The 113678-nt window shown below is 70.9% G+C and carries 105 protein-coding genes and 5 pseudogenes (1 of these 110 only partly in view); 53 read left to right on the top strand and 57 right to left on the bottom strand.

Annotated features, from left to right (window positions below; genetic code table 11):
• From EF387_RS01010 to EF387_RS47335, 3 genes are all read right to left on the bottom strand, one after another.
• A protein-coding gene (locus EF387_RS01010; RefSeq protein WP_128374713.1) for a SpoIIE family protein phosphatase crosses the window boundary here: on the bottom strand, positions 1–2440 show its 5' portion. Its footprint begins 227 nt before the window's first position; only the first 2440 of its 2667 coding nucleotides appear in the window; it begins with the start codon at positions 2438–2440; the stop codon falls past the left edge of the window.
• Between the two features lie 153 nt (positions 2441–2593).
• Positions 2594–2866: a DUF4190 domain-containing protein gene (locus EF387_RS01005; RefSeq protein ID WP_128374526.1), complete on the bottom strand. Its 273-nt coding sequence runs from the start codon at positions 2864–2866 to the stop codon at positions 2594–2596.
• Positions 2867–2869: 3 nt separating this feature from the next.
• Positions 2870–3034 (bottom strand): hypothetical protein, encoded by a 165-nt coding sequence (locus EF387_RS47335; protein WP_202918105.1) that lies wholly within the window; start codon positions 3032–3034, stop codon positions 2870–2872.
• A gap of 191 nt (positions 3035–3225) precedes the next feature.
• Here EF387_RS47335 and EF387_RS01000 point away from each other — a divergent pair, with 191 nt between their 5' ends.
• Positions 3226–3690 (top strand): hypothetical protein, encoded by a 465-nt coding sequence (locus EF387_RS01000; protein WP_128374525.1) that lies wholly within the window; start codon positions 3226–3228, stop codon positions 3688–3690.
• A 120-nt stretch (positions 3691–3810) separates the two neighbouring features.
• Here the strand turns inward: EF387_RS01000 and EF387_RS00995 are convergent, their stop codons facing one another.
• The 4 genes from EF387_RS00995 to EF387_RS00980 form a co-directional block, all read right to left on the bottom strand.
• Positions 3811–4056 (bottom strand): acyl carrier protein, encoded by a 246-nt coding sequence (locus EF387_RS00995; protein WP_128374524.1) that lies wholly within the window; start codon positions 4054–4056, stop codon positions 3811–3813.
• A gap of 231 nt (positions 4057–4287) precedes the next feature.
• Positions 4288–4563: a WhiB family transcriptional regulator gene (locus EF387_RS00990; RefSeq protein ID WP_162467060.1), complete on the bottom strand. Its 276-nt coding sequence runs from the start codon at positions 4561–4563 to the stop codon at positions 4288–4290.
• Positions 4564–4921: 358 nt separating this feature from the next.
• On the bottom strand, positions 4922–5743 hold the full coding sequence (locus EF387_RS00985) for an N-formylglutamate amidohydrolase (protein WP_128374523.1): 822 nt from the start codon (positions 5741–5743) through the stop codon (positions 4922–4924).
• A gap of 208 nt (positions 5744–5951) precedes the next feature.
• Positions 5952–7301 (bottom strand): glutamine synthetase family protein, encoded by a 1350-nt coding sequence (locus tag EF387_RS00980; RefSeq protein ID WP_128374522.1) that lies wholly within the window; start codon positions 7299–7301, stop codon positions 5952–5954.
• A 1027-nt stretch (positions 7302–8328) separates the two neighbouring features.
• Between EF387_RS00980 and EF387_RS00975 the strand changes: the two genes are divergently transcribed.
• From EF387_RS00975 to EF387_RS00965, 3 genes are all read left to right on the top strand, one after another.
• The gene (locus EF387_RS00975) at positions 8329–9789 is read left to right on the top strand and encodes an APC family permease (protein WP_128374521.1); all 1461 of its coding nucleotides are present in this window, start codon (positions 8329–8331) and stop codon (positions 9787–9789) included.
• Positions 9790–9904: 115 nt separating this feature from the next.
• On the top strand, positions 9905–11395 hold the full coding sequence (locus tag EF387_RS00970; protein ID WP_128374520.1) for an aldehyde dehydrogenase: 1491 nt from the start codon (positions 9905–9907) through the stop codon (positions 11393–11395).
• Positions 11392–12129: a gamma-glutamyl-gamma-aminobutyrate hydrolase family protein gene (locus EF387_RS00965; protein ID WP_128374519.1), complete on the top strand. Its 738-nt coding sequence runs from the start codon at positions 11392–11394 to the stop codon at positions 12127–12129. Before EF387_RS00970 ends, EF387_RS00965 begins: the two co-directional genes overlap by 4 nt.
• Positions 12130–12222: 93 nt before the next feature.
• On the opposite strand, the gene EF387_RS00960 is transcribed toward EF387_RS00965, so the two are convergent.
• Positions 12223–12795, bottom strand: coding sequence for a MarR family winged helix-turn-helix transcriptional regulator (locus tag EF387_RS00960; protein WP_128374518.1), 573 nt, complete (start codon positions 12793–12795; stop codon positions 12223–12225).
• A gap of 387 nt (positions 12796–13182) precedes the next feature.
• On the opposite strand from EF387_RS00960, the gene EF387_RS00955 reads away from it, so the two are divergent.
• A complete protein-coding gene (locus EF387_RS00955; protein ID WP_128374517.1) occupies positions 13183–13854 on the top strand; it encodes a helix-turn-helix transcriptional regulator in 672 nt (223 codons plus the stop codon).
• A 624-nt stretch (positions 13855–14478) separates the two neighbouring features.
• On the opposite strand, the gene EF387_RS00950 is transcribed toward EF387_RS00955, so the two are convergent.
• Positions 14479–15288, bottom strand: a complete 810-nt coding sequence (locus EF387_RS00950) for an SAM-dependent methyltransferase (protein WP_128374516.1) — start codon at positions 15286–15288, stop codon at positions 14479–14481.
• 376 nt (positions 15289–15664) lie between these two features.
• Here EF387_RS00950 and EF387_RS00945 point away from each other — a divergent pair, with 376 nt between their 5' ends.
• On the top strand, positions 15665–16633 hold the full coding sequence (locus EF387_RS00945; protein ID WP_128374515.1) for an aldo/keto reductase: 969 nt from the start codon (positions 15665–15667) through the stop codon (positions 16631–16633).
• Between the two features lie 220 nt (positions 16634–16853).
• Here the strand turns inward: EF387_RS00945 and ppk2 are convergent, their stop codons facing one another.
• Complete coding sequence (gene ppk2, locus EF387_RS00940) at positions 16854–17657, bottom strand: polyphosphate kinase 2 (RefSeq protein ID WP_128374514.1); 804 nt, start codon at positions 17655–17657, stop codon at positions 16854–16856.
• 231 nt (positions 17658–17888) lie between these two features.
• On the opposite strand from ppk2, the gene EF387_RS00935 reads away from it, so the two are divergent.
• The 5 genes from EF387_RS00935 (at position 17889) to EF387_RS00915 (ending at position 23093) form a co-directional block, all read left to right on the top strand.
• On the top strand, positions 17889–18407 hold the full coding sequence (locus tag EF387_RS00935) for a flavodoxin domain-containing protein (RefSeq protein ID WP_128374513.1): 519 nt from the start codon (positions 17889–17891) through the stop codon (positions 18405–18407).
• A gap of 359 nt (positions 18408–18766) precedes the next feature.
• Positions 18767–20143 (top strand): MBL fold metallo-hydrolase, encoded by a 1377-nt coding sequence (locus EF387_RS00930; RefSeq protein WP_128374512.1) that lies wholly within the window; start codon positions 18767–18769, stop codon positions 20141–20143.
• A gap of 166 nt (positions 20144–20309) precedes the next feature.
• Positions 20310–21140 carry a YhjD/YihY/BrkB family envelope integrity protein gene (locus EF387_RS00925; RefSeq protein ID WP_128374511.1) on the top strand — a complete coding sequence of 277 codons (831 nt, stop codon included), beginning with the start codon at positions 20310–20312 and terminating at the stop codon, positions 21138–21140.
• A 117-nt stretch (positions 21141–21257) separates the two neighbouring features.
• A complete protein-coding gene (locus EF387_RS00920) occupies positions 21258–22328 on the top strand; it encodes a zinc-dependent alcohol dehydrogenase family protein (RefSeq protein ID WP_128374711.1) in 1071 nt (356 codons plus the stop codon).
• Between the two features lie 18 nt (positions 22329–22346).
• A complete protein-coding gene (locus tag EF387_RS00915; RefSeq protein ID WP_128374510.1) occupies positions 22347–23093 on the top strand; it encodes a helix-turn-helix domain-containing protein in 747 nt (248 codons plus the stop codon).
• Positions 23094–23192: 99 nt separating this feature from the next.
• Here the strand turns inward: EF387_RS00915 and EF387_RS00910 are convergent, their stop codons facing one another.
• Entirely contained in the window at positions 23193–23837 is a 645-nt protein-coding gene (locus EF387_RS00910) for a DUF4389 domain-containing protein (RefSeq protein WP_128374509.1), read from the bottom strand.
• A gap of 593 nt (positions 23838–24430) precedes the next feature.
• Here EF387_RS00910 and EF387_RS00905 point away from each other — a divergent pair.
• Positions 24431–24874, top strand: a pseudogene (locus EF387_RS00905) (DsbA family protein); the annotation flags it as partial.
• A 49-nt stretch (positions 24875–24923) separates the two neighbouring features.
• Here the strand turns inward: EF387_RS00905 and EF387_RS00900 are convergent.
• Positions 24924–26030: an NAD(P)/FAD-dependent oxidoreductase gene (locus tag EF387_RS00900; protein WP_128374507.1), complete on the bottom strand. Its 1107-nt coding sequence runs from the start codon at positions 26028–26030 to the stop codon at positions 24924–24926.
• A gap of 344 nt (positions 26031–26374) precedes the next feature.
• On the opposite strand from EF387_RS00900, the gene EF387_RS00895 reads away from it, so the two are divergent.
• Entirely contained in the window at positions 26375–28702 is a 2328-nt protein-coding gene (locus tag EF387_RS00895; RefSeq protein WP_128374710.1) for an ATP-binding cassette domain-containing protein, read from the top strand.
• Between the two features lie 149 nt (positions 28703–28851).
• A complete protein-coding gene (locus EF387_RS00890; protein WP_128374506.1) occupies positions 28852–29889 on the top strand; it encodes an LLM class flavin-dependent oxidoreductase in 1038 nt (345 codons plus the stop codon).
• 142 nt (positions 29890–30031) lie between these two features.
• Here EF387_RS00890 and EF387_RS00885 read toward each other — a convergent pair whose 3' ends face one another.
• Complete coding sequence (locus EF387_RS00885; RefSeq protein ID WP_128374505.1) at positions 30032–31963, bottom strand: ABC transporter ATP-binding protein; 1932 nt, start codon at positions 31961–31963, stop codon at positions 30032–30034.
• Positions 31964–32565: 602 nt separating this feature from the next.
• Between EF387_RS00885 and EF387_RS00875 the strand changes: the two genes are divergently transcribed.
• Positions 32566–33420, top strand: a complete 855-nt coding sequence (locus EF387_RS00875; RefSeq protein WP_128374503.1) for an RICIN domain-containing protein — start codon at positions 32566–32568, stop codon at positions 33418–33420.
• A 290-nt stretch (positions 33421–33710) separates the two neighbouring features.
• Here the strand turns inward: EF387_RS00875 and EF387_RS00870 are convergent, their stop codons facing one another.
• Positions 33711–34169: a MarR family winged helix-turn-helix transcriptional regulator gene (locus tag EF387_RS00870; RefSeq protein ID WP_202918104.1), complete on the bottom strand. Its 459-nt coding sequence runs from the start codon at positions 34167–34169 to the stop codon at positions 33711–33713.
• A 239-nt stretch (positions 34170–34408) separates the two neighbouring features.
• Here EF387_RS00870 and EF387_RS00865 point away from each other — a divergent pair, with 239 nt between their 5' ends.
• The 5 genes from EF387_RS00865 to EF387_RS00845 all read left to right on the top strand — a co-directional run bounded on the left by EF387_RS00865 (position 34409) and on the right by EF387_RS00845 (position 40605).
• Positions 34409–35371, top strand: coding sequence for an alpha/beta hydrolase (locus EF387_RS00865; RefSeq protein ID WP_128374502.1), 963 nt, complete (start codon positions 34409–34411; stop codon positions 35369–35371).
• Positions 35372–35580: 209 nt separating this feature from the next.
• A complete protein-coding gene (locus tag EF387_RS00860) occupies positions 35581–36783 on the top strand; it encodes a S8 family peptidase (protein WP_128374501.1) in 1203 nt (400 codons plus the stop codon).
• Between the two features lie 24 nt (positions 36784–36807).
• Positions 36808–37083: a hypothetical protein gene (locus EF387_RS00855; protein WP_128374500.1), complete on the top strand. Its 276-nt coding sequence runs from the start codon at positions 36808–36810 to the stop codon at positions 37081–37083.
• A gap of 463 nt (positions 37084–37546) precedes the next feature.
• On the top strand, positions 37547–40297 hold the full coding sequence (locus EF387_RS00850) for a winged helix-turn-helix domain-containing protein (protein WP_238431269.1): 2751 nt from the start codon (positions 37547–37549) through the stop codon (positions 40295–40297).
• Between the two features lie 110 nt (positions 40298–40407).
• Positions 40408–40605, top strand: a complete 198-nt coding sequence (locus EF387_RS00845; protein ID WP_128374499.1) for a hypothetical protein — start codon at positions 40408–40410, stop codon at positions 40603–40605.
• Positions 40606–40745: 140 nt separating this feature from the next.
• On the opposite strand, the gene EF387_RS00840 is transcribed toward EF387_RS00845, so the two are convergent.
• The 5 genes from EF387_RS00840 to EF387_RS00820 all read right to left on the bottom strand — a co-directional run bounded on the left by EF387_RS00840 (position 40746) and on the right by EF387_RS00820 (position 45939).
• Positions 40746–41147 (bottom strand): SHOCT domain-containing protein, encoded by a 402-nt coding sequence (locus EF387_RS00840; RefSeq protein WP_420802505.1) that lies wholly within the window; start codon positions 41145–41147, stop codon positions 40746–40748.
• Positions 41148–41307: 160 nt separating this feature from the next.
• Entirely contained in the window at positions 41308–41940 is a 633-nt protein-coding gene (locus tag EF387_RS00835; protein WP_128374498.1) for a GAP family protein, read from the bottom strand.
• A 139-nt stretch (positions 41941–42079) separates the two neighbouring features.
• On the bottom strand, positions 42080–42502 hold the full coding sequence (locus tag EF387_RS00830) for a DUF7144 family membrane protein (protein WP_128374497.1): 423 nt from the start codon (positions 42500–42502) through the stop codon (positions 42080–42082).
• A gap of 176 nt (positions 42503–42678) precedes the next feature.
• A complete protein-coding gene (locus tag EF387_RS00825; protein WP_128374496.1) occupies positions 42679–44442 on the bottom strand; it encodes an ABC transporter ATP-binding protein in 1764 nt (587 codons plus the stop codon).
• A gap of 84 nt (positions 44443–44526) precedes the next feature.
• A complete protein-coding gene (locus EF387_RS00820; protein WP_128374495.1) occupies positions 44527–45939 on the bottom strand; it encodes a DUF2252 domain-containing protein in 1413 nt (470 codons plus the stop codon).
• Between the two features lie 626 nt (positions 45940–46565).
• On the opposite strand from EF387_RS00820, the gene EF387_RS00815 reads away from it, so the two are divergent.
• From EF387_RS00815 to EF387_RS00810, 3 genes are all read left to right on the top strand, one after another.
• Positions 46566–47483 carry a hypothetical protein gene (locus EF387_RS00815; protein WP_128374494.1) on the top strand — a complete coding sequence of 306 codons (918 nt, stop codon included), beginning with the start codon at positions 46566–46568 and terminating at the stop codon, positions 47481–47483.
• 218 nt (positions 47484–47701) lie between these two features.
• Positions 47702–47863, top strand: coding sequence for a hypothetical protein (locus EF387_RS46530; RefSeq protein ID WP_155589726.1), 162 nt, complete (start codon positions 47702–47704; stop codon positions 47861–47863).
• 20 nt (positions 47864–47883) lie between these two features.
• Complete coding sequence (locus EF387_RS00810; protein ID WP_338058069.1) at positions 47884–48162, top strand: DUF6980 family protein; 279 nt, start codon at positions 47884–47886, stop codon at positions 48160–48162.
• 34 nt (positions 48163–48196) lie between these two features.
• On the opposite strand, the gene EF387_RS00805 is transcribed toward EF387_RS00810, so the two are convergent.
• Positions 48197–48448, bottom strand: a complete 252-nt coding sequence (locus EF387_RS00805; protein WP_128374492.1) for a hypothetical protein — start codon at positions 48446–48448, stop codon at positions 48197–48199.
• A gap of 116 nt (positions 48449–48564) precedes the next feature.
• On the opposite strand from EF387_RS00805, the gene EF387_RS00800 reads away from it, so the two are divergent.
• A complete protein-coding gene (locus EF387_RS00800; protein WP_128374491.1) occupies positions 48565–49470 on the top strand; it encodes a LysR family transcriptional regulator in 906 nt (301 codons plus the stop codon).
• A gap of 77 nt (positions 49471–49547) precedes the next feature.
• On the opposite strand, the gene EF387_RS00795 is transcribed toward EF387_RS00800, so the two are convergent.
• Entirely contained in the window at positions 49548–49916 is a 369-nt protein-coding gene (locus tag EF387_RS00795) for a four-helix bundle copper-binding protein (RefSeq protein WP_128374490.1), read from the bottom strand.
• A gap of 219 nt (positions 49917–50135) precedes the next feature.
• On the opposite strand from EF387_RS00795, the gene EF387_RS00790 reads away from it, so the two are divergent.
• The gene (locus EF387_RS00790) at positions 50136–52415 is read left to right on the top strand and encodes an MMPL family transporter (RefSeq protein WP_128374489.1); all 2280 of its coding nucleotides are present in this window, start codon (positions 50136–50138) and stop codon (positions 52413–52415) included.
• A 1-nt stretch (position 52416) separates the two neighbouring features.
• On the opposite strand, the pseudogene EF387_RS00785 reads toward EF387_RS00790, so the two are convergent.
• A pseudogene (locus EF387_RS00785) lies at positions 52417–52635 on the bottom strand (IS701 family transposase); the annotation flags it as partial.
• Between the two features lie 90 nt (positions 52636–52725).
• On the opposite strand from EF387_RS00785, the pseudogene EF387_RS49915 reads away from it, so the two are divergent.
• Positions 52726–52827, top strand: a pseudogene (locus EF387_RS49915) (hypothetical protein); the annotation flags it as partial.
• A gap of 539 nt (positions 52828–53366) precedes the next feature.
• Here the strand turns inward: EF387_RS49915 and EF387_RS49910 are convergent.
• The 11 genes and pseudogenes from EF387_RS49910 to EF387_RS00720 all read right to left on the bottom strand — a co-directional run.
• Positions 53367–53543: pseudogene (locus EF387_RS49910) on the bottom strand (transposase domain-containing protein); the annotation flags it as partial.
• A 138-nt stretch (positions 53544–53681) separates the two neighbouring features.
• Positions 53682–54068, bottom strand: a pseudogene (locus tag EF387_RS00770) (hypothetical protein); the annotation flags it as partial.
• The gene (locus EF387_RS00765) at positions 54065–55462 is read right to left on the bottom strand and encodes a hypothetical protein (protein WP_128374486.1); all 1398 of its coding nucleotides are present in this window, start codon (positions 55460–55462) and stop codon (positions 54065–54067) included. The gene EF387_RS00765 and the pseudogene EF387_RS00770, both read right to left, overlap by 4 nt.
• Positions 55459–56292 carry an ABC transporter ATP-binding protein gene (locus EF387_RS00760; RefSeq protein WP_128374485.1) on the bottom strand — a complete coding sequence of 278 codons (834 nt, stop codon included), beginning with the start codon at positions 56290–56292 and terminating at the stop codon, positions 55459–55461. Before EF387_RS00760 ends, EF387_RS00765 begins: the two co-directional genes overlap by 4 nt.
• Positions 56289–57107 (bottom strand): zf-HC2 domain-containing protein, encoded by an 819-nt coding sequence (locus EF387_RS00755; protein ID WP_128374484.1) that lies wholly within the window; start codon positions 57105–57107, stop codon positions 56289–56291. Before EF387_RS00755 ends, EF387_RS00760 begins: the two co-directional genes overlap by 4 nt.
• On the bottom strand, positions 57104–57664 hold the full coding sequence (locus EF387_RS00750) for an RNA polymerase sigma factor (protein ID WP_128374483.1): 561 nt from the start codon (positions 57662–57664) through the stop codon (positions 57104–57106). Before EF387_RS00750 ends, EF387_RS00755 begins: the two co-directional genes overlap by 4 nt.
• A 117-nt stretch (positions 57665–57781) precedes the next feature.
• Positions 57782–58222, bottom strand: a complete 441-nt coding sequence (locus tag EF387_RS00745; protein ID WP_128374482.1) for an IclR family transcriptional regulator domain-containing protein — start codon at positions 58220–58222, stop codon at positions 57782–57784.
• The gene (locus EF387_RS47920; RefSeq protein WP_274388909.1) at positions 58206–58823 is read right to left on the bottom strand and encodes a transposase domain-containing protein; all 618 of its coding nucleotides are present in this window, start codon (positions 58821–58823) and stop codon (positions 58206–58208) included. The genes EF387_RS00745 and EF387_RS47920 overlap by 17 nt, the downstream gene beginning before the upstream one ends.
• A 271-nt stretch (positions 58824–59094) precedes the next feature.
• Positions 59095–60336 carry an NAD(P)/FAD-dependent oxidoreductase gene (locus tag EF387_RS00730; protein WP_128374481.1) on the bottom strand — a complete coding sequence of 414 codons (1242 nt, stop codon included), beginning with the start codon at positions 60334–60336 and terminating at the stop codon, positions 59095–59097.
• On the bottom strand, positions 60333–61832 hold the full coding sequence (locus EF387_RS00725; RefSeq protein WP_202918103.1) for an amidase: 1500 nt from the start codon (positions 61830–61832) through the stop codon (positions 60333–60335). The genes EF387_RS00730 and EF387_RS00725 overlap by 4 nt, the downstream gene beginning before the upstream one ends.
• Positions 61829–63154 carry an Nramp family divalent metal transporter gene (locus tag EF387_RS00720; protein WP_128374480.1) on the bottom strand — a complete coding sequence of 442 codons (1326 nt, stop codon included), beginning with the start codon at positions 63152–63154 and terminating at the stop codon, positions 61829–61831. Before EF387_RS00720 ends, EF387_RS00725 begins: the two co-directional genes overlap by 4 nt.
• 153 nt (positions 63155–63307) lie before the next feature.
• On the opposite strand from EF387_RS00720, the gene EF387_RS00715 reads away from it, so the two are divergent.
• On the top strand, positions 63308–64465 hold the full coding sequence (locus EF387_RS00715; protein WP_128374479.1) for an Lrp/AsnC family transcriptional regulator: 1158 nt from the start codon (positions 63308–63310) through the stop codon (positions 64463–64465).
• Positions 64466–64504: 39 nt separating this feature from the next.
• On the opposite strand, the gene EF387_RS00710 is transcribed toward EF387_RS00715, so the two are convergent.
• Positions 64505–66865: a putative bifunctional diguanylate cyclase/phosphodiesterase gene (locus EF387_RS00710; protein WP_162467058.1), complete on the bottom strand. Its 2361-nt coding sequence runs from the start codon at positions 66863–66865 to the stop codon at positions 64505–64507.
• A gap of 166 nt (positions 66866–67031) precedes the next feature.
• On the opposite strand from EF387_RS00710, the gene polX reads away from it, so the two are divergent.
• Positions 67032–68768: a DNA polymerase/3'-5' exonuclease PolX gene (gene polX, locus EF387_RS00705; RefSeq protein WP_128374477.1), complete on the top strand. Its 1737-nt coding sequence runs from the start codon at positions 67032–67034 to the stop codon at positions 68766–68768.
• A gap of 220 nt (positions 68769–68988) precedes the next feature.
• On the opposite strand, the gene EF387_RS00700 is transcribed toward polX, so the two are convergent.
• The 5 genes from EF387_RS00700 to EF387_RS00680 form a co-directional block, all read right to left on the bottom strand.
• Positions 68989–69210: a 3-deoxy-D-manno-octulosonic acid transferase gene (locus EF387_RS00700; protein WP_128374476.1), complete on the bottom strand. Its 222-nt coding sequence runs from the start codon at positions 69208–69210 to the stop codon at positions 68989–68991.
• A 222-nt stretch (positions 69211–69432) separates the two neighbouring features.
• Positions 69433–70275, bottom strand: coding sequence for a carbohydrate ABC transporter permease (locus EF387_RS00695; protein WP_128374475.1), 843 nt, complete (start codon positions 70273–70275; stop codon positions 69433–69435).
• 3 nt (positions 70276–70278) lie between these two features.
• Complete coding sequence (locus EF387_RS00690; protein WP_202918102.1) at positions 70279–71307, bottom strand: carbohydrate ABC transporter permease; 1029 nt, start codon at positions 71305–71307, stop codon at positions 70279–70281.
• A 63-nt stretch (positions 71308–71370) separates the two neighbouring features.
• Entirely contained in the window at positions 71371–72714 is a 1344-nt protein-coding gene (locus EF387_RS00685; RefSeq protein WP_128374474.1) for an ABC transporter substrate-binding protein, read from the bottom strand.
• A 181-nt stretch (positions 72715–72895) separates the two neighbouring features.
• Entirely contained in the window at positions 72896–73915 is a 1020-nt protein-coding gene (locus EF387_RS00680) for a LacI family DNA-binding transcriptional regulator (RefSeq protein WP_128374473.1), read from the bottom strand.
• A gap of 180 nt (positions 73916–74095) precedes the next feature.
• Here EF387_RS00680 and EF387_RS00675 point away from each other — a divergent pair, with 180 nt between their 5' ends.
• Complete coding sequence (locus EF387_RS00675) at positions 74096–75445, top strand: glycoside hydrolase family protein (protein WP_128374472.1); 1350 nt, start codon at positions 74096–74098, stop codon at positions 75443–75445.
• 67 nt (positions 75446–75512) lie between these two features.
• Here the strand turns inward: EF387_RS00675 and EF387_RS00670 are convergent, their stop codons facing one another.
• Positions 75513–76010: a YbaK/EbsC family protein gene (locus tag EF387_RS00670; protein ID WP_128374471.1), complete on the bottom strand. Its 498-nt coding sequence runs from the start codon at positions 76008–76010 to the stop codon at positions 75513–75515.
• Positions 75980–76162 carry a hypothetical protein gene (locus EF387_RS00665; RefSeq protein WP_420802504.1) on the bottom strand — a complete coding sequence of 61 codons (183 nt, stop codon included), beginning with the start codon at positions 76160–76162 and terminating at the stop codon, positions 75980–75982. Before EF387_RS00665 ends, EF387_RS00670 begins: the two co-directional genes overlap by 31 nt.
• On the opposite strand from EF387_RS00665, the gene EF387_RS00660 reads away from it, so the two are divergent.
• Positions 76074–76853 (top strand): LysR family transcriptional regulator substrate-binding protein, encoded by a 780-nt coding sequence (locus EF387_RS00660; protein ID WP_420802503.1) that lies wholly within the window; start codon positions 76074–76076, stop codon positions 76851–76853. The two genes, EF387_RS00665 and EF387_RS00660, sit on opposite strands and share 89 nt — an antisense overlap.
• Positions 76854–76962: 109 nt before the next feature.
• Here the strand turns inward: EF387_RS00660 and EF387_RS00655 are convergent, their stop codons facing one another.
• Positions 76963–77802, bottom strand: a complete 840-nt coding sequence (locus EF387_RS00655) for an alpha/beta fold hydrolase (RefSeq protein WP_128374468.1) — start codon at positions 77800–77802, stop codon at positions 76963–76965.
• Positions 77803–77966: 164 nt separating this feature from the next.
• Between EF387_RS00655 and EF387_RS00650 the strand changes: the two genes are divergently transcribed.
• Positions 77967–79052, top strand: a complete 1086-nt coding sequence (locus EF387_RS00650) for an S-(hydroxymethyl)mycothiol dehydrogenase (protein ID WP_128374467.1) — start codon at positions 77967–77969, stop codon at positions 79050–79052.
• Positions 79052–79681: an MBL fold metallo-hydrolase gene (locus EF387_RS00645; protein WP_128374466.1), complete on the top strand. Its 630-nt coding sequence runs from the start codon at positions 79052–79054 to the stop codon at positions 79679–79681. The genes EF387_RS00650 and EF387_RS00645 overlap by 1 nt, the downstream gene beginning before the upstream one ends.
• Positions 79682–79802: 121 nt before the next feature.
• Here the strand turns inward: EF387_RS00645 and EF387_RS00640 are convergent, their stop codons facing one another.
• Complete coding sequence (locus EF387_RS00640; protein WP_128374465.1) at positions 79803–80912, bottom strand: PucR family transcriptional regulator; 1110 nt, start codon at positions 80910–80912, stop codon at positions 79803–79805.
• Between the two features lie 32 nt (positions 80913–80944).
• Positions 80945–81946, bottom strand: a complete 1002-nt coding sequence (locus EF387_RS00635; protein WP_128374464.1) for an alpha/beta hydrolase — start codon at positions 81944–81946, stop codon at positions 80945–80947.
• Positions 81947–82278: 332 nt separating this feature from the next.
• Between EF387_RS00635 and EF387_RS00630 the strand changes: the two genes are divergently transcribed.
• From EF387_RS00630 to EF387_RS00620, 3 genes are all read left to right on the top strand, one after another.
• Positions 82279–83652 carry a S1 family peptidase gene (locus EF387_RS00630; protein WP_128374463.1) on the top strand — a complete coding sequence of 458 codons (1374 nt, stop codon included), beginning with the start codon at positions 82279–82281 and terminating at the stop codon, positions 83650–83652.
• Between the two features lie 154 nt (positions 83653–83806).
• Entirely contained in the window at positions 83807–84064 is a 258-nt protein-coding gene (locus tag EF387_RS00625; protein WP_128374462.1) for a DUF7218 family protein, read from the top strand.
• A gap of 165 nt (positions 84065–84229) precedes the next feature.
• Complete coding sequence (locus EF387_RS00620) at positions 84230–85201, top strand: LLM class F420-dependent oxidoreductase (RefSeq protein WP_128374461.1); 972 nt, start codon at positions 84230–84232, stop codon at positions 85199–85201.
• Here EF387_RS00620 and EF387_RS49905 read toward each other — a convergent pair.
• Entirely contained in the window at positions 85098–85346 is a 249-nt protein-coding gene (locus EF387_RS49905) for a hypothetical protein (protein WP_420802509.1), read from the bottom strand. The genes EF387_RS00620 and EF387_RS49905 overlap by 104 nt on opposite strands.
• A gap of 526 nt (positions 85347–85872) precedes the next feature.
• Entirely contained in the window at positions 85873–86238 is a 366-nt protein-coding gene (locus EF387_RS00610; RefSeq protein WP_128374460.1) for a nuclear transport factor 2 family protein, read from the bottom strand.
• Between the two features lie 178 nt (positions 86239–86416).
• Between EF387_RS00610 and EF387_RS00605 the strand changes: the two genes are divergently transcribed.
• Complete coding sequence (locus EF387_RS00605) at positions 86417–87112, top strand: L,D-transpeptidase family protein (RefSeq protein ID WP_128374459.1); 696 nt, start codon at positions 86417–86419, stop codon at positions 87110–87112.
• 22 nt (positions 87113–87134) lie between these two features.
• Here the strand turns inward: EF387_RS00605 and EF387_RS00600 are convergent, their stop codons facing one another.
• From EF387_RS00600 to EF387_RS00585, 4 genes are read right to left on the bottom strand one after another with little or no spacing between them, the layout of a single operon-like run.
• Positions 87135–88337: a Gfo/Idh/MocA family protein gene (locus EF387_RS00600; RefSeq protein ID WP_128374458.1), complete on the bottom strand. Its 1203-nt coding sequence runs from the start codon at positions 88335–88337 to the stop codon at positions 87135–87137.
• A 48-nt stretch (positions 88338–88385) separates the two neighbouring features.
• Positions 88386–89729, bottom strand: a complete 1344-nt coding sequence (locus EF387_RS00595) for an ABC transporter substrate-binding protein (protein WP_128374457.1) — start codon at positions 89727–89729, stop codon at positions 88386–88388.
• A gap of 10 nt (positions 89730–89739) precedes the next feature.
• Positions 89740–90669, bottom strand: a complete 930-nt coding sequence (locus EF387_RS00590) for a carbohydrate ABC transporter permease (protein ID WP_128374704.1) — start codon at positions 90667–90669, stop codon at positions 89740–89742.
• Positions 90670–90696: 27 nt separating this feature from the next.
• Positions 90697–91650, bottom strand: a complete 954-nt coding sequence (locus EF387_RS00585) for a carbohydrate ABC transporter permease (RefSeq protein WP_128374456.1) — start codon at positions 91648–91650, stop codon at positions 90697–90699.
• Between the two features lie 166 nt (positions 91651–91816).
• Between EF387_RS00585 and EF387_RS00580 the strand changes: the two genes are divergently transcribed.
• A complete protein-coding gene (locus tag EF387_RS00580) occupies positions 91817–92977 on the top strand; it encodes an ROK family transcriptional regulator (protein WP_128374455.1) in 1161 nt (386 codons plus the stop codon).
• Positions 92978–93022: 45 nt separating this feature from the next.
• Here EF387_RS00580 and EF387_RS00575 read toward each other — a convergent pair whose 3' ends face one another.
• Positions 93023–93706, bottom strand: a complete 684-nt coding sequence (locus EF387_RS00575; RefSeq protein WP_128374454.1) for a hypothetical protein — start codon at positions 93704–93706, stop codon at positions 93023–93025.
• Between the two features lie 156 nt (positions 93707–93862).
• Between EF387_RS00575 and EF387_RS00570 the strand changes: the two genes are divergently transcribed.
• Complete coding sequence (locus EF387_RS00570) at positions 93863–94243, top strand: PPOX class F420-dependent oxidoreductase (protein ID WP_128374453.1); 381 nt, start codon at positions 93863–93865, stop codon at positions 94241–94243.
• Between the two features lie 49 nt (positions 94244–94292).
• Here EF387_RS00570 and EF387_RS00565 read toward each other — a convergent pair whose 3' ends face one another.
• Positions 94293–95300, bottom strand: coding sequence for a zinc-binding alcohol dehydrogenase family protein (locus EF387_RS00565; RefSeq protein ID WP_202918118.1), 1008 nt, complete (start codon positions 95298–95300; stop codon positions 94293–94295).
• Between the two features lie 167 nt (positions 95301–95467).
• Between EF387_RS00565 and EF387_RS00560 the strand changes: the two genes are divergently transcribed.
• Positions 95468–96265 (top strand): VOC family protein, encoded by a 798-nt coding sequence (locus EF387_RS00560; protein ID WP_128374451.1) that lies wholly within the window; start codon positions 95468–95470, stop codon positions 96263–96265.
• Positions 96266–96360: 95 nt separating this feature from the next.
• On the opposite strand, the gene EF387_RS00555 is transcribed toward EF387_RS00560, so the two are convergent.
• Positions 96361–96918, bottom strand: a complete 558-nt coding sequence (locus EF387_RS00555) for a hemerythrin domain-containing protein (protein WP_128374450.1) — start codon at positions 96916–96918, stop codon at positions 96361–96363.
• A gap of 162 nt (positions 96919–97080) precedes the next feature.
• Between EF387_RS00555 and EF387_RS00550 the strand changes: the two genes are divergently transcribed.
• The gene (locus tag EF387_RS00550; RefSeq protein WP_238431268.1) at positions 97081–97437 is read left to right on the top strand and encodes a hypothetical protein; all 357 of its coding nucleotides are present in this window, start codon (positions 97081–97083) and stop codon (positions 97435–97437) included.
• A 437-nt stretch (positions 97438–97874) separates the two neighbouring features.
• Here EF387_RS00550 and EF387_RS00545 read toward each other — a convergent pair whose 3' ends face one another.
• Positions 97875–98888: a Ppx/GppA family phosphatase gene (locus EF387_RS00545; RefSeq protein WP_128374449.1), complete on the bottom strand. Its 1014-nt coding sequence runs from the start codon at positions 98886–98888 to the stop codon at positions 97875–97877.
• An 83-nt stretch (positions 98889–98971) separates the two neighbouring features.
• Between EF387_RS00545 and EF387_RS00540 the strand changes: the two genes are divergently transcribed.
• From EF387_RS00540 to EF387_RS00515, 6 genes are all read left to right on the top strand, one after another.
• Positions 98972–100444 carry an aminotransferase class I/II-fold pyridoxal phosphate-dependent enzyme gene (locus EF387_RS00540; RefSeq protein ID WP_128374448.1) on the top strand — a complete coding sequence of 491 codons (1473 nt, stop codon included), beginning with the start codon at positions 98972–98974 and terminating at the stop codon, positions 100442–100444.
• Positions 100445–100636: 192 nt separating this feature from the next.
• Complete coding sequence (locus tag EF387_RS00535) at positions 100637–101302, top strand: HemK2/MTQ2 family protein methyltransferase (protein ID WP_128374447.1); 666 nt, start codon at positions 100637–100639, stop codon at positions 101300–101302.
• The gene (locus EF387_RS00530; RefSeq protein WP_128374446.1) at positions 101286–101522 is read left to right on the top strand and encodes a CDGSH iron-sulfur domain-containing protein; all 237 of its coding nucleotides are present in this window, start codon (positions 101286–101288) and stop codon (positions 101520–101522) included. The genes EF387_RS00535 and EF387_RS00530 overlap by 17 nt, the downstream gene beginning before the upstream one ends.
• Complete coding sequence (locus EF387_RS00525; RefSeq protein WP_128374445.1) at positions 101519–102523, top strand: iron-containing redox enzyme family protein; 1005 nt, start codon at positions 101519–101521, stop codon at positions 102521–102523. The genes EF387_RS00530 and EF387_RS00525 overlap by 4 nt, the downstream gene beginning before the upstream one ends.
• A 32-nt stretch (positions 102524–102555) precedes the next feature.
• The gene (locus EF387_RS00520; RefSeq protein ID WP_128374444.1) at positions 102556–103428 is read left to right on the top strand and encodes an SDR family oxidoreductase; all 873 of its coding nucleotides are present in this window, start codon (positions 102556–102558) and stop codon (positions 103426–103428) included.
• A gap of 51 nt (positions 103429–103479) precedes the next feature.
• Positions 103480–104583 carry an FUSC family protein gene (locus tag EF387_RS00515; protein ID WP_338058074.1) on the top strand — a complete coding sequence of 368 codons (1104 nt, stop codon included), beginning with the start codon at positions 103480–103482 and terminating at the stop codon, positions 104581–104583.
• Here EF387_RS00515 and EF387_RS49325 read toward each other — a convergent pair.
• Entirely contained in the window at positions 104534–104653 is a 120-nt protein-coding gene (locus tag EF387_RS49325; RefSeq protein WP_274388908.1) for an LPFR motif small protein, read from the bottom strand. The two genes, EF387_RS00515 and EF387_RS49325, sit on opposite strands and share 50 nt — an antisense overlap.
• A 145-nt stretch (positions 104654–104798) precedes the next feature.
• On the opposite strand from EF387_RS49325, the gene EF387_RS00510 reads away from it, so the two are divergent.
• Complete coding sequence (locus EF387_RS00510) at positions 104799–105176, top strand: DUF6479 family protein (RefSeq protein WP_128374442.1); 378 nt, start codon at positions 104799–104801, stop codon at positions 105174–105176.
• Positions 105177–105325: 149 nt separating this feature from the next.
• Here EF387_RS00510 and EF387_RS00505 read toward each other — a convergent pair whose 3' ends face one another.
• Positions 105326–105565, bottom strand: a complete 240-nt coding sequence (locus EF387_RS00505) for a WhiB family transcriptional regulator (protein WP_128374441.1) — start codon at positions 105563–105565, stop codon at positions 105326–105328.
• Between the two features lie 96 nt (positions 105566–105661).
• Between EF387_RS00505 and EF387_RS00500 the strand changes: the two genes are divergently transcribed.
• From EF387_RS00500 to EF387_RS00475, 6 genes are all read left to right on the top strand, one after another.
• Complete coding sequence (locus EF387_RS00500; RefSeq protein ID WP_128374440.1) at positions 105662–106360, top strand: ribonuclease H family protein; 699 nt, start codon at positions 105662–105664, stop codon at positions 106358–106360.
• A gap of 51 nt (positions 106361–106411) precedes the next feature.
• Positions 106412–106699, top strand: a complete 288-nt coding sequence (locus tag EF387_RS49660; RefSeq protein WP_338058073.1) for a Ku protein — start codon at positions 106412–106414, stop codon at positions 106697–106699.
• A gap of 163 nt (positions 106700–106862) precedes the next feature.
• Positions 106863–107132: a hypothetical protein gene (locus EF387_RS00490; RefSeq protein ID WP_128374439.1), complete on the top strand. Its 270-nt coding sequence runs from the start codon at positions 106863–106865 to the stop codon at positions 107130–107132.
• A 578-nt stretch (positions 107133–107710) separates the two neighbouring features.
• Positions 107711–109186 carry a condensation domain-containing protein gene (locus EF387_RS00485; protein WP_238431285.1) on the top strand — a complete coding sequence of 492 codons (1476 nt, stop codon included), beginning with the start codon at positions 107711–107713 and terminating at the stop codon, positions 109184–109186.
• On the top strand, positions 109180–110631 hold the full coding sequence (locus tag EF387_RS00480) for a condensation domain-containing protein (protein WP_128374437.1): 1452 nt from the start codon (positions 109180–109182) through the stop codon (positions 110629–110631). The genes EF387_RS00485 and EF387_RS00480 overlap by 7 nt, the downstream gene beginning before the upstream one ends.
• Before the next feature lie 12 nt (positions 110632–110643).
• Positions 110644–112032 (top strand): condensation domain-containing protein, encoded by a 1389-nt coding sequence (locus tag EF387_RS00475; protein WP_162467057.1) that lies wholly within the window; start codon positions 110644–110646, stop codon positions 112030–112032.
• A gap of 19 nt (positions 112033–112051) precedes the next feature.
• Here the strand turns inward: EF387_RS00475 and EF387_RS00470 are convergent, their stop codons facing one another.
• Entirely contained in the window at positions 112052–112711 is a 660-nt protein-coding gene (locus tag EF387_RS00470) for an acyl-CoA dehydrogenase family protein (protein WP_128374435.1), read from the bottom strand.
• Between the last annotated feature and the right edge of the window lie 967 nt (positions 112712–113678).

Raw genomic sequence — 113678 nt, 5'->3', positions numbered from 1 at the left:
CCGGCTCCAGCCACAGGTCCGTCACCGGATACCGGGCTTCCGGGTCCACCCCGAGCACCACCCCGCCCGGCAGCTCCAGAACCTCCGTATGGCCCTCGGGATGCCGCAGCAACGGATGGGGATGCCCGGCGCGGGCGGCCCGGGCCTGTCCGGTGGCGGGGTCCAGCCGCACATAGCAGCAGCTGGCGAACTGACCCGGGTCCAAGTCGGTCAGGAGCCGGTTGGTGCCGCCCATCACCTCGTCCGGAGGGTGGTCGCCGAGCGCGAACGCCCTTACCGCACTGCGTAGTTGGCCCATCGTGGCGGCCGCCTGGACGCCGTGCCCCTGGACGTCGCCGATGACCAGCGCCAGCCCGTCGCCGGCCTCGACGACGTCGTACCAGTCGCCGCCGACGTCCATCCCCACGGTGCCGGGCAGATAGCGCCCCGCCGTCTCCACCAGCGGATGAGCGGGAAGCCGGTGCGGCAGCAGGGCCTGCTGCAGACCCCGCGCGAGCGCGGCCTCGGTGTCGTAGCGTCGCGCCCGCTCCAGCGCCTGGGCGATGAGGCCGGCGAGCGCGGTGAGTACCGTGCGCTCCTCGGCGCTGAAGTCGCGGGGCCGGTCGAAGCCGAGTACGCACGAGCCGACCGGCCGGCCGGAGGCGATCAGCGGCAGGAAGGCGCGGGCACCCACCGTCGCGTCCAGCGGTACGTCCGGGTAGGCGGCCGACAGTTGATCCATCGACTCGAAGAACAGCGGACGTCCGGCGGTGAGCGTTTCGACCCCGGGCAGCTCGGCGTCCAGCCCCACCCCGTCGAACGGCTCGAGGAACCCCCTGGGGAAACCGTTCTCCCAAGCCAGGTACAGCCGTCGCTCGTGCAGCAGGTAGATCGCGAGCCGGCGTCCCCCGAACGCCGGGAGCAGTTCCCGCATGACCACCGCGGACACCTGACGGGCGGTGACCGCTTCCGCCAGGGCGATGGCGAGTGCGACCGTCGGGTACATCAGGGTCGTGGAGCCGACCGGGGGCACGATCTCGGGGCGGGGCCCGGCTTCGGTGGTGGATCCCGGTCGGGCGGAGGACTCCGGCCCGGCGACGGGGGCGGGGCGGGATCCCGCGTCCGGGACGGTCTGCTCGCCTGGGACGGTCTCCGCGCCCGGGACGGACTCCGTGGTCCCCGTGGTGGGGCCGGTTCCCATGGCCCCGGTGGTGGGGCCGGTCTCCCTGGCGTGGGTGGTCTGGGCGAGACGGTCCATCGGGACCACCTTGCACGTCATCGTGTCGGCGCCGGGATAGATGGAGAACGTGAGCCAGTCGCCGTCGTGACGCTCCGCCTCCGCCGCGCCCTCGGCCCCGACTCCCGGGGGCCGCCGCACCTGGAAGTGCACCGGGTCCGTCGACAGCAGCGCTCCGCGCAGATGGTCCTCGTACGCGGGCAGGCCCAGCCAGGGCACCGCCTGCCACAGGGGGCTTCCCAGCAGCCCCGACTCGGGCCCGCCGAGCAGTTCGGCGGCACGCGGGTTGACGTAGGTGATCAGCCCCAGCCGGTCGAAGGTGAACACCCCCTCGGGCAGCAGATCCGACGCGGGCCCGGGACCCGAGTCGAGGAGGAGACCGTGCACCCGGTGCGCCCGGGGCGACGGAACCGGTCCGGTTCCCGGGCTCCACAGTTCCAGCAGGCGCAGTCCTCCGTCGGCCGCACGCATCCGCATCGGGTGGGACGTCGGGCGCCCGGCGGCCGCGTCGCGCAGGGCCGCCAGTACCCGGCGCGCCTCGTCCGGTGCCAGTTCTTCGGCGAGCGCCTCCGGCGTCCCTGCCACCTCGGGCGCGGGACCGAGCAGGTCCCGCAGGCCGTCGTCCAGGGACACGGTGCCGCTCGTGGGGTCCCAGGTGAACCGCCCGCCGCCGCCCTGGGGCGCGCTGCCGACCGCCGGCCGCACACACAGGGGCTCCTCGTCCCAGGTGACGGGGTCCCCGCTCTTCTCCAGTTCCGACAGCGCGGCACCCAGCTCGTGGGCCGCCGACGTCAGCGGATCACGGTAGGGGGCCACGTCAGCGGTGTCGTCGGTCGGCGAACGCAGCACGGTCAGCACTCCGTAGGTCGTCGACGCGCCGACGACGGGGACGTACAGCGAACCGAAACGGAAGGGGAGAACGGCCGCGAGCTGCGGATAGTGGCGCATCGTGTCGGTGGCGTTGGCGAGCAGCACCTGCCTGCACCGCCGGTAGGCGTCGGCGGTGGGGAAGGGCCGGTCCACGGGCATGCGCCACCACAGCCGGAACAGCGGCCCGGGTAGCCCGGCCAGCACGGCCAGGCGCAGCAGTCCGGGTGTGGTCGACCGCAGGTGGACGCCTCCCGCGTAGCCAACGGCCGATCGGACGGCGTCCGCCACTGCCCCCGTGAGCAGGGCGGACAGCTTCCCCGACAGCCGGTTCTCCCGCTCGGCGCTCCCAGTCATCGCTCTGCCCTCGTCCGCGCGCCGCCAGGTGCGCATCACAGCAAGAATGCGCCTCACGGGCCGATACGCGCACCTTGGCGCCCGGGATCATGTTCCACCGGTGACCCTTGGCCGCCCGGGGTCCCAGGCATGCGGAGCGTGACTACGGAGCGGTCAGCCGAAAACGGTCCACGCAGTGGTGCCCCGGGCCGCCATGAGCGAGACGAGCACCAGCAGGTCCGCGATGCCGAGGCCCAGGCCGAGCAGGGCACGGGTGCGGCGGGGGGTGTCGCGGCGGAGAGCCGTGACGGCGAGGACGATGGCGACGGGGCCGAGGACGAGATTGAGCACGATGAGGCCGACGAGTCCGAGGACGAACGAGGCGACGGCCATGCCCTCGGTGTCGCGCCTGCCGGTGTTCTGCCGTGGGGGTGCGGTCAGCCGCATGGCTCAGACCCTCCTCTCCCGGCCGCGCCGGCGTCGTTCACGGACGGTGAAGACGGCCAGCCAGGTGGCGATCACCGCGCTCGCCACGACGGTCACGGGCCATGGGACATAGGCGGCCGCCCCGACCAGGATGGCCAACAGCAGAAGTACGACGACCAAGAAGAGCACGATCGACTCCGTTCACTCGAGGACACGGACGTGCGGACGAACAGGGGGTTTCCCGGCGGGGCGAAGTCACGCACGGGAGTGTGCGCGGTTGCGGGTGGGCGTCCGGCAGGCGGGTGAGGAGTGGACGCGGGGGTTTTCGACGGCAAATCGGGGCTACGCGGAATCCAACGTCCCTGCGGAGGGAGTCCCGCGTGTTCGCCCTGGCCTTGCTGGTACCGCCGTTGATGCTGTTTCTCGTGGTGGCGCTCGGGCGCTACGAAGAGCTGTTGTTCGGCTCGTCCCGGACCACTCCGGCGGACTCGGCGGACCCGGTGACATCGGCGGACCCGGCGACCTCGGCGGAGCGAGCGGCGACGGAGAACCGAGCGGCACCGGAGAACCGAGCGGGACGGGCGGGCCGAGGGCCGAAGGACCGAGCGCCGGAGGAGCAAGCCGCCCCCGCGGCCCTGGCGACCCCGCCGGCCTCGACGGTCCTGCCCCGCGTCTTCCGCGCGGGGCGCGCTCTGCGCGTGGGACCCCTGCCGCGGCCGCGCACCGTCGTGACCGGGGACCGGCCGACGGCCGCCCCCGGGGACCAGCGCACCGGCCGCGGCACCCGCCCTCCGTCTCCCGCCCCGGCTCCGCGCCCCTCCTCGGGCACGAAGCGGGCCGCCTGAACCCGCGGACGCACGGCCGAAGGACGGATGCGCAGCGGACGGCGACCGGACCCGGCCGCGCCGAGGCGCGCCGTGCCGGGTCCGGTCGCCGTGGATGGGCGGAGCGGGCCGTACCGGACGTCAGCCGCCGGCGGCCGGGCCTGCGTCCTTGGTCCCGGAGAGCTGCGCCAGGTACCGGTGGCACTGCGCGGCGCGCTCGGAGTCCTGGGCCATGACGTTGCGGAAGAACTCGGCGATCTCCTTCTTGTCCGCGTTCTCGGCGTCCCGCACGTACTGTCCGTAGTCGTGACCGGCCTTGAGTGAGTGGTACTGCACGGAGATGAGGTCGTACATGACGTCGCTGAAGCCGGTCTCTCCCGTGGCCATGGATCCTCCCGTCGCTCGTTGGAAGCGGTTGACACCGAGCGGGTATCACGCTCGCGACGGGCCAAACGGCATCCACGGGGTGCCGGGTGGAGGAACGGGGCATCGAGCGCGCACCAGACGCCCCGTCCGGGCCCGGGGGCCGGACGGGGCGTCAGTGGAGCCGCCGTGGCGCGGCCAGGTGCGGCGGGAAGCGGCCGGGTGCGGCGCGGCGAGGGTGTGGCGCGGAGCGTCCTACCCTGTGTCACGGGCCCGGCGCCGGGCCGCACGGCGCTGCAGTGTCCGCCGGTCCGGCTCGCTCGTACCGCCCCAGACACCCATGACGGGCCCGGCGTCGAGGGCCCACTGCAGGCACTCCTCGCGGACCGGGCAGCGGAAACACACCGCCTTCGCCTGCTCGATCTGAAGCAGTGCCGGGCCGGTGTTCCCGACGGGAAAGAACAGGTCCGGGTCCTCGGTACGGCAGGCTGCGGAGTCGCGCCAGTCGTCCACCAGAGCCTCCTCGGTCATAGTCGTCGTCGCACGTGCGGTCGTTAGCTGGGTTTTGCTGTGCTTCCAGTCCGGGTCACCGGGTCGGAGGGCGTGAAACGGCCTGGTTCGGGCCGCGTACCGCCCTCCGGCCCCGGACTCTGAGCGTGTGTCAGATCACAGTTGCCGTGGGGGAGAACGAGGAACATCCCTGCACGGTGGGCCGTTGACTGCTATGTGACCGCGGAGGGGACAGTGTCCCCGGGCCTCACCCCTTGCCCATGGGGACGATCGTTCGGCTGAAGCCCCATGGAGCCTTTCGCCGCGAGGCGACCGCCCTCCGCCGGTCACCGCACACGGCCCCGGCTGGTCTCCCCCGTCCAGCCGGGGCCTTTTCACGTCATGGCGACGCGGACGCGGCGTCGACCAGAGCAGCCAGCGCGGTCGCGAGCCGGGAGAGCCCGGCGCCCGGGGGACCGCCCGGCTCGGTCATGTATGTGTCGCGCCGGATCTCCACCATCAGGGCCGTGACCCGTGGCTCCTTGCCGTAGAAGTCCAGGGGCACGTACGCGCCCGCGAACGGACTGTCGGTTCCCGTGCCGCCGAACCCAGCGAACGCCTCCCGCGCCGCGGCGAGCAGTTCGGGCGTGGTGTGGAAGGCGTCGGTCCCCAGGCAGACAGGCGGCCGGGGCCCGTCGCCGTGGAGTTCATAGGGCAGCCGGGCGGTCGGATACGAGTGGACGTCGATCACCACCGCCCTCCCGACGGCCGCGAGCCGGTCTGCGACGGCCCGTGTCATGGCCCGGGCGTACGGGTGGAAGTAACGGCCGATCAGCGGCTCGGGGTCGAAGCCGGCGGGCCGCAGCCGAGCACCGTGCGTCGTCCGGGTGTAGACCGCGCCCATGCCGACGGCGAGCATCTCCTCCCGTTCGTCGGGGAACCGCTCCGGGTCGACCACGAGCCGGGACAGCCGGTTGACGAACCGCCAGGGCGGGACACCTGAGGCGTCCGCCGCGCGGGCGGCCAGCTCGGCTGTGTGCGCGTCCGTGATGTGGTCCAACTCGCTCTCCAGCGCGGCATCGTCCGGCAGGATGCCCTCGCGCACCGCCGCGGGGATGTCCCTGGCGGAGTGCGGCACGTGCAGGATCACCGGCGAGGCGGCGTCGCCGGGGAGGCACTCGTAGTGCTCCGGAGCGTGGTCCCTGCGGTCGGTGTGGTCCATGTGATCCATGGCGGATGACTCTCCGGGATCCGTCCGCGTACACCGACGGGCATACCGGTCGGGCGCACCGCCCGACCGGTAGGCCCGGGCTGTTGGGCCCGACCGGTACGCCGACCGGTATGCCGCGCGGTACGCCCGCCTGGGCCCACGTGGTCTTACTGTCCGGATACTCCGCCGGCTCAGCGGGCGCAACGGTGGCTCCTCGGCGTCACAGGTGATGGGCGTACTCGGTGAACTCCCAGTCGGTGACGTGCCGTTGGAAGCGTTCGACCTCGTTGCGCTTGTAGGAGAGATAGGCGGCGGTGAAGCCCTTGCCCAGTAGTCGCGTGAGCTCGGTGTCCGCCTCCAGCGCGTCGAGCGCGGCGGACAGGGTCGTCGGCAGCACGGCCGACTTGGCGGTGTCGTAGCCGTACCCCTCCAGCGGGGCCGGCGGGTCCTCGCCCGCTGTGACGCCGAGCAGGGCGGTGGCCACCGTGCCGGCGATCAGCAGATAGGGGTTGGCGCCGGCGTCGCCGAGGCGCAGTTCGAGGCGGGCCCCGGAGCCACGCTCGGGCGGGATGCGGACCATGGCGCTGCGGTTGTCCAGTCCCCAGTCGATCAGCCACGGCGCCAGGGTGTCCGGGCCGAAGCGCTTGTAGGAGTTGACGGTCGGGTTGGCCAGCGCCGTGAGGGCCGGAGCGCGGGCCAGTACACCCGCCACGGCGTGCCGTGCGGTGGCGGAGAGGCCGTACGCGTCCGTGGGGTCGTCGAAGGCGTTGCGGCCGTCCTGGCCGTCCACGGACAGGTGGAGGTGGAAGCCCGAACCGCCGGCGTCGTTGAACGGCTTGGCCATGAAGGTGGCCAGTCGGCCCTCCTTGCGGGCGAGCTCCTTGATCGCCGCCTTGAAACGGAAGGCGCGGTCCGCGGCCCGCATGGCATCGGAATGGGTCAGGTTGATCTCGAACTGGCCGCCGTCGAACTCGTGGCAGCCGTGGGTGGCGCCGACCCCGAGGTCCCGCAGGTGGCGCAGGGTGCGCAGCAGATGGTTGTCGGGGTCGGCGTGCAGCCCGGCGGTGTAGACGGCCCCGGATTCGCGCGCGTAGCGGCGCCAGCCGCCCCCGGGGACGGGGTCGCAGAGGAAGTACTCCAGCTCCGGTCCGACGACCGGCCGCAGCCCGTGCTCGGTGCACCGGGCGAGGACCGCGCGCAGCAGGTCACGGGGCGACTCGGGGACGGGTGACCCGGTCGTGGGGTCGACGACATCGGCGAGACAGGTGGCGACGCCCGGTTCCCAGGGGAGCGCCACCAGGGTGTCGAGGTCGGGGTGGACGCGGATGTCGGGCAGCCCCGCGTCCAGTCCGCCGCCGACCGGGACCACATCGCCCTTTGGGCTGGTGTGATACACCGCCCGGCAGAAGGCGAGCCCGTGCTCACAGGCCCGGGGCAGTTCCTCGAGCAGCACGTCACGGGCCCGGTCGGTGCCGAGCAGGTCGGGAAAGGTCACCCGGACGACGTCGATGCCGTCGGCGGCGAGCCGCTCCACGTGGCGGCGGACTTCCGCGATGTCGGATGTGCTCACCGGTGTCTCCTCGGGCGTACGGCGGGCACCCCCGGACCCGGTCCGGTACTCCGTTCCAGGATTGCTCCGGTACTTGGTTCCGGCACACGGATCCGGGAGGCGGGTGGCGTGGGCCGTCACCAGGGGCGGCCCATGAGCGCCGGTGCGAGCGGCAGTGCAGGTGCGCCGGCGCCGCGGTGTCGGGTGTGCGAGCGGCAGTGCGCCGGCGCTGCGGTGTCGGGTGTGCGAGCGGCAGTGCGCCGGCGCTGCGGTGTCGGGTGTGCGAGCGGCAGTGCGTGTGCGGCCGTCGGTGTCGGGTGTGCGAGCGGCAGTGCGTGTGCGGCCGTCGGTGTCGGGTGTGCGAGCGGCAGTGCGCCGGCGCTGCGGTGTCGGGTGTGCGAGCGGCAGTGCGTGTGCGGCCGTCGGTGTCGGGTGCGAGCGCCACGTGGCTTTTGGGCAGTCGAACTCCTGATCTCCACCGGCGAGGTCCACACCGAGCTGTGCCGCGACCTGGACACCGGGGCGCGGCTCGCGCTCGCCGCCACCCCGGTTCTCGTCGGTCGATCCCGTACGCCCGTCGCCCTTCGCGGCTGGGCGTTCCGGGCCACACCAGTCCAGCCGCCCTCCGCGGGCCCGTCGAGGGCTGGCGCCGCGAGCGGATCGGCGCGAGCGGATCGGCGAGCGGCAGGGGAGCCGGGGCTCGGCGTCGACCCCTGGGAGTGACCAGCCCTTCGCCCTACGGACGGCCCTGGAGCGCGCCGCGGGACGTGAACGGCCTGGTCGGCGGCCCCGTGCCCGAGCATTACGGCCGGGTTAGCATTCCGTGCCCGATGCGGAATCTCTCCGCCTACCCCTTGCCAAACGGATAGTCCCGGCCCACCATAAGGCAACTCGTTTGACCCGAAACGACTTCCGGAACGACCTTCGAAACGACCTTCGCGCCGACCGTCGAGCGGCTCCGTAACGACCTCCCCGAAGTGCCTCACAACGGCCTCCCCGAATCGGCCTCCCCCCGAAAAGACCTCTCTCCCTTTGGCAGGTGATCCGAGTGGACAGTCCGACAGTCTCCCCGGACCGGACCGCGCAGCAGGCGCCGACGACCGGCGCCCTCAAGCCCAACGCGGTCGGCGTACTGGGCATCCTCTTCCTCGTCCTCTCCGCGCAGGCACCGTTGACCGGTGTCGCGGGCGCGGTCCCCGTCTCGGTCGCCATCGGCAACGGTTCCGGTGTCCCCGCCGCCTACGTCCTGGCGGGGGTGATGATCCTGCTGTTCTCGGTCGGTTTCGTCGCCATGGGCCGCCACGTCGTGGACGCGGGCGCCTTCTACATGTACATCGGCAAGGGTCTCGGCCGGACCGTCGGTACGGGCAGTGCGGGTGTCGCGCTCTTCGCGTACTGGGTCATCCAGGCGGGCATGTACGGGCTCTACGGCTTCACCGTGAGCGGCCTGGTCGCGAGCCACACCGGGCTCGACCTGCCGTGGTGGGTCTGGACGCTGGCCACGATGGCGGTCGTGCAGGTGCTCGGGGCCGCGGGCATCGAGATGGGCGCCAAGGTGCTGGCCGTCCTCGTCCTCGCGGAGTTCAGCATCCTGTCCGTCTTCAGCCTGGTGATGTTCTTCAAGGGCGGTGGGCCGGAGGGGCTTGGCTTCGCCGACAGCTTCTCGCCGAGCGCGGCCCTGCAGGGGGCCCCGGGAGTGGCCCTGACGTTCGCCGTGGCGAGCATGATCGGCTTCGAGGCCACCGCGATCTACGGCGAGGAGGCGCGCGAACCGAAGAAGACGGTCCCGCGGGCCACCTATCTGGCGGTCGCCGTGGTCACCGGCTTCTTCGCCCTGACGTCCTGGATGCTGGTGTCCGCGTACGGTGCCGGCAAGGCGCCCGAGGCCGCGGGGAAGGCGCTGGAGAGCGGTGACGCGACCGCCTTCGTCTTCGCGCCGATCGCCGCGCAGTTCGGCGGCTGGGTGAACGAGGTCCTGCCCATCCTGCTGGCCACCTCCCTCTTCGCCGGCATCCTCACCTTCCACAACTCCGCCAACCGCTATCTGTTCTCGCTCGGCCGCGACCGACTGCTGCCGCGCCGGCTGTGCGCGCTCAACAGCCGCCGCTCGCCCTGGGTTGCGGGCTGTGTCCAGACGGCCGTCGCCCTGGCCCTGGTCGTACCGTTCGCCCTGGCGGGCAAGGACCCGGTGCTGACCCTGTTCTCCTGGTTCAGCGGGGTCGCCGTGCTGGCGATGATGCTCCTGTACCTGCTGACCTCAGTGTCCGTCGTCGTCTTCTTCCGCCGCGAACGCCTCGACACCCGCCCCTGGAACACCCTGATCGCCCCGGTCCTGGGTGCCCTGGGCGTCGCGGGCGCGATCTGGCTGGTCCTGGACAACTTCACCACCCTCATCGGAGGGCAGGGCTCCACCGCCGTCTGGCTCGAGGTGTCGGTTCTCGGGGCCCTGGTGCTGGGTGTTGTGGCCGAACTGGTGAAGCGCCGCGCCGGGGCGCCCGGCGACGACTGACGCGTGACCTCCGGCGTCCGTCCACCCCCCGGGTACACGCCGGCGGTGCGGGATCGGTACACCACTATTGTTTGAATCCAAATGAAATTGCCGACCGAGTTGTCAGGAGGCTTGCATGCCGGCCGTCACCCATGACGAGTGGCTTCGTCGCGCCAAGGCGCTGGAGGTGTCGGGAGCGCACCACATCGAAGGCACCGACGAGCCCGGCGGGGGCGAGGGCTTCCCGCTCGTCTCGCCCCGGGACGGCCGGGTTCTCGCCGAGATCGCCGACGGCGGGCCCGCCGAGGTGGGCGCGGCCGTGGCCGCCGCCCGCCGGGCCTTCGACAGCGGACCGTGGCCGCGCCTCGCCCCCGCCGAGCGGGGGCGGGCGCTGCTGCGGATCGCCGAACTGCTCGAGGAGCGACGGGAGTCGCTGGCCCTGGCGGTGAGCCTGGAGATGGGCAAACCGATCACGGACGCCAACGACATCGAACTGCGCGCCGCCATCAACACCTTTTGGTGGTACGGGCAGCTGGCGGACAAGCTCACGGACGAGTCGCCGCACACCGCCCCGGACGCCCTCGCCCTCGTCACCCGCGAACCAGCCGGGGTGGTCGGCGCGGTGGTGCCCTGGAACTTCCCGCTCACACTGGCGAGCTGGAAGGTGGCCCCGGCACTCGCGGCCGGCTGCACGGTCGTCCTCAAGCCCTCGGAGAACTCCCCGTTGTCCGCGCTGCTGCTGGGCCGGCTGGCGACCGAGGCCGGGCTCCCGCCGGGGGTGCTGAACGTCGTCAACGGCGACGGGCCGACGGCCGGGCGGGCCATCGGACTCCACCCCGACGTCGACGTCCTCGCCTTCACCGGATCCACCGCCGTGGGCCGCCATTTCCTGCGCTACTCGGCCGACTCCAACCTCAAGCGCGTCTGGCTGGAACTCGGCGGCAAGTCACCCAACATCGTCCTCCCCGACGCCCCCGACCTGGAGAAGGCCGCCGCCACCGCGGCCTGGGGCATCTTCTTCAACCAGGGCGAGATGTGCACGGCCCCCTCCCGGCTGCTGGTGCACTCCTCGATCGCCGAGCGGGTCACCGAAGCCGTCGTCCGACGGGCCCGGGAACTACGGGTGGGGGACCCCCTCGACCCGGCCACCGAGATGGGCGCCCTGGTCGGCGAAAGTCACCTGGCCCGGGTACTCGACCACATACGGGGCGGCGTGGACGACGGTGCCAGGCTGCGTACGGGCGGCGCACGGACCCGCACCGACAGCGGCGGCAGCTTCCTCGAGCCCACCGTGTTCGACCAGGTGGCCCCCGGGGCCCGGCTGGCCCGCGAGGAGATCTTCGGCCCGGTGCTGTCTGTGCTGACCTTCGACGACCTCGACGAGGCGGTGGCCCTCGCCAACGCCTCCGAGTACGGCCTCGCCGCGGGCCTGTGGACCTCCGATCTGTCCACCGCCCACAAGGTCTCACGGGCACTGAAGGCCGGCACCGTCTGGGTCAACTGCTACGAGGAGGGTGACCTGACCGTTCCCTTCGGCGGGATGAAGCAGTCGGGCAACGGCCGCGACAAGTCCGCGCACGCGCTGGAGAAGTACACCGAACTCAAGACCACCTGGATCCAGCTGTGAACCGTGCCGTGCGCCCCCTGATCGCGATCCCCGCCCGCTTCTCGGCCACCACCTCCGCACTGCGGTACGCCGCGGAGGTCAACGCCCGTGCCCTGGTCGAGGCCGTGTGGCGGGCGGGCGGCGAACCCGTCACCATCCACCCCGCCGATCCCCGGACCACGGATGTGCCTGCCCGGCTCGCCCGCTTCGACGGTGTCCTGCTGCCCGGCGGCGGCGACCTCGCCCCGCACCGCTACGGCGCCACCGACACCCACGAAAGCGTCTACGACGTCGACGACCTCCAGGACGCCTTCGACCTCGCAGCGGCCCGTGCCGCACTCGACGCCGGCATCCCCCTGCTCGCGATCTGCCGGGGTATGCAGGTGGTCAACGTGGCCCTGGGCGGCACCCTGGACCAGGACATGGGCGGCCCGGAGCGCGAACACCGGCACATGGTGCACCCCGTGACACTCGAGACCGGTTCGGCGGTCGCACGGGCCACGGGAGCGGAGAAGACAGACGCCTCCTGCTACCACCACCAGCGGGTGGACCGGCTCGGCACCGGGCTGCGGGTGACCGCCACGGGGGCCGACGGCACCATCGAGGCACTCGAACTTCCCGCGGCCCGCGGCTGGTTCCTGTCCGTGCAGTGGCATCCCGAGGACACCGCGCCCTCGGACCCCGCACAGCAAGGCCTCTTCGACGCACTCGTGCGGGCCTGCCTCCGGGACCTGACCGGACCTGACCGGACCTGACGGGACCGGACCAACGGGGCGGACCGGTGGCCGGGGCCGGGTCCGCCGGCCCGTGGCCGCGGCGGTCAGGTCGCGGCGGTCAGGTCGCGGCGGTCAGGCCTTCGGCCGACGTCCGCTGCGCCGCGGGGCGGGCTCCGCACCGCTCAGCAGCGTGCGGCGGCGCTCCTCACCGTGCTCCTCGACCTGGAGGACCACACTGCGCAGCCCCTCCGCGAGGCCGCGGCACTCGGCGTCGCTGAGCCTGCCGGTGACGAAGGCCTCCTCCTCGTTGAACGCCGGGAACACGCGCTGCATGAGGTCCTCGCCCTTGTCGGTGAGGCTGAGCAGGACGAGCCGGCCGTCGGTGGGGTGATCGGCCCGCCGCACCAGTCCGCGGGACTCGAGCGTGCGGGCGACACCCGTGAGGGTCCCCTTGGAGATGCCGGCCTCCTCGGCCACGTGCCGGGTCTCGGACTCGCCCCACACCCACACGACCCACAGGACGACGAAGGCGGTCCAGGTCAGGTCGGAGCCGCGCAGCACGGAGTTCTCCAGATGCTGTCGCACGGCCGACGCGGCCCGGTAGATGTTGGCCACGGCCGCCATCTGGTCCCGGCGGATCGGGATGCCGCCGAGCTTCGCCGCGGCGAGTTTCTCGGCTTCGGTGATGGATCGCTGGCCGGGCACGGGCGCTCCTTCGTCTCCTCGGTTGCGCCGGACGGCTTGTTACCGGCGATTGCCTTGTTCGGGCTCAAATTGTACGGGTGCGAACGGTGGGGGCGGCGGGGCACGGTTCGGGCGCCGGAGGGGCCGAACCTTCGCCCCGGTCAGGCGCAAGGTTCAGCCCCTACGGCATTCAGCCCCTACGGCATTCAGCCTCTACGACATCCAGTGCCTACCGGCATTCAGCCCATACGGCGTTCAGCCCCTCCGACGAGCGCTTCGCCCGCCCTGGTCCGGCGGCGCCCTCACCGCCACGGCGCTGGCCGCCACTACTCCCGAGCGGCCGTACAGCCGTTCCGCAACGGCTGGTTCTACGCCGAACGGGTACGGCCGGCCGGCTTCCGCGACGGAATGACCGGCGCCCTGCGCCACTACGGCCGGCTCGTCGGCCTGATCCACCTCAGCACCCACAGCGCCGGCGCCTACGACACCGAGACACGGCGGCTGCTCGCCTCCCTCCTGCCCGCGCTGGGCGCACTCGCCGACCCCACGGCACACACCGGATACCTCCACAACCTGCCGCCCGGCGGCGCGGCCGGTCTGGTCGCCGGCGACGGCACGGGGCCCATCGACCTGCCCGGCCGGGACCCGGCCGCCGTGCTCCGGGACCCCGACTTCCTCCGTCTGGCCCGCGCCTTCGCCGACTCGCGCGGCATCCGATTGCGCCTGCTGTGGCCCGTCGGCCGCGACTGGTACCGCGTCGCCCTGCGCCGCCACACCCTCGGTGGGTCCCTGGTCCGGCAGGCCGTGCTCGTCCACGAGACGCCCACCGAGCTGCCGTACGGTCTCAGCCCGCGCGAGCTGGAAGTGCTCACCCGGGCGGCCCTCGGGCAGACCAACCAGGCCATCGCCCAGGCCCTGTTCCTCTCCCCGCGCACCGTGCACAGCCATATCGAGCATCTGCTGCGCAAGACCGGAGCCGCCTCCCGCGCGGAGGCCACCGCGCTCGCGGTGCGGGACGGACTCCTCAGGCCTGCCCCCGACGACCTCGAGCGGTTCGTCGAAAGAGTCCCCGGCGCATGACTCCCCACCGGGCCACCTGGTGTGCCAGGATGCCTCGACGCAGCGGAGGTTCGGCTTCCGTTCCGGTGGCGAGATTACCCGTGAGTTAATCTTGAAAGATCAAACAGCCTCGCTATCATCGCTGCACAGAAGGGGTAACCGCCCGCCGACGAAGGCGGCCGACGGTTGATCCCGCCCGTCTCACCCCAGCCTCAGGCCCGATGGTCCTCCCCACCTCGGGCCCGGGGCTGGCTCTTGTCCACCGGGAACTCACCCGCGCAGTAAGCGGCAGCCGGGCGGTGCCCCAAGAGCTCCGACGGTCGCTTCAGGTCCGGCAGCCAGGGCGGACGACCTGCCGCGCGCCGACGCCCTGGGATACGTTCGCCAGCCGTCGGCGGACCTCGGCGACATCACGTCGCCTGCGGACGAAGCTGGTCAGTGCCGGGGGGCAGATTGCCGCCGGCGGACACCATGCCTCCGGCGGGTGCGGTGCTTCCGGCGGACACTCTGCCCCCGGCGGACACCGCGCCCTCGGCCGCCCCCGCGGTTCCCGTCGCGCTGCGCTCCACGTTGTCACCCGCTCCAGCAGGTCTCGGCGCCGTCGCGTAACGCTAAGGAACCTGATGGTCCTGGGCAAAGGAGTGGCTACGGCTTGCGGGCGACTCCGCCCAGTGCGATCACGTCGCCGGGCGCCCGGTCCGGCTCGGGCCGCCATTCGTTGAGGGGCACGACCCCGGGCTCCAGCAGTTCCAGGCCCTCGAAGAACCCGGCCAGTTCCTCCGGGCTGCGCAGGTAGTAGGGGACCGCTCCGCTCTCGTTGTAGCGGCGGGTCGCCTCGGCGTTGGCCTTGTTGGTGTCGACGCTGTCGTTGAACGCGAAGTAGCTGCCGGACGGCAGTGCGCCCATCAGTGCGGCGACGATGGGCCGCGCTTCGTCGTAGTCGGCGATGTGCCCGCTGACCTGCATCAGGGTGAGCGCCACCGGACGGCTGAGGTCGAGCGTCTTGCCCGCCTCCCGCAGCACGGTATCCGGGTCGTGCAGATCGGAGTCGATGTAGTCCGTCGCGCCCTCCGGAGTGCTGGTCAGCAGGGCCCGTGCGTGTGTCAGCACCAAGGGGTCGTTGTCGACGTAGACGATGCGTGACTCGGGGGCCACCTGCTGGGCGATCTCATGGGTGTTGGCCGCCGTGGGCAGTCCGGTGCCGATGTCGAGGAACTGCCGGATCCCCGCCTCACCGGCCAGATGACGCACGGCACGCCCGAGGAAGGCGCGTGAGTCGCGGGCGAGATCGGTGATGCCGGGAAAGACCTCCCGGAAGGCGTCGCCCGCAGCCTGGTCCACCGGGTAGTTGTCCCTGCCGCCCAGCCAGTAGTTCCATATCCGGGCCGAATGCGGCACCGTGGCGTCGATCTTCGCCGGCGAAACCGTGCCGGGGGCGGACGAGTCATGGGTCACCGAACAGTCTCCTTCGTGCGCGCACGCGTCGGGCTCTGGAATATAACGTAGAGTCACCGCCCTTGCACCGCACGGTAATTGGCCATGGCCGGCCTCGACGCGACCGGAAACCGCCGACGGGCGCGGCACTCGCCGGCCGGGAGGCGAGCGGGCTGTGGCTGTGGCTGTGACGACCCGCGCGGGCACTCACGAACCGAACGCGCCCGGACCGGTGAGCCTAGGGTGCACCGGGGCCGGGCAGGGATCACGTCGTCGAAGGGCCGGACCGCCACCCAGGGGGATCCGAACGACACCCTCTGGTGGCGCGGGAACCGGACAGCGCGCTGACCGGACCCGCCGGTGCCGAGCCCCAACCGCGAGGGAAAGCAGGAGCACCATGCAGTACGTGAAGCTCGGTACGACGGGGCTGGACGTCTCCCGGATCTGCCTGGGCTGTATGAGTTTCGGCCTGCCCGGCCGCGGCCGCCACGAGTGGACGCTCGACGAGGAGGCCTCGCGTCCCCTGATCCGGCAGGCGCTCGACGCGGGCATCAACTTCTTCGACACCGCGAACGTGTACTCGGACGGCACGAGCGAGGAGATCGTCGGGCGCGTCCTCGGGGAGTACGCGAGGCGCGAGGAGGTCGTCATCGCGACCAAGGTGCACGGCGCGATGCACGAGGGACCCAACGGCCGCGGTCTGTCCCGCAAGGCGATCATGACCGAGATCGACAACAGCCTGCGCCGCCTCGGCACCGACTACGTCGACCTCTACCAGATCCACCGCTGGGACGCCGCCACCCCGGTCGAGGAGACCATGGAGGCCCTCCACGACGTCGTCAAGTCCGGCAAGGCCCGCTACATCGGGGCGAGTTCGATGTACGCGTGGCAGTTCTCCAAGGCCCAGTACACGGCCCGGCTGCACGGCTGGACCCGTTTCGTCTCCATGCAGAACCACTACAACCTCCTCTACCGCGAGGAGGAGCGCGAGATGCTGCCGCTCTGCGAGGACATGGGCGTCGGCGCCCTGTCCTGGAGCCCCCTGGCCCGCGGGCGCCTCACCCGGGACTGGGACGCCACCACCGAGCGCAGCAGGACCGACGGGTTCGGCCGCAACCTGTACCCGGAGAACGACCGCGAGATCGTCGACAGGGTCGCCGTCATCGCCACCGAACGGGGAGTGCCGCGCGCCCGCGTCGCGCTCGCCTGGCTGCTGGGCAGGCCCGCCGTGACCGCACCGATCGTCGGCGCCACCAAGCCGCATCACATCGACGACGCGGTGGCCGCGCTCGATGTGCGACTGACCGACAAGGAGATCCAGACGATCGAGGAGCCGTACACCCCGCACGCCGTCAGCGGTCACTGAGGCCGTGATCGGTGCCGGCACTGCGGGTGACGCCCGGGCCGGCGAGGCGGCGGGTCCGGCGAGGGGCCCGGGTCGGCGAGGCGGCGGGGCCGGCCGTCGGTGTCCAGGGCGGCGGGGCCGCCGTCGGCGTCGAGCCGCAGGGGTCTGTGCCTACGCCCTGCGAGAGGTCTCCGGCCCGGTGGCCGCGGTGTCGCTCCGGGGCGTCCTGCGCGTGCGCGGGTCAGAGGCTCGCCGCGTGGTCCGGGACGTACGTCTGCAGATCACGCGGGGTCCGCTCGTAGCCGGTGGACTCGGGGCGGTCAGGCAGTTCGAGCACCGGCGGCGGCACCTCGTGGTACGGGATGGAGTCGAGCAAGTGGGCGATCATGTTCAGCCGCGCCCGGCGCTTGTCGTCGCTCTCCACCACGAACCACGGCGCCTCCACGACGTCCGTGTGCACCATCATCTCGTCCTTCGCCCGCGAGTACGCCTCCCAGCGGGTGATCGAATCGAGGTCCATCGGCGACAGCTTCCAGCGCCGCACCGGGTCCTCCAGCCGGCGCCGGAAGCGCTCCTGCTGTACCTCGTCGCTCACCGAGAACCAGTACTTGCGCAAGAGGATCCCGTCCTCCACCAGCATCCGCTCGAAGATCGGGCACTGGCGCAGGAAGAGCTGGTGCTCCTCCTTGGTGCAGAAACCCATCACGTGCTCGACGCCGGCCCGGTTGTACCAGCTCCGGTCGAACAGCACGATCTCCCCGGCCGCGGGCAGATGCTCCACATACCGCTGGAAGTACCACTGTGAGCGCTGGCGCTCGGTCGGCTTCGGCAACGCGGCGATCCTGGCCACCCGGGGGTTGAGGTGTTCCGTGACCCGCTTGATCGTGCCGCCCTTGCCGGCCGCGTCCCGGCCCTCGAAGACCACGACGAGCCGGGCGCCCTCCGCGCGCACCCACTCCTGAAGCTTGACCAACTCCGTCTGCAGGCGGATCAGTTCCCGCTCGTACACCTTGCGCGGCACCTTGGCCGCTTCCTTGCCGGACATGCCGCCTCCACCGTTCGATGACTCAACGGAGTCACCCATGCCCAAGGCCGAACAATCGAACACCAGGACAGCACCGTACTGAGGGGCGAGGAACCGCGCGACCCGGACACACGAAACCGGCTCCGGCTGGCGCGCCGGAGGATTCGGGTCATGGTGGTTGAAGGGGGTGGTCACAGTCACGGAACACCCAGAGACGGCACACAGAAGCAGAGGGAGAGGAGGCGGACCATCATGACCACCAGCGTGCTGGTCGCTTACGGAACGACGAACGGATCGACCGCGCAGATCGCCGAGGACATCGCCGACGTCCTGCGCAAGGACGGACTCGAGGCGGACGCCCGGGACGCCGCGACCGTGACGCACCCGGAGTCCTACGACGCCGTGGTGGTCGGAGGCGGACTGTATGCCGGGCGCTGGCAGAAGGACGCCCGCCACTTTGTCCGCCGCCACCGCGACGTCCTGGCGGAGCGCCCCGTGTGGTTCTTCAGCAGCGGACCGCTCGACGCCTCGGCCTCCGAGAAGGAGATCCCACCGGTGCACGGTGTGAAGAAGGCGATGGACCGGCTCGACGCCCGGGAGCACGTCACCTTCGGCGGCTGCCTCCAGGAGGGCGCCAAGGGGTTCGTCGCTCGCAAGATCGTCGCATCGGGCAAGGGCGGTGACTACCGGGACTTCACCGCGATCGAGGCATGGGCGGACCACATCGCGACGGAACTGCAGGGGCGAGTCGGAGAGGAGCAGACCCGCTGACGCCCGGCGACCGGTCCGGCCCCGGTCCGATCCGGCCCCGGTCCGGTCCGGACCGGCCGGGCCCGGGGGCCTCGTTGGTCGGGTCCCGCGGGGCCACGTCCCTCGGCTGCGGCGGGGCCGTTCCCCCGGCTGCGGACCGCCGGCGCCGGGTGCCGGGTACCGGGTGCCAGGTACCGGGTGCCGGCTGCCGGGCCGGGGCGCCCGGTGCTGGGTGCGAACACCGAGCCCCGGGGCCGGTGCACCGAGGCCGGAGATACCTTGAATCACTGGAATGACTTCCGTGGGTGCCCCGCCGATCTCGTGGTACTCGCCGGCCGAAAGCCATGCCGGGGGGTGACTCAAGGGAGAGGAGTGCCCACATGTACTTCGTCGACACCATCGATGTGGCGGGCCTCGGCAACCGAAGTTACCTCGTGGGCGGTGAGAGCACGGCCGTCGCGGTCGACCCGCCGCGCGACCTCGACCGGGCGCTCGCCGTGGCGGCCCGGCGGGGTGTGCGGATCTCGCACGTCGTCGAGACGCACATCCACAACGACTACGTCACCGGCGGTCTGGAACTGGCCCGTGTGGCCGGTGCCGCCTACCTCGTCCCGGACGGGGCCCGCGTCTCCTACGAGCGCGTCGCGGTGCACGACGGGGACAGCGCGGTCGTCGACGAGGAGGCGGGGCTGACCCTGCGCGCGATGGCCACCCCTGGCCACACCCCGCACCACACCTCGTACGTGCTGCAGGAACACGACACGGCGGGCGCCGTGTTCACCGGCGGCTCCCTGCTGATCGGCGCGGTCGGCCGCACCGACCTGGTCGAACCACGGCTGACCGAACGGCTCGCCCGGGCCCAGCACGCCTCCGCGCACCGGCTGGCCGCCGAACTCCCGGACGGGACCACGGTGTACCCCACCCACGGCTTCGGCAGCTTCTGCGCCTCCACCCAGGCCGAGGGGTCCGCCACCACGATCGGCCAGGAGAAGGCCGGCAACGCGGCGCTGACCAAGGACGTCGACACGTTCGTCGCCGAACTGCTCGCCGGACTGGACGACATCCCCGCCTACTACGCCCACATGGGCCCCGCGAACGCCGCGGGACCCGCGCCGGTCGACCTGACGCCTCCCGCCGTGGCCGACGCGGAGGAGATAGCCGCCCGGCTGGCCGCGGGGGAGTGGGTGGTGGACCTGAGGAACCGCGTCGCCTTCGCCGAGGGGCATGTCGCGGGGTCGTTCAACTTCGAGGCCGAGGGCAGGCTCGCCGCGTACCTGGCCTGGCTGATCCCCTGGGGCAAGCCCGTCACACTCCTCGCGGAAACGGCCGAGCAGCTGGCGGCCGCGCAGCGGGAACTCGCCCGCGTCGGCATCGACCGCCCCGCCGCGGCGGCCACCGGCGAGCCCGCGGCCTGGGTCCGGGCGGGCGAGAGCCTGGCCGCGTTCCCGCGCGCCGACTTCAGCGACCTCGCCGACCGCACCGAACACCACGCGACCGAGGGGATCGTCGTCCTCGACGTCCGGCGCGACTCCGAACGGGCCGGCGGGTTCGTCGGGGGCTCGGTGCACCTTCCCATCCACTCCCTGTACCGGCGGCTCGAGGAGGTCCCGGAGGGCCAGGTGTGGGTGCACTGCGCGTCCGGCATGCGCGCCGCCATCGGCGCGTCCCTGCTGGCTGCGGCGGGCCGCGACGTCGTCATGGTGGACGACTCCTTCGACGTCGCCGAGAAGCTCGGCCTGATCGTCCGGGCCGCCTGACCGTCCCGGACCTGACACGGGTGACCCGGCGCCCCGACGCGTTTTGTGCCGCACGGGCCCGGGAACCGCTCAACGTCGCACGAGTCGAGGAGCGCCGGAAAGCCACCGTCCTCCGGCGCGCGAGAGGCAGGCCCGTGCTCCGGGCGCTCCGGGAAGCGAGGCACGCGTGAACAACGCCTCCGGCGCTCCGCGGGACCGGTGGCACCACCACCGGCGCCTGCGGTCCCGCTGGCACGACTCGGCCGCCGGACGGCTCTGGCAGCACGGCAACGAACTGGAACTGCTGCACCGGGCCATGGGCTTCTCCGCGCTGGGCCTGGTCACCCTGGTTCCGCTGCTGATCGTCGTCGCGGCGGCGCTCCCCTTCCAGGAGCGGGGCTTCGCCCTGTGGGTGATCGACGGGATGAGTCTGTCCGGACAGCCGGCCGAGGCGGTGCGGGACCTGTTCAGCGCGCCGCGCAAGGTACTGAGCGCGACCAGCGCCTTCAGTGTGGTTCTCCTGGCGCTGTTCGGGGTCACGTTCGCGGCCAGCGTGCAGAACGGCTACGAGCGGATCTGGGAGGTGCCCGCGGGCCCGTGGCACGCGGTGTGGCGCCGGGTGGTGTGGCTCGCCGCACTGACGGTCTACCTGCTCGCCGAGACGCAGAGCGGAGCGGTACTGCGGGACGGGCTGCCGCGGTCGGCCGTCCGGGTCACGCTGACCGTGCTGTTCGGCCTGCTGTTCTTCTGGTGGGGACAGCACTTCCTGCTGGGTGAGCGGGTGCGGTGGAGCGCCCTGTTCCCGGGGGCGGTGGCGACGACGGTGGGACTGGTCGGCCTGCGCTGGTTCTCGGACCAGGTGTTCTCACCGCTGATCGTGAGCAACGCGGTCACCTATGGAGCCGTCGGCACCGTGCTGGTCGTGCAGTCCTGGCTCATCGGCGTCGGCTTCCTGGTGTTCGGCGGTCCCTTGCTGGGTCGCCATGTGCACGACGCCTGGCAGCGGCGGGGGACCTGAGCGCTCCGTGCGGCGTGGTCTGCGGACCGGTGGGGGACCGCCCGGACCATGCGGTGTTCGGCATACCGGGACAAGCTGGATGCACGGTTACAAATCACAGAAACGATGAGGATCGTCATGAAGGGCTTCGTCTTCCACGGCCCGGGACAGTCGTCCTGGGAGGAGGTCCCGGACCCCGCCATCAAGGACGCCGCCGACGCGATCGTACGGGTCGACGCCGTCACGATCTGCGGGACGGACCTGCACATCCTCAAGGGCGATGTGCCCGAGGTGCGTCCCGGCACCGTGCTGGGGCACGAAGCGGTCGGTGAGATCGTCGAGGTCGGCCGCGAGGTGCACGCCGTGCGGCCGGGGGACCGGGTCCTGGTCTCCTGCATCACCGCCTGCGGCCTGTGCCGCTACTGCTGGGAGCGCTCGTACGGCCAGTGCCGGGGCGGCGGGGGCTGGATCCTCGGCCATCTGATCGACGGCACGCAGGCCGAGTACGTCCGGGTGCCGCACGCCGACCTGTCGGTGCACCCGCTGTCGGGCGCCCTGGACAGCCGGGACGCCGTGCTGCTGGCGGACATCTTCCCCACCGGTTATGAGGTCGGCGTGCTCAACGGCCGGGTCCAGCCCGGGGACACCGTCGCCGTCGTCGGGGCCGGTCCCATCGGGCTCGCGACCATCGCCACGGCCCAGATGTACGCGCCCGAACGCGTCATCGCCGTGGACGTCGCGGCCGCCCGGCTCGACGCCGCCAAACGCCTCGGCGCCGATGTCGTGGCCGACGCCCGTGAGGAGCCCGAACAACTGGTCGCGGACCTCACCGGCGGGCTCGGCGCGGATGTGGTGATCGAGGCGGTCGGGGCGCCGGCGACCTTCGAGATGTGCACCCGCATGGTCCGGCCCGGCGGGCACGTGGCCAACGTCGGTGTGCACGGCAGGCCCGCGACGCTGCACCTCGAGGATCTGTGGATCAAGAACGTCACCATCACCACCGGGCTTGTGGACACCTACTCCACCCCCACGCTGATGCGGATGGCCGCGGCGGGCCGACTGCCGACCTCGGCGCTGATCACCCATGTCTTCCCGCTGGAGAGGATGGAGGAGGCGTACGACGTGTTCGCCGGGGCCGCCGAGACGGGGGCTCTCAAGGTGGTGCTCGGCGGGCCGCAGCACGACGTCGTGGCCGTCCGCGAGGCCTGACGAGAGGGAGTGAGAGGCATGGCCGAACGGACACCGCCGAACGGACCCGACGCCGTCGAAGCGGCGGCCGGAGTCGAAGCGACGGCCGGGGAGGAGACACGGCCGCTGGGCGACCTCGGACGCCGTCTCGCCCTGCGCCGCACCGAGCTTGGGCTGACCCGGCGAGAGGTGGCCGGCCGGGCGCGGATCGCCCCCGACTACCTCCGCTACCTGGAGGAACACCCCACGGCCGCACCCGGCACCGCCGTCCTGCTCAGACTCGCGGAGGTCCTCGACACCACCATTTCGGGCCTCACCGGCGGCACCGCCGACGTGCCGCCGGGACCGGGGCGGGCGGCGGCCCACCCCGAGTTCACCGAGCTGAGCGAGCGCGAGTGCCGGGAACTGCTCTCCACGCACGGTGTGGGAAGACTGGCGGTCTCCACGTTCGCGGGGCCGGTGGTCGTTCCCGTCAACTACAGCGTCGTCGACCGTGCGATCGTCTTCCGCACCGGACCCGGCACGACACCGTGGCAGGCGCTCGGCTCCCGGGTCGCCTTCGAGGTCGACCGCATCGACGACGCCTTCAGCCAGGGCTGGAGCGTCCTGGTGCGTGGGCGCGCCCGGGGTGTGACGGACCCCGACGCCGTGCGCAGGCTCCAGCAGCGGGCGTACAGCACACCCTGGACGGGCGGGCACCGGGATCGGTGGGTGCGCATCGACCCGATCGCCATCACCGGCCGCCGGATCACGGTGCAGGCCTCCGGCAGCGCCACCGGCCGATGAGCGGGGCCGCGCACGGTGGTGCGCGGCCCCGTACAGCGGTGCGCAGCCCCGCACTGCGGTGCGCGGCCCCGTACAGCGGTGCGCAGCCCCGCACTGCGGTCAGGGCCGAGGCATCGGCTCCCGACCGCCCTGGTCGAGCCGGAACGGGGGGTAATCGTCGGTGAGCAGGCCCGCGTAGGCGATCACCCGCAGCACCCACCGGTTCAGGCCCAGCAACAGGTCGAAGATGCCGGGCGGATAGACGCCGGTGAAGAGCAGCGCGATTCCCGCGAACAGTCCCAGCATCCCGATCAGGCCCCACGACACCTGGTAGCCGCCCAGGAAGATGCCCAGGACCAGGAAGTGAGGGATGGCCAGCAGCCACCACTTCACCAGGACGAGACCGCGCGAGAGTTGTGCCGGGTAGGCCACGTCCAAGTGCGCCGGGTAGTCGGGGACGTCGGCGAGCGTGAAGGGCGGGTAGCGGTCGGTGCCCAGGGCGTACGCGTAGTACGCGACCCGCCAGTTCCAGCGCAGCACGCCGACGTTGAAGTCGAAGAGGGCGCGCGGGTAACGGCCCGTGAAGAGGATCGCGAAGAACGCCACGATCGTCACGCACAGGAAACCCAGCCACAGGAAAGCCAGGATGATGTGGTGGGGGATGGCGAGCAGCCATTTCACCAGCCACAGCCAGCGGGAGAGCCCCGCATCGAGGCCGGCGGTCAACCGGGCCGGGTGAATCGCGCGCGCTGCTTCGGTACTCATGCAGGTCGACCCCTTCGGAATCGAGTGCTGGCCGCGAGCGGTGGTGCTCGCGGTCGTCTCCGCCCCCGGCGTAGTGGTCGTCCCCGCCCCCGACGTAGTGGCGGTCTCGATGACGTCTCGCGTTCAGCGGGCCGCGGGACGGTCGCCCCGGTACCCACAAAGATGTTAAGTCCGGGCATTCCGGACGTCCTCAGGGCGCTGGTGCCCTGCGCGGTGGTTTGCCGCGCAGACGCCCCGCCGCACGGCACTCGGAGCGTTCCGCCGAACGGGTGAGGAACGGTCCGAACGGCACGGCAGGCCCGGGGCTGAGTGGGGATCAGCTCATCGCCCGTTCCGATCAGCCCATCGCCCGTTCCCGCGCCCTCGACCGGGTCCTCAGGGCCGGCCCGCCGGAACCCCGCGAGGACACGGAGGCGACCGGCCTACGATGGACCGCCTGACGGTCGAACCGGGCAGGACGGGAGATCCCCGAGATGAGCGCGTCGCCCCTGGCACCAGGTGCAGGGTTCTCCGGGCAGTCCCAGTGCCTGACACCGCGGACGGCGGTGCCGGACCCGGGCGACACCCGGGCGCGGCACCGCCGTTCGCGCATCCCGTACTGCGGGCGGGCCGAGCCGGTGATGCGGGAACTGCTGGCGGACTACGGCGACGTGCGCTACGTCTGGCGCCATCTGCCGCTGGGCGACGTCCACCCCCACGCGCAGCTCGCCGCCGAGGCCGCCGAGGCCGCGGGGGAGCAGGGGGCGTACTGGGAGATGCACGACCTGTTGCTCGAACACCAGGGTGCCCTTCAGGTCACCGATCTGCTGCGCTACGCGGAAGAGGCCGGACTCGACGTCGAAGGGTTCCACAAGGCCCTGCGGACCCGCTCCGGCGCGGCGAAGGTGGCCGAGGACGTCGATTCCGCCGACCTCAGCGGGGTGTCAGGTACGCCGACCTTCTTCGTCAACGGACGGCGCCACCAAGGGGCGTATGACATCGCGAGCCTGACCGCCGCGGTCCGAGCCGCCCGGGAGCGGGCCGTGTTCGTGGTCTAGGCATCAGTGCTTCGGACAGCCGAGCCCAGCTGCCGCTCAGCTGACGTGATCAGTGCTTCGGATAGCCGAGCTGTCGCTTCATGTACGGGGTGAAAAGCGTCTTGGCCTTCACCGCGGCGGTGGCCCGTCCGCCGAGCACCACGGGCGGGCCGCCGGGGGTGGGGATCACGGTCACCCCGGAGTCCGGACCGAACGGCACCGCCAGCGGGTTTCGGTGCAACGGCCGGTACACGCGGGGGTCCCTGCGGTGGCGGCCGTGGCGCTGCAGGTGCGTACGGATGTTGTGGGCGGCCGTGTCCGCCTGGGACATGGCGGCGGGCGAGATCTTGGGCTCGCTGACGTCGTTGACGTCCCCGATCGCGTACACGTCCGACTGGCCCCGCACCCGCAGCATCCGGTCGACCCTCACATGACCGGCCGCGTTCAGCCAGTCGCCGTGGCCGGCCAGGCGCAGCCACAGCGTGTTCGGTGTGGTGCCCGTGGCCCAGAACGACAGGTCCGCCTCGATGACCGTGCCGTGGGCGTCGCGGTAGGTGCCGAAGTCGCTGCCGGGCGACATGAACGAGTCGAGCCGTACGTCGACTCCGCGCGCCTCAAGCCAGGACCGGGCCAGCCGGCCCGCGCGTGCGCTGCCGGTCGAGTGGAGCAGTGACTTGCCCGAATGTGCCAGCGTGACCCGGGCGTCCGGACGGGCCAGCCGGATCTCGGCACTGAGCTCGACACCGGACGGACCGCCGCCGACCACGAGGATGTGGTCCGAGGCGGCGATGCCCTCCTGGTGCTGCCGGAAGGACTTGGTGGCCTCATCCGGAGTCGTGCCGGAGAAACGCGCCGGCTCGGGGTAGTCGGCGCCGGTGGCGAGCACCACGACGTCGTACGGGATCCGCTCGCCCGTGGCCAGGACGACCTGACGGTCGCGGGTGTCGATCAGGACGACCTTGCCCACGACCCGGCGTCCGTTGCGCAGCAGACGGTCGTAGGGGATGAGGGGCGCGGTGGTCCACTCTCCGTTGACGCTCGCGCGCAGGGAGGCGATGCGGTGGAAGAAGACCTCTTTGCGGTCCACCAGGGTGACCCGTGCGAGGTCGTCGAGTTTCCTGGCCAGACGGGCGCCGGCGTAGCCGCCGCCGATCACCACAACGTCGCCGTCGGACACGCCGGTTCTCCCGAGGTGGGGGGCTGGGAAGAAGGGATCACGCCGGATGGGGCCGGCTCCGTGATACCCAGGAGCGTAACGCTTGAGATTTAAAGTTACGGTCAGGCGTTGTGCGCATTCTGTGAAACAGCGGATTCGCGTCAACGAGGGAGAGGCGTGACCGCGGCCGAAGAAGCCGCGAGAGGACGCCGTATCCGGCCGACTGCGTTTGAGACTTCACACCCTGACTCGGTGGCGCTTCGTACATGAATCACTGGGCTTCACGGCATGGCTGAACGGCGAGAGCCGCAGAAGTCTCAATACAAGGTTCAAAGATACGATTGAGGCCCATGAGCCAGGACAGGATGAGCACTGTCTCAAGGACGGACGCGCAGTCACCTGCGCGGCACATTGCCGACAGCCACGATCTGATCCGCGTGCAGGGTGCGCGTGTCAACAACCTCAAGGACGTCACTGTCGAGATCCCCAAACGCCGGCTGACGGTGTTCACCGGCGTCTCGGGCTCGGGCAAGAGCTCGCTGGTGTTCGACACGATCGCCGCGGAGTCGCAGCGGCTGATCAACGAGACCTACAGCGCCTTCGTGCAGGGCTTCATGCCCACGCCGTCGCGACCGGAGGTCGACCTGCTGGAGGGCCTGACCACGGCGATCATCGTCGACCAGGAACGGATGGGCGCCAACTCCCGCTCCACGGTCGGCACCGCCACCGACGCCAACGCGATGCTGCGGATCGTCTTCAGCCGGCTCGGTGAGCCGAGTGCCGGGCCGTCGTTCCACTACAGCTTCAACCTGCCCGCCGGGGCTTGCCCCCGCTGCGAGGGCATGGGCACCGTGACCGACATCGACCCGACCCAGCTCTACGACGAGAGCAAGTCGCTCGCCGAAGGCGCGATCACCGTCCCCGGCTACACCGTGGACGGCTGGATGGTGCGGACCTTCACCGCGTCGGGCTTACTCGACCCGGACAAGCGGATCCGCGACTACACCGAGACCGAGTTGCACGACTTCCTCCACCGTGAGCCGGTCAAGGTGAAGGTCGAGGGCATCAACATGACCTACGAGGGGTTGCTGCCCCGGGTCCAGAAGTCGTTCCTGTCCAAGGACAAGGACGCGCTCCAGCCGCACATCCGGGCGTTCGTGGAGCGGGCGGTCACCTTCACCGCCTGCCCCGAGTGCGACGGCAGCCGGCTCAACGAGGCGGCCCGCGCCTCGCGGATCAGGGGCACCAGCATCGCCGACGCGTGCGCGATGCAGATCAGCGACCTGGCCGAATGGGTTCGAAGCATCGACGAGCCGTCGGTGGCGCCACTGCTCGCGACGCTGCGGCAGACCCTGGACTCGTTCGTGGAGATCGGCCTCGGCTATCTCTCGCTCGACCGGCCGGCGGGCACGCTGTCGGGCGGCGAGGCGCAGCGCGTGAAGATGGTCCGACACCTCGGCTCATCGCTCACCGACACGACGTACGTCTTCGACGAACCCACCATCGGTCTGCACCCGCATGACATCCAGCGGATGAACGGGCTGCTGCTACGGCTGCGCGACAAGGGCAACACGGTGCTCGTGGTGGAGCACAAGCCGGAGACGATCGCGATCGCCGACCACGTCGTCGACCTCGGACCGGGCGCAGGGACGGCGGGCGGCACGGTCTGCTTCGAGGGCTCCGTCGAGGGGCTGCGGGTCAGTGACACCGTCACCGGCCGCCATTTCGACGACCGGGCCGCCCTCAAGGAGACGGTGCGGACCCCCACGGGCCGGCTTCCGATCCGCGGTGCGACCGCCCACAACCTGCGCGATGTCGACGTCGACATCCCGCTCGGCGTGCTCTGCGTGGTCACCGGCGTCGCCGGCTCCGGCAAGAGCTCGCTCGTGCACGGCTCGCTGGTGGGCGGTCCGAGGCCCGTCGGCGAGGGCGTGGTGTCGGTGGACCAGAGCGCGATCCGCGGCTCGCGGCGCAGCAACCCGGCGACGTACACAGGACTGCTCGATCCGATCCGCAAGGCGTTCGCCAAGGCCAACGGTGTGAAACCGGCGCTGTTCAGCGCCAACTCCGAGGGTGCCTGCCCCAACTGCAAAGGCGTCGGCGTCATCTACACCGACCTGGCGATGATGGCCGGGGTAGCCACCACCTGCGAGGAGTGCGACGGGAAGCGGTTCGACGCCTCGGTCCTCGAACACCACCTCGGCGGCCGCGACATCAGTGAGGTGCTCGCGATGTCGGTGGCCGAGGCCGAGGAGTTCTTCCGCTCCGGCGAGGCGCGCACGCCCGCGGCGCACAAGATCCTCGAGCGGATGGACCACGTGGGACTGAGCTATCTCAGCCTCGGACAGCCGCTGACCACGCTGTCCGGCGGCGAGCGGCAGCGGCTCAAGCTGGCCACGCACATGGCCGACAAGGGCGGTGTCTACGTCCTCGACGAGCCGACCGCCGGACTGCACCTCGCCGACGTCGAGCAGTTGCTCGGTCTGCTCGACCGGCTCGTCGACTCCGGCAAGTCGGTCATCGTCGTCGAGCACCACCAGGCGGTCATGGCGCACGCCGACTGGATCATCGACCTCGGCCCCGGCGCCGGCCACGACGGCGGCCGGATCGTCTTCGAGGGCACACCGGCCGACCTCGTCGCCGCGCGCTCCACCCTGACCGGCGAACACCTCGCGGCCTACGTCGCAACCTGACCGGGCCACGCGGACAGCGTGCGCCCTCGCGGACAGTGTGAGCACGGGTGGGTCCGACGGTCCGGTCGGACCCACCGTCCGCACACCTGTCAGAATCGGCGCAGCACCGGCGCTCGGCAGCCGCGTCGGCCGACGATGGGGGGTGTCCTGTGCCACAGACCTCGGAGCCGTTGCGGAAACTGGGCTTCCTGACCATCGGGCTGTTCGACGAGGCCGATCCCCGCCGGGGCCACGAGTCGACCCTCGACATCATCGAACTGGGCGAGCGGCTGGGTTTCGACAGCGCGTGGGTGCGGCACCGGCATCTGCAGTACGGCATCTCGTCACCCGTCGCCGTCCTGGCGGCTGCCTCACAGCGCACCCGTCGCATCGAGCTGGGCACCGCGGTCATCCCCCTCGGCTGGGAGAACCCGTTGCGGCTCGCCGAGGACCTGGCGACGGTCGACATCCTCTCCGGGGGCCGTCTCAACCCGGGCATCAGCGTCGGTCCACCCATGCACTACGACCGGGTCAAGGGCGCGCTCCACCCCGACACCGCCGACTTCGAGGACTTCGGCTACGCCCGGGCACGTCGGCTGCTGGACTTCGTGCGCGGTGAACCGGCCACGGACTTCAGCGGAGTCGAGGGCTTCGAAGTGTTCGTGGACCGCGTCCAGCCGCACTCCGCCGGTCTGGGGCGGCGCATGTGGTACGGCGGCGGCAGCCTGCGATCGGCCCGGTGGGCCGGCGAGCACGGGATGAACCTGCTGACCAGCAGCGTCGTGAAGGCCGAGGAAGCCGGAGAGGCCGGGGGTTCCCAGGACTTCGCCGAGATACAGCTGTCGCACATCCGCGCCTTCCGCGCCAACCACCCGGACGGCGACCGCGCCCGTGTCTCCCAGGGACTCGTCGTCATCCCCACCGACAGCGCCTCGCCGGAACAACGCGCCAAGTACGAGGCCTACGCGCAGAAGCGCACGCCACGCACGGCCACCCCGCAGGGACCGGCCCGGTTGCTGTTCGCCCCCGATCTCGTCGGAACCTCCGACGAGATCGCCGAACGCCTCTACGCACACGCGGCGTTCCGCGAGGCCGACGAGGTCGCCTTCGCGCTCCCCTTCACCTTCGAGCACGAGGACTACGTGCAGATCCTCACCGACATCGCGACCAAGCTGGGCCCCGCGCTGGGCTGGAGGGCGTCCGGCTGAAGGGAGCCGCCGGGGTAAGCGGTCGCGGCAGCAGCGTCGCGCGCAGCACTCGGCCGAGATTGGCCGTGCCGTTCTGTTACTCCAAGGCCTTCTGGGGCCGCGGACGGGTGCCGCACCCCCTGAGGGTGCGGCACCCCGCCGGTCAGCGGTCCTTGGACAGTGCCAGGAGTTCCGCGAACAAGCCCCCCGCGTCGGCCAGTTCGTCGTAGTGTCCGAGCTCGACGATCCGGCCGTGTTTCAGGACGACGATCTCGTCGGCGAGGCGGGTGTTCTCCAACTGGTGGGTGATCACCACGGTAATCCGGTCGGCGGCGATAGCCTTGATCCGTTCCAGGATCGCGTGTTCACCCCGGGCGTCCATCTGCGAGGTCGGCTCGTCGAGGATGAGCAGGGCGGGACGCCGGTAGAAGGCGCGGGAGCAGGCCAGGCGCTGCCACTGGCCCCCGGACAGCTCGGTCCCGCCGAACAGTTCGCGGGCCAGCAACGTGTCCAGTCCGCGCGGCAGTTCCTCGACCGCCTCACGCATGCCGACCGCCTCCAGCGCCTCCCACACCGCGACGTCGTCGTACGTGCGCGGCTGCCCCAGGGTGACGTTCTCCCTGGTGCGCAACGGCCACTGCGCGAACGTCTGCGGCACCAGGCCCGTGTGCTCCCAGACGCTCTCGGGTGCGACGCCGGCGAGATCGAGTCCGTCCCAGGTCACCGTGCCCCGTCCGGCCGGGTAGATACGGGTGATCAGCCGGGTCAGCGTGGACTTGCCCGAACCGTTCTCACCCACCACCGCGTAGATCTTTCCGCGCCGCAGGGTGAGACTGACACCGTCGACCGCCGGTGTCGCCTTGCCGGGGTACTGGTAGCCGACGTCGTCCAACCGGATCTCCCGCACCGGCCCGGGCACCCTCAACTCCCGCTCGCTGTGGGCTCGTTCGGCCGCCAGGTCGAGGAACGACCGCATGTCGGCGAGGTACAGCGACGTGTGGAACATCGCCGCCCCGTGGATGACGACCTGGTTGAGCGCGGCCAGGGTGGTCTGCACGGCGACGACGGCGGTCGCGGCGATCGACATGGGAACCCTGCCCGTGGTCGCGAGCCAGGCCAGCACCGCCCAGGTGGCCAGCAGGAAGGCTCCGCCGATCGCCGAGGTGACGAGCACGATCCGCAGCATCCGCGGTGCCGCCGTCAGCGTGCGGCGGTCGATGCGCTCGGACACCGACCGGTACCAGAACAGCAGATAGCCGGTCATGCCGTTGGCGCGGACCTCGTCGCCGTACTTCGACGTGGTCGACCACCAGCGCATCATGTGCCGGATGTTGCGGTCGCCGACATTGGCGTAGTGGGTCTCGTAGTCGACCTTCGCCGACAGCATCGCCCCCACCCCCGCGGGCACCACGGCCAACAGCAGCAGCGGCAGCATCAGCGGGTGCAGCACCGTCAGCACTCCGCTCGCCGTCACCATGCGTACCAGGGCTGAGGTGAACCGGGTGGCGTCCTGCACCATGAAGTGACTGCGTACCACCCCCATCTCGGCGGCCTCCTGCCGGTCGGCGAAGCCGTCCTCGGCGTAGGCGGTCGCCTCCACCCGGCACACCGCGGCGACCAGCGCGGTGTCGGCCGCGGTCGTCAGCGGGGGAGTGATCCGGCCGTTCGCGTACGAGGCGAACGCGGTCGCGGTCCGGCCGACCGCCACGGCCACGGTGATGACCAGCAGGGCGGGAAGCGCCGCCCGCAGCCGCTCCGCGACCCGGCCGTCCGCCAGCAGATGCCCCATGGCGTCCGCCGTTGCGGACAGCACCACCGCCGCGGCCGCGCCGGTGAGCACCTGGCAGGCCAGCAGCAGGACGACGGCCCGCGGGTCGATGGACCACGCCATCCTGGCGATCCGCCCGAGTACACCCGGGATCCGGGCGCACATGGCGCCGAACGTGGCCTCACCCAGCGGGTTCTTGGCGTGCAGCCCAGAGAAGCCGAACTCGGCGGGAGGGGGCGGCGGCGGGGCTGAGTGCCGTGGCGCGGCCGACTCGAGCGACTGACTGTCCGACGGTGCCGCCTGCGCCGGTACGGTGTCACGTTTCATGCGCCCCACCTCGGTGCCCCGTGTGATGAATCCGGCCCCTGAGCGACGGGGGCGTCAAGGGGACGCACGGCAGACACAGAGATGTGTGCGGGCTTGTCGAACGCAAGATGAAGAGTGGTGGGGACGGGGACGGGGGTCATGGTCTCCTCCTCAGGGGGCGGTGATGAACGCGGTGTCTCAAGAACGCGCCTGATGGGAGAGGCGTCACGGGATGGAACGGGCGAATTCTCGGACGAAAGTTCGACCCTCATGCTGGATCCCTAGGGGCCGTTGACGCACCGGCGCGTGACATGGCGTTCGATTCGCTCGGGAGTGGTTGGCCACCGGATCGGGGGATTGCGTACGCCCGACAGCGACCCCCCGGGCGCGCCGGGTGATGATCATGGGTGCGGGGTGCGGGGTGCGGGGTGCGGGGTGCCGGGTGCGGGGTGCGGGGTGCCGGGTGCCGAGGGCCGAGGCCCGAGGGCTCGTGCGCCGGGTGTCGGCGGGGAGGAGCCGGCAGAGGCCGTGGCCCCGGCCGAAGAATTCCGGCCACGACGGCAACCCTCCTTCGACCGGTGGCGACAGACGGGCACCCAGATCTTTCGAACGAGAGTGACGACGTGAGCGGCAGAGCAGCGCTGCGCAGGTCACGGCGCAGAAGACCGAACCGGCGCCGGGGAGTTCTGATCGGCACGCCGGTGACGGCCCTCATCGGTGGCGGGATCGCCGGCGGTGTGCTGATGACGGCCTCCGCCTCGGGGCCGGACGCGGGAACGTACCGGCTGGTGAACGCCGCCGACAGCACCTGCCTGACGGCCGCGGGGAGCGGTGCGGCGAGCGGCGCCCAGCTGGCGGCGGCGGCCTGCGGGGACCCCTCCGCCGGGCAGATGTGGCAACTGGCCGACACCGACGGCGGGTTCACGGTGAATTCCGCGGCCGACGGGCTGTGCGCCGGCGTGAAGGGCGCGTCTGTCTCGGCGGGCAAGGCGGTGCAGCAGCAGACCTGTGACGGCGGTGCGTCGCAGGTGTGGAGGCTCAGCGCCGTGGCGAACGCTTACGACCTGATCAACGCCAAGAGTGGCAAGTGCCTGAACCTCAAGGGCGCCTTGGCGCAGCAGAACTCCTGCGACAGGGCGAGCAGCAAGAGCTGGACGCTGACCGCTGAGCACGACGCGGTGCCCGCACCGGCCGCATCCCCGTCGGTGTCGGCGTCGGCGTCGAGGACGGCCGGTGCGTCCCCGTCCGCCTCGGTGTCCGGGTCCCCGTCCGCCTCCACCTCCGCCTCGGCCCGGGCCAAGGCGTCCGCTACGGCGAGCGCGTCCGCCTCCACCGGGTCCGGCGCGTCCTCGTCCACCGACTCCGGCTCAACGGGAACCGCGTTCGGCGCCTGGCCCACCGCCACCGGTGAGAAGGCGGTGAGCACCACCATCGAGGTCTCCCGTCGTCCGCCGCACGCGCACCGCCGCGGGACATGACGGTCTGCGAGCGGTTCAGGGGAAACAGCACCGGCGCCGAGCCGACCGCTCTGGGCAGCGGCCCGGACGGTACGCACTGCCGTTACAGCGAGTTGGACGTCACCTACCGGTGATCCCGGCGCACGTCGGCCCTCACCGCTCCGGTGATGGCCGACGCATGTCCGATGGCCGATGCATGTGCGACGGCGGGCGCATGGGCAGTGCCGACGCATGTCCGATGGCCGACGGTGACCGTCGCGCTCCATGACCGCGGAGGCTTTCATGTCTCAGCCCGCGCCGGCGTTCGCGTCTCAGCCCGCGGTGACGTTGGCGGTGAGCTCGCGGAGCAGGCGTTTGGCCAGCGCGTCCTCCTCCGGGGTCAGGCCCATGGCGTCACCGATCGCCAGTGGCACGGCCTCGGCCTGGTCCCGCAGCCGGGCCCCGGCGTCCGTGAGACGTATGGCGACGGACCGCTCGTCCTCCGCGCGCCGTTCCCGGCGGAGCAGACCACCCGCCTCCAGGCGCTTCAGGAGCGGGGAGAGCGTGCTGGACTCCAGTTGGAGCGCGGCTCCGAGGTCGCGCACGGAGATCGAGTCCTGCTCCCACAGCACCAGCATGACCAGGTACTGCGGATAGGTGAGCCCCAGGGCCTCCAGCAGGGGCCGGTAGCGTGCCGTGACCGCTCGGGAGGCCGCGTACAGGGCGAAGCAGAGCTGGTCGTCCAGGAGCAGGGACCCCTCCCGGGTCGGTTCGGCCTCGGCTGTGTTCACGGTGTCGCTCCCTCGGTACTGCGCCCGGGCACGGGACTGTCGTCTTGTCGATATGGATCAGGACCCTCCACTGTATCGCCGACCAACATATCGAGGCCTAACGAATCGCTTACAAATAAATCGAGCACGAATAAGTTGTGCACGACTCAATCGGGCGCTACTGTCGTTCGCGTGCCGCCGCCCCTGGCAAAGAACCGCCGAGGCTCCAGTCCTGTGGCACCTGATCCGAGGAGGTCGTCATGACCGACACCGCCAGCCCCGTCCTCGAGCCCGCCGCCGCCGGCTTCGCCGACGCGACCGCGAAGCCGCCGTACCTCTTCGACCTCGGCCCGGCCGAGGGCCGCAAGGTCGTCGACGAGGTGCAGTCGGGCGACATCGCCAAGCCCGAGGTCGACGAGGAGTGGGTCACCGTCTCCGGCGGCCCCACCGGCTCGGTCCGCGCCCGGATCGTCCGCCCGAAGGGCCTGACCGGCCTGCTCCCGGTGATTATCTACATCCACGGTGCCGGCTGGGTCTTCGGCAACGCCCACACCCATGACCGTCTCGTGCGGGAACTGGCCGTGGGTGCCCGCGCGGCGGTCGTCTTCCCCGAGTACGACCTCTCGCCCGAGGCCCGCTACCCGATCGCCATCGAACAGAATTACACCGTCGCCCGCTGGGTCGTCAGCGACGGCGCCGACCACTACCTGGACGCCACCCGTGTCGCGGTGGCCGGCGACTCGGTCGGCGGCAATATGAGTGCCGCCCTCACCCTGATGGCCAAGGAGCGCGGTGACGTGCCGCTCGTCCAGCAGGTCCTCTTCTACCCGGTCACCGACGCTGCCTTCGACACCCCGTCGTACCACCAGTTCGCCGAGGGCTACTTCCTGCGCCGCGACGCCATGCAGTGGTTCTGGGACCAGTACACGACCGACGAGACCCAGCGGGCCGAGATCACCGCATCGCCGCTGCGCGCCACCACCGAACAGCTCACCGGGCTGCCCCCGGCGCTGGTCATCACGGCCGAGGCCGACGTCCTGCGCGACGAGGGTGAGGCCTACGCCAACAAGCTCCGCGAGGCCGGCGTCCCGGTCGCCGCGGTCCGGTACCAGGGCATCATCCACGACTTCGTGATGCTCAATGCCCTGCGCGACACCCATGCCGCGGAGGGCGCCATCGGCCAGGCGGTCAACACGCTGCGCTCCGCGCTCGGCACCACCTGACATCGGCGCGCATAGGGCCCGGGACCACGCGGACCCGGGCCCTCGCGCCGCCTTCGCGCGTGATCACCCCATCGACCATATGAGGCAACAAGTGGTGATTACGGGCGAAATGCAATAAATGGCGCATAGCTGACTCGGTCCCCCGGTCATCCTCGGAACACCAGCACCAGCGAACAGCGTCAGGGTCCGACCGAGGAAGGTTTTCCAGGATGCGCGAAATCTTCACCGCACGGCGGCGGTTCGTCGCGGCGATCGCCGCGGTGGCGGCAGCCGTCGGAAGCGGTACCGTCCTGCCCGCCGAAGCGTCACCGGCCGTCGGGAGGGTCCTGCACGAGGATTCCGCCTCCGGCGTCCGCGGCAGTTACATCGTCACTTTGAAGGAGTCGTGCGGCTACACCGCGGACTCGCCGCGGGGTCGTCGCCTCGCGGCCAAGTACGGCGCCACCGTGCAGCGGGTCTACCGCTCGGCGCTCAACGGCTACGCCGTGCGTGTCAGCTCCTCCGGGGCGCGGAAGTTCGCGGGCGACCGGGACGTCGCCCACGTCGAACGGAACCAGCGGGTCAGCATTTCCGCGACCCAGTTCAACGCCCCCTGGAACCTGGACCGGATCGACCAGCCCTACCGGCCGCTCAACGGAACCTACAACTACCCGAACTCGGCCGGCAGCGGTACTCGCGTATACGTCATCGACACCGGGGTGCGGATCACCCACACCCAGATCGCCGGCCGCGCCTCGTACGGCTACGACGCCGTCGACGGTGACATGGTCTCCGCCGACGGCAACGGACACGGCACCCATGTCGCCACCACCGTCGCCGGCACCACCTACGGCGTGGCGAAGGCCGCCAGGGTCGTGGCGGTGCGGGTGCTCAACAACAGCGGGTCCGGCACCACCTCAGGTGTCATCGCGGGCATCGACTGGGTCACCCGCAACCGCGTCAGGCCCGCGGTCGCCAACATGTCACTCGGCGGCCCCGCCAGCACCGCGCTCGACACCGCTGTGCGCAACTCCATCAACTCCGGCATCACCTATACCGTGGCGGCGGGCAACTCCAACACGAACGCCGCGAACACCTCACCGGCCCGGGTGCTCACGGCCCTCACCGTGGGCGCCAGCACCAGCACCGACAGCCGGGCCTCCTTCTCCAACTACGGTTCCGTACTGGACATGTTCGCGCCGGGCGCCTCGATCAGGGCCGGCTGGCACACCAGTGACACCGCGACGGCCACCCTGTCCGGTACGTCGATGGCCGCCCCGCACGTCGCCGGGGCCGCGGCCGTCTACCTGTCCCCGCGCCCCGCCGCGAGTCCGGCGACCGTCCACTCCGCCCTCGTGGCCGGAGCCACGAACGGCGTCCTCAGCAACATCGGGACCGGCTCACCGAACAAGCTCCTCAGACTCGTTCCCTAGTGGGGCCTGCCCCGGAGAAGCCCCGTGGCACACACCTTTGATGAACTCGTGGAAAAGCAGCGCGCCGCGAACCAGGCGCACGAGGAGGTCCTGAAGCTGCGCGACCTGTACGGGCCGCCGACGGCCCACCCGTGGACCGAGCAGCAGACCGACACCTACGAGACGGCCTGGCGCGCCTGGCGCGACCTCGCCCGCGACGTCCAGGCCGCCATGACGGAGTACGCGAAGGAACGCGACCAGCCACGCAGTGACGTCGAGGAGGAGGTCAAGTCGAGGGCGAGGCCGAAGGACACTCCCTGACGCACCGTTCGGCTCCCGCCCCGTGGAACGCCATGGTCAGGCGGTCGGGCCGGACGGTGACCACGGCCTTCGGGCGGGGTGGACGCGAGTCGCGGTGGGGTGGCGGTGGGCATGGCGCGCGCGTCACTCCTTGTGGGGGAGGTGTCAGTGCGCGCGATGCATGCCCACGGCCGAAGTCGCCACATGCTCCTCCTGAGTGACCATCGCGTCATCTTCACACTGTTCACACCGTCACCGGGACGTGCACCGTGCCCGGCGCGAGCGGGCAGGTGGGACCACGGTCAGGTGCCGGCTGCCGCGGGGGGAGCCGGCCGTGCTCGGTGGGAGTAGGTCGCAGTCGGGCGGGCGGCGTCCCGGGGTGGCGGCTGCCGGCCATCCTCGCGGAAGTCCTGCCGGGTGCCGGACACGGAGGACCCGCCTCCCTTCTGTTGCGGCTCCCGCACCCTCGGGTGAAGATCACAGAGTGGGTGCTTCCAAGCCGCTCACACCGGACGGCGACCCTCTCCTCGCCGCGCGGTTCAGTGTGCCGGCCATCCCCGGGACGTTCGTGCGCAGGCCGCGCCTGGCCGAACGCCTCACGCAGGGCGTCCAGGCGCCGCTGACGCTGGTCAACGGACCCGCGGGAGCGGGCAAGACCCTCCTGGTCGCCGACTGGGTCACCGCGAACGGGCCGCCGTACCCTGCGGCATGGCTGACTGTGGAGAGCGAGGACCACAGCCCCGGTGTCTTCTGGACCTACGCACTGGAGTCCATACGGCACCACGGCCTCGCACTGCCGCACGACATCGGCAGCCCCGCCCGCCCGGGCGAGGTGGACCGCTCCCTGCTGACCAGGCTCGCGGACCGGCTGAGCGCGCAGCCGGAGCCGCTGATCCTCATCCTCGACGAGTTCGACCGTGTCGCGATGTCCGCGGATATCGCCGACGAACTGCAGTTCGTGCTCCGCCACGCGGGTGACGGACTGCGCCTGGTGATCATCAGCCGTACGGAACCGCTGCTGCCCCTCCACCGCTATCGCGCGGCCGGCGAGGTCGTCGACATCCGCGGCGCCGACCTCGCCTTCCTGCCCGCCGAGACGGCCGACCTGGTCGACCGGCACGGCCTGGGACTGCCGGAGGCGGGCGCCCGGGCACTCACCGAGCGGACCCGGGGCTGGGCCGCCGGGCTGCGGCTGTGCGTTCTCGCGGCCCAGCACGCCGACGACCCGGAGACCTTCCTCAAGGACTTCGAGGCGGGCCAGAGCACGCTCGCCGACTTCCTGCTGGCCGAGGTCCTCGACACCCAGCCGCCCGAGACCCAGGACCTGCTGCTGCGCGTCAGCATCCTGGACCAGATCCACCCCGAGCTGGCGAACGCCCTCACCGGGCGGGACGACGGGGAACGGATCCTGCTGGAACTGCAGCGCGCGAACGCCTTCGCCTCCGCCATCGGACACTCGTGGTACCGGCTCCATCCACTGTTCGTGGAGATCCTGCGGGTCCATCTACGGGTCCAGCGCCCCGGCCTGGAACCGGAGCTCCACCGCACGGCGGCCCGCTGGCTCGGCGAGGCGGGGCTGCTCGCGGAGGCCCTGCCGCACGCGGTGACGGCCGGCGACTGGGAGCCGGCGGCGGCCCGGTTCATCGACGAACTCGCGATCGCGCACCTCCTGACGGGCCTGGACGCGGAGCGCTTCGACGCGCTCTTCGCCGCGATGCCCCCGGACGCATCCGGTCCCGCGGCGGACCTGGTACGGGCCGCCCACGAACTGTCCCGTCACGACGTCGAGCGCGGCCTCGACCGACTGCGCCGCGCGGCGGAGAACCTGCCCGACGACCAAGCGCACCCCGGTGCCGCCCTGCGGTTCAGCTGTGCGCTGCTGCGCGTGCTCGCCGCCCGCATGACCGGCTCGGCCGACCTCGCCGAGGCAGCCGCCGAGGACGTGGCGGCCGAGCAGCGGATGCTCCCCGCCGAGCGGCTGGAACAGCACCCGGAGCTGTCCGCGCTGATGCTCACCGACCTGGGATCCGCCCAGCTGTGGGCAGGCCGCCTCGACGCCGCCCGCGCCACCCTGTCCGCCGCCACCCAGACCCCCCGAGGGCCGCTGACCGCGTGCCCGCGCCACGAGTGCCTCAGCCGGCTGGCGCTCATCGAGCTCCTGCACGGCCGGCCGGGCCGAGCCGAGGCGTACGTCGGCGAGGCGGCGGCCGAGGCGGAGCGTTCCGGGCTGCTGCCCGGCTCGCGCACCGGGGTGGCGGAGCTGGTGCTCGCGGCGGTGGCCCTCGACCGGGAGGAGCTCGACGCGGCACGCACCCACCTCGACCGGGCCGCCGGCTCGTCGGTGACCCCGAACGATCCCATCCTGACCGCCGGGCTGGCCCTCCTGCGGTCGCAGCTGCTGCTCGCCCGGGGCTGTCCCCGTGAGGCGCTGCGCGCCCTCGACGCGGTGGCACGGCCGGGCCCGGGGCACGGAGCTCACCCGCCGGGCCCCGTGGAGCCCTCGCCCTGGGTCACCGAGCGCACGGCCCTCGTCGCGTCCGCCGCGTGCCTCGCCGACGGCGATCCGGAGACAGCGGCCCAGTTCCTCGACGAGCACCCGCCCGAGGGACCGGTGGGCGCCGTGGCCGCGGCCCGTGTCCGCCTGGCCACCGGTGACGGCGCGGCCGCTCTTGAACTCCTCGACCGGTACCCGGCCCGACCGGGCGACGGACCCGCCATCGCGGTGCGGTCCCTGCTGACCCGGGCACAGGCCGCCGACGCGCTGGGCGACGACGCGGGGGCCGAGCGGGCACTCGCGCGGGCCCTGCGCCTGGCGAGACCCGACAGGCTCCGGAGACCGTTCACGGAGGCCGGGCCCTGGCTGCGACGGCTGCTGCGCCGACGGCCCGCCCTTGCCCAGGCACACGACTGGCTGCCCGCCACGGTGGCGGCCCAGGCGGCGCCGCCGACGGGGACGGTGCGGCAGGAACCCGCCCCCGGCTCGGTTCCCGGCCGGTTCCCCGACTCCGCTCCCGGCTCCGCTCCCGAGCCTCTCCCCGTCCTCGAAGCCCTCACCGCACGCGAGCAGGAAGTGCTGGAGCGGCTCTCGCAGATGATGTCGACGGAAGAGATCGCGGCCGACCTCTTCCTGTCGGTCAACACCGTCAAGACCCATCTGAAGAGCATCTACCGCAAACTCGGCGCGACCCGGCGCGGAGAGGCGGTCCGCCGAGCCCGCGACCTGGGCCTGCTGTGACCCACACCCGCCCCGGTCACCTCGGGCGGGTGATGCCGTGCGGCGCGCCGCGGCCGAGCATGGAGTGGTGGGGGCACGAGCCGCCGTACGACCGCGAGAGAAGCACGCTCATGCGATACGAGATCCGCGTCGACGGGCAGATGTCGAAAACGCTGACCGAGGCGTTCCCGGAGCTGGAGAGCTTCGTCGTGGCCCACCAGACGGTGTTGTTCGGTCCCGTCCTGGACGAGGCCCATCTGTATGGTCTGCTGGCTCGTTTCCAGTCGCTGGGGCTGCACGTCGCGGAGATGCGGCGGCTTCCCGAGTGAGGACCGCGACGGTGTGAGTGGGGTGCGCGCGACAGTGTGAGTGGGGTGCGCGCGACGGTGTGGGGTGCGCGACGGTGTGGTGAGCGGCGCCTCGCGGGGCGCCGCTCACCACACCACCGTCGCCAGACGGGCCGAAGTCCTCAGGCGAGCACCTTGGCCTTGGCCGCCTCGAACTCGGCGTCGGTGATGTCACCCTGGTCGTGCAGGCTGGCGAGCTTCGCCAGCTCGTCCGCCTTGGTCGCCTCCGGCGCCGGGTGCTCGACCGCCGCCTCCCGCACATAGGACCGGAAGGCCTCCTCCTGGGCCAGCGCCCGCTGCACCGTGCGTTCGCCCATGCCACGGCCCCGGACGATCAGGTAGACGAAGACGCCCAGGAAGGGCAGCACACAGACGAAGACCGTCCAGCCGCCCTTGGCCCAGCCGCCCAGACCGTCGTCGCGGAAGATGTCGGCGATGACCCTGAACAGCAACATGAACCACATGACCCAGAGGAAGAACCACAGCATGGTGAGGAACACATTGAGCAGGGGGTAGTCGTTCACGATGCCCTCCGATGGCCGACCCGCCGCGGGCGTGCTCGCGCGACGGGAGTGGGTCCGACGAGTTCCACGGTGCGCCCACGCCGACCGCCCGGGATCACCCGGTACGGGTGGCCGGGACGCCCTCAGGTCGGGACGAGCACGTCAGGTCGGGACGAGCACGTCAGGCCAGGATGAGCACGATGAAGACGACACAGACGATGATGTTGATCAGCCAGCTGTGCGTGTTCATCCAGTCCCTGACCCGCGGCATGGCCGCCTCCGCGCGTCGGCGGAACGTCAGGAACGCGAGCAGGGGCAGCGCGGCGATCAGCACGGTCAGCCCGATGAACGGCAGGGCCTCCGCGAAGCTCGCGCCGGCCTGCTCCAGGTGCACGCCGACGGTCATCATCACGACGAGATCCGAGGGCATCAGCAGGATGACCATCAGACCGACCAGGAAGGCCCGTCGCGGCTCGGCGGACATCAGCGTCCCGAGCCAGGCGGGCGGCTGGATCGTCGCACGCTTGACCCAGTTCCGGACCGCGGCCAGGGCCAGCAGGCCGACCAGCACGTACTCGATGATGTGACCGGCGGAGGACGTGTCGGAGGAGTCGCCGAAGTCCATGGCCGAGCCGAGCAGAGCCGCCAGACCCATCATGATCGCGACACCCGCGGTGGTGGCGAGGGCGACTCCCAGGAGGAACGCCAGCGACACCCGGACCGCCCTGCGGACCGTCACGAAGATGATCGCCGACATGATCTGCGGTCCCACCATCATCGTGACCGCGAGCGGCAGGATCCTCAGACCGTCCATCGGCGTTCCGTTCTCGTCGGCTCTGGCTCGTTGCGTCCGTCACGGTGGTCCGTGCGCCACCGCCACCTGGCCCGGTACGCGGCGGCCCCGGCCGCCCCCCAGCGGCCGGAGCGAGGGCGCGGTGGAGGGGCCGCCCCGGTCAGACCCGTCGTTCCCGTCCGACCACGCAGAGGGCCCAGATCACGAAGCCGTACAGCGCGATCATCACGACCGACCAGACCGGGTAGTACGGGAGCGACAGGAAGTTGGCGATGATCAGCAGCCCCGCGATGCCCACGCCGATGACCCGCGCCCACAGCGCCTCGGAGAACAGGCCGAGGCCGACGATCACCGCGACCGCCCCGAGCAGCAGATGGACCCACCCCCAGGCCGTCAGGTCGGCCCGGAAGACGTACTGCTGGGTGGAGACGAAGACATCGTCCTCGGCGATCCCCATGATGCCCCGGAAGATGTCCAGGACTCCGGAGATGAACAGCATCACGGCGGCGAAGAGCGTCAGCCCGCTGGCGGCCGCCATGGCGCCTTCCGAGCGGCGGTGGTGGGGAGTGGCGGTGGTGGCCATGTGAAGGCCTCCGTTCCTGACCGGGCTGCTGCACGCAGCCGTTCGTCACCCAGCCTCGCCCCAGGACTACCGCCGCGTCGTCACCCGTCCCGGGTGACGACGCGGGTTCACCGGTCGGTCAGCATGAGGGCAGCGTCGCGAGTCCCCGGCCCTCCGCGGCCGGGCACCGGCCGATGTCAGGCACCCTGACCCGCCGTCGCCAGGAACTGGGTGGCGGCCAGTTCCGCGTAGAGCGGATCGGAGCCGACGAGTTCGGCATGGGTGCCGACGGCACGGACGCTGCCCGCGTCCATGACCACGATGCGGTCGGCCATGGTGACCGTCGACAGACGGTGGGCCACGACCAGGACCGTCGTGGTACGGGCCACCTCGGCGACCGTGTCGCGCAGCGCCGCCTCGTTGACCGCGTCGAGCTGCGAGGTCGCCTCGTCGAGGAGCAGCAGACGCGGGCGTCGCAGCAGGGCACGGGCGATGGCGACGCGCTGGCGTTCGCCGCCGGAGAGTTTGGTGCCGCGGTGGCCGACCAGGGTGTCCAGGCCCTGGGGCAGCCGTGCGACCAGACCGTCCAGTCGGGTCGTCCCCAGCACGCGGTCGAGGTCCTCGTCGTCCGCGTCCGGATTGCCCAGCAGCAGGTTTTCGCGCAGTGAACCCGACAGCACCGGCGCGTCCTGCTCCACGTACCCGATGGCCGAACGCAGCCGGGGCAGCTCCCAGTCGGCGAGGTCGCGCCCGTCCAGCGTGATCGTGCCCCCCTCCGGCTCGTAGAACCGCTCTATGAGCGAGAAGACGGTGGTCTTGCCCGCGCCGGACGGGCCCACGAACGCGGTCATCCCGCAAGGCGGGACGGCGAAGCTCACACCGTGGTGGACGTAGGGCAGATCGTCCGCGTAGCGGAAGCGGACGTCCTCGAAGGCCAGGGACGCGGGCTCGGCGCCCGGCGCCGGCAACGCGGCGGGCGGGGACGGCGGTTCGGCGGGCAGCCGCAGCGCCTCCTGGATGCGGGCGAGCGCGGCGGCGCCCGTCTGGTACTGGGTGATCGCGCCGACGACCTGTTGGATCGGCGACATCAGATAGAAGACGAACAGCAGGAACGCGACCAGTGTGCCCACGTCGATGGCGCCGGTCGCGACCCGGGCGCCACCCGCCGCGAGCACGGTGATGAACGCGATCTGCATCGCCAGACCGGCCGTGTTGCCCGCCGCCGCGGCCCACTTGGCCGCCCGCACACTCTGCCGCCACGACTCCTCGGCCGCCGCGTGCACGGCCTGCTCCTCGCGGTGCTCGGCGCCGGACGCCTTCACCGTGCGCAGCGCGCCCAGGATCCGCTCCAGGGAGGCGCCCATTGCGCCGACGGCGGCCTGCGCATCGCGGCTGGCGCGGTTGATGCGCGGCACGATCACACCGAGGACGGTCCCGGCCGCCAGGATCACACCCAGGGTGATCGCCAGCAGCACCGGATCGACCACACCCATCATCACCACCGTCGCGACCAGGGTGAGCCCGCCGGTGCCCAGCCCGACGAGCGAGTCCGTGGTGACCTCGCGCAACAGGGTGGTGTCCGAGGTGATGCGGGCCATCAGGTCGCCCGGCTCGCTGCGGTCCACCGCGGGGATGCGCAGCCGCAGCAGATACGACGACAGGGTCCGCCGGGCCCCGAGCACCACGGACTCCGCCGTGCGCTGCAGCAGGTACGAACCGACGGCACCCAGCACGGCGTTGGCGACCACCAGCGCCGACATGACGAGCAACGCCCCGGTTATGGACCGGTCGTGACCCAGGTCGTCGATCAACTCCCGTGCCACGAGCGGCAGTACGAGACCGGTGGCGCCCGTGGTCAGCGCGAGCAGCGCGCCCGCCGCCAGCGACCGGCGGTGCGGCTGTACGTAGCGGAGGAGTAACCGCCATGCTGGCAACTCGGATTGCGTATCGGGGATGCTCACGGTGCTCCTTGTGAGGGAGTTGAGGAGTTCAGCCTACGTCGGCCGCACCGAAGCACCGCGTGACCCGAAGCGCCGGATGACGGTTCAGGCCGTCGATTCGGTCCTGGCGAGCACCCGGCCGCTCTCCACCGCCTCGGCCAGGGCCCGGTGGTCGCGTTCGTTCTGGTCCGCGTACGCCACGGCGAACCTCGCCAACGCCCGGTCGAAGGTGTCGCTCCTGCCGAGATAGGCGGCGATGGCGATCGGGTCCCCGGAACGGGCATGGGCTCGGGCCAGCGAGGCCCCGCACATGCCGCCGAACAGGGCCAGCGCGGCCGGATCCATGGTCTCGGGCCGGGCGATGCCCTTCCAGTCACGCAACTGCCTCACGTAGAAGTCGCGTTGGCGGCCGTCGAGGCCGATGACCCGCTCCCAGCCGAGGAAGACGTCGCTCGCCGCCTGCATGAGCCGCTGCCCGGCCACCACCCGCTCGCCCTGGTTGTCCTGCACGCTCGCCCCGGCATGGGGGGCCAGGACGGACTCACCGGCCTCCTTGGCCTGCAGCAACAGCGGGTCCGCGTCGTCCCGGCCCAGCAACAGGACGATCCAGCACCGGGTTCCGACACTGCCCACCCCGACCACCTTGCGCGCCATGTCGACCACGTGGAACCTGCCGAGGAGGTGCTGACGTTCGGAAGACAGGCTGTACCGGTAGCGCGACAGAAGCCGGCGCAGGGTCTCCTCCAGATCCCGGCGCTCCAGGTCCGCGAGCAGTTCGTCCAGCGGGGTGATCAGCGGCGGATCGGAGATGATCCGAGGTGCTCCGTCGACGATCCGGGTCAGTTTCCCGGCCGCCTGCAGGCCCGTCCGCCCCCGGGCCCTGACCGACGCCTCGGCGACCCGTTCCCGCGCCTTCCTGCCCAGCCGCTCGCCGCGGATCCCGTCGAACCGGTCGACGTCGTCCTGCGCGTACCAGACGTCCAGCGTGCGCATCCCGGCCAGCTCGCGCATCCGCTCGCGATAGCCCCGCACCCCCTCGCGCACGACACGGTCGGTGTCCCCGGCGGAGAACGCGTTGGCCCGGGCGGCGATCACCAGGCTCGCGGCCAGACGCTTGACATCCCACTCGAAGGGGCCGGGCAGGGTCTCGTCGAAGTCGTTGATGTCGAAGAGCAGATGACGCTCGGGGGAGGCGAGCAGCCGGAAGTTGAGCAGGTGCGCGTCGCCGCACAACTGGGTCATGAGGCCGGTGTGGGGCATGGCGCCCAGGTCGGATGCCATGATCGCCGCGGCTCCCCGGTAGAAGCGGAACGGCGACTCGAGCATCCGGCCGTAGCGCACCGGGACCAGCTCCGGGACCCGCGTCGCGGACTGCCGCTCGATGATGTCGACGGGATCGGGTCGCTTCTCGTCGGGCCCGAAGACGGCGTGCCCGGACCTGGGAATGAGCGCACGGGCCGCCTTGCCGCGCTCCGCACGCTCGGCGGGAGTCAGGGGAGTGTCGCTCATGGTGGCCATGTCGGGACCTCCTTTCCGGCATCGTCCCAGTCAGGTGTCGGCGGCCGTATCACCCGCAGCAGGTGATGCGGCCGCCGGTGCCCCACCACCATCAGCGGTGCCCCACCATCAGCGGTGCCGCCCCGCTGATGACGGGGTCAACCCGGTCGCCGGCGCCGGACAGGGTGACTCCGCCGACGCTCTCGGACACCGCGCACTGACACCGCTCATTGACACCTGACCCGCCGGACACCCCTGACCTCGAACGGGGCCGTCAACACGGTGGCGCTCTTCGTCTCCCGACGGTGCGTCAAATATCACTGTCCGTTGTGGCGCCCTCCCAGGAGGCACATCAATGGTGCTTTCCAGCGACCTCAGTTGGCCCTGAACCCGCTGCTGAGCAGGCACATCGTGGTGGTGTTGGGTGACTCACCCAGGCATGGGTCGCGGCCTGTCCCCATGTCGTGGTCGGGGGTGAATCCTCAAGTGACGGGAACATCAAGTGTCCGCCGTGCGTACTATCTCTAAGCTGCCGCGTTGCACAGTAGTCGCATACGCCAGGAGGTGCCGGCAGCCGACCGCCCCGCCCCTGGCCATGGTGAGCCGCCCTGTGCGGCGGGGCATCACAGTCGAAAGAGAGGCCACTCATGTCCGAGATCACCAACTCAGTCACCGACCTGACATCGCAGTACACCGCACAGGTGACTCAAGACCTCGAGCGCAATGCCAAGGAACAGGAGCGTGTCGCCGCCGACATCTCCGCCCTGCAGGAGCAGTTGCTCGTGCTGCAGAACGACAAGGCCGTTCTGGAGAACATGCAGCAGGCGCTCAGCGCCCAGGCCGCGGTGGACTCCAAGGCCGCCGCCGCCCCGGCCGCGACCGTGCCGCAGCAGGGCTCGCGCAGCACCAAGTCGACCGGGCCTGCCCAGTCGAAGCCGTCGCCCAAGGCCACCGACGAGAAGAAGACCACGGCGAAGAAGACCACCGCCAGGAAGACGGCGGCGAAGAAGACCACCGCGAAGGCGGCGGAGACCCAGGCCCCCAAGGCCACCGAGACCAAGCCCACCGAGACCAAGGCCGCCGAGCCGAAGGCCTCGGAGAGCAAGGCCACGCAGGGCAAGGCATCGTCGGCCAAGGCGCCCGCCACCAAGTCCACCGCCACCAAGTCCACGGCCACCAAGTCCACCGCCACGAAGACCACGGCGGCGAAGGCACCGGCCACCAAGACCACGTCGGCCAAGTCCGCCAAGGCGGCGGAGGACAAGGCGGGCAAGGGTCCCGCGAAGCCCACGCTCGTCGAGCTCATCCGTACGCACCTCGACCAGCAGCGGGAACCGCGCTCGGCCGCCGAGGTCACCACCGCACTCGCCGCCAGTCACCCCGACCGCAGCATCAAGACCACCGTGGTGCGCACGACCCTGGAAGGACTGGTCGCCAAGAGCCAGGCCCAGCGGAGCAAGCAGGGTTCCTCCGTCTTCTACACTTCGGCCGCCGCACCGTCCGAGCCGCAGAAGGCAGCCGCACCCGCCGAGCCCGAGCCGGAGAAGGCCTCGGCCGCCGGCTGACCGCGGAGCGCCGACCTAGTACGGCACCTGTCCGTCGTGTGAACTCCCGCCCTGGCATGTGCCGTCGGCGGGAGAGGCAGCGTGGTGCCGGCGATGACCCGGCGCGACGTGGCCGCCATCGCCTCGTCGACCGTCCTGTGGGACCGGCTGACCGCGGGCCGGGCCCTGGCCCGGCCAGGTGGCCGCACCGTTCCCCGCGAGGCGGGGAACAGGGGCGTATGCGCTGCCAGGACCGGTACTCCTCGAACGCGGCCCGGCTGCGCACGACCCGGCGGTCCATACCGCGACGGCTCCACGAGTCCATGGGCTTCTCCCCGGACGCCCGCACGCACACCCAACTCGCGGAGCCGGCCACCCGGCCGGAGAGGACGAGCCCATGACCGAGCACTGCTGTGAAGCGATGACGTCTCAGGTGAACCGGCACTGTGACCTCCACCCCGACCCCTTCGGCTGCCCCGACGCACTCGTCGTCTTCAGTCAACGGTTCCAGGAGTACGGCCTGATCATCCATGACGGCGGGACAGCCACCAGCGGCATCCTCTTCTGCCCCTGGTGCGGCGCACGACTGCCGGAATCCCAGCGGGACCGGTGGTTCGACGAACTCGAGGCCCGCGGGATCGACCCCTCTCAGGACGACATCCCGGCAAAGTACCTGGACGCCGGCTGGCTGCGGTCGTAAGGACGGTCTGGCTGCGGGCGGTGAGGACGGCGCCTCACCGCCCGCACCGGGTGTCCGGGAGGGTGTGTCCGGCCTCGGCGGGGCGACTGCGCGAGACGATCCGCACGCCGTCTGCGTTCACGGCGCGGACCTGCAGCGAACCGCATCCGCACCGGGTCCACACCGTGTACCCCGCGCCCGTGCTGTGCCGGGAGAGCACCTGGAACGGCTCGGCGTCGTCCGGCCATCCGCAGTGCGGGCACGCACCACCGGGGGCGCCGGGCGTGCGGGGGGCCGTGCTGGTCATCTGGAACTCCTCATACGCTGCTGTCCGGTTGACGGTCGCGACAGCACCAGGGTGTACGCACCACTCCGTTCACGTCCAGGTTGACTTTCCGGATCGCACCGTGAAGCGTGGGCTTCATGATTGACCTGCGCCGACTCCACGTCCTGCGCGCCGTCGACCACTACGGCACGGTCACCGCCGCCGCCCGCGCACTGCACTTCACACCCTCCGCCGCCTCGCAGCAGATTCGCCAACTCGCCCGTGACCTCGGCGTCGACCTCCTCGAACCGCAGGGCCGCGGAATACGGCTCACTCCGGCGGCACGCAGTCTGCTCGCCCACGCCGACGCGATCCAGGCCCGCTGGGAGCAGGCGGAACTCGACCTGCGCGCCGACCACGGCGACCCCGCCGGACTGCTGCGCGTCAGCGGTTTCCCCGTGGCCGTCTCCGTGCTCCTCGCCCCGGCGGCCGTCCGACTGCGCACCCGCCACCCCCGGCTGTCCGTGCGCATCCAGGAGGCGGTCGTGCCGGAGAGCTTCGACCTGCTCTTCGAGGGGGAGAGCGACCTCGCGGTCGTCGAGGCGACGCCGCACAATCCGCCGCGCAGCGACGCCCGCTTCGACCAACAGCCGCTCCTGGACGACCCGTTCGACCTGGTCGTGCCCGAGGGACACCGGCTTGCGGGCCGTGAGCGCGTCGACCTCGAGGACGCCGCGCTGGAGGAGTGGATCGCCCCGGTACCGGAGAGTCCCTGCCGTCCACATGTGCTCGCAGCGTGCGGTGAGGCAGGCTTCACACCCGACGTCGTCCACCACGCCCTGGACTGGAACGTCACCGCGCACCTCGTCGCCCACGGACTCGGTGTCGCCCTGATCCCCCGACTGGCGCAGCTGACCCCGCACCTGCCGATCACGCGCGTGCGCTGTGCAGGCAATCCGCACCGCAAGCTGCTGACGTGCACCCGCACGGGGGGCCATGAGCGACCGGCAGTGGCCGTGGCGCTCGCCGAGCTCCGGGCACTGGCGGCCACGGCGGTCGCCTGACCCGGGAAGGGACACCCGGGTCACCAGGCGTCGGCGTGGGGCCCCGAACGAACCGGGGCCCCACGCTCAGCCGGCGTTCACGCCGAGGCGCCCGCCATGGCGCGACACATCTCCGAACAGCGGCGACACGCCTCCGCGCAGCGCATCATCTGCTCGTCCTCCGGCATCGCCATACACGCCTCCGCGCACAAGTCGCAGGCCCGCGCGCACATCCGACACATCTCCGCCGCCATCGGCGACCGGCGCATCATCATGTCCGCGCACATGCGGGTCATCTCGGTGCAGTCGATGAGCGCCCGCATGATCTGCATCTGTGCCTGGCCGCCCATCTGCAGGCAGGAGCTCATGGTCTCCTCGCACATGCTGTGGCAGGTCATGCAGGCGTCGATGCACTCCTGCATCTTCTTGGTCATGGGGGCCATGGCCTTGGGCTGCTGCGTGGTCATGAATTTCTCCTCTGCTGGAAGGAGAGGCCCGGATCGGGTCTCTTTGTCCTCCTGTCGTACGCCTCATGGGCCCCACGCGCCAGCAGGCTGAGCCAACCAATACGAAACACCCGACTCCGGTGTCCGGCCTGAGCCCGTCCGGGCGACGCTCGACAGGCCGGAACGATCAGCTCGGCGTTAAATGAGGGCAGCCGCCGCCGTCTTCCAAGGGAGTCGCCCGTGTCGCCTGCCGAATCCACTCCAGGGGGAGGCGAATCCAGGGGCGGAAGACTGCGCCGCCTGGGTGAATGGTGCGCCCGGCACTTCCTGATCGTCATCATCGCGTGGCTGGCCGCCCTGATCGCCCTGCAAAGCCTCAACCACGCCTTCGGCGGGGACTACTCGGACAACTTCTCGCTGCCGGGGACCCAGTCCGAGGAGGGGCTGGACGTCCTCAAGGCGCACGATCCCGCCGCCGGGGGCTACAGCAGCCAGATCGTGCTCCGGGACGAGGACAAACCGCTGACCTCGTCGGGTTCGCAGATGTCGCAGGCGGTCGACGATCTGCAGAAGCTGCCGCATGTGCTCTCCGTGCAGAACCCGCTCCCGCCGTCGGGGTCGCAGCCGTCACAGCCCTCGCAGAACGTCGGTCCACTGTCCTCCGACGCGAAGACCGCGTACATCACCGTGCGGTTCGACGTGCAGCCCTCGACGCTCGGGGACTCCTACCTCGACGGCGTGGACCGGTCGGTCCAGCCGCTGCGGTCGGCCGGCGTCCAGGTCGAGTACGGCGGACCACTCGGCGAACTGGCCCGCCCCGCGCCCGACGACCGGATCAGTGAGCTGATCGGGTTCGCGGTCGCCATCGTCGTCCTGCTGGTGGGCTTCGGCAGCGTCATCGCGGCGGGTATGCCGCTGCTGACCGCGCTGGTCGGCGTCGTCGGCGGACTGGCCGTCCTCGGCCTGCTGGCGGCCGCGTTCACCTTCGCCACCGTGTCGCCGACCCTGGCCACGATGATCGGGCTCGGCGTCGGCATCGACTACGCCCTGTTCCTGATCACCCGGCACCGGCAGAACCTGATGAACGGTGCCGATCCGGTGCGCGCCGCGGGCCGCGCAGCCGACACCAGTGGACGGGCCGTACTGGTGTCCGGCACCACCGTGATCGTCGCGCTGGCCGGTCTGTCCGTCTCCGGGGTCTCCTTCATCAGCCTGCTCGGACTGGCCGCCGCCGTCACCGTGGTGTCCGCCGTCGCCGGCGCACTCACACTCGTTCCCGCCCTGCTCGGACTCATCGGCACCCGTATCGACCGCTACCACGTGCGCCGCCCGGTCGCCGAGACGGACGCGGACGCGGCGCCCGGCGCCGAGGCCCACGGCACGTGGCACCGCTACGCCCAGCGGGTGGAGCGGCGGCCCTGGTGGTTCCTGGCCGGGGGAGTGGTCACGCTCGGCGTGCTGGCGATCCCGGTGTTCTCCATCCAGCTCGGTCACATCGGCGACGGCGCGGACCCGACCTCGTTCACCGACCGGCGGGCGTACGACATCATGACCGACGCCTTCGGCCCCGGCTCCAACGGTCCGCTGACCGTCGTCATCGACCAGACGGACGTCCCCGCCGACCAGCGCTCGGCCCTGGCCTCCAAGGCCGAGCAGCAACTCGCGGACGTACCCGGCGCCGCCACCGTCACGCCCCTGACCACCACCAAGGACGGGGACGTGCTGGTGGGCACCGTCTACTCCGAGGAGTCTCCGCAGAGCGCCACCACCACCGACCTGAACAACCGGCTGGTGGACGACACCCTGCCGGACGTCGTCTCCGGAACCGAGGCGAAGGGGTACGTCACCGGCACGACGGCCGCCCAGGTCGACTTCCGTGACATCGTCGCCGACCGGCTGCCCTGGATCATCGCCGTCGTCGTGGCGCTGGCCTTCATCATCATCGTCATCGTCTTCCGCGGCCCGCTCGTGGCGGTCAAGGCGGCAGTGCTGAACGTCCTGTCGATCGCCGCGTCGTACGGTGTGGTGGTCGCCGTCTTCCAATGGGGCTGGGGCGGACCCGCGTTGGGCGTCAACGGCAAGGTTCCCATCGAGAGCTATGTGCCGATGATGATGTTCGCCATCATCTTCGGACTCAGCATGGACTACGAGATCTTCCTGCTGTCCCGCGTCCACGAGGCCTGGCTGCGCACCGGTGACGCGAAGGGCGCCGTCGCGCACGCCCTGGAGATCACCGCACGGGTCATCACCTGCGCCGCCCTCATCATGGTCAGCGTCTTCGCCGCGTTCATCGTGAGCGACAACATCGTGGTCAAGATGCTCGGACTGGGGCTCGCGGTGAGCGTGCTCATCGACGCGACGATCGTACGGCTGCTGCTCGTTCCGGCCGTCATGACCCTGCTGGGACGCCACGCCTGGTGGACCCCGCGCTGGCTCGACCGGTACGTGCCGCGGGTGGACCCGGAGGGCAGCGAGACTCCCACTGCCCCTCCGGATCCCGTCGGCCGACCCGTCCGCTAACTCAGCGTCCACTTCTGGTTGTCACCGCTGCCGCATCTCCACAGCACCAGGCGCGTGCCGTTGGACGTGGCCGCGAGAGGACTGCCTGGGCGGCGGTGACGAGGGTGACGTGGTGGTGCCAGCCGCGCCAGGTGCGGCCCTCGAAGCGGTCCAGGCCGACGCCGTGGTTGAGTTCGCGGTAGTCGTGCTCGATCCGCCAGCGCATCTTCGCCCACCGCACCTGCGGGCGCTAAACCGGTTGGACGAGGCGCTCGACGTCCTGCGCGACGCGCTCGCCGTGGTCGACCGGCCGGAGAGCCTGGCCACCCCGATGGCTGCGAGGGGCCCGGCCGTCGTCCTCAACAACATCGGCGCGACCGTTGCCTCCATGGGCAGACCCGAAGAGGCGCTGGAGCCGATCCGGCGCGGGCTCTCCATCCGGCGCGGCCTCGCGGCGGACGACGGCGCCCCCGACGAGCTGTTCTGGAGTTCCCTCGTCCAGCACGCGTCCGTCCTGACGGAACTGCGGCGCCTGGACGAGGCGCGCGAGGCCGCCGAGGAATGCCTCGAGGTCGGCTCCGAACTCGTCCGGGGCAAGATCTCCCGCCCCAGGGTGGAGGCCCAGGCGCAGATCATGCTCGCCGAGAACCTGATCGACCTGGCCGAGGGAACCCCGACCGCGAAAGTGACCGGCGCAGGGCGAAGCGACTCGTCGACCGGGCCGTGCGCAACTACGGCCGCGACATCAAAGCAGGACTTGTCGTGGCCGCGGCTGTTGCCGGGGCGGCCGAAGGCGGCCTCGTTGGCCGGGCTGTCGGCCACGTCCCAGCAGGTGGCGTCCATCGCCAGCAGCCGCAGCCCCCGCCAGAAGGCGCCCGGGGTGGCTTCGGTGCCCATCGGCTTTGCGGGCGTGGCAAACAGCACCCGCAGCGGCTCCGCTCCCAGCCGCTGGCGGGCCCGAAACAGCGACGACTTCGCCGGGACGTGCCACTCACCCAGCAGGCCCGCACCTCGCAGACCCTCGACCAGGTGCCGCATCACCTCCAGCTACGGCGCCGGCGAGAACAGGGCCAGCGCGAGTACGAAGTAGACCACCAGCCGGGCCGGCAGCAGGCGTCTGCGGTGCTCCACACGACCACAGGCGGCCACCACACGATCCACCAAACCCGGCGGATACACCCAGGTCAGCAGCCCTAACCCCGATAGCTCACCGACACTTGCAGACACCCGAACCACCCCCGGGACCACTGCACAGCAGCGTACGCCCGCAAGCTAAAACAACGGCATTGCCCCTAAGAGCGCCGCGCCCAGGGCGGCCAGTCCCATCAGGCCCGCAGCGTCCCGGACGACGAACGCGGTGGTGGCCATGTCCGCGCCCATCGTCTGCACGGCCATCAGCACCGCGGCGACGACAGCGCCCGCGAGCAGCACATGCCCTGCCCTGCGGGGCACCCAGCGGATCGCGGCCGTCCGGTCCAGCGCCGGGTCCTGCCCGCCGAGCCCGGTCGAGGCCGCCATCGCCCCCGCAGCGAGGACCAGCACGGGGAGCCGCGGGTCAGCGGGCCCCTCATCCCCGCCTCGGCCGAGTGCCCAGACCGCCACCGCGCTGATCACGACAGCGGCGAGCGACGCGGGCACCTGCCGCGAGCGCGCGTACAGCGTCAGCCATCTCACCGGGACGCACCGCCGCTCAGCGCGTCGAACGCGTCGCCCTTGCAGGAGTGCGCGGCTGTGCGCATCGTATTGATCCGTGTGAGCTGCTCGGCCGGCGGAAGCGCCTTGAGTTCCTTCCACACCGAGCGGCTCTCTGCGTCGACCTCGCGGCGCAGAACGGCCGACAGCGTGCCGGGGAGTGGCTCGAGGTCGCCGAGGACCCAGGCGGCCGCGACGGTCTGCGCGTACAGGTCTTCTCCCACGCTGGTCGAGCCGACAGGATCACACCCCGGCACCATGCCTTTGGCGATCAGCGCCCGGGTCAGCTCCTTGCCCTTCGCGGCGGCGATGATGTCGTCGTTGAAGTCGAGGAGCACAGTCCTGCGGGACCATTGCGGCGTGGCGCCCTTCGGCAGTACGGCGGTGTTCTCGCGGACCGAGTCCGGTGCCCGGTCACCCAGGGCGGTGTGCAGCAGACGCAGCGCCTCCTTGGCGGGGCCCCCTAGGTCGGCGAGTCGGTCGCGGTGGGCACTGGTCACGCACACCGGGCCGTCGCACACCAACTCGGCGGCGGCCTCGTCGACGACGTACATCCGGCGCGGGTCGGAGGGCAGGACGAGCAAGGCGAGCGCGGCGCCCGCCAGGACGGGCGTCAGGGCGACCAGCCGGGCGCGTGGGGTCGCGGCGACCAGCAGCGCGAACCCGGTCGCGGCCATCCCGAGCAGCCAGATCGTCTGCCCGACATGCACGGAGGCGGAGACCGTGACGAGCACGTTGCGGACCTCTTCCACCTCGGGTGACAGCAGGGAGAGCAGATTCGGCTCCGTGCTCTTCATCCCGTCCCCCGTGGTCGTCCGGGTCCGGCCCAACGACATGTGCATGAGGGCCGTGAACACCAAGGCGACCATGGCCAGCGCGGGCGGGGTGAGCACGGACGGCAGGGCCCGCCCGGCGCCCATGCCCAGCACGGCGCCCGCGACCAGGAAGAGTGCCCCCACCAGCGAGATCGGCAGCCACCCGAGGTGCATGTACTCGGTGTTGGCGAGCACTTGAACCCCGCCCACGAGGACGAGCAGTGCATAGGCCGACGCCAGTGTGATCGCCGTCGCGCCCGCCGGCTTGGCCGCGCGGTGCCAGGCGGGACGCGATGTGGTCGTGAGCAGCTCGGTCAATTTCGAGCGGTGGTCGCGCAGGCCCTGCAGGGCGCCGAGTCCCACGGCGAGTGGCCACAGATAGAACAGCAGGCCGCGGGTCCACATGGCCAGGGACGTCCACTGGGCCGTCCAGGCCGTGGTGCCCTGCCACCACTCGGCGTTGGGCAGATACAGGAACGTCAGCGCGGACGTCAGGACGACGACGCCGGCCCACGGGGCGACGGAGCGCTTCAGCTCGGTGCGCAGGACGCGGACGTTCACCAGGCGCCCCTTCCCTGGCGGGGGCTCCGCAGCATGGCCGAGTAGCCGCGCTCCAGCGGGCTGTCGCCCTCGTGCTCGGGGCCGCCCGCCGAGGCCAGTTCGTCCGGCGGGCCCTGGAAGACCAGCCGGCCCTCGGCGAAGAGCACCACGTCGGTGCAGGCGGCGGCGACGTCCTCCACCAGATGGGTCGAGACGACCACGCAGGTGTCCGTGCCCAGTTCCTGCAGCAGCTCGCGGAAGCGCAGCCGCTGTGCCGGGTCCAGGCCGACCGTCGGCTCGTCCAGCAGCAGGATCGTCGGGTCGTTGACGATGGCCTGCGCGATGCCGACCCTGCGCACCATGCCGCCTGACAGCGCCTTCATCTTGTCGTCGGCGCGGTCGGCCAGGCCGACCCGCTCCACGGCGCGCTGCACCGCCGCGGGGATCTCCGCCTTGGGCACCTCCTTCAGCCAGGCCATGTACTCCACGAACTCGCGCACCGTGAAGCGCCTGTAGTAGCCGAACTCCTGCGGCAGATAGCCGATCCGGCGGCGCAGCGCACGGAGCTCGCCCGTACCGCCCACGGACTCGCCGAGCAGTTCCAGAGCGCCCTCGGTGGGGCGCAGCACGGTGGCCAGCGTCCGGATGAGGGTGGTCTTGCCCGCCCCGTTGGGGCCGAGGAGTCCGTGCACGCCGGTGCCCAGGGACAGGTGGAGGCCGTCGACGGCCATGCGTTTCCTGCCGACCCTGACCTTCAGCCCGGTGGCCTGGATCTCCCAGGCGTAGGCCGTCGGTGCGATGTCGGCCGCGTTCACCGCGGACGTCATGTGGTGTTCCTTTCCTGTGTTCATCGATGGGCTCCCAGCACGGTGTAGGCGCCCCTTCGGGCGATCACGACGCCGATGCCGAGCGCGAGGATCAGCCCCCACACGGGCAGACCGACCGTCTGCAGGGCGAAGGTCGTACGGCTGGTGGCCAGGGTGGGCGCCGCGACCACGGCGGCCCACACGGCGGCCAGCGCGACGGCGGCGCGGGTCACCCCGACGACACCGCCGAGCGCCAGGGTCGTCGAGGTGAAGGCCAGACAGGGCAGCAGCCACTGAGCCACCATCACCCCCGTCACCCATCCGCCCACCAGCAACACGGGGACGACCACGCCGAGCACGGACGCGGTGCGCCGCAGCACCAGATACAGCCCGGCCCGGGGTACCGAGGCCGTCAGTTCGTACGCCGGGTCCAGGCCACGCGACCACGACGCCGCGACACCGAGCACGGGCAGGACCGGCGCCAGCAGCAGCACCACGGACACGTCGCCGGAGCTGGTGTCGGCCAGGTCGAGCAGCAGGGCCAGCAGGGTCACGCCCACGACCATGGCCAGCCACGGCACCATCGTGGGCGTCATCCACCTCGACAGCCGCGCCGACCAGCGCCGTCCGTGCGGCATCGGGGCGGTGACCGCCAACTGGGGTTCGAGGCCGGACCACACGGTGTCGACCAGCGCTGCCACGGCGGGCGCCCCGGCATCGACAGCGGTGGACAGCCGGTCACGGCACACCCGGCACCCCTCCAGATGGGCCTCCAGAGCCCACACCTCGTCGGCGGCGAGGTCCGTGCCGCCACGTGCGTAACCCTCGATGATCCGCATCGACGCATGTTCCGCACTCACGCCAGCGCCCTCCGCATCGCGATCCGGGCCCGGCGGGCACGGGTCTTGACCGTGCCCTCGGGCAGCCCGAGCAGGACCGCGGTCTCCCGGACGGACAGCCCGTCGAGAACCAAGGCCTGCAGTACCTGTCTCAGTTCCGGCGCGAGGCACCGCAGCGCGTCCCCGACCTCACCGCCGACGCTCGCCGCGAGCGCCTCCTCCTCCGCGGCGGGCGCCGCCTCGGCCATGGCGGCGGCGGGCGGCGGCTCCGCGTGGTGAGCCCTGCGCCGGAACGCGTCGACCAGACGGCGCGCCGCGATCGTCCACAGCCAACCAGTGGCCGACCCGCCGACCGCGGCCCCGGCGAACGCCCCCGCCGCCCGCCACACCGCTAGAAAGGTCTCCTGCATGACCTCCGCGACGATCTGCTCGTCCACACACCGACGGCGCAGCCGCACCGCCAACCACGGCGACGTCCGCCGGTACAACTCCTCGAACGCGGCACGGTCGCCTCTTGCCACCAGCCGGACGAGACGCTCCTCGTCCAACTCGTGCAGCGCTGCCTTGACTGATCTCACACCCGCTAGACGCCCGAGCCGTCCCGCGGGTTTTCTCCCCAACGTGATCCCCGCCACATGAAGCCGGCGGCCGCGCCTCCCGCGAGCGGCCACCTCGCCGACTCCTCTACGTCCGGCTCATGCCTTGCCGAACCGGAACACCGCGGCGGACCAGCCGGTTTCAGGCACTCCGCCGTCGAGCGCCCGGCTGATCGTCCGCTCTTCATAAGCCCGACCTGCGGTGCGCAGGGCGGCCTCCATCCGCCGCCCCGTCCCTACGACCGCGCTTGCCAGCTCTGCCGAGGCCCCTTCCCAGCGCGCCGCCGTGGTCCACATTCCGACCGCTGCAATCGTGACCCCGTCACTGTCGGAGATGGGTGCTGCGACAGCGCGCAGGCCGGGATGGATCTCGCCCCTGTCGAACGCGATCCGGTTGCGCTGCACAACGTCGAATTCCCGGAATAGCTCGTCAAACTCGACGACCGTGGTAGCCGTGAAGCGCTCCGGTTCGGGACGAAGAAGAAGACGTCGCTCGTCTTCTTCTCGGTCCGCGACGAGGACTTCACCATCGCACGACAGTGCGAGTACCGGTCCATAGCCCTCTGCGGGAGCAACCGGTCAGTGTCGGTGCTGGACCCATGACGCAACACAATGAGCGGTGAGCAAGCTGAAGTTTCTGGTCACGGGTCTGGTGTGCGTGGGCATCGGGATGCTCGTGCTGGTCGCTGGCAGGTGACTTTGGTGAAGATCGTCGGTCATCGGGCGACTTCGCGGTTCGTGAGGAGCAGCAAGGCCCGGACCAGGGCGGTCGCCCAGGAGGGGTCGGTGCGTACCTTGCCGAGGACGCGCCACGGCTTTGCGGCCGTGGCAAACGCACCCGCAGCGGCTCCGTTCCCAGCCGCTGACGGGCCCGAAACAACGACGACTTCGCCGGGATGTGCCAGTCGCCAAGCGGTCCCTGGCCTCGCAGACCCTCGACCAGGTGCCGCATCACCTCCAGATACGGCGCGGGAGAGAACAGGGCCAGTGCAAGCACGAAGTACACCACCAGCCGGGCCTGCAACAGGCGTCTGCGATGCTCCGCACGGCCACAGGCAGCCACCACACGATCCACCAACCCCGGCGGATACACCCGGATCAGCAGGCCTGACCCCGATAACCCACCGACATCTGCAGACACCTGAACGACCCCCGGGACCACTGCACATCAGCAGACGCCCGCCAGCTAATACAACGGCATTGGCACTAAGGGCTTGCCGGGAAATAACTTGCGTGCTCCAGGTCTTGACACCGCAGCTCAGGAGCGATGCTCGCCGACGAATTATTTATCGGCGAGCCCTAAGGGGTCCTTTCACTATGCCAGACCACGCGACCTGATCGGACGCTCATAGTGAAGGACCCCCAAGTCGGCATGTGGATCCATGACCCCTCTCGGAGCGGAAGCGCCCCTCTCAGCGCAACGGATGCAACGGCCCCAGTTCCGCCGGGAGCCGGCCCGTCACAATCGACTCGGCGAGGAGTCTGCCGCTCAGCGGGCCCAGGGCGATCCCCCACATCCCATGGCCGCCACACACATGCACCCGCGGTGAGCGCGTCGGACCGACGAGCGGGAGGCCGTCCGCCGTGCAGGGACGCGGTCCCGCCCATTCCTCGGTGCGTCGGCTGAAGTCGGCACCCGGCAGCAGCGGGCGAGCCGCGTCGGCCACCGCCTGGACACGACGCGGGTCGACCGGCCGGTCGGGCCCCGTGAACTCCATCATCCCGGCGACCCGTACGCCGTCGCCCAGCGGTGTGCACACGACCCGCTGTCCCGCGAAGTAGGTGGGACGCGAGGGCAGACCCTCCGCCGGCATGGTGAAGCTGTAGCCCCGGCCGGACTGAACCGGGACGCGCACGCCGAAGGGGGCCGCCAGCGGGTTCAGCCAGGCGCCCGCGGCCAGGACAGCCACATCGGCGCGCAGTTCCGTCCCCTCGGCACCGAGGACGGCCACCTCGCTGCCGAGGTCCCGGACGCGGTTGACCGCCACCCCGCCGAGGAGTTTTCCGCCCCGGTGGCGCACCGCGTCGGCGAGCGCCCCGACGTAAGCCCCCGGGTTCAGGTGCCGCTGGCCGCGCAACCGAACCGCTGCGTCGATCCGTTCCGACAGGGCCGGTTCGTCCGCGCGTGCCTCGGCGCCGGTGAGCAGGTCGTAGTCGACCTGCTGACCCGCCGCGCGCACCGCTTCGAGTTCCTCGACGAACGGCTCACGACTCGCCTGTGAGGTGAACGCGACGAGGCACGGCTCGCCCGCCCGTGCCGGTTCTTCGACACCGCCCTCGGCGAGTTCGTCGTACGCCGCGAGCGAGCCGCGGTTCAGCGCGGCGAGGGCACTCATCGAGACCCGCCACCGCCGACTCGTGCAGTTGCGGCCGAAGGAGACCAGGAACCGGGCCAGCCGCAGATCGGCACGGGGCGGGATGTAGACCGGGGACGACGGGGAGAGCAGCGTGCGCAGGCCCAGCCGCAGGGCGCCCGGTTCGGGCAGCGGCACGGTGAGGGCCGGTGCCAGCCAGCCGGCGTTGCCCCAGGACGCGCCGCCCGCGACGCACCGCCGGTCCACAACCGTCACCTCGACCCCGGCCTCCTGCAGGAACCAAGCGCCGGCCAGCCCCGCCATGCCCGCGCCGACCACGACGGCGCTCCGCGGACTCATCGCCGGCCCCCTTCCGCCGGGGCCCCGGCGGGCCGCCCCGTCCGGGGCCCGTCCCCGATAGCGACCGGCGGTCGGCGTTCCCCCGTGCGCGTCGCGCGTTCGAAGGCGTAACCGGCCTGGAGAACCGCCCAGTCCTGCCGGTGCGGGCCCACGATCTGCAGTCCGACCGGCAGGCCGCCGGGAGTGAAACCGGCCGGCACCGACAGCGCCGGGCATCCGGTCACGGAGATCAGATAGGCCGAACGCATCCAGTCCAGATACGTCTCGACCGGGGTGCCGTCGACGGCCTTCGGATAGGGGAGCCGGACGTCGAACGGGGCGACCTGACTGACCGGCAGCAGCAACAGGTCGTAGCTCTCGAAGAACTTCCGGACCCGGTGGAAGACGGCGGCCTGCTCCAGCTGGGCCAGGCCGAGGTCCGGGCCGGTGAGCCGCCGGCCCTCCTCGATGTTCCACACCACGTCGGGGGACATCCGGTCCGCGTGCTCTTCCAGCAGGCTCCCGTAGGCCAGTTCCATCTGCCAGGCTCGTTGGATCAGGAACACCTCCTCGGCGCCGGACAGGTCGGGGGAGACCTCCTCGACCTCACAGCCCAGCGAGGCGAACACCTCGACCGCGGGCCGGAGGACGTCCCGGATCTCCGGGTCAACGGGCACCGTCCCGCCGAGGTCGGGGGACCAGGCGACCCGCAACCCCCCTGTCCACACGCCGAGTTGGCCGGCGAACGCGGAACCTGGCGTCTCCAGGGCACGCGGGTCGCGAGGATCGGGACCGGCCAGCACGGACAGGGTCAGGGCCACGTCCGCCACGGTCCTGGCCATGGGTCCCTTGACCGAGAGCTGCCCCCACGGCACCCTGTCCGGCCACGCAGGAACCCGGCCGGGGGAGGGACGCAGACCCACGACGTTGTTGAAGGAGGCCGGATTGCGCAGGGAGCCCCCCGTGTCGCTGCCGTCGGCGATCGGCTGCATCCCGCAGGCGAGGGCCGCGCCCGCGCCGCCGCTGCTGCCGCCCGCGCTGCGGGACAGGTCGTAGGGGTTGCGGGTGGCCCCGAAGACCGGGTTGACGGTGTGCGAACCCATGCCCAGTTCCGGCACGTTGGTCTTGCCGATGGTGATGGCGCCCGCCCTCCTCAGGCGCTCGACGACCAGGTGGTCCCGGTCGGGAACCCGTTCGGAGAACAGGGGCGAGCCGTGGGTCGTGCGAATGCCGGCCGTGTCATGCAGGTCCTTGTGCGCGACGGGCAGCCCGTGCAGGGGGCCCGGCTCGGCTCCGGCGGCGAGCCGTTCGTCCGCCTTCGCAGCCTCCTCCAGGGCCCGTTCGGCGACCAGCGTGACAATGGCGTTCACCGCCGGATTGACCCGCTCGATCTGTTCCAGATGGGCGGTGACGACCTCCCGGGCGGACACCTCCCGACGCCCGATCGCGGCGGCCAGTTCGGTGGCGGTCCAGAAACAGAGACCGTCCTGATCGGCGGGGCTGACAGCGAGACTCACGACCCTCCAAGAGATTCCTTGAGCTGAACGACGGCCAGCACCCCGAAGAGGACGAGGGAGCCGGACAGCAGCACATTCGACATGATCTTGTTGCGGTAGGGACGCTCGACGGTCCGCCGGTTGAGCAGCACCAGCAGCGCCCCGGACAGCAGCGGCAGGATCAGCGAACCCACCGCCGCGTAGGTCAGCACCAGGGGCACCGGCCGCCCCAGGAACGTGACGGCGACGGCCGCGACCGCGCAGTAGAGCAGGAAGCCGCGGAAGGGGCGGCTGCTTTGTGCCATGTGCGGCTCGGCCGCCGCGTCCGGGACGCCCCGTATGGTCCGCAGCGAGTCGGACAGCAGATAGCACAGCGCGTTGAAGCCGCCGACCAGCGCGCTCAACGTCACCAGGAAGAAGGTCCCGAGGAACAGCACCCGGGCCACCGAACCGAGATCCGCGCCGAGCGGGTCGGCGAGCGCCGCCAGCCCGTCGTTGCCCGTGATGGTCCGGCCGCTGCCGAACAGCAGGCCGGTGCCGACCACCGAGGTGCAGAACACGAACAGGAAGGTGACGGTGTAACTCACCGCGGAATCCGCCCGCATGACGGACAGTCGACTGCCATGCCGCCAACCCTTCTCCCGCACCCAGTAGCTGTACGACGCGATCCCGGCCGTGCCTCCGACGCCGCCGATCAGCGCCAGCACGGTCACCACGTCCCCCGCCGGCAGCCGCGGCCTGAGCGAGGAGAACAGACCCGGCAGGTCGTCGGTGGTGACGAGCGTGGTCACCGTGAGGACGACCATGCCGAAGAACTTGGCGAGCATGAAGACGCTCATCACCCGCTCGAACAGCGCGTACCGCCCCACGTACACGATCGCGGCCGACGCCAGCGCGATCGCGATGCCGGTCGGACGCGGCGGCAGCACCGGGAACAGCGTGGACAGCGCCAGCGCTGCGACCGAACTCAGCGCAGCCCCGTACAACAGCCCGATGACCAGCACGAAGAGGAAGAACGCCGCGGGCAGCAGGCGGCCGGCCGACCGCAGGCTCGCGATCACCGTCTGCCCGGTCGCCATGTACAGCCGCCCCACCGCCTCGGTCAGCGAGTACTTCAGCACGACTCCGATGAGGATCGCCCACATCAGCGCCATCCCGTAACCGGCGGCGCCCGCGAGGGAGGTCACCATGTCGCCGGCGCCCACGCTCGCGGCCGCCAGCACCAGGCCGGGGCCCAGCAGGACAAGTCGGCGCCGTGGCGCTGCGGAGGCCGCCTCGGGCTCGGTGGATGCGGCCGCCCGTTGCCGAGGGGGACTTCCAGGGGTAGCAGTCACGTCGACCATCTCCGTACGTCGCGGGAGGCATGGGTTCGTGCGGCTCGTACGGCCCGGCTGGCTGGTTCCGTTAGGTCCGTCCCCTGGGAAGCCTCGGGGAGGCTGACGGAAGGGAACAAGAACTCTGACGGGAATGACGGAATCCGCCATACTGGCGGTCCGATGGACGCACGACCGACCGCCACCGTGGCGGATTCGCTGGACCGCCGCATCATCAGCGCGCTGCAGATCGACGGCCGCGCCTCATGGCATCGCATCGCGGCGGCTCTCGGCGAGCCCGAACGCACCGTCGTCCGGCGGGGCACCCGGCTGCTGGAGTCCGGGCTGGTGCGGATCGGCGCCATGGCGGTCCGCGGCCGCAGCACGGTGATCGGTGTGCGTTGCGCTCCCGGGCGGGCCAGGATGACCGCCAACGCGCTGGCCCGTCGCACCGACTGCGTCTTCGCCCATATGCTGACGGGATCCCCGGACTGCGTCGCGGAACTGCTCTGTCCCCGGGAGCGCCTCGCGTCCCTGGTGATGGACGAACTCCCGGGCCTGCCGGGCATGGTGGAGAGCTTCACGCTGCCCGTTCTGCGCCATGTCCGTACGATCCGCGAGTGGCACGCAGGCCTGCTCACCGAGGCCGAGATCGCCGCCCTCGGGGCCCCGTCGGCGCCGACGTCGGCGTCATCGGTGCCATCGGCGTCATCGGTGCCATCGGTGACGCCTGTGCCGTCGGTGACGCCTGTGCCATCGGTGCCCTCCGTGCCGTCGGTGTCGTCGACGTTGTCCGCGCCGCTCGTGCCGTCGGTGCCGTCGGTGCCGTCGGTGCCGTGGGCGGGGCCGGCTCCCGGCGATGTGCTGCCGCCCGGCGAGCCGGCGCGGGAACTCTCCCGGCAGGACCGGCTGTTGCTCCACGCCCTCGCCGAGGACGGCCGGTGCACCTACGACGAACTCGCCCGGGTCGCGGGAGTGTCGGAGGCCACCGCCCGGCGACGGCTCGGCGCGATGCGGCGGGACGGCACGGTGCGCATCCGGGCCGTTATCGAACCGGCACTCCTCGGACTGCCGGTGGAGGCGGTGCTGTGGGTGCGCACCGCGCCGTCCGCGGCCGAGGCGGTGGCGGTGGTACTGGCCGAGTCCCCGTACGTCCGGTACCTGAGCTTCGTCACCGGGGAACGCCAGCTGCTGGTTCTCGCCGCCTTCCCCGATGAACCAGCCCTGTACGGCTTCGTCACCCGCTCCTCCTGGCTGCGGGACACTGCGTCCGTGGACGTCTCGTTCGTCCTTGGCTCGCTCAAGCGCGGCGGCATCCTCGCCCCGTGGCTGCGGGACTGACCGGCCGGCCGCCGTACGCCGGCGGACCCGTCAAGGCCGTCAGGGATTCGTGTCCGACAGGGTGAGGGCCGCCTGGGTGGCGAGATAGGCCTCCAGCGCGTTGGGGGACATCGGGCGGGAGTAGTAGAAACCCTGGCCGTAGGGGCAGCCGAGCGCACGCAGCCGCTTCGCCTGGTGCGGTGTCTCGATGCCCTCCGCGATGGTGTCCAGGTCGAGCGCGTATCCGAGGTGGAGGATGGCCTGGATGAGGCTGTTGTCGACCGCGGCGCCACCGAGGACGAAGCTCTGGTCGATCTTGACGATGTCGACCGGCAGGTCCCGCAGGTAGGACAGGGACGAGTAGCCGGTGCCGAAGTCGTCGATGGAGATGCGCACGCCGAGGTCGCGCAGGGCGCGGATGTGCGCGGATGCGGTCTCGGCGTCGGCGACCAGGGTGCTCTCCGTGATCTCCAGGACGAGTGAGGTCGCGGGAAACCCGGTCTCCGACAGCACCTGCCGTACGGTCTCGGGGAACCGGTTGTCCTTGAGCTGCCGGCCGGAGACGTTGACGGCCACGCTCAGGGGCCGGCGCGCCGGCACGGTGTCGTGCCAGCGCCGCCCCTGAGCGCACGCCTGCCGCAGCACCCAGGCGCCGATCGGGATGATGAGGCCGGTCTCCTCGGCGATGGGGATGAACAGCTCCGGCGGGGTGTGCGCGCGGCCGGGCTGCTGCCAGCGCAGCAGGGCCTCGACGCCGACGACCTCCGTGGTGGAGAGGTCGACGACCGACTGGTAGCGGACGGCGAACTCGTTGCGGGTGAGCGCGTAACGCAGTTCCTGGGCGATGCGCGCGTGGTTCTGCTGCGCCAGGCTCATCGCGGACTCGAAGAGGACGGCGCGGTTGCGGCCCCGGTTCTTGGCCACGTAGAGGGCGATGTCGGCGTCGCGGAGCGCGTCCTTGAAGGACATCGGTTCGTTGATGGCGACGATGCCGATGCTGGCGGTGACGAAGACGCTGCGATGCCCCGACAGCGCGAACGGAGCCTTGAACCGCTCCAGGAACCGTGTGGCGTACCGCTCGGCCGGGGTGTCCCGCAGGTCCTCCGCGAGGATCGCGAACTCGTCCCCGCCCATCCGGGCGACGGTGTCCTGCCGGCGCGCCGCGCCCAGGAGCCGGTGGCCGACCGTGATGAGGAGTTCATCGCCGACGGGATGACCGAGGCTGTCGTTGATGTCCTTGAAATGATCAAGATCGATCACCAGCAGTACGGTGTTCCCGCTCGTCGACGCGCGGCCGAGGGCCTCCTCCAGCCGCTCCGAGAACAGCGTCCGGTTGGCCAGCCCGGTGAGCCTGTCGTGGAAGGCCTGGTGGCTGAGCTGTTTCTGCAGCTGGGTCTGTTCCTGCAGGGCCTGCTCCGCCATCCTGGCCCGTACCTTCGCGCGGTCGGCCTGGTTCTCGGCGAACCGCGCGAGGAGCATGATGCGCACCATCAGCAGGAGCGTCAGCGCGGCGACGATTCCGCAGATCACGGCGGCGTGCAGGGGCTGTTCGCGCACATCGCCGATGTTGGCGACCACCAGCGCGGGGCCCAGCAGGGTCAGCAGGATGAGCACCCACATACGGGCGGGCGACAGCTTCTCCTCGCCCGGTGGCGGCGCCACCCGGGTCGTATCGGCCAGGGACGGGTGCAGGGCCGCCGCACCCAGACAGACGTAGGCGCCGTTCCACAGACCGTCGGCGACCTCCGCGGCGACCGGCGTGCCGCTGGCGGCCAGGGTGGAGTAGTACAGGGCGTCCGCGGCCAGCGTGGCGATGACCCACGCCGTGAACAGCGCCAGCGCGGGAGACCGCACCCCCGAGGTGAGCACCAGCCGCGCGGCCATGTACAGCAGCAGCAGATCGAGCACCGGATAGGCCAGCGAGACCGTCAGGGGCAGGGCGGACGTCTCGCTGCGGAGGTAGGGCTTGACGACGAGTGCCCAGGTCAGGGTGGCCATGCCGAGCGTGATGATGCCGGCGTCCAGCAGGGGGATCCAGCGTCTGTCGGTGCTGCGCGCCGACCCCAGGACGATCAGTCCGGCGATGAAGAGGAGATAGCCGGCCAGATAGAACAGATCGGCCACGGACGGGACGGGCACCATCGTCCCCGCGATCTGCAGGGCGCCGAAGATGGTGTCCGCCACGGCGAACAACCCCGTGCCCACGGCGAGCAGATACCAGGACACGGCCGGACGCGGACGGTGCCAGCGGACTCCCACGAGGATCGCCACCGCGGCGGCGGCGGACAGGATCGCGGACACCAGATAGCGCACTGGGGAGGACTTGATGAAATAACTCGCGTCCACCAGGGCCCCGGCGACCAGAAACCACCACCACGCGTTCCGGCGAACGACCTCACCCCTGCTCCGCGCTTTCTCCATGGTCCTCCTAGGCGCGGCCCCCAGGCGGGACCGGACGGCCCGCCACAGAACAGGTTCACCACTCCAGCGAAGAACGGCGCCCGGAAGATCGCAACACGGATCACTCCATCCACAGCAGTGACTGCCCGGTGGTACCGCGCGCCCGTCGATTCCTAGACTCTGAGGTGTGGCCCGGCCCAATGACGAGGTCGAGGCGCTCCTGCAGGAGTACGCGGACCTCATCGCGATCACGGGAGGCGACGCCTTCAAGGCGCGCGCCTACGAGAAGGCCGCACGCGCGATTGGCGGCCACCCCGCCGACATCTCCCACCTGGACGCGGGCCAGCTGCGGGACATCCCGAACGTGGGCCGGTCGATCGCCGAGAAGGTGATCGAGTACCTGCGCACCGGCACCGTCACGGCCGTCGAGGAGCGGCGCGCGAAGATCCCCGCCGGCGTGCGCGAACTCATCACGATCCCCACCCTCGGCCCCAAGCGCGCGATGCGGCTCTACGAGGACCTGCACATCTCCTCGGTGAGCGAGCTGACCGCCGCTATCGAGGCGGACGCGCTGCACGACCTGAAGGGCTTCGGCGAGAAGACGCAGGAGAACATCCTGCACGGCATCACCCTGATGCAGCAGTCGGGCGACCGCATTCCGCTGCACCTCGCCATGGACGCGGCCGAGGGCATCGTCGCCGAGCTCTCCCGGGTGTCCGGCTGCAGGCGCTGCACGTACGCGGGGTCACTGCGGCGCATGCGGGAGACCATCGGAGACATCGACGTCCTCGTCGCCGCGAAGCGGTCGGCTCCCTTCATGGAGGCGCTCGGCGCGCTGCCGTCCACCGCCGAGGTGATCGCCCACGGCGAGAAGAAGACGTCGATCCGCACCACCAAGGGCGTCCAGGTCGACCTGAGGGTGTTGCCGCCCGAGTCGTGGGGCGCCGGACTGCAGTACTTCACCGGCTCCAAGGCGCACAACATCCGCACCCGCACCATCGCCGTGCGCCAGGGGCTGAAGTTGTCCGAGTACGGTCTGTTCGAAGTGGACGGCGGAGCGTCGGTGGCCTCCCGCACCGAGGAGGAGGTGTACGCGAGGCTCGGCCTGCCGTGGATCCCGCCCACCCTGCGGGAGGACCGGGGCGAGATCCAGGCCGCCCTGCGCGGAGAGCTGCCCGACGTGGTGACCGAACACGGCATCCGCGGTGACCTGCACACCCACACCGACCTCACCGACGGTCTCGCGCCGCTGGAGGAGATGGTGGCGGCCGCGGCCGAACGCGGCTACGCGTATTACGCGGTCACCGACCACGCGCCCAACCTGTACATGCAGCGCATGACGGACGAGAAGATCCTCGCCCAGCGGGAGCGGCTGCGGGAGCTGGACGGGCGCCACCACGGGATGCGGCTGCTGCACGGAACCGAACTCAACATCGGCCCGGACGGGGACGTGGACTGGCCCGAGGACTTCCTCGACGGCTTCGACATCTGTGTGGCCGCCCTGCACTCCCACTTCGACCTCGACCGCGGGACGATGACCCGGCGGCTGGTGCGCGCCTGCGAGAACCCGCACGTCCACATCATCGGCCACCCCACCACCCGGCTGATCGGCAAGCGGCCCGGCGTCGACGCAGACTGGGACGAGGTCTTCGCCGCCTGCGCCCGCACCGGCACCGCCCTCGAGATCAACGCCCAGCCCGACCGCCTGGACCTGTGCGACGAGGACATCCTGCGCGCCAAGGAGCACGGCACGAAGTTCGCCGTGGACACCGACGCCCACTCCGTGCTGCACCTGGCCCATCTGCGCTACGGAGTCGCCACCGCGCAGCGCGGCTGGCTAACTCCGGAAGACATCATCAACACCTGGCCGCTGCGCCGTCTGCGGGGGTTCCTGCGCAAGACGGGCGGCTCAGGTCACCGGTGACCGGTATGTGCCTGCCGGGGCACTAGCTAGGGGTGTGTCGAAAGTCCCGCACAGCACCCGCGGCGCCCGGCACGCTCCCCCAAGCTCTCCGAGCAGGGGGCACCCCCACTCGCCGCACCGGCCAAAGACCCAAGTAGCTCTGCTACGAGGGCCTTTTTCCGGCACACCGAAGCCACGCACCGGACACCGCGGGCACCGCACGGGACTTTCGACACACCCTCTAGAAAACATCGTGACTGCCAGGTTCGATCACCTCGTCCAGAACCTGTCGGACGGCGCTGTACGCGACCGCGTTCACATGGGCCTCGGTCCCACCGCCCACGTCATCACTCTGCGGTTTCTCTGACCTGTCCCTCCACCGCTCCTCCTCGCGCGCGGCCCAGGCCCGGGCCCGCTGGATCCGGCGCAGCAGCTCGTCAGAGTCAACGACGACATCGTCCATACCGGGAAAGTACCCCGGATGCCGTCGAGCAGCCGTACGAGTACGTCCCTGCGAGTGGCACGGCGATCCCGGCAGGTTATGCGCGGCTGCGTCACGGACGGTCACCCCCGGTCGCATCCGGTCACATCCGGTCACGGCCGCCGTGACCCGCCACTCCGACCGGTACACCACTCCGACCGGTACACGGCTCGGCGCTCAGTGGCCGGCCTCCCACCGGTGTTCTCAGCCCTTGACGGCGGAACTGGCGACTCCCTGGACGAACCACCGCTGGAAGAAGACGAACACCACCAGCACGGGCAGCACGAGCAGCACACCGAAGGCGAGGATCTGGCCCCAGTCCAGGGGGAGTTGAGCCTGGAAGACACTCATCTGCAGGGGCAGCGGGCGGACCGACGGGTCGGAGACCATCAGGACAGGCCACAGGAAGGACCCCCATTGGGTGAGGAAGGTCAGGATCGCGACCGACGCGAACACCGGCTTCGACATCGGCACGATGATCGCGAAGAAGGTGCGCCAGGGCCCCGCCCCGTCCAACCGGGCCGCCTCCTCGATGCTCGGCGGGATGGAGCGGAAGAACGTGTGGAACTGGTAGATCGAGAAGGCGTTGGCGATGAAGGGGATCGCCTGGATGTACAGGGTGTTGCGCTGGTCGTTGAACAGGTAGAAGAGCGGTACGGCCACCGACTCGAACGGGACCAGCATCAGCAGCAGGACCAGGGTGAACACGGCTTCCCGGCCGCGCCACTTCAGCCGGGACATGCCGTACGCGGCCATCGAGTTGACGAACAGTCCGCCCGTCACCACGACGAACGCGACCCCCAGGGAGATGGCCATGAACTGCCAGAAGTAGCCGGTGCTGTCGGAGTCGAAGCTGCGCAGCACGGCCGCGTAGTTGTCGAACGAGAGATGGGTGGGCAGGAAACCGGACAGGCCGTCGAGGACTTCGTCGGAGGGCTTGAAACTGCCCAGGAACAGGTACAGCACGGGCAGCGCGAAGATGAACGACAGGACGCCGAGCACGGCGTAGTCGAGGGAACGCCGCAGCGGTGTACGGGTCATGGCCATGGGTCAGTCCTCGTGTGCGGGCCGGACGACGCGGCGTTGGATCAGGGTCAGGACGACGACGATCAGGAAGAAGACGACCGTGATCGCCGACGCCTGGCCGATGTTGTTCTGGTCGAATGCGGTCGTGACGGCCTGGTACATCACGGTGCGTGTGGCGTCCTCGTCCAGCCCGCCGCCCTTGACGAGTACGTAGACCTGGTCGAAGACGCGGAAGGAGAGCACGGACGTGAGCAGGGCGACGAAGACGAGGGTGCCGCGGATGCCGGGCAGGGTGACGTGGCGGAACTGCTGCCAGCGGGTGGCGCGGTCGAGTTGGGCGGCCTCGTAGAGCTCGCCCGGGATCTGCTGCAGCCCGGCGAGCAGGATGACCATCTGGAAGCCGACGCCCTGCCACACCGACAGCACGATGATCGACGCCATCGCGGTGGCGGTGTCACCGAGCCAGTCGAAGGCACCCCAGTTGCCGAAACTGACCGCGTCCAACGCCGAGTTGAGCATGCCCTGGTCGCTGCGGGCGAGGATCAGCCGCCAGATGACCGCGACCAGCGCCATGGGGAAGACGACCGGCATGAAGAAGAAGGACCGGAAGACGCCGATGGCCTTGAGCTTGCGGTTCAGCAGCACCGCCAGCGCCAGCGCCAGACCGGTCTGGAGCGGTACGACGACCACGGCGAAGGTCAGGTTGTTCAGCAGGGCCCGCAGGAACGGGCCGGACAGATCCGGATCGGTGAACAGGCGCCGGTACTGCTCCAGGCCGAAGAAGGTGGGCGCCAGCGGGGACCCGAGGCGGACGTTGTAGAAGGAGAGCACCACGGCGTAGACGAACGGGACACCGACGAAGGCGATGAGACCGACGACGGCCGGCGTGGACATCAGCAGTCCGTGCACCCCGTCGCGGCTCTTGCGCGTCGACCGCGCCGATCGGGCGGGACGCGCCGAACTCGCGGGGCGGGCGGGCCCGTCGGGTGTCTCGGGTGGGGCCGCCTGTTCGTGGCCGGGCGGCGCGGCGTGCGCGGGTTCCACGGAATTCACGGGTGGTCCTGTTCCCGGCGGGGGCGGGCCGCTCCTGCGCGTGCCCGCCCCGGCCGATGGGTCCTACGGGATCTGGTAGCCGGCGTTGTCGGAGAAGTCCTGGTCGATGGCGCGGGCCGCCTTGGCCAGGGCCTCCTTCGGGTCGGCACCGCCGTAGACGGAGTTCAGGGCCTCGCTGAACTTGGCGGTGACCGTGGGGTATCCGGCCGTGACCGGGCGGGTCACGGCGACACAGGACTCGGTGATGTCGCTGTCGCCGCAGGGCTTGGCGAGCTGGTCCGCGTAGAGCCGCAGCGGACCACCCTCGCGGTACAGGGTGCTCTGGGCGAGGGCTGACTTCGTCGCGGGCGGGGCGCCGTTGGCCGTCGTCATGGCGGTGACGTTGGCGTCGTTCAGGAGGGTGTCGAGGAAGGCGCCGGCCGCCTTGGCGTTCTTGGTGTTGGCGCCGATGCCCCAGGCCCAGGAGCCCTGGCCGGACTTGGGGCCGTTGCCGAAGTCGGGCAGCGGCAGAACGACGAGGTCCTCGCCGAGGGCCTCGCTGTAGGCGGGGTACATCCAGTGGCCGACCCAGCTCAGGGCCACCCGGCCCTTGGCGAAGGCGTTCCCGTCGGTGTTGGGGTCGACAGAGGGCTTCCAGGACTGGAAGGTCTTCAGCGCGGAGACCACGGCGGGGGAGTCGAGGGCGCCTTCGGCCTTGCCGTCCTTCAGCAGGGCACCGCCGGCGGACCAGACGATGGGCGAGAAACCGTAGGTGCCCCACTCGTTGGAGAGCCCGTTGGCCTCCTGAATGTCGAGGACCTTGCCGTCCGGGTCCTTGGCCTTCAGCGCGCCCAGCGCGGCGGTGAACTGCTCCGCGGTCCAGTCGTCGGACAGACCCTTGGGATACTTCACCCCGGCCGCGTCCAGCAGCTTCTTGTTGCCGTAGATGCCGAGCCCGGAGTCGTACATGCCCAGGCCGTAGTGCTTGCCGTCGATCTCGCCCTGCGCCTTGCTCGCGGCGGCGGCGTTGTCCATGGTCTTGGCGGAGACGTAGGTGTCGATCGGGGCGAGCTTCTTGTTGTAGACGAAGTTCGCCATCGTGGGGCCGTCGAACTCCATCACGTCCGGCAGCTTGGAGGCGTCGGTGGCGGTGATGGTCTTGGTGTAGTCGTTGCCGGGTATCAGCTTCAGCTCGACCTTGATCTTGTCCTGCGAGGAGTTGAAGGACTGCACCGCCTTCTGCAGGGCGGCGTCCTCGCTCTTCTGCCCCTGATGGGCCCAGACGCTGATCGTGCCCTTGCCGGTGCCCGCCTCGGCGGAGGCGTCGGTGCCGCTGCCGCCACCGCAGGCGGCCAGCGCCGCCAGCGGGAGGGTGAGAGCCAGGCTCGTACGGGCGGCGTGACGCAGCCTTCTGTTTCCGGCGTTCATGGTGGTGCCTCCGTGCGTCGGTACTGGGTGAGGGTCGATGTGGGTACGGGGTGGTTCCGGGTGCTGGGCGTTCGAGGACGCGGTTGACCCGGGTGCCGCGCGGGACCAGTGCGGGCCCGCGCGGATCAGCGGCGTCCGCGCGGTTACCGGGACCCGCGCGGGTTGTCGAGGCCGGCGCGGGTCACTGGGGTCCGCGAGGGCTGGGTGGAGCGGTGGTCTCGCGCAGGACGAGCCGTATGGGCATCTGCACATGACCGGGGAGCTCGGCGTCCGGCTCGTCGAGCCGGCGCAGCAGCAGCCGGGCGGCCTCGGCGCCCTGACCGGCGACCGGCTGGGCGACGGTGGTCAGCCCTATGACTTCGGCGAGTTCATGGTCGTCGAAGCCGACGACGGACACGTCGTCCGGCACCCGCAGCCGGTGACGGCGCAGGGCGCGCAGAGCGCCCATCGCCATCTCGTCGGACTGGGCGAACACCGCCGTCGGCGGCCGGGACCCGGCGAGCAACTCCGTCATGGCCTGCTCACCGCCCTCGACGGTGTAGCCGCCGTCCGCCTCCAGGGCCGGATCGTGCGGGATACCGGCGTCGGCCAGCACATCCAGGTAGGCCTGGCGCCGGTCTATCGGAGTGGTCCAGTGCAGCGGCCCGCTGGCCCCGGAGATCATGCCGATCCGGCGGTGGCCGAGGTTCACCAGGTGACGCACCGCGCTCTCGGCACCGGCCCGGTCGTCGATGCCGACCACCACGAAACCGTCCCGGGCACCGCCCACGGTGGTGGCCAGCGGCACCCCCAGGGAAAGCAGCGCGTCGGTCTCCTCCGGGTCGGGAATCAGCAGTGACAGCACCGCGTCCACCCGCTTGCGCACCGGAAGTTTGGTGAAGAAACGCTTGCGTGCCTCCGGCGAACCCAGGTTGTACAGCAGGACGTCGTAGCCGGCCGCGCTGAGGATCTGCTCGGCGGCGTCCAGCACGGTCCCGAAGAACCAGCGGCCGATGTACGGGGCGACCACCCCGATGGTGTAGGTGCGCCCGCTGGCCAGGCTCGAGGCCGAACGCGAGGCGGTGTAGCCCAGTTCGGCGGCGACGGCCGCGATCTGCGCCCGCACCTCGTCGGACACGCCCGGCCGGCCGCGCAGTGCGCGGGACACGGTGGACGCCGAGACTCCGGCGGCGCGGGCGACGTCGGTGATGCTGACCGTCACGGCGCGGTTCCCCCTTCGATTTCACATCGGTGTGTTCTGTGGGTGACGTGACCGTAATGCCGCCCTCGTTGTTGCGCAAGCGTTTGCGTTCAGATTTACTTGGGTCGCTTCTCAACTGATACTCAACCAGCCCACGCTCTGCGCACGCGTTTGAGCGCTGTGAGTCGACAGGAACTGCGCATGCGATACGCCCCGCCCGGCCTCTGCGTGAACGACTTCGCCGTGCTCCGCGACGAGGACGGCACGTATTCGGTACTGCATCTGCAGGGCCCCTGGACGGCAGAGTTCGACCATCTGCGGATGGAGACCTCGTTCGGCCGCGCCACCTCCACCGACCTGGTCCACTGGCGCCCCGAGGGCACCGTGTTCGGCAACGGTCTGCCCGGCCGGTTCGACCAGCAGGCGGTGTGGACCATGCATCCGTTCCGGCACGGCGACCGGATGGCCATGTTCTACACGGGGGTCTCCGGGCTGACGCCCGGTGGCTGGCCGCTCCAGGCGGTCGGACTCGCCTACTCCGAGCGCTTCGACGGCACCGGCTGGCGCCGCCACGCCACCGCACCCGTCGCCGAGGCCGACCCGCGCTGGTACCGCACCGGTGAACGCATGGGCTGGCGCGACCCGTTCGTCGTGCCCGACGACGAGAGCGACGGCTGGGTCATGGTCGTCTGCGCGGCGGACGCCGCCCTGCCGGCCGAGACCAGCGGCTGTGTGGGCCTGGCGACCTCTGACGACCTGGAGCACTGGACGGTCCACCCGCCGCTCATCTCCCCGGGCGACATCAACGAGTTGGAATGCCCGGTCCTGGAACGGCTCGACGACGGCAGCTGGTTGCTCCTCGGGTCGATCGGCGCGACCCGCGGCTTCGAGTCATGGACGGCACCCCGGCTGCGGGGGCCGTGGACCCGCCGGGGCCCGCTCGGTCCGACCGGCGCCTACGCCCCGCGCGTCATAGCCGCGCCCGACGGCTCCCGCGTCGTCCTGCACACCACACCCCGGCGCGTCGGCCTCACCGACTGCGGGGAACGCTGCCGCGGCATGCTCGCCCAGCCGAAACTCCTCGTCACACCGGCGGACGCGGCGCCCCGGCTGGAATGGTGGCCCGGCCTGAACAGCTGGCTCGGTGAGGAGACCTGCCGGCCCGCCCTCCACGCCGTCGGCGACCTCGGCATCACCGGTCCCGTCGAGGTCACCGTGCGCACCGACACCCCGGACGGCGGCACCCCCGCGCTCGTCGTCGGCTGTGACGGCAAGAACCTCTGGGTCGGCGGACCCGACGGCACCCGGCTCGGCGAGACCGTCCTGTCCGAGCCCGCCGGGACCCTGCGGATCCTCACCGTCGGTGAGTACGTCGAGGTCTACGCCGACGGCGTCTTCGCCCTGACCACCCTGAGCTACTCCGGCCACCCCGCCCCGTGGACGGCCGTCACGGAAGGCCGCAGCCGTGCCGTTCCCGTCCGGCCGATCCGGCTGCCCGACCCCCATCGCGACGACGCCTCGGCCATCTGGCCCGGCGCATCGCACAGTTGACGCCCCGGTCGCCGTCCGCCGCCCGGCAGCCGTGGCAGCGCCCGACTCGACTCACGGGCGGCGGCCCTCACACCGAGGGCTGCCCCGCGATCCCCGCGACGCGCGGCCGGGCGAGCTCGGCGTAGTCCGCCCCCGACATGACCAACGACCGGTCCAGCCGCGCCGCGTTGAAGTACAGCTTCGGCTGGGCGACGACCTCCGGGTCGGCGACGAGTTCGAGGTCGGGGTCGAAGCTGAACGGCAGGACCGTGCCGGGCACGGACCGCGCCAGACGCTCCGCGGTGACCGCGTCGCTGAAACCGACGTAGCGGGCACCGTACAACTCCCGTACGGCGTCCAGGTCGACGCGGCGGTCTCCGGGTACCACGGCGAGCACATGACGTGTGGTGCGGCGGTCGAGCTTGACCCTCAGGACGATGCACTTGGCCGCCTCCGACTCCGGATGGCCGCGCAGCGCACACACGGCCTCGGTGGCCCCTTCGGGAGCGTGGTCGATGAGGTCGTAGGGGATCGCCGCCTCGTCGAGCAGCGTGATCAGACGCTGGTAGGTGTCGTGGTCGGCCATGGGGAAGATCCTTTCACGGGGCGGGAGTTGCGGTGGGCGTGTTCGACGGCCTGGCCCCAGTAGGTGCCGACGACCATCAGGACCGCGCCGAGCGCGGTGAGGACGGTGAGCCGCTCCCCGCCGAGGCCGATCCCGATGGCGGCCGCCCACACGGGTTCGGTGCCCAGCAGCAGGCTGGCCCGGCCGGCGGAGGTGTTCCTCGACCAGCCCGGCGGCACCGTCTCGGTCGCGGCCTTCCACAGCGCGGCCGCCGCCTTCTACCCCCATCTGCTGCGCGCCCTCGCCGAACCCGGGTCCCCGCGGCCCGCGCTCCACGACGAGGACGTGGCGCAGAACGACTTCCCGCCCCTGACCCGGGACTACGACATCGTCCTCGCCCACCGGCTCGACCACGCCCCGCCCTGGTCGGCCACCGTCTCCGCGACCACGCTGCTGCACGAACCGCTCGACGTCGCCCTGCCCGCCCACCACCCGCTGACCGCCAAGCGGCGCCTCACCCCCGGCGACGTCGCCGACCAGCCCTGGATCACCGTCCACGACGGCTTTCCGCTGATGGCCACCGTCGAGGCGATCGCGGCCGCCGCCCACCGGCGACTCGACATCGTCCACCGCATCAACGAGTTTGCCGTCGTCGCGGAGGTGGTCGCCGCCGGCGGCGGCATCGCCCTGATGCCCCGCTGGACGGCGCGTCGCCACCCCGACGTCGTCCTGCGGCCCCTCACCGGCGTGCACGCCCGGCGCCACATCGACGCACTCCACCGCCCCGAACGCACGGCCCGCCGAGCCGTCCGCGTTGTCCTTGCCGCCCTGCGCCGCGCCGCCACGGAGATCAGACGAAGTTGACCCCCGCGCGGGGCGCGGCAGCGGTTCGTCCGTCATCGACCACACAGGTACGGCGTAGTCGCCGGGATCTGGCGGCCGCCGCAGTGGAGGCCGGAGTTCTCACGCCGGTTCACGCCCGGTACGGCTGCCGCAGGAAGGCGATGAGGGCGGCGGTGAGGTCCGCGGCGGCGTCCTCCTGCACCAGGTGGCCCGCGCCCGCGATCGGCTCCCAGCGCGCGCCGGGGATGAGGCCGCAGAGCTCCCGGCCCTTCGTGGCGGGAATCCACGCGTCGTCCTCGCCCCAGCAGATCAGCGCCGGGATGTGGATCTCGGAGTACCGGTCCTGGATCTCGTCGGTGTGGCGCTGGTCGGCCTGGGCGATCTGCCGGTAGAAGGCGCCCTGGCCCGGTTCGCCGAGCCAGGGCTCGACGAGCCGGTCGAGCACCGCCGGATGCAGACCCGGACCGCTCGCGGAGCCGATGTACTCGCGGACGAGGGCCCGGTGCAGGGCCGGAGGCAGTTGCTCGAAGACCTGGGCGTGCTCACCGACGAGCCGGAAGAAGGAACTCCCCCACGGGGCCAGCGCCACCGGGTCGACCAGGGCGAGCGCGCGGTAGCGGGCGCCGTGCAGCAGATGCGCCCGCAGGGAGACGGCACCACCGAAGTCATGGGCGACCACGAGCGGTTCCGCCAGTCCCCAGTGGTCGAGGAGCTGGGCGAAGACCCGGCCCTGCGCGGCCAGGGACACCTCCTGGCCCGGGAACTTCTCCGACGCTCCGTATCCGGGCATGTCCCAGACGAACACCTGGTGGTCTCGAGCGAGTGCGCGGGCCACCGCGCGCCAGACATAAGAGGAGAAGGGGGTGCCGTGCAGCAGGACCACCGGCGGCCGGCCGGGGTCCCCCAGGCGGTCCCAGCGGACCTCGCCCGAGGTGCTGGGGAACGTCTCGGTCAGCTGCCACTCGGTCATGCGTGGATCCTCTCGATCGGACTGCCCTTCTCCTGCCCCGGCGGCGTGCGCAGCATCCTTGACCCCGGTGGGGCGCTCCACGATGCTGTGTTGCGGCACATGAAATATGTGCCGTAATGAGAAACGTCAGGGACTCGGGTCTCGTACCGAACTGAGGAGTGGCCATGGCTCACCAGGTCCGTGCTGTCGTCGCGCGGGGGAAGGGCGCCCCCGTGAGCGTGGAGACGATCGTCGTCCCCGACCCCGGGCCCGGCGAGGCCGTGGTGAAGGTGCAGGCCTGCGGGGTGTGCCACACGGATCTGCATTACCGGGAGGGTGGGATCAGTGATGAGTTCCCGTTCCTGCTGGGGCATGAGGCGGCGGGTGTGGTGGAGTCGGTGGGGGAGGGGGTCTCGGAGGTCGCGCCGGGTGACTATGTGATTCTCAACTGGCGTGCGGTGTGTGGTCAGTGCCGGGCGTGCAGGCGGGGGCGGCCGTGGTACTGCTTCAGCACGCACAACGCCGGGCAGAGGATGACTCTGACCGACGGCACTGAGCTCTCGCCCGCGTTGGGTATTGGTGCGTTCGCGGAGAAGACGCTGGTGGCGGCGGGGCAGTGTACGAAGGTGGATCCGGCGGCCTCGCCGGCGGCGGCGGGTCTGCTGGGGTGCGGGGTGATGGCGGGCATCGGTGCCGCGATCAACACCGGTCAGGTGGGGCGTGGGGACACGGTCGCGGTGATCGGCTGTGGCGGGGTCGGCGGTGCGGCGATCATGGGGTCGAGTCTGGCGGGCGCGGCGAAGGTGATCGCGGTGGACATCGACGACCGCAAGCTGCAGACGGCGAGGAAGCTGGGTGCCACGCACACGGTCAACTCAAAGGATGCCGATGCGGTGGCGGCGATCCAGGAGCTGACCGGGGGGTTCGGCGCGGATGTGGTGATCGAGGCGGTGGGCCGTCCGGAAACCTACCGGCAGGCCTTCTACGCCCGTGATCTGGCCGGCACGGTGGTGCTGGTGGGGGTGCCGACGCCGGAGATGAAGCTGGAGCTGCCGCTGCTGGATGTCTTCGGGCGGGGCGGGTCGCTGAAGTCGTCTTGGTACGGCGACTGCCTGCCCTCGCGCGATTTCCCGATGCTCATCGACCTGTATCTGCAGGGCCGTCTGGACCTGGATGCGTTCGTGACGGAGACCATCGCGCTGGATGAGGTGGAGAAGGCGTTCGAGCGGATGCACCACGGTGATGTGCTGCGCTCGGTGGTGGTTTTCTGATGGCCGCCCGGATCGAGCATCTGGTCACCTCGGGCACGTTCTCGCTGGACGGCGGGACGTGGGAGGTGGACAACAATGTGTGGATCGTCGGGGACGACACCGAGGTGATCGTGATCGACGCCGCCCATGACGCGGACGCGATCGCCGGCGCGGTCGGCGGGCGGAGGCTGCGGGCGATCGTGTGCACGCACGCCCACAACGACCACATCGACGCCGCTCCGGCGCTGGCGGCTGGTGCGGGGGCGCCGATCTGGCTGCACCCGGATGATCTGCCGTTGTGGAAGCAGACCCATCCCGAGCGCCTGCCCGACGCCTCGTTGAGTGACGGGCAGGTCATCGAGGTCGCCGGGACGGCGCTGACCGTGCTGCACACCCCGGGGCATGCTCCGGGTGCGGTGTGTCTGCACGCGCCCGGGCTGGGGGCGTTGTTCAGCGGTGACACGTTGTTCAACGGCGGGCCGGGAGCCACGGGACGGTCCTACAGCGACTTCCCCACCATCATCGACTCCATCCGCGACCGACTGCTCACCCTGCCCCCGGACACCACGGTCCGTACGGGGCACGGCGACACGACGACCATCGCCGCTGAGGCCCCACACCTCCAGGAGTGGATCGACCGCGGCCACTGAACCCGGAGCCCTGGGGTCACCGAGGTGGCGGGTGACCCCGGGGATGTGCGCACGAGGTCACGCCGCGCGAACGCGCACTCAAGGACGTCTGCCCGGGCGTAGAGGGACCTGGCCGGCCCCCTCAGTGAGCCGGTGGAAAAGCCGCCTGATGCGTCATCAGTCGCCTTACGATCAAGGCGAGTTGGAGGCGCAGACGGCCGTGCGGGTCGCGGACGGACCAGCCCAGAAGGGCCTCCGCATGGCTGAGCCGGTCCTGCAACGTGGAGTGGTGCAGGTTCAGCTCGGTGGCCGCGGTGCGCAGGCTGGGGGCGGAGACCACCGCGTTCAGGGTGGCCAGCAGCCAGGGCGTCGCCGCGCCGGCGCTGTCCAGGGCCCGTACGTCGGCGGGCGGCCGGGTGCCCGGCCCGACCGCCTCGGCGAGCAGCGCGAGCGTGCCGAGTTCGTCGGCGTGCACGGTCCGCGGACCCGGATCCGTCCCGTAGGCAGTGAACCGCAGGGCCGTGCGCGCGGCGGCCCAGGACTCATGGAGGTCCGGTACGGGGACGGCCGGGCCGACGCCGACACGGCTCCCCGGCGGCACACCGGGCCCAAGGACCTGGCCGCCCGCTGTGCCCTCGTCGCGGCCGTCGCCCGAAAGCCCTCCGGACCGGCCGCCGAGAGGGCGGCCCGGCCCGTCCGATGCCGGGAATGGCTGCACGCGCGGATGGCCGTCCGGCAGGGCGAGGGCCCGCGCCCGCCCCGACGGGTCCAGACCCAGACCGCGTGCCGCGTGCAGCCGCGCCGCCTGCGGGGCGGTGGGGTCGAGCAGCGTCTCCAGCAGCGCCGGGTCCTCGGCGGCGATGTGCGCCCGGGCGCGGCCCCGGGTGCGGTCAAGGACCAGCCGGGCCGCGCTCGCCGCGCGTTCCAGCACCATGGCGTCAACGACGCTGCGCGGACCGGTGCGCTCCAGCCACAGCGCCGGCACACCGCCCGGGGTCAACGCCGCCGACGGCCACTCGGAGTCCTCCGGACCGGCCGCGTCGCGCCGCCGTCCGTCGGCCTCGACGCGGACCCGTACGCCGCGACCGTGGTCGACGAGCCGGGCCGGACAGCCGGACAGCACCGCCGCGCCGCGCACCAGCGCCTCCAGCCCGGCGCGGCCCTCGACCAGCCGGTCGAAGTAGGCGATGACCCGGACGGCGGCGCCGGCGTCCGGATCCAGGGCGGTCAGCCGCCCGGCCAGCTCTTCCATGGGGACATCCTGCTACGGCACCGAGCCGCAGGTCACTCCCCCAGCAGCCGGTGCAGCCAGCGCAGCCGGGCCGCCCGGGCGTCCTGCGAGAGCGCCGCCTGCGGGGCGAGTCCGTCGAATGCGTGGAAGCCGCCCGGCCAGATGTGCAGCTCGGCATGGCCGCCCGCCTGCCAGATCCGGGAGGCGTAGGCGACGTCCTCGTCCCGGAAGGTCTCCGCCGAACCCGCGTCGATGTAGGCCGGGGGCAGCCCGGACAGGTCCTCGGCACGGGCCGGGGCCGCGTACGGCGAGACGTCCGCGGTGCCGCGCGCCTCACCGAGCAGCGCGGTCCAACCGGTCTCGTTGGCCCCGCGGTCCCAGATGCCGAGACCGACCATCTGATGCGTGGACGGGGTGTCGTTGCGGTCGTCGAGCATCGGGTACAGCAGGATCTGGCCGATCGCGGACGGGCCTTTGCGGTCCCGCGCCATCAACGCCAGCGCCGCCGCCAGGCCGCCGCCCGCGCTGCCGCCCGCCAGGATGATCCTGTCCGGGTCGGCGCCGATCTCCTTGGCGTTCTCGGCCGTCCACAGCAGACCCGCGTAGCAGTCCTCGACGGGCGCCGGGTGCGGGTGCTCAGGGGCGCGCCGGTACTCGACCGACACCACGACCAGGCCCAGCTCCTCCGCCCAGTCGATCATGCCCTCCATGCCGAGCCGGTTGTTGCCGAGCACCATGCCGCCGCCGTGCGTGTGGTAGATGACCGGCCGCGGACCCTGCACCCGGGTGGGCCTGACGATGAGCAGCGAGATCTCCGGCGCGCCCTCGGGACCGGGCACCGACCGCTCCTCGACCTCGAAGGCGCCGTCGCGGCTCATCTCCTCGTTGGTCATCAGGGGGAACGGCCCGTCCATCCCCGCCTCCTCGGCCGCCCGGGCGAACGCGAGCATCTCCGGGGTCAGCGTCGTCGGCGCCATTTCGCCCATCACGGCGAGGGCCGCGGCCAGCTCCGGGTCGAAGGGCGGGGGCGTGAGCGTCGGGGGAGTCGTGGTCATCCTGGCCTCCTTGCGCAGGGTTGCGGCGGGTGCCCACGACTGTCCCCGTCACCGGGCCGGACAGGACCCCGCCGTGCTGCGGGAGTCTCCCGCCACCTGGCGGGGCACGAGCGTAGGCGCAACCAGGTCGGAACAGAACAGTCGATTACGTCACATGCTGACATTCCGGGCGACGGTGCGACGGTCGCCGGACCTTGTCGCACGCGAAGATCCAGTCGGGTCCGTCCGCGGTGAACGGGACGGCACTGCCGCACGTATGGAAGGAGGGCGCTCAACCGACGAGGCGCTTCCGGGTGTTGACGCAATGGCAGGTACGGCTTCGGGAGTCATGAATGAGGCGGCACGCACGACGGAACGTCCAGCGGATCGCGCGGCTGGCGGCCGTCGGCGGACTGCTCTGCGGGGGTTTCATGGTCCAGCAGGCCATCGCCAGTGAGCCGGCGACGGTCCAGCCGGGCGCCAAGACCAGCCTGACCAAGGCCGCCGACACCGGCTCCGGCCTCGTGACGGAGCTCGGCACGGCCCGTACCGCCGGGAACTGGGTCGACAAGGACGGCAACCCGGTCGTCGCGGTGACCGACGACAGGACGGCGGCCGAGGTCAAGAGCGCCGGCGCCAAGCCCAAGATGGTCCGTTTCAGCATGGACGACCTGCGCTCCGCCACCGAGACCCTGAGCGATGCCCCCAAGGTGTCCGGCACGTCCTGGTCCATCGACTACAAGAACAACGAGGTCGTCGTCCAGGCCGACACCACCGTCTCCAAGGCGGAGTGGGACCAGGTGGCCGCCGTCGCCAAGAGCATCGGCGGCTCGGTCCGTATGGAACGCACCGAAGGCACGTTCACCACCCGGCTGAACGGCGCCGAGGCCCTCCTGAGCACCGCCGGGCGGTGTTCGGCGGGCTTCAACGTGACCGACGGCAAGACCGCGTTCATCCTCACGGCCGGCCACTGCGGACCCGTCGGCTCCATCTGGTTCGGCGAGGGCAGGGGCAGCGACCAGATCGGCCGCACGGTGTCCGGCAGCTTCCCCGGCGGCGACTACTCCCTCATCCAGTACGCCAACGGTCAGCCGCCGGACGCGCCCAACGTGGTCGCCGTCGGAAACGGCCAGGGCATCAGCATCACCGGCACCGCCCAGGCATCCGTCGGCCAGCGGGTCTTCCGCAGCGGAAGCACCACCGGGCTGCGCGACGGGCAGGTCACCGCGCTCAACGCCACCGTGAACTACCCCGAGGGCACCGTGACCGGGCTGATCGAGACCACGGTCTGCGCGGAACCCGGCGACAGCGGCGGTCCGCTGGTCTCCGAGGGGCTGGCCATCGGTGTCACCTCGGGCGGCAGCGGTGACTGCAGCCGGGGCGGTACCACGTTCTTCCAGCCGATCGGTCCCGCGTTGCAGCAGCTCGGCGTCCGCCTCAGCGGGCTCCCGACCGGCACCGGCGGGAACGCGTCCGCCGCGCCCCCCGCACCCTCCGCGGACTCCTCGACGGCGCCCGCGCCGGGCTCGGCCGTCCCCGGCGGGTTCGGACCCATCGCCGGCTCTCAGGGGGAGACCCTCCTCGACCGGCTGGCGAGCCGGGAAAGCCTCGGCCCGGGACTGCTGATCGTCGCCGGCAGCCTGGTCGCGCTGGTCGCCACCCGCTGGATCATGTCGGAGCAGGACCGCAGGGCCTACCGCCGCCGCTACTCGGCCAGCTGGGGCTGACGCCGGCCCGTGGCCGCTGATCCGGGCTCGGCCCGGGTGCCGTGGACGCCGATCGACACGGGCGGGATGCGGGTGCGTACCACGGGGTACTCGAACCGCGTCCGGCCCACAGGTGCCGGGCAGGCGACAGCATCGGACCCGGAGGTGAGAGCGCATGCCCAGGGCGCAGATCAAGGACGAGAAGACGTACGAAGCGCTGCGCCGCGAAGGCGCGGGCAAGGAGAAGGCCGCACGCGTCGCCAACAAGGCGGCCGGCAGCTCCCGCTCGTCCGTCGGCCGCAAGGGCGGCAAGGGCGGGCCGTACGAGGACCGCTCCAAGAAGGAGCTGTACGACGAGGCGAAGAAGGTCGGCATCGACGGCCGGTCCTCGATGAGCAAGGGAGAACTCATCAGGGCCCTGCGCAACCGGTGACCTCGGCCGGTGACCGTCCGCGGGAGCCGGTGACCGTCCGCCGGGATTCGGGAGCCGGGAGCCGGGATTCGGCATTCCGGGATTCGGGGAGCCAGGATTCCGGGAGCCGGGTGGCGCCTGTTCTCCGTCCGGTTTTCCCGGCGCCCGCTCGGGAACGCGGGGCCTATGGTGCAAATCGGATACACGATGATGACCGAGCAGGCCGGTCCCCGTGAACTCGTCGAGCATGTGGTGCGGGCGGAGGAGGCCGGCTTCGATTTCTCGGTGACCTCCGACCACTACTTCCCCTGGCTCCGCTCGCAGGGGCACGCGCCGTACGCGTGGAGCGTCCTCGGCGCCGCCGCGCAGGCCACCTCGCGGATCCCGCTCATGACGTACGTGACCTGCCCTACGTTCCGCTACCACCCCGCCGTGGTGGCCCAGAAGGCGGCGACGCTGCAGCTGCTGTCCGAGGGCCGGTTCCGGCTCGGGCTCGGCTCGGGCGAGAACCTCAACGAGCACGTCGTGGGCGAGGGCTGGCCGTCCGCCGATATCCGCGTCGACCGGCTCGAGGAGGCGGTCCGGATCATCCGCGAGCTCTTCGGGGGCCGCCACGTCAACCATCGCGGCGAGTACTTCGACGTGGAGTCGGCCAAGTTGTGGGACCTGCCGGACCAGCCACCGCCCATCGGCATCGCCGTCTCCGGCGCACGGTCCTGCGCCCTCGCCGGCCATCTCGGCGACCTCGTCATCGCCACCGAGCCCAAGGCGGAACTGCTGGAGGCCTTCGACCGGCACGGCGGCGAGGGCAAGCCCCGGGTGGGCCAGCTGCCCGTCTGCTACGACCCGGACCGCGAGGCGGCCGTGCGGCGGGCCCATGAGCAGTTCCGCTGGTTCGGCGGCGGCTGGAAGGTCAACGCGGAACTGCCGCACCCGGATTCGTTCGACTCCGCCACGCAGTACGTCACGCCGGACGACGTCGCCGCGTCCATCCCGTGCGGCGACGACCCGGAGAACTTCGTCGAGGCCGTACGCCCCTACGCGGAGGCCGGGTTCACCGAGGTCGCCCTGGTGCAGATCGGCGGTGACACCCAGTCCGCCTTCCTGGACTGGTCGGCGAAGGAACTGCTGCCCGCGCTGCGCGGCGCCCTCGACTGAGCTGTTCGAGGCGGCTATTGGCCGACGCGGCGGTCCGAGGCGGCGATTGGCCGACCCGGCCGTCGATGCGCTCGCGCAGGCTCGGCGCGCAGGAATCGGCGTGGCCGTTCCGCTGCGCGTACTCCTCGATCATGTGGACGCGCACCGCGCGCAGGGACGCCACCCCGGATCGTCGCCGGTTCGTCGTGGGCGTTGGTGATGTCCAGGCTCGGTGCCTCGGCCACGAACCGCTCCGTGAAGGCGACTTCGGCCCGCCAGGTCTCGCAGGCCTCGGCGACGAGTGTCGGGCGTCGGAGCGACCGGCGTGGTGCTCGCGCTGCCTCTGCGACGATGCCGGGTCGGGCGCGCGCCGTTGCAGTCGGCGTCGCCGTCGCCGTCGCCGTCGCCGTCGTCGTCCGCGTCCCCGCGTCCCCGCGGGCCCGGTGGGCCCCCAGCCCGTCCCGGCTCCGTGGTCCCCGGCCCTCCGGGCTGTTCCGCGCGCCCGCTGTTCCCCGCTCCCCGCAGTCGCTGGATTCCCAGCAGTCCCCGCGTTCCCCTCATTCCCCGCGATTCCCGGATCCCGCGATTCCCGAGATCCTCGCGATCCATCCCCGGATCCCCGCGTTCCCGCGCCCGCCTCGCTCCCGGGCGAGGCGAGCGAGGCGGCACGAGCGGCAGGGGAGGCTCTGTGGCTACTCGTCCCAGGCCTGGAGCAGCGTGTGCTCGACGATCTTTCCGTCGCGCAGCTCCAGCATCGAGCTCGCCAGCACCTTCACCCCGTCCGGGTACTCGCAGGACTCGGTGAACGCGGCCTGGTCGCCCTGGACCACGACCTGCTCCACCTTGTGCGTCATGTCCCGGCTGTAGACGTCCTCGAGCATCTCGCCGATCTCGGAACGGCCGTGCATGACCTTCGGATGGCTCGGCTGGGCGGTGTGGTCCACGATGCGGAGCTCCGCGTCGTCGGCGTACAGGTTCAGCAGGACCGTCGGTTCCTGGCTCTCTATGCCCCGGCGCAGGGTCTCGGCGTCGAAGGCAGGACGTGCCCTGGTGCTCATGGTGACCTCCTACGAGGTGGCAGGCCTCTCTAACGAGACTCCTCCGCCGCAGCAGCCACGGCAACCGCTGCGATCGCGAGCACGGGAACGAAAGGCGAACAGGCGTGCAACCACTGGCCCCCTCGGCACGTCTAGCAAAAAACACAACCTGAAGACGCGGGAAAGAGAGAGACCTTTCATGGGGGAGATACGCAGACGGGGTGTCGTCGCGCTCGGCGTAGCGGGACTGGTGGCCCCGCTGTCGGTGGCGTTCACCGCGGCACCGGCTCAGGCCGCGACCTGTACGACGCAGACCGGCCCGTATCAGAAGCAGGTGGAGAAGTTCCTCGGACTGCCGGTGGACGGCAAGCAGTCGCCCTCCGACTGCCGTGCGATCCGGGCCTTCCAGACCAAGCACGGGATCACTCCGAACATCGGCTACGCGGGCTCCGTCACCTGGGGGGTGATGGACCTGATGCAGAAGCAGAGGGCCGTGGGCAAGAACCCGAACAAGGCCGGCAAGTGCCCCGTCAACAAGGGCCGGATCGCCTGTGTGAACCTCACGCTCCAGCTGAGCTGGATCCAGGACGGCAAGAAGCTCGTCTACGGTCCCGTCCCGGTCCGTACCGGCCGCAACGGATATGAGACCCGTACCGGTCTGAAGAAGATCTACTGGCGGAACATCGACCACGTGTCGACCATCTACAACGTGCCGATGCCCTACAGCCAGTTCTTCGACGGCGGCCAGGCCTTCCACTCGGTCGGCGTCAGCATGTGGAACCCGCCCGGCTCGCACGGCTGCGCCAACATGACGAAGACCGACGCCAAGAAGTACTGGTCGTTGCTGAAGAAGGGCGACGACGTGTACGTCTACGGCCGCAAGCCGGGCACCTGACGGCACCTGGAGAATCCCGGCGCTACGCCTCCGGCGCGTCTCCGAAGTCCGGGATCTCCAGCCGGGCCCCGCCCTTCAGCGCCGACTCGTGGGCGACGATGCCCGGCAGGGTGTAGCGGGCCGCGACCCAGGCGTTGACCGAGGGCGGGGTGCGGGTGTTGACCGCGGTCACGAAGTCGTCCACCAGGAAGTGGTGGCTGCCTTCGTGACCGTTGTGCAGGTTGTCGAACTCCCGCGGCAGTCGCGCCCGGTCGTGCACCGGAGCCGAACCGGAGGTGAAGGCGGCCCGCAGCTCCGGTGCGATGTGCTGAAGTGACGGGTCGTCAGGAGACATGGTGGGCTTGGGCTCCAGCAGCTCGGAGATGTCCTTCACCCCCTTCTTGTCCTGCCACAGGGCCACGGTGGCGAGTTGTTCCATGCTGGCGTCCGTGCCGAAGAACCGGAAACGGGACTCCCGGATGTGGGAGGGATAGCCGACCCGCCGGAACTCGTTGGTGCGGAACGAACCGCCGCCCGCCACCTCGAACAGCGCGGTGGCGTTGGAGAAGTCGTTCTTGAACTGGCTGATCTCCGTGTCGAAGACGCCGTCCCCGCGTTCGTCCTTCACCCCGATCGCGGAGACGCTCACCGCGTGCGTCTGCCAGGCGCCGAGCACCCCGCCGACGGAGTGCGTCGGATACAGCAGCGGCGGATAGCTGGCCGTGGCCTTCCAGTTGTCGCCGCCGCTGTACTGGTACGCCTCGTAGAAGCCGAGGTCCATGTCGTGGACGTAGTCGCCCTCGGCGTAGAAGAGCCGCCCGAAGGCGCCCTCGGCGATCTGGTTGCGGGCGTGTACGGTGGCCGGGTTGTACTGGCTGGTCTCGCCCATCATGTACGTCAGCCCCGTGGCGCGCACCGCCTCGATGATGGCCGCGATCTCCTCCCGGGTGATCGCCATCGGCACCGCCGAGTAGACGTGCTTTCCGGCGCCCAGGCCCTGGAGCACCAGCGGGCCGTGCGTCCAGCGCTGGGTGAAGACGGCTACCGCGTCGACCGCCTTCGACTCCAGCATGGCCTCGTACGAGGGGAAGGTCCCCGACAGCCCCTCCGCCGCGGCCAGTCGCTCGGCCCGCTCCGGCAGGAGGTCGGTGATGTACACATCGCTGACCCCGGGATGGGCCAGGAACAGCTTCGCGAACTGACCGGAGAACTGCCCGGCGCCGACGATGCCGAGGGAGAACGTCATACGGGGGATACCCTTCACTGGTTTGCGATGATCACTGGTTTGCGATGATCACTGGTTGAGGATGAAGTTGATCTGGTCGTTGGTCTTGTCGAGGCTGCTGATCGGTGCGCCGCCCCCGTAGATGTCTTCCATCTGGGGCTTCATCAGTGCGGAGACGTCGGCCGCGTAGCCGGTGATCGGGAACGAGAAGGTCCTGAAGGCCTTCTTGTCGTTGACCGGCCGGGTGAAGGCCGTGACGTCGATGCCCTGTTTCTCGTAGGCGGCTGCCGCGGCCTCGGTGCCGGCCGGGGTGGCGGGGAAGACGATCCCGTACTTGCCGACGACGGTCTGGCACGCGTCGGAGGCCAGATACGCCACCCACTTCTTGGCGGCCTCCTTGTTCCTGGCGCCCTTGGTGACGGAGTCGGCGAGACCGTTCATCATGGTGGCGCGCTTGCCCGTCGGACCGACGGGAGTGAGCGCGGTCTTCATGTCCCGGCCCTTGAAACCCTTGTACGAGGAGATCATCCAGGCTCCGTCGAAGGCGGTGGCGGCCTTGCCGGCGGCGACCTGGGTGTTGGCCTGGTTGGACTGGATGTTGTAGTCGGACATCGGGGCCAGGTAGCCCTTCTTCGCCAGACCGAAGTACCACTTGATGACGGACTTGAAGGTCTCGCTGTCGTACTGGTACTTCGTGCCCCAGCGCTGTTTCTCGGTGTAACTCCATCCGGCGGACCCGGTGAAGGGACTCCACTGGGTCTGGCCGACGCCTTCGCCGCCGCCGTTGGTGGCGAGTCCGTACACCTTGACGTTGTTCTTGTCGAAGCCGGGCTCGTCGCCCCGCTTGCCGTTCTTGTCGACGGTGAGGTGGGCGATGGCCTTCTCGAAGGTGCCGCCGTCCTCGGGGTTCCAAGCCAGGTTGTTGAGCTGGTCGGCGTTGAGACCGGCCTCGTCGGTCATTTTCTTGTTGTAGAAGAGGGCGACCGTGTCCCAGTCCTTGGGGGCGCCGTAGCGGTGGCCGTCCTGGCCGACCCAGCTGGCGGCGAGCCCCGGCTGGTAGTCGGAGTCCTTGATGCCCAGGTCGTCCAGCGGCTCGAGCACCTGAAGGTCGGCGAACTGGCCGAACTTCTGGATGTGGTCGGTGAACACGTCCGGCTGGGTGCCCGCGATGAAGCCGGCGGTGAGCTTGGTCCAGTAGTCGTCCCAGCCCAACTGGGTGATCTTGACCCGCAGTCCGGGGTTCTCCTGCTCGAATCCCTTGGCGCAGGCCTGGTAGGCGGGCAGTTGGTTGGCGTCCCACAGCCAGTACGTCACGGTGTTCCGGGACGAACCGGTGCCACTGCTCTGTGCGCAGCCGGTGAGCAGGGACAGCGCCAGCGCTCCGGACAGCGCGGTCAGCGTACGAAGTCGCATCGTTGTTCCCCTACTTGATTCCGGTGAAGCCGATGGAGCTGACGATGCGGCGGGCGAAGCAGGCGAAGAGCACCAGCATCGGGAGCGCCGCGATGAGGGTCGCCGCCATCAGCCCGGACCAGTCGGTGCCGGTCTGGGGGGTCTGCGCCCGGAAGATCGCCAGCGCAACGGTCAGCACGCGTGAGCTGTCGCTGTAGGACACCATCAGCGGCCAGAAGTAGTCGTTCCAGGAGGTGATGTACGTCAGCACGCCCAGGGTGATGATCGGTGTCGACGCCATCGGCAGCACCACCCGGAAGAAAATCTTGATCTTCCCGGCGCCGTCCAGCAGCGCCGCCTCCTCGACCTCGCGGGGGATGTTCAGGAAGAACTGCCTGAGGAAGAACACCGCGAACGGCGTCATGAAGAGGGTGGGCAGCGCGATGCCCAACAGTGAGTCCACCAGGTGGAGTTGTTTGATGAGGACGAAGTTCGGCAGCAGGGTGAAGATGGTCGGCACCATCATCCCGGCCAGGAACAGGCCGAACACCTTGTCCCGGCCGCGCCAGCGCAGCCGGGCGAAGGCGTAGGCCGCCATCGCGGAGAAGAAGATCTGGCAGCCGGTGATCAGGGTGGAGACGATCACCGAGTTGAGCAGGTACCGCCAGAAGTCCAGCCCGCCGCCCGAACCGCCCTGGGCGATCGCCTCCTCGGCCGACTGCAGACCGAGGGCGCGGGCGAAGCCGCCGCCGGTGAAGTCGACCGGCAGGGGGTTGGCGGGGTCGGTGCTCAGGCCCGCGTTGGTGGAGAGCGCGGTGCGCAGGATCCAGTAGAACGGCAGCAAGGTGATGAGGACGATCAGCCCCATCGCGGTCCATGCGGCGGCCCGCCCGAAGGAGAACCTGCGGCCGGTGTCCCGTGCGGACGGCGGCGAGGTCGGGGTGGTGGTCACGGCGGCCATGTCAGCCATTTCTCGGGATCCCTTCCGTCAGCCGAGATCCGAACGGCCGGCCCGGGTGAGCCGGTACTGCAGGATGGTGATCGCGCTCAGCACCACCAGGAGGGCGACGGACATCGCCGAGGCGTAGCCGAACTGGAAGCGGCCGAAGGCGGAGCCGTAGATGTAGTACTGGAGCACGTTGGTCGCGTTCGCCGGGCCGCCCGCGGTGGTCACCGCCACCGTGTCGAAGACCTGGAACGAACCGATCACCGTCATGATCAGCACCACCGCGAGGACCGGCCGCAGCAGCGGCATGGTGATCCGCCAGAACATCCGCCACTCGCTCGCGCCGTCGACCCGGGCCGCCTCGTACATGTCGTTCGGGATCGCCTGGAGACCGGCGAAGAGCAGCAGGGCGGTGTAGCCGACGTGCCGCCAGACGTTGATCAGGGCGATGGTGGGGATCGCCCAGGTCTCGTCCGCGAGGAACGGGATGCGGTCGAAGCCGAGGCCGCTGATGATCTCGTTGCCGATGCCGAGCTGGTTGTCGAGGATCCACAGCCAGACCAGGCCCGCGACGACGTTCGACATCAGATACGGGGTGAGCACGATGCCCCGCAGCAGGGCCGACTGCGTCAGCCGCTGGAGCAGGACCGCGATGGCGAGGGCCGCGACCGTCTGCACACCGATGTTGATGACCACGTACTCGACGGTGACCGCGAGCGAGTCCCAGAAGATCGGGTCGTGGATCATCCGGTCGTAGTTGTCCAGGCCCACCCACTCGGCCGGGGTCAGCAGGTTGAAGCGGGTGAAGCTCAGATAGATGCCCCGCAGCGTCGGCCACAGCAGGAAGACCAGGAAGCCAAGCAGGGCAGGGGCGATGAAGAGGGCCGCGAGGGCTCCGTCACCGTGGGCACGGGCCCGCGCCTCCCTCACCGGTGCCACGCGTTCGGTGTCACCCGGGGGAAGGCGGGATGGTGGGCTGCTGGAGGCGACGGTCATCGGGCGACTCCCTCGTCGGCGGCTCGTCCTCAGGCCAATTACTTTTGTCACGGAAGTATTGGGGCGTCAAGAGGTCTGCTTCGACCTTTCCCCTGAACGTTTAAGGGTCTGAGGAGGTGGCCAATACTTCCATGGCAAAAAGAAATCTTTGTGGGAGTCTGACCTCATGACCACACGTACGGCCAGCTGGCTGCCGCTCAGCCCCGGGGAACGCGCGGTGGCCCTCGAGGTGCTGGTGCAGGGCCCGCTCTCGCGCACCGAGCTCGCGCGCCGCCTCAACCTCTCGCCGGGCAGCCTCACCCGGCTGACCAAGCCCCTGATCGAGTCAGGTCTGCTGATCGAGACCGCCGGGGACGCGGCGTTCCTGGAGGTGCGCCAGGGGCGCCCCTCGCAGCCGCTGGACATCGTCGCCGAGTCGAGCTCCTTCATCGGCTTCAAGATCACCGAAGACATGGTCTACGGTGTCGTCACCACCCTGCGCAGTGAGATCGTGCACCGCTACGACCGGCCGCTCACCACCCACGATCCGGATGAAGTCGCCGGCGTGCTGGGGGAGATGACGGCGGAACTGGCCCGCACCCACCCCCGCCTGGCCGGCATCGGCATCGGTGTGGGCGGCCTCGTTCAGGACCGCGCCGTGGTCGGCGAGTCCGCCTTCCTCCAGTGGCGTGACGTCCCGCTCGCCGAACTGGTGGAGGAGCGCACCGGGCTACCGGTGGTCGTGGAGAACGACGTCGCCGCCCTCGTCGAGGCGGAGACCTGGTTCGGCGCCGGCCGCGGCCTGGACCGTTTCGTCGTCCTCACCATCGGCGCGGGCATCGGCTACGGGCTCGTCCTGGGCGGCAAGCGGGTGCCCTTCGCCGAGGAGGACCGCGGCTTCGGCCGCCACTGGATCGTCGACCCCCACGGCCCGCTCACCCCCGACGGCGAACGTGGCAGCGCCGTCTCGCTGCTGACCATCTCCAGCATCCGCTACCAGATCCGTGCCGCCACCGGTCGCGACCTGACCTACGAGGACATCCTCGCCCTCGCCGCCGCGGGGGAGCCCATGGCCTCCCGGGTCATCGACGAGGCCGCTCGCGCCCTGGGCATCCTGGTGGCCCAGATCGCCAACTTCGCCATGCCGCAGAAGATCCTGCTCGCCGGCGAGGGTGTCGGCCTCATCGACGTCGCCGGAACGACCGTGACGGAGACCATCCGCACCCACCGCCACCCCCTCGCGTCCCCGGTCGACCTGGAGACCAAGGTCTCCGACTTCCACGACTGGGCCCGCGGCGCGGCCGTCCTCGCGATCCAGGTCCTGGTGCTGGGGGCGGCACAGGTGTGAACCCGTGCCCGCCCCCAGCGGCCGACGATTGGTCGGCACTCCGGGTCAGGCGTAGAACGGCCCGGGCGTACTCCAGGTCGTCGTACCGAAGACGTTCGCCTCGTCGATGGTGACCTTCACGTTGGTCACCTTGAGCCCGTACTGCGTCGGGGTCGTGCCCGCGGGGCAATCCACCTGCACGGCGGGGAAATTGACGAAGAAGTACGGACCGGTCTCCTGGCCCGGGTTGCTGCGCAGATACTGCAGGATGTAGCTGCTGCTCGTCGTGTAGTACGTGTGAGAGAGCGGGGCCTGCTCGGTGCGGACCACGAAAGCAGTGCGGTGGTCGAAGGTGCCGTCGGCGCTCAGGCAGCCGAAGGTTCGCTCGGTGTCGGCATAGGCCTGGAAGAAGGCCCAGGTGCTGTCCAGACCGGCCTGGTAGCCAGGCTGGTTCCGCACGTTGTGCAGGACGACGTCGAGCTTGAAGCCGCCGCAGCCGGGCGTCGGCTCGTAGTCGTGGTAAATGAGCTGGCACTTGCGGTCCCCGAAGGCGGCGTTCGGATCGGGGTTGTAGGGCTGGGGAACCTTCGCCCCGTGGAACCGGACGGTCGCCGAGATGCCGTTCGGTGTGGCCGCCGGGATCTCGACGGTGGTGGAGGCGTGGGCGGTGCCCGGCCCGGCCAGGGCCACGGCGGCCCCGGCGAGTAACACTGCGGTGAGGCGCGTCAGGATGCCGCGCAGACGTCTCATGCGGATGATCCCCCCTCGTGTACATGGAGCACACTTGTGTCAGCACTGACCCGGGAAAGCTAACCGCACGACGGCCGCGAGGCCCTGCGAACATCCCGATCCTCACAATCGGAAGGCCCCCTGCCGAGGCGATCCTCGCCCGCCTACACTCCGGGCATGGACGAGAGCTTGCTGGACCGGCTCGGCGCGGGCAAATACCTGCTGATCACCAGCTACCGCAAGAACGGCACCCCGGTCGCCACCCCGGTCTGGGTCGTGCGCGACGGGGACACGCTGGGGGTCTGGACGGCCACCGACTCCTGGAAGGTCAAGCGGATCCGCAACCGCGCGGACGTGCTGGTGGGGCCGTGCGACCTGCGCGGCAACCCGACCGGCGACCAGGTCCCCGCGACCGCCGAGATCTGCGACCAGGAAACCACCGCCCGCTACCGCGGGCTCGTGGCACGCAAGTACGGCGTCTTCGGCCGGCTCACCCTCCTCGGCAGCCGCCTGCGCCGCGGCGAACGGGGCACGGTGGGCATTCGCGTCTCGCTGTAGAACCGGGCCGCCCACTTGGGGAAGAGGCGGGTACCGAGACGCTGCCGCTTCAGGACAGGTCGTTCAGGAGCACCGCCGCCCCGTCGAACCGGCCCGCCTTCAGATCCCGGAGTGCCTGCGGGGCCTGTGACAGCGGATAGGAGTGCGTGGTGGCGCGGACGCCGTGCCGGCCCACCAGCTCCAGGAACTCCCGCCCGTCAGCACGGGTGTTGGCGGTGACGCTGCGCAACTCCTTCTCGTAGAACAGCTCCTGCTCGTAGCGAAGTGACGGGATGTCGCTGAGGTGGATGCCCGCCACGGCCAGCACCCCGCCGCGGTCGAGGGCCCGCAGCGCCACCGGCACCAGGTCCCCTACCGGGGCGAACAGGATGGCGCTGTCGAGGAGTTCGGGCGCGGCGTCGTACGCACCCGCCGCCGATGCCGCACCCAGTTCGAGGGCCAGCCGGCGAGCGGCCGGATCCCGGGTCATCACGTGCACGGTCGCACCCTGCGCCACCGCCACCTGCGCGCACAGATGGGCGCTGCCCCCGAACCCGTAGAGACCGAGCCGGCCACCTGGCGGCAGCGCGGCCCGCAGCAGGGCGCGATAGCCGATGATGCCCGCGCACAGCAGCGGCGCCAGCGCGACGTCGGGCACACCGGGAGGCAGCCGATAGGCGAAGCCGGTCGGCACGGTGGTGTACTCGGCGTAACCGCCGTCGGCGTCCCACCCGGTGTACTCGGAGGCCGGGCACAGGTTCTCCGACCCGCGCACGCAGTGGACGCAGGTGCCGTCGGTGCGCCGCAGCCAGGCGACCCCGACCCGGTCGCCGGGCTGGAAGCCGGTGACCGCCGCGCCCGCCCCGGCCACCACACCGACCACCTCGTGACCGGGCGTGACCCACGGCCGGTGCACCGGCAGGTCCCCCTCGGCGACATGCAGATCGGTACGGCACACTCCGCAGGCGCGCACCCGGACGAGCAGTTCGTCGGGGCCCGGCACCGGGACCGGTTTCGTGACCAGGCGCAGCGGCTCCGACTCGACGGGGCCGGGCTCGGTCACCGCCCACGCGCGCATCGTCCGGTCCGCCATGCCGCGCCCCTTCCGTCGCCCTCCGCCGCCGTGCGTGCCCTGCCCGCCGCCTCCAGTCTCCCGCCGACTTGGCCTGCGGCGCGGCGTGCGGCTGGCTAGCGTGGAGAAAAGGGGACGAACTCCAACGGACGTCGACGGAAGAGAGCCGAGCCATGGCCGTACAACCTGAGGGAACGCCGTGCTGGACCGATGCGATGTTCGGCGACGCCGAGGCCGCGAAGGACTTCTACGGGGAAGTGCTGGGCTGGACGTTCGGGGAGGCCCAGTCCGAGTACGGCAACTACACACAGGCCTACGCCAACGGCAAGGCGGTGGCCGCCGTCGTACCGCCGATGCCGGGGCAGGAAGAGCAGTCCGCCTGGTGTCTGTATCTCGCGTCGCAGGACACCGCCGCGACCGTGAGCCGCATCCGTGACGCGGGCGGCGAGGTGCTGATGGAGCCGATGGAGGTCGGCGAGTTCGGCACCATGGCCCTGGCCGCCGAACCGTCCGGCGCGGTCTTCGGCGTGTGGCAGGCCGGCACTCACGAGGGTTTCGAGGCGAGGGGAGTACCCGGTGCGTACTGCTGGGCCGAGGTCTTCACCCGCGACCCCGAACGGACGGACGCGTTCTTCCGCAGCGTCTTCCCGTACCGCGTACAGCGGCTCGAGGACGAAGCCGTGGACTTCCACATGTACAACCTGGGCGAGGAGACCGTGCTCGGCCGGATGAGGATGGGGGAGGAGTTCCCGCCCGAGGTGCCCTCGTACGTCAACGTCTACTTCACGGTCGAGGACTGCGACGCGGCGGTCGCCAAGGCGACCGAAAAGGGCGCGATCCTGAGATTCGGTCCGATGGACTCTCCCTTCGGCCGTTTCGCGGCACTGAGCGATCCGCAGGGCGCCTCGTTCTCGGTGATCGACCTCACCACGACCAAGGGCGAGATGCCGAAGACGTCGGAAGTGGACTGAGCACCTGGGGTGCTTCGTGAGTCGAGTGGGCCCACCGCGCGCGGTGGGCCCACTTCCGTGTGCGGGACCGTACGTACCCACGCCGGCCTCGGGCGCTACTTGCCCCGCCCCGTCACGAAGTCCCGGACCCGGTCGACCAGACCCACGCCCGGACCGAGGAGCTTGTTGGCGGGCGGGGTGTCGGGGGCGCTGGGGTGCGGACGGGTCGGGGCGAGCTTCTTCGCCGTGCGGATCTTGTCGCCCAGCTCGTCCAGGGCACTCTGCGGGCACGACTGCCGCAAACGCACGAAGAGCGAGGTCTCCTCGTCGCGGACGTGCTCGCTGACCTCGGTCTCCAGTTCGACCACCGCACGGTTGAACTCCGGGTCGCTCGCCTCCATGCCCTCAAGGTCCTTCAGGAGCCGCTCCACCCGGGAGTGGTCATCGATCTCCTTGTCCGCGATGGCGTCGCCGTTCTCGACGTGCTCCCGAACCGCCGGGTAGAGGTACTCCTCCTCGGCGATCGCGTGACGCACCAGCTCGATCGTCAGCTGGTCGAGCACCCGCTTGCGTTCGGGCGCGCCCGGCGGCTCCTTGCCGATCTGCGCGAAGAACTCCTCGACCTCGCGGTGGTCGGTGGTCAGTTCCTGAATCACGTCTCCGCCGTGGCCCATGATCACATCACCTTCCGCTGTGTCGTCGTCGGCCGGACCCTCCGGTCGGCGACGACCGGGTTCCCTTGGGCCGTCGGGGCTAACGGCGCAGGTGGGATCCCGTTTCACCGGCGGCTGACGGGTACCCGCGAGCGAAGAGAACCCCGAGGGAGAGGAATCGCCGTGAACGCGCAACCGTCGCACGTCCAGGTGGTGGTCAGCGACTGCTCCGCCACGGACGCCGGGCGCCTCTTCGCAGTTCTGCGCAGGCTCTTCGCCTCGGACCGCGACGACGGAGACGTACCACCCACCGGTTCCACCGCGTGGCTCGGCACCTTCGACACCGACGCGGTCCGCCCGCCCGCACCGGACGTCCGTGTCTCCCTGACCGGCCCCGTCCTCGCGGACCTGCAGGGCACCCCGCTGGCCGTACGCCGTCTGGAACACGTCCTGGAGGACACCTTCACGGTGCATGAACTGGGCTCGGCCTCCGGCGACCAGGAGGTCGAGATCGTGCTGCGGCTGGAGCAACGCCGGTAGCGCCGGTAACGCCGCCTGGGTTACGTGGCCGATGGCCGATGGCCCCGGTCGACGGCCGATGGCCCCGGCCGGTGGTCGGGGCTGCTGGTCCCAGTCGTGGGCGCGGGGCTCCATGGTCGCGCGACCGGGTCGATGGCCCGTGGCCCGGGTCGATGGGGCTGTGGGGCCCCGGTCGGTGGTCACGGGCCCGCCTGCTGGTCCCAGTGGGCGCGGGGCTCCATGGCCGCGCCCCCCCGGCCGTTGGCCGCGCGACCCCCGCGTGGCCGCCGGTCCCGGACGATGGCCGCCGGACCAGGCCGGTTGCTGCGGAGGGGGCCCGCGGCGCGGAAGAAGGCCGGTGAGATCAGTCGTCCCGACCGGCCTCTTCCCCGTCCGCCTCGATCCGCACGCGCGCGGCCGTACGCGGACGGGCGCACTGGCGGCTGTACGCGCACCGTTCAGTTCGACTGCGTGGCGACCCGCAGCGGCACCGCCCGAGCCGGGGGGTGGGAACCCTCCGTGCCGCGCTCGGCGATCTCCGCCCACCAGTCCGCGCCGTCCTCGATGTGCCGCAGCAGCACACCCTCCCGGATGGCCCACGGGCAGATGGCGACCCTCTTCGTCCCCGTCAGCTTCATGGTGGTGTGCCCCACGATCGCCCCGGCCAGACTCTGGCCGGCCCGCGGGGCCGAGATGCCGGGCAGGACACAACGCTCCTCGGCAGGCAGCGAGGCCAGCCGGTCGAGACATGCACGCAGGTCACGGCGGTGCAGATAGCGAGTCGCGAACGGCCCCTGCCGACCGGGCGCCGCCCCGCACAACCGCGCCAACTGCTGGAAGGTCCGCGAGGTCGCCACCGTCGTGCGCGGTGACTCCCAGCGGATCCGCGCGGCCACGTCCCGCAGCTGATGCCGGACCTTGCGGCGTAACGCCTTGATGTCCTCCTCCGACGGCGGGTCCCCGTCGGCGAAGAACTCCCGGGTCAGCCGACCCGCACCGAGCGGCAGCGAGGCCACGAAGTCCGGCAGCCGGCCGCGTCCGAAGGCCACCTCCAGCGAACCGCCGCCGATGTCGAACAAAGAGAGCGGCCCGGCGCGCCAGCCCATCCAACGGCGCGCCCCCAAGAACGTCAGCTCTGCTTCCACCTCCCCCGGGAGCGTGCACAGCCGTACCCCGGTTTCCGTATGGACGGTGCGCAGGACGTCCAGTCGGTTGGGCGCGTTGCGCACCACCGCCGTCGCGAAGGCGAGCGGCCCGCCCGCCCCCCACTTCTGCGCCGTCTCACCCGCCGCCGCGACCGCCCCGACCAGTTGTCGTACCGCTTCGTCGGGAATCCGCCCCCCGGACTCCACGTGTTCGGACAGGCGCAGCTTCCACTTGGCCGTGTGCACCGGCAGCGGGACGCCCCCCTCGGCGTCCGCCACCACCAGCCGGACCGTGTTCGAACCCACATCCACCACGCTCATTCGCATGCGGGCGGGAGTACCCCGTAGGACCTCCGCCACTCGAAGCAGTCCCCGGATTGGCTGAGGTGAGAGGTGGGAACCCGTCGGCCATGCCTGCCGTCGATCACACTCGAGCGCCGGTCCTCGAAGCCCTCGTCGAACACCGTGAGAGGTGCCGTCTCGACTTCTCACCACCCGGCCACAAACAGGTGCGGGGCGCCGACCCGGCGGTACGGGAAGTACTCGGGGACGCCGTCTTCCTCGGCGACGTGCTGGCCTCGGGAGCCCTGGACGACCGGCGCACCCGGGGCCGCGTGCTGGAACGCGCCGAGCGGTTGATGGCGGACGCCGTGCACGCCGAGCACACCTTCTTCTCGACCTGCGGCAGCTCCCTGTCGGTGAAGGCGGCGATGCTCGCCACGGCGGGCCCGCACGAGGAACTGCTGATCGGGCGGGACGCCCACAAGTCCGTCGTCTCCGGGCTGATCCTGTCCGGGATCCGGCCCGTGTGGGTGGAGCCCCGCTGGGACGCCGAGCGCCATCTCGCGCACCCGCCGTCCGCGGCCGATTTCGACCGGGCCTTCGCCGCGCACCCGGACGCCCGGGGCGCCCTGGTCACCAGCCCCACCCCCTACGGCGGCTGCGCAGATCTGCGCGGCATCGCGGACGTCTGCCACCGTCGCTCCCGGCCGCTGATCGTGGACGAGGCCTGGGGCGCGCACCTGCCCTTCCACCCGGATCTGCCGTCCTGGGCGATGGACGCGGGCGCCGACCTGTGCGTGACCAGCATCCACAAGATGGGCAGCGGACTGGAACAGGGCTCCGTCTTCCACCTCCAGGGCGAGCTGATCGACCCGGGCCGGCTCAAACTGCGAGCGGACCTGCTGGGCACCACCAGCCCGTCCGTCCTCATCTACGCCGGCCTCGACGGCTGGCGCCGGCAGATGGCCCTGAACGGCAAGAACCTGATGGGTGCGGCCCTGGAGCTGGCGGTCGGCGTACGGGCGCGGATCGAGGAGCTCACGGGGCTGCGGGTGAACGACCGCGACGACTTCTGCGGCCCCGGGCTCGCCGACGACTTCGACCCGCTGCCCGTCGTCATCGACCTCAGCGGCCTGGGCACCACCGGGTACCGGGCCGCGGACTGGCTGCGCGAGCACCACGACGTGGACGTCCACCTGGCCGACCACCGCCGCATCGGCACCCAGCTCACCCATGCCGACGACCGGGAGACCACGGGCGAACTCCTGGCCGCGCTGCGGGCCCTGGTGCAGGCCGCTCCCGGGCTGCGCCAGGCGCCGGAGGTGGACGTGCCGTCGGCCGGCGAGATCCGCCTGGAGCAGGTCCATCTGCCGCGCGACGCGTTCTTCGGGCCGGTCGAGGACGTGCCGGCCGAGGAGGTCGTCGGCCGGGTCGCGGCGGAGATGCTGACGCCGTACCCACCGGGCATCCCGGTGGCGCTGCCCGGCGAACGTCTCACCGAGCCCGTCGTGCGCTATCTGCGCACGGGCGTCGCGGCCGGGATGAACGTGCCCGACGCCACCGATCCGGACCTCGAAAGGATCAGAGTCGTGCGGGAATGACCGCGGGCCCGGAAGGTCCCGCGCGGATCGTCCGGGTGGTCGGGTGGTCGGGTGGTCGGGTGGTCGGGTGATCGGGTGACGGGCCCGGCGTGTGGAGCACGGCCTTCTGGTTACTCACGTCAACGCCATTGAAAACAGTGACATGTCATGACATTCGATTCGTGACCTTCGACGTGCGTCAGGAGTGCCTCCATGGGAACGCCCACCGGTTCCTTCCTCCTCAGACCGCCGGGCGTCTACGCGCCCCAGCAGGACACCGACCTGCTGACCCGCGCTCTGCGCCGTGAGGACATAGGGCCGGAAACCGAGGTACTGGACCTCGGCACCGGAAGCGGCGCACTGGCCGTCCAGGCCGCACGGCTGGGCGCACGGGTGACGGCCGTCGACATCGCCCGCAGCGCCGTGCTCGCCACCCGGCTGAACGCGCTGCGGTACGGGCGACGGGTCACCGTGCGCCGCGGCGACCTGCTGTCCGCGGTCCCGGGCAGGTCCTACGACCTCGTGGTGAGCAACCCGCCGTACGTGCCCTCGCCGGGGGAGCGGCTGCCGAGTCGGGGCGCGGCCCGTGCCTGGGAGGCGGGACCCGACGGCCGGGTGTTCGTCGACCGCATCTGTGACGCGGCGCCGGGCGCGCTGCGGCCCGGCGGGGTCCTGCTGATCGTCCACTCGGCGCTGTGCGGCGTCCGGCCCACCCTGGCCCGACTGGAGGCGGCCGGTCTCGAGCCCGTGGTCGCCGACCGTGCGTCCATCCCCTTCGGCCCGGTGCTCCGCGCCCGCCGTCCGTGGCTGCGCCGCCGGGGCCTGCTGACCGACGAGAACCGGGAAGAGCTGGTGGTCATCCGTGCCGAACGCCCCTGAGAGCCCGCGCCGCGTCCCCCGCGTCACCGTCGACCGGGACGGCCCCCTGCTCGTGGAGGGCCCGGTGGAGATCGTCCGCGAGGACGGCACTGTCGTCACCTCGCGGCGCTTCCAGGTCGCCATCTGCACCTGCCGTCGCAGCCGGATCCACCCGTGGTGCGACACCAGCCACCGCCGCCGGGTGAAGGAAGAGACCGGGGAGGAGGGCGACACGCCGTGACCGCACCCGCCCTGCCCACGCCCCGCGGCGAGCTGTCCGACGCCGTGGTCTTCGCACTGCACTGCGGCGCGTCCGTACCGTCCCTCGCGCAGCAGACGCGGGAGGCCGACCCGTATGGCGACGATCTCCAGCTCGCCCTGTACGTCCTGTACGAGCTGCACTACCACGGGTTCGCCGGCGTGGCCGACGAACGCGAGTGGGACACCGGGCTGCTCGCCCTCCGACGCGCCCTGGAACTCCGCTTCACCGAGGCCCTGCGCACCGACGTACCCCCCCGACGCGGCGCCGAGGAAGCACTGGAGCCGCTGCTGCTCGAACCCGTGGGCCATGACGGGAGCAGCGTCAGCCACTTCCTTCAGCGCGACGGCGAACGGTGGCAGCTCGAGGAGTACGCGGCCCTGCGCTCGCTGTACCACCTCAAGGAGGCGGATCCGCATGCCTGGGTCATCCCGCGGCTCCGCGGCCGCGCCAAGGCCGCCATGGTGGCGATCGAGTACGACGAGTTCGGCGCCGGCCGTCCGGACGAGATCCACGCCCGCCTCTACGCCGATCTGATGCGGGACCTAGGACTGCGCACGGACTACGGCCGTTACCTCGACGCATCCCCCGCCGAGGCGCTCGCCACCGTCAACCTCATGTCCCTGCTCGGCCTGCACCGCGCCCTGCGCGGGGCGCTGGTCGGGCACTTCGCCGCCGTCGAGGTGACCTCCTCGCCCGGTTCCCGGCGGCTGGCCGCCGCACTGCGCCGGGCCGGCGCCGGACCGGCCGCCCAGCGGTTCTACGACGAGCACGTCGAGGCCGACGCCGTGCACGAACAGGTCGTACGCCGGGAGGTGATCGGCGGTCTGCTGGCCGACGAACCCGACCTCGAACCCGACATCGCCTTCGGCGTCGGCGCCACTGTGTTCCTCGAGGACCGGCTCGGCGCGCGCCTGCTGGGGGCATGGCGGCGCGGGGAGAGCGCGCTGCGGATCCCGCTGACCGTAGAACCCGGCCGCTGAGCCCATCGGCCGACGACCAGGAAGGAATCCTCATGACCGACGACCCGACCCGGAAGCACCCCCGTCCCGATTTCCCGCAGCAGGACCAGGAGCACCCGGGCTGGACCGGCCCCATGGACCCGCCGCCCGATCACGGGGAGGACTCCTACCGGGGCTGCGGTGAACTCCAGGACCGCAAGGTGCTGCTGACCGGTGGCGACTCCGGCATCGGCCGGGCGGTCTCCATCGCCTACGCACGGGAGGGAGCGGACGTGATGTTCACCCACCTCCCCGAGGAGGTGAAGGACGCCGAGGAGACCGCCCGGCTGGTCGAGGACGCGGGCCGCAAGGCCGTAGCAGTGTCCTGCGACGTCCGCGAGGAGGAACAGTGCCGCCGGCTGGTGGAACGCGCCGTGGCGGAGCTCGGCCGGATCGACGTCCTCGTCAACAACGCCGCCTACCAGATGTCCCAGCCCGAGGGCATCGGCGCCATCTCCACCGATCAGTTCGACCGGGTGATGCGCACGAACCTGTACGGCATGTTCTGGCTGTGCAAGATGGCGCTCCCGCACATCCCGCGCGGCGGCTGCATCATCAACTCCACGTCCGTCCAGGCCTACAAGCCCAGCCCGCACCTGCTCGACTACGCCACGACCAAGGGCGCCATCGTGACCTTCACCCAGGGGCTCGCGCAGATGGTCGCCGGTGACGGCATCCGCGTCAACGCGGTCGCGCCCGGACCCGTCTGGACGCCGCTGATCCCGGCGACGATGCCGGACACGGCCGAGTTCGGCAAGCAGGCACCCATCGGCCGTCCCGCGCAGCCCGCCGAGATGGCACCCGCGTACGTCTTTCTGGCCTCGCCCCGCTCCAGCTACATCACAGCGGAGATCGTGAACGCGACCGGGGGCACCCCGCTGCCGTAGAAGAACCCCTGAGGAAGGGGAACGACCGAGAGGCCGGAAAGGAGAGACAGCATCGCGTGGCACTCACTGACCTGGGAGGCCGCGGCCGTCTGGCGCGCGGTTTTCAGGGCCGTCACCGAGCGCGGCTCGGAGCGCGACACCGCAGTACAGTCCCTCAAGGCGGCAGCCGCCGCGCTGCTGGCCTGGGCACTCGCCGGCCTGTGGTGGGACGCGCCGATGGCCCTGCTGGCCCCCTGGTCCGCGATGTTCCTGGTGCAGAGCACCGTCTACCGATCACTGCTCAACGCCGTGCAGCAGTTCGTCGTGGTCGTCGTGGGCACCCTCCTGGCCGCCGGGTCCTTCGCACTGACCCACAACAGCATGGCCGCGATGGTGCTGGCCCTGCCGGTCACGGTGCTGCTGGGCAACTACTCCCGCTTCGGCAGCCAGGGCATGTACGCGCCGACGGCCGCCCTCTTCGTCATCGCATACGGCTCGTACACGGGCTTTGACATCGTGCACCGGCTGCTGGAGACCCTGCTCGGCGCGGTCATCGGGATCGGGGTGAACGCGCTGGTCCTGCCGCCCGTGCACTCGCGGCATCTGCGGCACCTGCGCGAGCGGCTGCCGAGGGAGTGCGCTGATCTGTTGCGCACTGTCGCCGACGGCATCGAGGAGCCGTATGACAAGGACCGGACGCGCGGCTGGTACGACCGGGCATGGCGCCTGACCGAAGACGTCACGGAGATGCGGACCGCGCGCAGTTGGTCGGACGAGAGCTACCGGTTCAACCCGGGACGCCGACTGCGCCGCTCGGCACCGGAGCCCCCGCCGGACTGGGACTACACCTGGGACCGGCTCACCGAGCACATCAGGATGACACTGCGCCCGCTCGTCGAGACCTCCGTGGAGGACCCGGTGCGGGAGATCCTCGCCTCGCTGCTGCGCGCGGCCGGTGAGGTGTGCGGGGCGGAGTCCGCGGCGGAGCGGCGGCGGGCGCTGGACGACGTCCGCGCGGCCCACCGGCGCCTCGCCTCGGTACTCGAGACCGCCGGGCACGGGCCGACGCCCGCGCTGGGCGGGCTGACGGCCGATGCACAGCGGCTTCTGGACGACCTCGTCGATGTCAGTGAGCCGAGCGGGACGCCCCGCCGAACAGCCGGGCGAGAGCCCTGAACGGCAGCGTCACCACGGCGGCCAGCGTGCCTCCGATCGCCCGCAGCACGTCGGCGATGGCGCGGAACATGTCTTACCTCCTCGTGTAGAACGGGTCACCCGGCTGACCGTCCGCGCGCCTGGCACGGGGGCCTCCGGGTGTGTGACCACCGGGTACCCGCGCATCTGTCGTGCAGTCGGAGGTTCGTGCAGGTGTCCGGGGGTACCCGGCCGTCATGACAGCACAGAGCTTGGAAGTGGCCGCGACGGAGGGCCTCGTCGGTGGGGTGTTCCCGCTGCTGGCGGGGATCGTCGTCACCATCGGGCTGATCTGGGCCGTCCGTCTCGGTATCAGGGTCCGCCGCCGGGAACCCGCTCCGCCACGCCCGGAGGAGCAGCCCAGGCTGCCCGAGTCCGGGCCGGTCCTCGAGGTGAGTGAGATGCGCGAGCCCGACGAGGTGCCGAAGGCACAGAACGAGAGCGAGCGGCTCACGCCGCATGAGCTCCATGGTCTCGGCAATGTGCGCAGCAGGCGCAGCGACGACCAGAAGAGGCCGCGCTGGAGCCCCGGCTCCAGTGGTGGGTTCGGCAGTGGCGGCGCGGGCAGGACATGACCGTGACGCGGTCTTCGCCGGGAACTGCACGAACCGAACGAACAAAGCGAATGACACCAGCGAAGCGAACGACTCGAACCAAAAGACGCGCGGCTGCCGGTCACCGAGGGTGGCCGGCAGCCGCGCGAAGGGTTATCGAGCCGGCTCGGTCATGACGCGAGCCGGCTCGCCCGTATGAGGTCGGCCCGCTCCTCCTCCGAGGTGCCGCCCCACACGCCGGTGGTCTGCCGGGTGCTCAACGCCCAGTCCAGACAGTCCTCGACGACCGGGCAGCGGCAGCAGATCCGTTTGGCCGCGAGTGCGTCCCGTACGGCGGGGCCGTTGCGGCTCACGGGGAAGAAGAGGTCGGGGTCCGCGTCCACGCACGCCGCTCTGTCCAGCCACTCCATCGTCAGGGCTCCTCAACGGTGACCAAGGTCGTGCGCCGGGTGCCCAGGGCAACCTGGGGGAAACCGCCCTGCCGGGGGCGGTGGGACGATAGGGCCATGATTGAACGTGTAGTCGCCGCCTGCGACGGAGCTTCCAAGGGGAATCCGGGGCCCGCGGGCTGGGCCTGGGTGGTTGCCGACAGTGGGGAGAAGCCCGAGCGGTGGGAGGCCGGCCCGCTGGGCACGGCCACCAACAACGTCGCCGAACTCACCGCGCTGGAACGGCTGTTGAGCGCGATGGACCCGGACGTCCCGCTGGAGATCCGGATGGACTCCCAGTACGCGATGAAGGCGGTCACCACCTGGCTGCCCGGCTGGAAGCGCAAGGGCTGGAAGACGGCGTCCGGGAAGCCGGTCGCCAACCAGGAACTGGTCGAGCGCATCGACGCGCTGCTGGACGGCCGGTCCGTGGAGTTCCGCTACGTCCCCGCCCACCAGGTCGACGGCGACCCGCTCAACGACTTCGCGGACCGGGCCGCGAGCCAGGCGGCCTCCGTCCAGCAGCCGGCCGGCACCGAGTACGACTCCCCGGAGCCGCCGCCCGCCCCCGACACACCCACGGCCGCGGTAACGAGCCGCCGGTCCGCAGGCGGCGGCAAGGGCGCAGGCAAGGCCAACGGCAGGCCCTCGTCGCGCACCATCACGGCGAAGTTCCCGGGCCGCTGCGTCTGCGGCCGGTCCTACGCGGCCGGAGAACAGATCGCCAAGAACGCACAGGGGTGGGGCCACCCGGAGTGCCGGGAGCTCGCCGGATAACTCCGGTTGAGGGGACGGGAGTTCGGGACGGGAGTTCGCTGAGCACGTTACATCGGGCGGCCGGGAGCCCGGGCTCCCGGCCGCAGTGGCCGAGCCCGTCGGCGATCTGCGAGATCGACGGCCAGAGTCCTCACAGAGGACGAGATCGGCAAGGGCTACGAGCTGTCGAAAGACCAGCTGATCCCGGTGTCGGACGACGAGCTCGCCGACCTGCCGCTGCCGGCGGCGAAAGCGATCGATGTGGTGGCGTTCGTGCCCCAGGGGGTGTGCCGAAAGTCCCGTGCGGTGCCCCCGGTGTCCGGTGCGTGGCCTCGGCGTGCCGGAAAAAGGCCTTCGTAGCGGAGCTACTTGGGTCTTTGGCCGGTGCGGCGAGTGGGGGGTGCCCCCTGCTCGGAGAGCTTGGGGGAGCGTGCCGGGCGCCGCGGGTGCTGTGCGGGACTTTCGACAAACCCCCCCCTGGCGGGCGGCGGCCCGTCCAGTGGACAACGCGTGGAATCTGGCCGTGGGCCAGGACGTGTTCTACCCCGGCGCCAGCGACCAGCCCCCGACCCGCCTCGAAAAGAGCCTCGCGGCGTTCGTCGACCGGGCCGTCGACGCGGGTGCCCGCAACCCCCGCGCCCTGCGCATCCTCCTGGATGTGATGAGCATGGAGAAGCCGCCGGCGCGGCTGCTCATGCCCGACATGCTGGCCCTGGTCTGTCTGGGCCGGAGGAAGCCCCTGCTCCCGGGCCCGCCGCTGACGGACGACGAACTCAAGGCCGCGGGGATCTGACCGAACGCGGCGCCCGGCCGGGCATCCGCTGCGGTTCAAGACGGCGCGGAGGTTCCTGAACCCGCGGGCTCACTCGGTCCGGGTGAGCCCGCCGGGCTCCACAGGCCGTTCACAGGGACGCCGCAGGTCCCCGACGCCGGACATCATTTCGTGGGTCCCGACATTCGCGACTGAACACCCACCCATGTTCGCCGGCATGAAGGCGTCCAAGCAGTCGACCCAAATTCGAGCCGCCCCGCGACCCATCGGCCGACGAACGCTTCCGGTATCCCGGAAGTCATGACCAAAAATCGCTCCCCATTCGCATCAGCCAGCGGAATTCCCGAGTGCGAAACCCCTTACGGGCCTAACGGAAATGACCGGTGAACACCTCATAAATCACCCCCTTGCAAATTACACTGACTGCTGAGTAACATCCCGTCCCGGCTGCTGAACGCATTCCGGCTCAGCGAAATATTGCCGCCATGTTAACAGTGGAAGTCACACAATGACGCCCGCCCGGACAATCGACTGCTCTTTACGCTCACGCCACCCCACATCGTTTACGAGCGACAGGCAGACACGTGAAATTCATCGATATGCACGACCTTGATGTCCTGCCAGGACTGCTCACCGTCTGGCGACCTGCGCCCGCAGGACCGCACTCGACCCCCTGGATACCGGATCCACGACCGGCGTCGTACCTCCAGGAGGCGCACATCAGGGAAGCACGCATCACCGGCCCCGGCCCGCGCCCACCCTCCTGGCTGGCGACCGTCTTCGAACTGCCCGGGGAACTGAACGCCGGGGCGCTGGAGCGGGCACTGCTCGGCTGGATCGACCGGCACGAATCGCTGCGCAGCCGACTGCTCCCCCACGGCGGGCCTGGTGCCGGGCCCAGGGGCGGTCGGGTGAGCCGGGCGACGCTGCGGGCGGGGACGGTTGCCATGCTGCGTACCGTCGTCGGTGACTTTCCGAGCGGCGACGAACTCTCGCACCGTATCGAGGCATTGTTCGACCAGGAGACGGATCCGCTCACCTGGCCGTCGTTCGTCTTCGCCACCGTCGGACACACCGACACCGAATCCACCACGCTCTATGTGGGCTTCGACCACTCCAACGTCGACGGCTACTCCATCTTTCTCATCGCACACGAGATCCGTGAGCTGTACGCGGCAGCGTTGCGGGGCAGGCCTGCGGAACTGGCCGAGGTGGGGAGCTTTCTCGACTTCGCCGGGAGCGAGCGGGCCGGCGCGGCGCTGGTGCACAGCGAGCATGAGGCGGTCGCCGGGTGGCGCGACTTCGTCGCGACGAACGGCGGGGAGTTGCCGGGCTTCCCAGCTCCGCCGGGCACACCGGCGAGCGGCACCGGGGCCGTCGGCGACGTCACCGGTCAGGGCCCGGGCCACGGACACGCCGGGGCCCAGGCACAAGCCGGCCGCTGCGAGTGGCTCCTCGACGCGCAGGGGGCGCAGGCCTTCCAGGACGCCTGCGTCAGGAAGGGCGGGAACTTCTTTTCCGGGGCGCTCGCCTGCCTGGCGATCGTGGCGCACGAGAACACGGGGCAGCAGCAGTTCCGTGCCATCGCACCGTTCCACACCCGGACCGATCCGCAGTGGGCCCAGTCGGTCGGCTGGTACGTCGGCCTGGCGCCGGTCGGATTCGCGGTGCGCGGCACCGACGCCTTCCGTGAAGTGATGGCGGAAGCCGGCCTGGCGTTGAAACGCGCGAAACCCCTGGCGACTGTGCCGCTTCCCCGCATCACCGAATTACTCGGGATGCCACTCGAACCACGGTTCATGGTCTCGTACATGGATATACGCAGAACTCCGGGCGCGGAACAGTGGGGCGAATGGCGGGCGTTCGCGCTGCGCAGCCGCCGGATACATCCCCACGAAGTGTTCCTCTGGATCATGCGCTCACGCCGCGGCGTCTACCTGAGTTTCCGATACCCGGATACCGAGGGCATCAGAACCGCCGTTCCACGCTATATCGAACAGACCGGATGGCTCATGGAACAGATTGCCAAAGAAGGCAGTGAAGACTGCCGAGGAAAGGAATCCGCAACATGCTGATGACACCGATTCTCGAATACGTTCCGGAACCCGGTGAACTGGTCGAATTCCGGGTACCCGCTGCGGTACTGGCGGTCACCGCCACGGCGCCCGAGCACCCGGCCCCGCCGTCCTATGTACAGGAGAACCACATCTGGCGGCGGCTGGCCAACCAGATCGCGGGCAAACGGCACTCGGGGTGGCTGGGCATCGTGTTCGACGTGCCCGGCAGACTCGACACCGGGGCGATGGCGACGGCGCTGGAGAAGTGGGTACGTCGCCATCCCACGCTGCTGACCTGGTTCGACGTGGAAACGGTCGCAGCGGGGGCGGATACTCTTCCACGCCTGCGGCGCCATGCGCTCAACCCGGAGACGGAAACGTTGTCACCCCTGTTGGAGCCGGTCTCCCTCGGCTCGTACGGCTCGGGGTCGGCCGTCCGCGACCACCTGGTGAAGCTGTTCGACAACGGCACAGACCCGCTGCGCTGGCCGCCGTTCGTCGCCGGCGCCGTCGTACGGGACGACGGGACCGCGTCCACGGTGTTCTTCGCCGTCGACCATACCCACTCCGACGGGTTCTCGGTCGTGCTGGTATTCGACGAACTACGCACGCTGTACGAGGCCGAACTGAGCGGAATCGAGGCGGAGTTGCCCGCCGTCGGCAGCTATGTCGACTACTGCGCCCTCGACCGCGAACGGTCCGCGGCGATCACCGTGGACTCGCCCGAGGTACGCCGCTGGCTGGAGTTCTACCTGGCCGGGCCGCCGCCCACGTTCCCGCTGGACATCGGAGTTGAGCCGGGGAAGACGTACCCCAGCATCCCGATCGAGATGGATCTGCTGGATACGGCGGAGGCCGAGGCGTTCTCCAAGGCGTGCAAGGCGCAGGGGGCCGGTTTCTCGGCCGGGCTGCTGGCGGCCCTGGCCCTCAGCGGGTACGAACTCGGTGGCCATGAGTCCTACCGGGGGCTGACCGTCGTCCATACCCGGGACGAAGCACGCTGGCAGTACACCCAGGGCTGGTTCATCAATCTGGCGCCGGTCGAATTCCCGGTCGGCGGGCGCCCGTTCAGCCAGGTCGTGGGCGATGCGCAGCGGGCCTTCGAAGGAGCGCGGGAACTGGCGAGGGTGTCGCCACTGCGGGTGGCGGAACTGATGCCGGGGCTGTCCGCCACCGTTCAGTCGGACGCCGCGGCCGTGCCGCCCATGACCTCGTACATCGATGTGCGGCACGCGCCCGGGTCGAAGGACTGGGCAGCGGCCAACTGCAACGCGCTGGTGGGGCCCGGGGACAGCAGGGAGGTACCTGTCTGGGTGAACCGGCTGTGGGGTCGCACCTATCTGAAGACGAGGTATCCGGACACCGAGGCCGCCCGGGTCAATGTGCCGCGGTTCTTCGGACATCTGCGGGACGTGCTGCGCGAGATCGCGCGCACCGGTGAATACGGCACGGGCAGGGCCTGATTCACCGTGCACGTGACCACGATCGACCGTTTCGTCCCCGCGTCCGGCCGGGTCGTGGAGTTCGCGACGTCCGCCGCGACCCTGGCCGTTGCGGAAGGCGCTCCCGCCTCCCCCGTACCGCCGTCCTTCAACCAGCGGTTCCACCTGGCGGGGGCCCCGGGCCACTGGCTGGCGTGCGCCTTCGACATCAGGGGGCCAGTCGACACGGAGGCCCTGCGCACGGCCTTCGAGACCTTCGCGGGCCGGCACGAGACGCTGCGCAGTGGGTTCCGTTCGGCCGGGTCCGCGGGACCCGAGCGGTTCGTACTGCCCGCCGAGAAGCTTGAGTTGGTGATGGTGCGCGACGGTGAGACGTACGCGACCGCCGAAGAGCTGCGTACATGGCTCAGGAACCGTCTTGCGGCCAACTGCCGCCCGATGTCCTGGCCCTCCTACCTCTTCGCGGCGATCCTGCGCCCCGACGGCGGCACCGTCGTCTGCGGCTTCGACCACTGCGACGCCGACGGTTACTCGCTGGCGGTGGCGGTGCACGAACTGCACGAGCTCTACACCGGCCGCCCGGCGTCGTCTCTTCCGCCCACGGGCAGCTTCGTGGACTACTGCGCCCTCGAACAGGAGCAGTCTTCAAGCTCTCCCCCGGACTTCACCGACCCCCTCGTCCAGTCCTGGTCGTCCTTCTTCGCCGACTGCGACGGCACGACCCCGTCGTTCCCGCTCCCGCTGGGCATGCCGCCCGGCGAACGGGCCCCGCAGGGCACCGATGTCCGCCGGCTCCTGGACTCCGACGCCACCGACGAGTTCGAACGCCGCTGCCGAGCGGCCGGAGGCAGCGTCTTCACCGGCCTGCTCACCGCCCTCGGCCTGGCCGCACACCGGCTCGGCGCGGACAAGGTGATCAGGCTGCTCGTCCCGCTCCACACGCGCCATGAGGAGCGGTGGCAGCACGCGATGGGCTGGTTCACCACCGTAGCCCCGCTCACTCTCGACGTCAGCGACGCGACCGACCCCGCCGAAGGGTCATCGCGGACCCGGGCCGCGTTCCGCAAGGCTCGCGCCCTGGCCGAACTACCGGTCGCGCAGGTCCTCCCGGCCCTTGGCGACAGCTTCCGGCGCACCCGGACCGACGTCTTCATGGCCTCGTACATCGACTACCGCCGCTTCCCCGGCTCCGCCACCCACCTCGCCCGCCGGGCCCACCACATCAGCAGCGTGACGGTGGCCGACGACGCCCAGTTCTGGTTCTCCCGCACCCATGAGGGCCTCTTCCTGCGCTCCCGCTACCCCGCGACGGCGGCGGCGGAACCGATCGTCCTGTCCTTCGCCGACGCGGTGGGGGTACTGCTGGGGAGGCCCTCCACTCCGTCGCGCGGCCGACGTAGTGAACCGACTGCCGGAAGGTGATCTCGAACCGTTCACGCCCTCATGTGGCGCTGCGTTCACTGGCCCCCTGAACTCCCGTTCCAGTGTCGATCTTGTGCGCGGCGACGGCGAGGTTCCTCCGGGCACCGGGAGAGTCGGCCAGAGTGGGGTGGGCGGGGTTCGGCGACGTCCGCTTGGCAAGGACATTGACCACGATGTCGAGGGCGCCGCGCGCGGCACCCCACAGGGGGGCGAACAGCCCGACCGCGATCGCGATGTTGGATGCCGCAGCGGCGATCCGGGGCAAGTCGAGCAGATGAGAATCGGGGATCCACACGTCGCTGCCGACGAGAGTGTGGCTTCCGGTGCCGCACAGTCCCGCCATGTGCCAGTCTCGGTCGATGGTCAGATCCCGGGTGCGGGCGAACACCGCAGCTGGCTGCGGCGGGCGGTCACCCTCCCCAGGCAGTTGCACGGAAAGTATCGCCCATTCGGCGAGTTCACATCCCGAAGCGTACGACCATCGGCCGGAGATGCGCAGCCCGCCGGGCTCACGGACGGCCGTCCCCGGCCGAGCAGACGCGCACGCTACGCTATCGACATCGCGAAACGCATCCGCGTATGCCTCGTCTGACGTGCCGATCTGCAACACCCGCTTCGCTTCGAGGTTCGTGGCCGCGACCCAGGCCATCGACGGGCAGCCCCGTCCGAGCTCGGCCAAGAATCGGACCCTCGTGCTGAGGTCGGCCTCGATCCCTCCATCGGATCGGCGGACGCCTAAGGCGAATGCGCCCGCAGCCCGAGCAGCGGCGGCACTCACGCCGGTGATCCGCCGATCTCGCTCGGTCGCTGCGGCTTCGACCGCTGCTTGCTTCGCCGCCGTACGAGCGGCATCGAGCAAGGGGACGGACGCGCCGTCGATACTTTTAGTCGTCATGCGCCAGGCAACGTTCCATGATCTACATCTATTCCTCAGGTAGCGCTGGCTGCCGGCGCGCGAGCGGCCGGCCTGCTCACCGAGCAGTACGTGCTGCGCGGACTCCGTGCGCCCGGCGGCGGCTACAGCGTCTCCGCCGAACCCGCCGCCACACCCTCTGATCAGCGGCGGCGTGCGGCCGGGTTCCGCGATTGCTGCCAGCGGGCCAGGGCCTGCGGGGAGACCCAGGTATTCGGCCAGCGAGGCGACCGAGGTGCGGTCGGAAGGTGGACGCGGTCCGGGTCGACCCGGCCGTCGTGCGAGTGGGGGCGCATTGCAGGGTGCGCTCCGCCTGCGCGGCCACGGTGAGGGCCGCGTTACGAGGTCGGCCGTGTCCTCGTCTCCGGCTCCCGCGGCGACGCCCGCGACGAGCCCTGGCGGCCCTGTCAGCCACAGGACCGACGTTCCGCCAGGCCCGCCGAGCCCATCGAGATTCCCCTGATGCCCTGTCACTTCCGGGCGGACCGGGGCCCGTCCATGATGCGAGTGTGCCCCGCCAGCCGGCCGATGGAGATGGCCGTGCACGGACGAGGGCTGCCACGCGGGCACTGGTCGCTGGGGCGTCTGTTCTCGGAACAGCCCACGGCGACGCCCCCTCCGACCGGGTGAACCATCCGGCAGTCCCGGCCGTACGGTCGTTGAGCCCTGCGAAGAGTCGTGCGGCGCCCCGGGGGGGGGGGGGGGGGGGGCCCCCCCCCGCACACCAAAAACC

This window comes from Streptomyces cavernae, assembly GCF_004023625.1.
Lineage (GTDB): Bacteria > Actinomycetota > Actinomycetes > Streptomycetales > Streptomycetaceae > Streptomyces > Streptomyces cavernae.
Note: the sequence above shows the minus strand (reverse complement) of the source record. Positions and strands in the feature narration are given on the sequence as shown.

Excerpts from the sequence above, each read along its gene's own strand:
- EF387_RS00655 (WP_128374468.1), bottom strand. The coding sequence starts at position 77,802 with ATGACCGAGTGGCAGCTGACCGAGACGTTCCCCAGCACCTCGGGCGAG.
- EF387_RS00670 (WP_128374471.1), bottom strand. The coding sequence starts at position 76,010 with ATGGCCGACCACGACACCTACCAGCGTCTGATCACGCTGCTCGACGAG.
- EF387_RS00800 (WP_128374491.1), top strand. The coding sequence starts at position 48,565 with ATGATTGACCTGCGCCGACTCCACGTCCTGCGCGCCGTCGACCACTAC.
- EF387_RS00625 (WP_128374462.1), top strand. The coding sequence starts at position 83,807 with ATGCCCAGGGCGCAGATCAAGGACGAGAAGACGTACGAAGCGCTGCGC.
- EF387_RS00945 (WP_128374515.1), top strand. The coding sequence starts at position 15,665 with ATGCAGTACGTGAAGCTCGGTACGACGGGGCTGGACGTCTCCCGGATC.
- EF387_RS00565 (WP_202918118.1), bottom strand. The coding sequence starts at position 95,300 with ATGCGCGCGTGGGCGGTGACCGAGCCCGGCCCCGTCGAGTCGGAGCCG.
- EF387_RS00860 (WP_128374501.1), top strand. The coding sequence starts at position 35,581 with ATGCGCGAAATCTTCACCGCACGGCGGCGGTTCGTCGCGGCGATCGCC.
- EF387_RS00545 (WP_128374449.1), bottom strand. The coding sequence starts at position 98,888 with ATGCGAATGAGCGTGGTGGATGTGGGTTCGAACACGGTCCGGCTGGTG.
- EF387_RS00995 (WP_128374524.1), bottom strand. The coding sequence starts at position 4,056 with ATGGCCACGGGAGAGACCGGCTTCAGCGACGTCATGTACGACCTCATC.
- EF387_RS00820 (WP_128374495.1), bottom strand. The coding sequence starts at position 45,939 with ATGGCCACCATGAGCGACACTCCCCTGACTCCCGCCGAGCGTGCGGAG.
- EF387_RS00985 (WP_128374523.1), bottom strand. The coding sequence starts at position 5,743 with ATGGACCACACCGACCGCAGGGACCACGCTCCGGAGCACTACGAGTGC.
- EF387_RS00830 (WP_128374497.1), bottom strand. The coding sequence starts at position 42,502 with ATGGCCACCACCGCCACTCCCCACCACCGCCGCTCGGAAGGCGCCATG.
- EF387_RS00630 (WP_128374463.1), top strand. The coding sequence starts at position 82,279 with ATGAGGCGGCACGCACGACGGAACGTCCAGCGGATCGCGCGGCTGGCG.
- EF387_RS00510 (WP_128374442.1), top strand. The coding sequence starts at position 104,799 with ATGACAGCACAGAGCTTGGAAGTGGCCGCGACGGAGGGCCTCGTCGGT.
- EF387_RS49325 (WP_274388908.1), bottom strand. The coding sequence starts at position 104,653 with ATGTTCCGCGCCATCGCCGACGTGCTGCGGGCGATCGGAGGCACGCTG.
- EF387_RS00610 (WP_128374460.1), bottom strand. The coding sequence starts at position 86,238 with ATGAGCACCAGGGCACGTCCTGCCTTCGACGCCGAGACCCTGCGCCGG.
- EF387_RS00650 (WP_128374467.1), top strand. The coding sequence starts at position 77,967 with ATGGCTCACCAGGTCCGTGCTGTCGTCGCGCGGGGGAAGGGCGCCCCC.
- EF387_RS00520 (WP_128374444.1), top strand. The coding sequence starts at position 102,556 with ATGACCGACGACCCGACCCGGAAGCACCCCCGTCCCGATTTCCCGCAG.
- EF387_RS01005 (WP_128374526.1), bottom strand. The coding sequence starts at position 2,866 with ATGCGGCTGACCGCACCCCCACGGCAGAACACCGGCAGGCGCGACACC.
- EF387_RS00845 (WP_128374499.1), top strand. The coding sequence starts at position 40,408 with ATGCGATACGAGATCCGCGTCGACGGGCAGATGTCGAAAACGCTGACC.
- EF387_RS00910 (WP_128374509.1), bottom strand. The coding sequence starts at position 23,837 with ATGAGTACCGAAGCAGCGCGCGCGATTCACCCGGCCCGGTTGACCGCC.
- EF387_RS00720 (WP_128374480.1), bottom strand. The coding sequence starts at position 63,154 with ATGGTCGACGTGACTGCTACCCCTGGAAGTCCCCCTCGGCAACGGGCG.
- EF387_RS00810 (WP_338058069.1), top strand. The coding sequence starts at position 47,884 with ATGACGTCTCAGGTGAACCGGCACTGTGACCTCCACCCCGACCCCTTC.
- EF387_RS00570 (WP_128374453.1), top strand. The coding sequence starts at position 93,863 with ATGGACGAGAGCTTGCTGGACCGGCTCGGCGCGGGCAAATACCTGCTG.
- EF387_RS00895 (WP_128374710.1), top strand. The coding sequence starts at position 26,375 with ATGAGCACTGTCTCAAGGACGGACGCGCAGTCACCTGCGCGGCACATT.
- EF387_RS00990 (WP_162467060.1), bottom strand. The coding sequence starts at position 4,563 with ATGACCGAGGAGGCTCTGGTGGACGACTGGCGCGACTCCGCAGCCTGC.
- EF387_RS00760 (WP_128374485.1), bottom strand. The coding sequence starts at position 56,292 with ATGAACACAGGAAAGGAACACCACATGACGTCCGCGGTGAACGCGGCC.
- EF387_RS00805 (WP_128374492.1), bottom strand. The coding sequence starts at position 48,448 with ATGACCAGCACGGCCCCCCGCACGCCCGGCGCCCCCGGTGGTGCGTGC.
- EF387_RS00535 (WP_128374447.1), top strand. The coding sequence starts at position 100,637 with ATGGGAACGCCCACCGGTTCCTTCCTCCTCAGACCGCCGGGCGTCTAC.
- EF387_RS00595 (WP_128374457.1), bottom strand. The coding sequence starts at position 89,729 with ATGCGACTTCGTACGCTGACCGCGCTGTCCGGAGCGCTGGCGCTGTCC.
- EF387_RS00480 (WP_128374437.1), top strand. The coding sequence starts at position 109,180 with ATGCTGATGACACCGATTCTCGAATACGTTCCGGAACCCGGTGAACTG.
- EF387_RS00540 (WP_128374448.1), top strand. The coding sequence starts at position 98,972 with ATGCCTGCCGTCGATCACACTCGAGCGCCGGTCCTCGAAGCCCTCGTC.
- EF387_RS00730 (WP_128374481.1), bottom strand. The coding sequence starts at position 60,336 with ATGAGTCCGCGGAGCGCCGTCGTGGTCGGCGCGGGCATGGCGGGGCTG.
- EF387_RS00695 (WP_128374475.1), bottom strand. The coding sequence starts at position 70,275 with ATGGCCATGACCCGTACACCGCTGCGGCGTTCCCTCGACTACGCCGTG.
- EF387_RS00675 (WP_128374472.1), top strand. The coding sequence starts at position 74,096 with ATGCGATACGCCCCGCCCGGCCTCTGCGTGAACGACTTCGCCGTGCTC.
- EF387_RS00500 (WP_128374440.1), top strand. The coding sequence starts at position 105,662 with ATGATTGAACGTGTAGTCGCCGCCTGCGACGGAGCTTCCAAGGGGAAT.
- EF387_RS00590 (WP_128374704.1), bottom strand. The coding sequence starts at position 90,669 with ATGGCCGCCGTGACCACCACCCCGACCTCGCCGCCGTCCGCACGGGAC.
- EF387_RS00640 (WP_128374465.1), bottom strand. The coding sequence starts at position 80,912 with ATGGAAGAGCTGGCCGGGCGGCTGACCGCCCTGGATCCGGACGCCGGC.
- EF387_RS00970 (WP_128374520.1), top strand. The coding sequence starts at position 9,905 with ATGCCGGCCGTCACCCATGACGAGTGGCTTCGTCGCGCCAAGGCGCTG.
- EF387_RS00600 (WP_128374458.1), bottom strand. The coding sequence starts at position 88,337 with ATGACGTTCTCCCTCGGCATCGTCGGCGCCGGGCAGTTCTCCGGTCAG.
- EF387_RS00585 (WP_128374456.1), bottom strand. The coding sequence starts at position 91,650 with ATGACCGTCGCCTCCAGCAGCCCACCATCCCGCCTTCCCCCGGGTGAC.
- EF387_RS46530 (WP_155589726.1), top strand. The coding sequence starts at position 47,702 with ATGCGCTGCCAGGACCGGTACTCCTCGAACGCGGCCCGGCTGCGCACG.
- EF387_RS00885 (WP_128374505.1), bottom strand. The coding sequence starts at position 31,963 with ATGAAACGTGACACCGTACCGGCGCAGGCGGCACCGTCGGACAGTCAG.
- EF387_RS00485 (WP_238431285.1), top strand. The coding sequence starts at position 107,711 with ATGCACGACCTTGATGTCCTGCCAGGACTGCTCACCGTCTGGCGACCT.
- EF387_RS00935 (WP_128374513.1), top strand. The coding sequence starts at position 17,889 with ATGACCACCAGCGTGCTGGTCGCTTACGGAACGACGAACGGATCGACC.
- EF387_RS00835 (WP_128374498.1), bottom strand. The coding sequence starts at position 41,940 with ATGGACGGTCTGAGGATCCTGCCGCTCGCGGTCACGATGATGGTGGGA.
- EF387_RS00795 (WP_128374490.1), bottom strand. The coding sequence starts at position 49,916 with ATGACCACGCAGCAGCCCAAGGCCATGGCCCCCATGACCAAGAAGATG.
- ppk2 (WP_128374514.1), bottom strand. The coding sequence starts at position 17,657 with ATGTCCGGCAAGGAAGCGGCCAAGGTGCCGCGCAAGGTGTACGAGCGG.
- EF387_RS00865 (WP_128374502.1), top strand. The coding sequence starts at position 34,409 with ATGACCGACACCGCCAGCCCCGTCCTCGAGCCCGCCGCCGCCGGCTTC.
- EF387_RS00920 (WP_128374711.1), top strand. The coding sequence starts at position 21,258 with ATGAAGGGCTTCGTCTTCCACGGCCCGGGACAGTCGTCCTGGGAGGAG.
- EF387_RS00815 (WP_128374494.1), top strand. The coding sequence starts at position 46,566 with ATGTCCGAGATCACCAACTCAGTCACCGACCTGACATCGCAGTACACC.
- EF387_RS00930 (WP_128374512.1), top strand. The coding sequence starts at position 18,767 with ATGTACTTCGTCGACACCATCGATGTGGCGGGCCTCGGCAACCGAAGT.
- EF387_RS00635 (WP_128374464.1), bottom strand. The coding sequence starts at position 81,946 with ATGACCACGACTCCCCCGACGCTCACGCCCCCGCCCTTCGACCCGGAG.
- EF387_RS00580 (WP_128374455.1), top strand. The coding sequence starts at position 91,817 with ATGACCACACGTACGGCCAGCTGGCTGCCGCTCAGCCCCGGGGAACGC.
- EF387_RS00645 (WP_128374466.1), top strand. The coding sequence starts at position 79,052 with ATGGCCGCCCGGATCGAGCATCTGGTCACCTCGGGCACGTTCTCGCTG.
- EF387_RS00955 (WP_128374517.1), top strand. The coding sequence starts at position 13,183 with ATGACCGGCGCCCTGCGCCACTACGGCCGGCTCGTCGGCCTGATCCAC.
- EF387_RS00715 (WP_128374479.1), top strand. The coding sequence starts at position 63,308 with ATGGACGCACGACCGACCGCCACCGTGGCGGATTCGCTGGACCGCCGC.
- EF387_RS00575 (WP_128374454.1), bottom strand. The coding sequence starts at position 93,706 with ATGAGACGTCTGCGCGGCATCCTGACGCGCCTCACCGCAGTGTTACTC.
- EF387_RS00700 (WP_128374476.1), bottom strand. The coding sequence starts at position 69,210 with ATGGACGATGTCGTCGTTGACTCTGACGAGCTGCTGCGCCGGATCCAG.
- EF387_RS00505 (WP_128374441.1), bottom strand. The coding sequence starts at position 105,565 with ATGGAGTGGCTGGACAGAGCGGCGTGCGTGGACGCGGACCCCGACCTC.
- EF387_RS00560 (WP_128374451.1), top strand. The coding sequence starts at position 95,468 with ATGGCCGTACAACCTGAGGGAACGCCGTGCTGGACCGATGCGATGTTC.
- EF387_RS00605 (WP_128374459.1), top strand. The coding sequence starts at position 86,417 with ATGGGGGAGATACGCAGACGGGGTGTCGTCGCGCTCGGCGTAGCGGGA.
- EF387_RS00620 (WP_128374461.1), top strand. The coding sequence starts at position 84,230 with ATGGTGCAAATCGGATACACGATGATGACCGAGCAGGCCGGTCCCCGT.
- EF387_RS00685 (WP_128374474.1), bottom strand. The coding sequence starts at position 72,714 with ATGAACGCCGGAAACAGAAGGCTGCGTCACGCCGCCCGTACGAGCCTG.
- EF387_RS00915 (WP_128374510.1), top strand. The coding sequence starts at position 22,347 with ATGGCCGAACGGACACCGCCGAACGGACCCGACGCCGTCGAAGCGGCG.
- EF387_RS00555 (WP_128374450.1), bottom strand. The coding sequence starts at position 96,918 with ATGGGCCACGGCGGAGACGTGATTCAGGAACTGACCACCGACCACCGC.
- EF387_RS00710 (WP_162467058.1), bottom strand. The coding sequence starts at position 66,865 with ATGGAGAAAGCGCGGAGCAGGGGTGAGGTCGTTCGCCGGAACGCGTGG.